This window comes from Pseudomonas sp. Au-Pse12, assembly GCF_021341665.1.
GTDB lineage: Bacteria > Pseudomonadota > Gammaproteobacteria > Pseudomonadales > Pseudomonadaceae > Aquipseudomonas.
This window is the reverse complement of the sequence record NZ_JAJTTH010000007.1, coordinates 223,368-338,710: the sequence shown is the minus strand read 5'-3', so window position 1 is coordinate 338,710 and position 115,343 is coordinate 223,368. Positions and strand designations below refer to the sequence as shown.

The window sequence follows — 115,343 nt, the reverse complement described above, 5'->3', positions numbered from 1 at the left end:
GTCATGCCGGGGCTTTCGGGCAAAAAAAAGCCCGCTAAAGGCGGGCCAAATGGGATTCGTTAAGGAGTGACTGGCAATTTAAGGGCGAGGAGGTGAAAGCGCCGTGAAAAAAAAAATGTTAAGGAAAAACCTCCTGGATGTTTACCCAAGTCGCCCTGTGTTTTCGGATATGTCCGATATTACCGAGCCGGGAGCCCGCGTATATTCCTCCCTGCTCGCCCAGCCAAAGGGGGTACTTCGGCTTAGGTGCCACTGCCGAAGTGATGGGCGAGCACTTTTTTTCCCCTCTGTTTTCTCCGCGCATTCTCCATTTCTTCTCTTCTCCGCCATTCCCCTGTTGCGCCTCGATCAGGTTTTTTCCGGCGCTGCGTCACATTCCCCGCTGCTGTTTCGTCTGGATGGACTTTCCGCAGATGGAGTCCGTCATGTCCGATCTTCCGCTTCTGATTCTCGGTGGCAGTTATGCCGGCCTGCTGGCCGCCGCGCGCCTGCGCAAGAAAGCGCCTACGGCGCGGATCCTGTTGATCGCCGATCAGGCGCATTTTCAGCAACGGGTGCGCTGGCACGAGGCGCTGGCCGGCACCCGGGTCAAGCGCGCGGCCCTGGCGCCGCTGCTGGCCAGGGCGCGGGTGGAGTTTGTGCAGGCGCGTATCCTTGCCTGGAAGCCGGCGGCGCAGCAGGTCGAGGTGCTCACCCCGCAGGGCCCTCAAGTCATTGCCTATCGAGGCGTGATTTGCGCCTTGGGCAGTGTCAGCCAGGGCGCCGATCTGCCCGGCGCGGAACACCTGTGGCAACTGTCTTTCGACCAGCCGTTGGCCGAGCGCCAGGCCGAGCTCAAGCGGCTGGCGGCTTGTGGCGGCCGCCTGTTGGTGATCGGCAATGGCTTGAGCGGGGTCGAATGCGCCAGCGAACTGGCGCAGCGTTTTGCGGGGTTGCAGGTGAGCCTGCTCGGCCGCCAGCCGCCCTTGCCGGGCTTTTGTCCGCAAGCCCGGGAACATGCCTGCCGGCGCTTGCGGCAACTGCGGGTGACGCTCCTGACTGGCCAGGTCGAGGCGCTGCAGGCGGGCGCCGCGTGCCTGGCCGATGGGCGCCGGATCGACGCCGACCGGATGCTCTGGTGCGGCGGCTTGCGGGCCAATCCGTTGCTGTTGCACAGCGGCTTGCCGCTGACCCCGCAAGGGCGCCTGCGAGTCGGGCCGGACCTGCGGGTGGAAGGCTACGAGCACCTGTGGGCGGCGGGCGATTGCAGCGCGGCGACCCTGACCGATGGGCAGCTGTTGCGCCTGTCCTGCGCCACCGCACTGCCCAGCGGTGGGCATGCCGGAGAAGCCATGGGCGACTGGCTGCTGGGGCGCCAGCCGCAGCCCTTTGCCTTCGCCTACGCGCTGCGGTGCCTGAGCCTGGGCCGTGGGGACGGTATCTGGCAGCTCACCGATGCCCGCGATCGCGCGCAACCGCGCTGGCTCGGGGGCTGGCGCGCGGCGTTGATCAAATGGATGCTATGCACCCTGGTCTGGGTGGCTCCACGCTGGGAACTGAGCCTGGGCCGCACGATTTATCACTGGCCCCGTACTGTGCTGGACAAGGAGTCGATATGAGTGACCTGGGCTTTTTTCTCGACCAGCGCCCGCGTCTGCACGCTCTGGCCTACCGCCTGCTGGGTAGCCTGAGCGAGGCCGACGATGTGCTGCAGGAACTCTGGTTGCGCTGGCAGGCCCTGGACCTGCAACCGCTCAACCCCCAGGCGTACCTGACGCGCATGCTCAGCAACCTGTGCATCGATCAGTTGCGCGGGCGGCGCCAGCAGGTCTACGTCGGTCCCTGGCTGCCGGAGCCGCAACTGGACGAGCACGCCGCCAGCGACAGGCCCGAGGACCTGCATGGCCGCTGGCAGACCCTGTCGCTGGCGTTTTTGCTGGTGCTGGAGCAACTGACCCCAACCCAGCGCGTGGTCTGGGTGCTGCGCGAGCTTTTCGGTTATCCGTTCGCCGAGCTGGGCACGGTGCTGGGGCGCAGTTCAGTGGCTTGTCGCAAGCTGTTCCAACGGGCCCAACTGCGCCTGGCCGAACAGGCCGGGCAGGGTGCCGGCGACACTGACCGGCAGTTGGCCGAGGACTGCCTGCAGGCCTGCCTCAGCGGCGATACCGAGGCCCTGCTGCGGCTGTTGGCCAGCGATGCCCAGTTGCTCTCCGACGGTGGCGGCCAGGTCAGGGCGGCGTTGCGGCCGATCGAGGGGGTACAGCCGATCCTGCGTTTCATCCTCGGTGTGCGGAGCAAGTTCAACGCCGGCTTCAGCGTGCGCGTCGCGCTCTGCAACGGGCTGCCGGCGTTGCTGGTGTTCGACCGGCAGCGGCTGGACCTGCTGCTGACCTGCGAGGTGCGCGGGCAGCAGGTGGTGCGCCTGCTGCTGGTCCGCAACCCGCAGAAACTGCGGGGCCTGGCGCAGGCCCTGTCGGGGGTTATTCCGGCAGATTGAGCCGGCGCTGGATCTCGGCCCACAGCAGCGGGTCGTCGAAGTCGCGGATCACCCGGTGGGCGCCGGCATCGAGCAGGGTTTGCGGTTGCTGGCTGGTGGCCAGGCCGAAGGTGCTGATGCCGGCGTTGACCGCGGCGGTCAGCCCGGGCACCGAATCCTCGAAGGCCAGGGCCTGTTCGGCCGTGGCATGCAGGCATTCCAGGCCGCTGAGGTAGGGCAGGGGATCGGGCTTGGCCCGGGGCAGTTCCTCGGCCACCAGCACCGTCTGGAAACGCTCCTGCAGGCCCAGCACCTTGAGCATGTGCTCGGCGTTGGCCCGTGGCGCGTTGGTGACCACGCACACGCCAATGCCGTGCTGCTGGGCAAAGTCCAGCAGGCGCAGCAGGCCGGGCATGGGCTTGAGTTGCGGGGAGAGCTGGCGAAAACGCACTTCCTTGCGCTCGGCGAAGGCTGCATGTTCTGCCACGCTGCGCTCGGGGAACAGGTAGCGGCACATGTTGGCGTTGGCCTGGCCACTGACGTGGGCGGCGAATTCTGCCTCGGTGAACACCCGGCGGTCTTCTTCCCACAACAGCTGTTGCAGGGCCAGCAGGTGCAGGGTGTCGGTGTCGGTCAGGGTGCCGTCGAGGTCGAAAAGCAGAGCGTTGAGCATGGGACAGTTCCTGTCGGGCCCCATCCGGGCCGGTTGGCTGAATCGATCAGACCCGCATCCTAGCAGGCTTGATCCGATGATTGGCCAGGCTCCAGAGGCCGTTCTGGTCCAGCACCGCGCATCGATCGTTGACGCAAAGGGGGATCAGCATGGCTGCCGGCGCGGGGGCCGGAGCTGGGGCGCGGGCCTGGGCTTGGGGCGCCGAGTCCGGTTCACAGCCGGCCAGGGCCAGCAGGGACAGGCCAACCCGCTGGGCGCTGCGCCGCCGGCGAAAGAAAGTGGTCATGAATACGGGCGCCATGGAATGACCGGGCAACAGGGGCCGGTGCTTGAACTGCAGATGAGGGGCATCGCGCATGCCCGAGACAGACAAGCCCGCCAAAGGGCGCAATGCTGTTCACTTAACCAAAAACGGCGCTTCCTCAAGATGAGCAAGCGCCATTTTTCTTGGGCTTCGCGGCCGCCCCAAAGGAGACACTCTTCGTTCGGCTGCTCGAGTGCACCGCGTTCCCCTGTGGCGAGGGAGCTTGCTCCCGCTGGGGTGCGCAGCGCCCCCAGTAGCGTCTACGCGGTGAGCCTGACAAGCCGCGCCGGCAGGTTTTACGACCGCTACGCGGCCGAGCGGGAGCAAGCTCCCTCGCCACAACAGGCCTTGTCTATCTCGGGCGTGCAGGCGGGGCTGGGGTCAGCCCTGTGCGTTGTCGCCTTCGCCCTGGTCTTCTTCGTCGTCCGGTTGCGGGCAGTGGTCCTGCGGGTTGGTCGGCCACAGCACCTTGTCCTGGCCGTCACGCACCTGCTCGGCGCCGCAATCCACCTGGCTGACCTGGAAGCTCGGGGTGCCGTCCAGGCGGTACAGGGCCTTGAGGCTGCGGGACTGATCGTCGCCGACGCCTTCCACGGCATAACCGAAGATCGCCCCGCGGGCTTCGTCCACCACCAGTTCCTGCCATTTGCTGGCAATCAGCCGCTTGCCCTTGAGGTCATACAGCGCCGAGGTGGCCAGGGGCGAGGTGTCGTCGGTGGCCAGCAGGTAGTGGCCGCTGGCATCCAGGCGAATGTCGACGTACTGGCCCGGCTCCAGCAGCACCTTGCCGCTGGCGTCCATCAGGCCCACGGTGTGCATCTGCGTGGCCTGGCCGAACAGGGTGGCCTGCTTGGTCGGGCTGTTGGCGGTGCTGAACACGAACAGGTCGGCGTTGAGCGCGCCGATCTGCGCGTAGGTCGGCTTGAACAGCTCCACGCCCTTGTCCACATCGAAGATGCCGAAGGTGGCGCTGAACACGTTCTGCAGCACCGCGACCTGGTTCAGCCCCGATACCTGCTTGAACATCCCCAGGGGGCTGAAGCCTGCCGGGTCCGCCGAGTCATAGACCGGCTGCACCTTCCACTGGCCCTGGCGGTCAATGAACCCGGCCTTGCCGGAAGTGCCGTCGGCATTCTTGGCGGTGACCAGCGCGCCCTGCTTGCCGAAGACCTGGCAGGTGCCGAACTGGGCCTGGATCACGGTCTTGCCCTGGAAATCCATGTAGCCGCAGGGGCTGTCATATTTTTCGCGGAAGGCCACCAGGCCGTCTCCCGGCTCGCCCATCCAGTTGTAGGTGGCGGCGCTGATCAACTGCGCGTTGGCATCGGCCAGGGCCTTGCCCTGTTCGGTGCTGACCACCAGATGCTGGTTGGCAAAGTAGTCGATGCTGTCGAACTCGACCTTCTTCTGCTCGCCGGTCTTGAGGTTGAGCGCCCACTTCTGATCGCCGCGCTCGGCACCCATCCAGCCGCCGCGCTTGGCGAAGTCGTCGCGCACCACGCTGCTGTCATACACCGCTTCGGTGATCACCTCGCCCTTGGCGCTGAGAATGCCGCGCTTGCCGCCGATCTCGTAGACGATGAAGTCATCGGCGCCGCCGACATACAGGTCGTCGAAGCGCGGGGGCTGAATCTGCTTGCCGCTCTGGTCGATGATGCCCAGCTTGCCGTCCTGGCCGAAGCCGAAATAGCCCGGGGTCAACAGGCGCAAGTCGTCGGTGAAGGCGGTGTTGAGGATCTGCTTGCCGTCGGCGCTGGCGAGGTTCCAGGTGCCGTCCTTGGCGAACAGGAAGGTCTTGTCCAGGGGCAGGGCGACCACGGCGTCGTAGTCGTTGTCGGCGCTGACCAGCACCTTGCCGTCCTGGTTCAGCACCGCGCACTCGCCGTTGGCGCAGATCGGCATGACCATGGCCGCGGGCGCAGGGGCTGGTGCAATGGCGGCCGTCTTGGGGCTGGTTTCTTCCTTGCAACCGACCAGGGTCAGGGCAGACAACGAGAGGATCAGCGAGCCGAGACGGGCACAGGCGCTTCTATCCATGAACTTCAGGTTCCTTGTAATGAGGGGGAGTGCAGAGCGCCCCACACAGCGGGGCGGGCAAAGCGCGGGTGATTTTGCGGCGGCGTCGGATAAATGCAAGATCCAATTGCAAAGAAAACCACCGATACAGCTGGTTCGGGCGCCGCTGCGGCGATCTGCGCCTCGCGGGCGGCTGTCTCAGACTGAGACGTTTGTCGCGAAATTGAACGTCGGGTAACACCGTGCCGTCGGCCAATGCCCGGTGTTGTCGCCCAAGTCATTGATTCGCTGTTTTTTTATAAGCTGGCACGCTCCGTGTATTGCTTACCTTCAGACGTTTCTCTTGCCTCCATGGCCGGTATCGCCGGGCATGGCAGAAACCATAAAAACGACTCGCTAACAATAAGAAAGCACCGTGGGAGGTTCGACGTTGATGAAGAGAAGACTCCGCCTGAGGCTCAGTGCCAGCCTGCTGGCTATCGCCACCTGTACCGCCTTGCATGCGCCTTCGAGTTTCGCCGCACGGGATGCGCAGAGCATCCTCAAGGAAACTTGCCAGGGCTGTCACACCCCCGAAGCCGGGCAAAACCTGAGCCGCATCAGCCACCAGCGCAAGACCCCGGAAGGCTGGCTGATGAGCATTGCCCGCATGCAGACCATGCACGGCCTGAAGATCAGCGATGAGGACCGCCGCACCCTGGTCAAGTACCTGGCCGACACCCAGGGCCTGGCCCCCAGCGAGACCGACGGCGTGCGCTATGCCCTGGAGCGGCGCTTGAACACTGTCGAGCACTTCGACGAGCAGACCACCCAGATGTGCGCCCGTTGCCACTCCGGCGCGCGGATCGCCCTGCAGCGTCGTCCGGCTCAGGAGTGGGAGCGGTTGGTGAACTTCCACCTCGGGCAATGGCCGTCCCTGGAGTACCAGGCGCTGTCCCGGGACCGCGAATGGCTGCCCACCGCGCTCAAGGACATGGTGCCGCTGCTGGCCCAGCGCTACCCCCTCGACAACCCGGCCTGGAAGGCCTGGCAACAGGCGCGTCCTTCCGCGGCATCGCTGGTCGGGGACTGGAGTTTCAGCGGCCACCTGCCGGGCAAGGGCGAACTGGCCGGGGTGATGAGCGTCAGCGCCGGCGAGGGCGATCAGTTCAAGGTCAGCGTCAAGGGCCAGTACGCCGATGGCAGCCCGTTCAATGGCCAAGGCAGCGCGATTCTCTACAACGGCTATGAATGGCGCGGCAATGTCAGCGTCGACGGCGTGATCATGCGCCAGGTGCTGGCGGCCCAGGGCAACGCGCTGCAAGGGCGGATGTTCGAGGCCGAGCATGATGAGCGCGGCCTGGATTTCATCGCCGCCAAACAGGGCAGCCAGCGCCTGCTGGCAGTACAGCCGGGTTACCTGAAGGCCGGCGCAGAGGCCGAAGTGACCCTGGTGGGCGCCGGCCTCAACGGCACACCGAGCTTCGGCAAGGACGTCGAGGTGGTGCAGGTGCTGGAGCAGAGCCCGGAGCGCATCCGCCTCAAGCTCAAGGCGGCGGCCAGCGCCCAGCCGGGGCTGCGCGAAGTCAGTGTCGGCAGCCTCAAGGGCGCCACGCTGGCGGTGTACCAGCGCATTGCCGAGGTCAAGGTGGTGCCGGCGTTCTCGGTGGCGCGGATCGGCGACGGTGGCGGTTCGACGCCCAAGGTCCAGGGCCGCTTCGATGCCGAAGCCTGGGGCCAGGGCGCCGACGGCAAGGCCTATCGCATCGGCGTGATGCCGGCGCAGTGGAAGGTCGAGGCCTTCGACGAGCAGGCGGCCAAGGATGAAGACGTCAAGTACGCCGGCAGCATGCAGGCCGACAGCGGCGTGTTCACCCCGGGCGACGCCGGGCCCAACCCGCAGCGCAAGATGTCCACCAACAACGCCGGCAACCTCAAGGTGATCGCCGCCGTGGAGGAGGGAGGCAAGGCCCTGACCGGTGAAGGCCACCTGATCGTCACCGTGCAACGCTGGAACAATCCACCCATTCCCTGAAGGCCGTCGAGCGATAGCGACAGACACTTTCAGGCAATGACCGCAGGCCCCGACAGCGGGGTGTGCACAGGAGGTTGTAATGGGCGCAATTCTGAATCTGGTGGAGCGCAACCTGCATGAAGTGCAGGTCGACGCCAACCGCATGCTGTTCCATATCCCCAGCAGTTCGCTGTTTGCCAGCGATGCCCTGACCGGCAGCATCATCGATGCCCTGCGCGGCCCGGGCTGTACCCCGCAAGACCTGATCCAGCGTCTGGCCGGTAGCTATGACGGTGCCGAAATCAGCGACACCCTGCGCGAGCTGATCGCCCTGGAACTGGTCAGCGACGGCTCGCCCCTGACCCCGGAAATCGGCGTCAAGCGGGTCGAGCGCACGGCGATCAATACCGTGGTGCTCAACGTCAATACCGGCTGCAACCTGAGCTGCACCTACTGCTACAAGGAAGACCTGGACAAGCCCTCGGCGGGCAAGAAGATGGGCCTGGACACCGCCATCGCCTCGGTGGAAATGCTGCTGCAGGAATCCCCCGACGAGGAGCGCTACACCGTGGTGTTCTTCGGCGGCGAGCCGCTGAGCAACCGGCCGCTGATCGAGGCCATGGTGGACTACTGCGAACAGCGCTTTCGCGCCGCCGGCAAGTTCGTCGAGTTCGTCATGACCACCAACGCCACGCTGTTGACCGAGGAGGTGGTGGACTACCTCAATGCCCACCGTTTCGGGCTCTCGGTGAGCATCGACGGGCCCAAGACCGTGCACGACCGCAACCGCATCACCGTGGGCGGGCAGGGCACCTATGACGTGGTGCGGCGCAAGGCGCAAATGCTCCTGGCGCGCTACAACAGCCGCCCGGTGGGCGCCCGGGTGACCCTGACCACCGGCGTCACCGATGTCGAGACGATCTGGGATCACCTGTTCAACGAGCTGGGGTTTGCCGAGGTGGGGTTCGCCCCGGTGACCTCCGGGGACATCAGCAGCTTCAACCTCAGCGCCGAGGAGCTGATCGAAGTCTTCGCCAGCATGAAACGCCTGGGGCGGCGTTACCTGGAAGCGGCGCTGGAGCACCGCAACATCGGTTTCTCCAACCTGCACCAGTTGATCACCGACATCCACGAAGGCCACAAGAAAGCGCTGCCCTGCGGCGCCGGGCTGAAGATGCTGGCGGTGGACCACAAGGGCGAGCTGAACCTGTGCCACCGCTTTACCGGATCAACCTTGCCGACCTTCGGCAACGTGCATGACGGCGGGGTCAAGCAGGTGGAGCTCAACGACTTCCTGTCCCAGCGCCTGGACCGCAGCAACACCGGCTGCGACAGCTGCCGCATCCGCAACCTGTGTTCCGGGGGCTGCTACCACGAGAGCTACGCCCGCTACGGCGACCCCGCGCACCCGACCTATCACTATTGCGAACTGATGCGTGACTGGGTGGATTTCGGCATCGAAGTCTACAGCCGGATCATGGCGCACAACCCTGCGTTCATCAGCAGTTACATCACTCCGCGCAAGGCTCACTGACATGAAACATCTCAAGCCAATCAATAACAAAGCTCAGAAACTGACCGCGGCGGCCGCCGAGGACCGGATCGAAGAAGTGCTGGCGATGAACACGGTGGCCGGGTGCGCCTCGACCACCGACCCGGGCTGGGAAATCGACGCCTTTGGCGGGGTCTCGTCGCTGTGCCAGCCGATGGAGGCCGACCTCTACGGCTGCTCCGACCCATGCTGGTGGCCGGCCCAGGTGCCCGACATGATGAGCACCTACCCCGACTGGAACAAGGACGCCCAGGCCTCCAACGACAACTGGCGCAACCTCGGCACTGTCTTCCCGAAAGACAAGTGATGAACAACAAGAAGGATTCCAGCATGCATAGCATCAAAGCCTGCGGCCTGGTCGCACTCGCGGTTCTCGGCGCCTGCTCGTTCAGCGTTCTGGCCGATGAGGGGCTGGCCCTCAACAGTGGCCACGAGTACCTGGTGACCACCAACTACCCGAACAACCTGCACGTCATCGATCTGGCCAGCGACAGCCTGTACAAGACCTGCAAGATGCCCGACGCCTTTGGCCCCGGCACCGTGCAACTGTCGCCGGACCGCAAGGTCGCCTACGTGTTGAACAACCACTACGCGGATGTCTACGGCGTCGAGCTCGACAGCTGCAAGCAGGTGTTCCACGCCAGCATCACCCAGCACCCGGGGGAGAAGGCGCGCTCGATGTTCGCCTTCACCGTCAGCCACGACGGCAAGGAGCTGTACACCGTGGCCAACCCGACCCTGCTGCTCAATGATCGCTACGAGGTCAAGGAGCCGCGGCTGGATGTCTACGCCACCGATGCCGGGCTCGACGCCAAGCCTGTGCGCAGCTTCCCCGCGCCGCGCCAGCTGACCATCATGCAGAGCGGCGACGACGGCAGCCTGTATGTGGCCGGGCCGGACCTGTACAAGGTCAACGTGCAGACCGGCCAGTTCGACGTGCTGATCCCCAGCCGGCACTGGAAACGCCCCAACTACAGCGCCCCGGACGTGCTCTACATCTGGAACCAGCAAACCTACCGCCACGACTTCTCGCTGCTCTACACCGCGGCGAAATTCAAGGACAAGCAACAGGACCCGGCGACCGCCGAGCCGCTGTACGGGCTGTTCAGCATTGACTTGAAGACCGGCAAGACGGAAACCACCGACTTCGGCCCCCTGACCGAGATCTACTTCAGCGGCATGCGCTCGCCCAAGGACCCGAACCTGATGTTCGGCGTGCTCAACCGCCTGGCCAAGTACGACATCAAGCAGAAGAAACTGCTCCAGGCCGCGACCCTGGAACACTCCTACTACTGCCTGTCGTTCAACAAGGCCGGGAGCAAGATCTACCTGACGGGGACCTTCAACGACGTGGCGATCTTCGACGCGGAGAGCCTTAAGCAGGTGGGCAAGATCACCTTGCCCGGTGGCGACATGGCGGCCACCACGACGCAGATCTTCATTCGTTGAGCCGCCTCCATCGGCCTGCCCGGCTCCTGACCTGGGAGCCGGCTTGCCGGTGGATGGGCCGGCAAGTCATGCAGCGGTACACCGCTCCTACAGGCCCGGTACCGGGCAGCTCAAATCGCCTTCCTGGCACTTGAGGTAGGTCTTGAAGTTCTCCACCCGGGCCTTGGTCAAGGCCGTGACGCAGTTGCTATGGACCAGTGGGTAAACGCTGCCGCCTTCGACCCCCGAGGACGAGAATTCGCACTCGGCATCCCGGAACGCCACCCAGGCCCGTTGTGCACTGACCAGCAGTTTCCGGGTCTGTGGCTGGTCTTTCAGGCGCAGGTTGATCTGCTGGTAGAGGTTGTTCAGCTGCTGGTCGGCCGCCTGGAGTTGCCGGCCGGCGCACTGGTTCATGTCGGTCTGGGTGGCGGCACTGTCGCACTCGTCGGCCTGGGCCAACGGGGCGAGCAGCAGCGGCGCAAGGGCCAGGAACAGGATCGGACGCATGGAACATCTCGCTATCGGGTCAAGAGGTAGGAGTACAGCCTAGCCGCGGCTGGGCTGCCATTCGGGCCAGCTGTCCAGCCCTTCATGGGCCAGCCAGGGCACATCGTGGGAGGTCCAGATATGCACCTGCGGCATTTGCCCCGGATCATCGTCCAGGGTCGCTACCCGCAGGATCACATGGGGCTGGCCCGGGCGTTCCGCCAGCAGATGAGAACCGCACACCGAGCAGAAGTGCCGCAGCTTGCCTGGCGACGATTCGAACGAACTGAGCAACTCCTGGCCCCGGGTCCAGCGAAAGTGCTCGCGCATCACCCCGGCGGTGGAGGCAAAGGCCGCGGCGTGGGCCTTGCGGCAGGTCTGGCAATGGCAGTGGCCGATGGGCATGTCCAGGCGCTCGACTCGATACTCTACGGCCTTGCACAGGCAACTGCCGTGTAGCGGCCGGCAGGGCGCGCGGCGTTGGGCGGCGGCCAGCAGGTTGTCGGCCATGGCCTGGATCTCCTCGGCCATGTGCAGTCTGCCCAGCCAGTGTGGCGGTATGCCCTGGACCCCATAGAAGGCCCCGGCCAGTTGGCCGACGATGGCCGCCGTGGTGTCGGCGTCGTCCCCCAGGTTGGTGGCGGCCAGCACCGCCTCGGCGTAGCTGGCGCTGTGCTGGAAGCACCACAGGGCGGCTTCCAGGGAATCGACGCAATAGCCATTGCCGCGAATCTCCTCGCGGCGTTTGTCCAGGTACTGCCCCCGGGCCAGGGCCGCGACCTTGGGTTGTTCAAGGCGCGGGTCGTCGAGTGTTTGCAACTCGGCCTTGGAGGCGCCGGCCAAGGCCTTGGCCAGCAGGCCGGCGAACAGCTGGCAGCACTCGACGGCTTCAGCGGCGCCGTGGGTGGTGCGCGAACTGGCGCCGGCCAACTCGCGGACCTGGGCCAGGTCCGGGTAATGGAACAGCACCACCGGTGCCAGGCGCATCAGCGAGCCATTGCCGGCGGTCTGCGGGTCGCTGGAACCGGCGAAGGGCTGGCCGTGCTCCTGGTAGTCGGCCAGGGCCTGGCGCACGGTCATGCCGATATCGAAGCATTCGCCGGTGGCGCTCAGGTAACCCCATTGCCACCAGTTGAGGTAGCGCCCCATCTGGTCGGCGGGGTCGAAGCCGTCCTTGTGCAACAGGCTTTCGCCCAGGCACAGCGCCATGGACGTGTCATCGGTCCACTGCCCGGCCTTGAGGTTGAACGGGCCACCACCCAAGAGGTCGGTGACCGGGGGGAAGCTGCCCCGTGGCTTGAATTCGACGCTGGTGCCCAGGGCATCGCCGCAGGCCAGGCCGAGCAGGCTACCGCGGTAGCGGTCGGTAAGGGTAAGGGGCATGGCAAGTCCTTTGCGGAATCAATTCGGCGACGACATTAGCATTTTTCAATGCGTCGCCAGCCGCTCGATAAAGGTTGCGCTCGACTCAGAGAGGTCTAGTGTTCATCACTGGAGGTGACCCATGAATTCTTCAGATCGCATCGAACGCAAGATCCTGCTCAAGGCTAGCCCGACCCAGGTCTGGCAGGCCCTGAGCGACGCCGAGACCTTTGGCCGCTGGTTCGGCGTGGCCCTGGCCGGCCAGCGGTTCATGCCCGGTCAGCGGGCCCGGGGCGCGGTGACCTACCCAGGCTACGAGCACCTGACCTGGGATGTGCTGGTGGAGCAGATGCTGCCCGAGGAGTTGTTCTCCTTCCGCTGGCACCCTTATGCCATCGACCCGGCGCAGGACTATTCGGTCGAACCCACCACCCTGGTGCAGTTCGAACTGGAAGAGCACGCCGGCGGCACCTTGCTGCGGGTCACCGAAGCGGGCTTTGACGGCATCCCCGCCGAGCGCCGGCTCAAGGCCTTCCGCATGAACAGCCGGGGCTGGGACGAGCAGATGAGCAATATCGAGAACTACCTGCAGCCGGGCTGAAGCACAGCCGCGTCAAGCGGCAAGTGGCGGGTTGCAGATCAGGTCGTGCCGCTTGAAACTTGTCGCTTATCGCCTGGAGCCGCTCCCTTGTTTGAAACCTATGTAAACCGTTGGTGCCTGACGCCGGATGGCGACCCCATCGTCACCTCGGGCAGCCGGCTGTTGCCGGTGCGTCTGCAAGACGGTGCGCCGGCCATGTTGAAGATTGCCCTGGACGAAGATGAGCAGGCCGGCAACCGGCTGATGGCCTGGTGGGCCGGGGAGGGCGCGGCGCGGGTCCATGCCCAGGAGGACGATGCACTGTTGATGGAGCGCGCCATGGGCGCGGAGTCATTGATGCGCATGGCCCTGGCCGGCCAGCACGATGAGGTCAGCCATATCGTCTGCGCCACCCTGCAAACGCTGCACCGGCCGCGGGCGCAACCCCAGCCATCGCTGGTGCCGCTGGATCGCTGGTTTACCGACCTGCGCGAGGCGGCGGCGCAGCAGGGCGGGTTGTTCCTGCGCTGCCTGGCGCAAGCCGAACAACTGCTGGCCACGCCCCGGGAACCGGTGGTGCTGCACGGAGATGTACACCACGACAATGTGCTGGATTTCGCCGAGGGCGGCTGGCGGGTGATCGACCCCAAGCGGGTCCATGGCGAGCGTACTTTCGATTTCGCCAACCTGATCTGCAACCCGGATTTGCCCAGCGCCACCGACCCCGTGCGTTTTGCTCGCCAGGTGCAGGTGATTGCCCGGGCCGCGCAGCTGGAGCCGCGACGCCTGGTGCAATGGGTGCTGGCCTTCAGTGGTCTGTCCGCCGCCTGGTTCCTCCAGGACGATCATCAGCCCGGAGCGCAGCACCAGCTCAAGCTCGCGGCGTTGGCCGCCCAGGCACTGGAGGGCTGAGCTAGGGGTTTGCGTAGGTGCGGTATAGCGAATTTCCTACACGCGCTGTAATTCAATGCGCCTTCTGCGGACCCGGCTTTGTGTTTAATCTTCCTTCCCACAACTGCAGCGCAGGAAGCGCTCAGGATCACGGAAGATCGACCATTAGCACGGATGCTGCAGACAGGAAGTCATGATGGTCTTGGAAAAAACCCGCTTCGGCGGGTTTTTTTTCGTCCGGCTGTTTGTGCCTGCTGCTTGGGTGCGCTGGCCGCTTTGATACTTCAAGCAGTGGAACCTGAACGTGGCAGTTTTTATTCAGCCCGGCGCTAGCCGCGGGCGTATGGGCAATTGGCCGCGATGGCGGCAGGTCGTGGTGCTGGGGGCGGCGCTGGTTCCCACATTGAGTTGGGGCGCTGCGTCGTGCAACAGGCCGGATTGCCCCGGCCTGTTATCCACGCTGGCCTTTATCCTGGGGGCTTTTGTCCTGGCCAATATCATTGGCGCGCTGTGGATGATCGGCCGGAAGATCACGTCGATCTGGCGGCGCTGGCGTGATCCGAAGGGCAGTACGGCTGGCGAACCGCCCGCCACGGATGATGCGCCCGGCCATTGACGCCGCTCAGCGGGTGATTTCGTTGCGGACCTTCTCCAGGGCCTGCTGCAGCAGCGGCAGGCCGATGGAGCCCAGGGCCAGGCGCAAGGCCTGGGGCACGTGGGCGGTGGTGGCGAAGGGTTCGGCCGAGGTCACGGTGATTCCCTGCTGCTCCAGGGCTGACACGACCGCATCGGCCCGCAGCCCTTCCGGCAGTTTCAGCCAGAGAAAATACGATGAGGGGTAGGCCTGGTAGTCGCAGCCCTTGAGCACCCGCGCGGCCAGTTGCTGGCGGCGCCGGGCGTCGTTGCGCTTCTGCTCTTCCAGGCTGTCCACCAGCCCCGACTCGATCCAGCGGCAGCCCAGGGTCACGGTCAGCGACGGGGTGCTCCAGGTGGACACGCGAATCGCCCGTTCCAGGGCCGGGATCATCTCCAGCGGCGCGACGATGAACCCCAGGCGCAACCCCGACGCGACGCTTTTCGACAGCCCGGAAATGTACAGCGTGCGTTCCGGGGCCAGGGTCTGCAGCGGCACCGGCGCCGGTTCGGCGAGAAAGGCATAGGCGCCGTCCTCGATCAGCAGCAGGTCATGCTCGCGAGCCAGTTGCACCAGGCGCCGGCGTTCGACCAGGGGCATCACCGTGCCCAGCGGGTTGTGCAGGGTCGGCATGCAGTACAGCGCCCGCACCGGGCGCCGGCGGCACAGGGCCTGCAGGGCGTCGAGGTCCATCTGCCCGTTGTGCTGGGGCAGCGGTTCCAGATCCAGGCGCTGGACCTGGGCCAGGGTCTTGAGCCCCGGGTAGGTCAGGGCGTCCACCGCCAGGATGTCCCCGGGCTGCAGCAGCGCCAGCACGCTCACCGCCAGCCCTTGCTGGGCACCATTGACGATCAGTACCTGTTCGCCCGCGACGCGGATTTCACGGTTGCGCAGGTGGCGTGCCGCGGTCTGCCGTTCATGGGGGCGGCCGCCCTGGGGCGCGGAATGCAGCAGCGCATCCAGGTCGCCAGAGGCGGCAATCGCCCGCAGCCCCTCGCGCAGGCTTTCCGCCTGGCCGGGCAGGGACGGGTAGTTGAACGCCAGATCCACCGAGGCGGCGCGGGTCGGGTGCTGCTCCAGGCCCATGCCCCGCGGCAGGCTGGTGTCGCGGACAAAGGTGCCGCGCCCGGGCTCGCCGACCACCAGGCCGATGGCCTCCAGCTCGTGATAGACCCGCAGCGCCGTGGCCAGGGCCACCTGCTCGCTGGCCATCAGCGCGCGCACCGTGGGCAGTTGGGTGCCGGGGCACAGCTGGCCGCTGCGGATGCGCTGGGCGAAGTGGTCGACGATGGTTTTGTAGCGGGTACGGCGCATGTTCGGCCACCTTATGTATCTAGAACACTTTTTTGTTTGTATCAGATAGGGGCTCTAATCTAGCGACTTTTGCGCAGGAGCACACTGGCATGCCGGACTTGACCACCCTGTCGATCTTCCTGGGCGCGGTGCTGCTGTTGCTGCTGTCACCGGGACCGAACATGGCGTTTGTCATCAGCCACGGCGTGGCCTACGGCTGGCGCGGTAGCGTGGCTTCGGGGCTGGGCATCGGCGCGGCGGATATCGGCCTGACCCTGCTCACGGCCACCGGGGTGACCGCCGTGGTGGCCAGCTGGCCGCCAGCGTTCGAGCTGATCCGCTATGCCGGGGTTGCCTACCTGCTGTGGCTGGCCTGGAAGGCCCTGGGCAAGCGCGGCGCCCTGAACCTGGCCGACCCGGCGCGGGTGCCGCTGTCCACGGTGTTTGTCCGGGCCTTGTGCAACAGCCTGCTGAACCCCAAGGCGCTGCTGTTCTTCATGGTCTTCCTGCCGCAGTTCGTGCGCCCGGAGCGCGGCAGCATCGCCGTGCAACTGGTGGTCCTGGGCTTGCTGCTGACCCTGGTCAGCGGGGTCTTTCACACCAGCCTGGGGATCTTCGGCGCGGCCCTGGGCCGTGGCTTGCCCAGCGGCGATTCGCGGCTGGCCCGCTGGCAATCCTGGCTGCTGGCGGCGGTGCTGCTGGCCCTGGCCCTGCGCCTGGCGCTGCTGGCGCGCCCGGTCTGATTCATTACCCAAACGGAGTTTGCCCATGTACATCGCCGCTTTTATCTACCAGCCGGGCCAGCGCGACGAGGAGTTCCACCGCCTCAGTGCACTGATCGATGAAATCGCCATCAGCCTGCCGGGCTTCGTCGGCGCCCAATCCTGGACCAGCGCCGACCAGGGGCTGATCAACGCCAGCTACTACTGGGAGGACGAAGCCTCGATCCAGGCCTTTGCCAGCCACCCCAGGCACCTCGAAGCCAAGCGCCAGTACCGGCGCTGGTACGCCGGTTACCAGGTGGTGATTTCCAGGGTCGAGCGCACCTATGGCGATGGCGCCATTACCCAGTTGCTCGGCAATGCCCGCCAGGGCCCGGTGCAGCGCGCCTGAGCGGTGCCCGGAGCCTCAGCCGGTGTGGTCAGCCGGCGTGCAACCTGGCCGCTGCGCGCAGGGTGATTTCCCGGCGTTTGTGCAGCGAGTCCGTGGTGCGCTGGCGGGCTAGCTGCACCACGCTGGCCGGCGCGGTGTCCGGGCTGCCGGCATCGAACGGCGGCGCCGGGGCGTATTCCAGTTGCAGCTGCACCAACTGCGCGGTGGCGGCGTCGAACAGTTCAGCGGCCAGGGTCAGGGCGAAGTCGATGCCGGCGGTGATGCCGCCGCCGGTCAGCAGGTTACCGTCGCGAACCACCCGTTCCCGCACCGGGATCGCCCCCAGCGGCGCCAGCAGTTCGTGGTAGGCCCAGTGGGTGGTGGCGCGCTTGCCCTGCAGCAGGCCGGCGGCGCCGAGCACCAGGGCGCCGGTGCACACCGAGGTCAGGTAGCGCACCCGGGCCGCCTGCTGGCGGATGAAGGCCAGGGTCTGCGGGTCTTCCATCAGCGCCCCGACCCCGGCGCCACCGGGGATGCAGAGCACATCCAGCGGCGGGCAGTCGGCAAAACCGGTGGTGGCCTGCAGCACCAGCCCGGAGCTGGCAACCACTGGCCCCGGTTCCTTCCAGATCAGCTGCACCTGCACATCCGGCAGCGAGGCCAGCACGTCGTGGGGACCGGTCAGGTCCAGCTGCTGGACCTCTGGAAACAACAGAAAACCTATCTGTAACGCCATGGCCTGTTCCTTGTGTCGATGAAGTGGACGGCCTGACTCTAGCGCTCTAGGCTTTGGCGCATTCGCCAACCTGCCCTCGATTTACGCCAATCATGCCCACTGCGCCGAAAAACGTATTTGTCCTGGCTTTCGCCAATCACCAGTTGCTGGATGTCACCGGCCCGTTGCAGGTGTTCGCCTCGGCCAATGACCGGGCCCGTGGCCTGGGCCTGCCCTTGCCCTACCATCCGCGGGTGATCGCCAGCCCGGGTGGGGCAACCCTGAGTTCATCGGGGCTGGCGCTGCTGGCCGATGCCCTGCCAGCGCCGGAAGTGGCCTGCGACACCTTGATCGTTGCCGGCGGTTGGGGTGTCTACGAGGCGGCTCGGGACCCGCAACTGGTGGCCTGGGTCGCCCAGCGCGCGGCGACCTCGCGGCGGGTGGCTTCGGTCTGCACCGGGGCCTTTCTGCTGGCCGCCAGCGGCTGGCTGGACGGGCGCCGGGTGGTCACCCACTGGACCCGCTGCGAGCAGTTGGCCGAGCAATACCCGCAGCTGCGGGTGGAGCCCAACCCGATCTTCATCAACGATGGCCCAGTGTGGACCTCGGCCGGGGTCACCGCCGGCATCGACCTGGCCCTGGCCCTGGTGGAGGCCGACCTGGGGCGCGAGGCAGCACTGGAGGTGGCCCGGCAACTGGTGGTGTTTCTCAAGCGCCCGGGCGGCCAGTCGCAGTTCAGCGTGACCCTGTCGCTGCAAAACCAGGGCGGGCGTTTCGATGGGCTGCACGCCTGGATCGCCGAGAATCTCAGTCGCGAGCTGACGCTGCCGGTGCTGGCCCAGCAGGCGCGCATGAGCGAGCGCAGCTTCGTTCGCCACTACCGCGCCGACACCGGCCAGACCCCGGCCCGGGCGATCGAGCTGATCCGGGTGGAAACCGCGCGGCGCCTGCTGGCCGACACCGGCCTGCCGATCAAGCGCATCGCCGCGCAATGCGGTTTTGGCAGTGAAGAAACCCTGCGCCGCAGCCTGCTGCGGGCCCTGGGGGTAACGCCCCAGGCCTACCGCGAACGTTTCGCCGCCACCGAGCAGGCCTGAGCCCGGGGTGCGCGGTTCAGCCTTCGACCAGGCTCAGCTGGCCGTCGGCATACCGCACCTTGCGGCCGACCCAGGCCGGGTCCACCTGGGGCAGCACCGCCGAGGGCTTGCGCAGCTCGCGCAGCAGGGTCGAACCGTGGGACAGGCGCCCGCCCATGCGCGCGATCACCGCCCGGGCCTGTTGGTAGTGGGCATGGCGCCCGGGGTCGAGGGTGTCTTCCAGGAGAATGTCGACCCCCAATACGCCCTGGACCTGCCCCGGATAGATCATGAAGCCCGCGGCCTGTTCGCTGCCTTCGCGCCCGTCCTGCCAGAAGCTGCCACCACGGCTGCGCACCTGCTCGTGGGGGGCGAACCAGTAGCCGCGCTCGGCTTCGGGCACGGCGTGGTGCAGGCGGAAGAAGATCCGCATCAGGTTGTCCCGGTACCACTCGCGCACTTGCAGGTAATAGCCGCGCATGCCCGGCAGGCCCAGGCGGTGGGCCAGGGCAATGGCCGGGTGCCACTGCGGGAAGGCTTGCAGCGGCAGCTCGGCGCAGGCCGGGCGCGGGGTGCCGGGGTCGGTTTCCCAGGGCAGGCGATGCGGGCTGTGGTTCAGGTTGTCGTAGGCGGTGGGCGGGCGCCCCAGCAGCGCGCCGCCGCTGCTGGCCAGGGCGGTGGCGATGCACAGGTTGCCCTGCACCACGAACACGTAGAAGCGGCTGAACCAGTCCGCCAGTTGCTGGCCGTCGGCCCCGGCGCCTTGCAACTGCGCCAGCTCCCGGTCAAAGCGCCGCAAGCCCGCTTCCAGGGTCAGCAAGTGGCCGCGGGCGATGTGCTGCATGCGCAGGAAGCGCGGCAGCGAGCGCAACAGCCGCAACGGGCGCAAGGGCAGCTCTGGGGTGGCGCCGCCGACTTCGCCGGCATAGCGCGAGGAGGGCAGGCCCCAATCGGCCAGCCGCGCCAGGAACAGGTCGTTGTTGATGTAGGAAGCGCCGCCGAACAGCGCGGTGAAGGGCTCGTTGTCCTGCAGCACCCGGGCGTCCCAGCGCGCCATGATCGCCGGAATGCTTGCCGCCGTGCGGCGCTGGCCGTACTCGACGAAACGGCTGGGCTGCGGCGGCAGGATCTCGGCGATATTGGCCGCGGTCAGGTGCCGGCGCCAGCCGTAGTCGCTGATCGGGCGGTACTGCAGCAGCCACAGTTGCTGGCCGTCCCAGGCCCATTCGACATCGCCGGGCACGTAGTGAAAGGTCTTCAGCACCCCTTGCAGGAAGTCCCACAGGGCGCTGGCGCTCAGGCCCTGGGTGCTGGCGAAGGCGCCGCTTTCCCAGGCCGGGCCCAGGCGCGAAAGAATCGCCCGCTGCGGGCTGACCTGGCCGTCGGCGAGGCATTCCAGATGGCCTTCGACCCATTCCAGTTCCACCGAGAGATGGCGCACGAAGGCGATCCCCGAAAGAGTCGGCTGGATGAAGCGCTGCACCACCACTTCCTCGACCCCGGCGTCGCGCAGTTCGCTGATGCGCGCGGGCACGTCCGCGCTGGCGACCCGCAGGTAAGTGGTGCTCAGGCCGGCGTTGGCCGAGTCGGCCTGGTCCTCGCCGTAGCTGGAGGAGCGCACCGCCCACAGCGCCTCGGGCTGGCTGCCGAGCAGGGCCGGCAGGCGCGGGTCGCCGGCGCTGTCCAGGGACAGGGCGCTGGGCACCGGCTGGCCGGCCAGTTGCGCCAGGTGCAGGCGGCCGCCCTTGGTGTGGGCGACAAAGCCCGGGTCGGCGGACTCCAGCCAGGCGACGAACTCGGCCGGCGCATCGATCCAGGGGTAATGGCCCCAACCCGGCTGCAGGCTGACCCGCAAGTCGGCCCGGGCCAGGATCGCCGACCAGGCCGCGGCCTGGGCCACTCCCAGCAGCCGGTCCTGATCGCCCCAGACCAGGTGCACCGGGTCCTTGATCCACTCCAGCAGCGGCAGCGCGGTGTCGGCCCGCAGCTGTTGCCACAGCGGCACGAACGCCCGGCAGCGGGCATAGCCCGAACCCATGCGCCGGTACTGCTCCTGGGTCCACGGCTGGCGCGAGAACTTGCCGGCGAACAGGGTTGGTTTATGGCTCAGCAGGCCATGAATCAGCAGGCGCGCCGGCAGCGGCGACATCAACGCCGGCAAGCGCCGTTGCCAGAGAAAGGCCCCCACCGGCGACAGCAGCACGCTGCGGCAGAAATGCCCGGGGCGGCGTTGCAGGGCGTGCAGCACGATCAGCGCGCTGACCCCCACCGCGACAATCGCGTTGCCCGGCGCGGTCATGCCCAGCAGGGCCTCGGCGTATTCACCCAGGTCCTGGCAGGGCGGCAGCGGGTTGTCGCCAAACCCCGGCAGCTCCAGGGGCTGCACCTGATAGCGCTGGAAGTGCGGCAGGGCATCGTCCCACCAGTCGGCGGCGCTGCCATTGCCCGCCAGCAGGTACAACAGGGGCTTGCTCATGGGCGTTCCTCAGCTCAGGTCAGGTCGCGCAGGGCCGCGTCCAGGGTCGGGTAACGGAAGCGGTAGCCGGCCTGCAGCAGGCGCGCGGGCAGCACTTTCTGGCCGTCGAAGAACAACTCGGCCATTTCCCCGGCCAGGGCCCGTACCGGCGCGGCCGGCACATGCAGCCACACCGGGCGCTTGAGCACCTTGCCGGCGGTGGCGGCGAAGGTGCCCTGGCTCACCGCTTCCGGCGCCACCATGTTGTAGGTGCCGGACAGCGACGTGTCGTTGATCGCCCGGGCCATCACCTGCAACACGTCGTCGCGGTGCACCCAGCTCATGATCTGCTGGCCATCGCCCATGCGTCCGCCAAAGCCGAAGTGGAAGGGCAACAGCAGCGGCTTCAGGGCGCCGCCGGGGCCGAACACGATGCCCAGGCGCAGCACCACCTGCCGCACGCCGAAGCGGGTCGCCGGTTCCGCCGAGGATTCCCAGCGCGCGCACAGGTCGGCCATGAAGCCTTCGCCGCGCTCGGCGTTTTCATCCAGGCTCTGGCTGGCGTCGCGCACCCCGTAGAAACCGATGGCCGAAGCCTGGATCCACAGCTCCGGCTTGTGCTGGGCGTGTTGCAGCCAGTTGAGCAGGGCTTCGGTGGTGCCGACCCGGCTGGCCAGCAGTTGCGCCTGGCGCTTGGCCGACCAGCGTGGCCCGGCCACCGGGGCACCGGCCAGGTTGATGATCACGTCGAAGGCTTCGCCGTGGCCGAGCTTGCTCAACGAGCGCAGGCAGCGGGCGCGGCCGTCGAACAGGTAGGCGGCGCGCAGCGGATCGCGGGCCAGCACGCTGACCGTGTGCCCAGCATCCAGCAGTTGGTTGACCAGGGTTTCACCGATAAAGCCGGTGCCGCCGGTGACCAGCACGCGCTTGCCGCGGCCGCCGGCAAAGGGATTGGCGCCCTGGCCCTGGCGTTGCAGGCGCAACGCCGCCAGGCCGTCACGAACCCCCGAGGCCGTCACACCGACGGCGAACAGGCTCAGGGCCCAGCCTTGCCAGCCCAGGTCGATGGGGCTCAAGGCGCTGGGCAGGCGCGACCACTCCAGCAGTTGCAGGCCGTACAGGGCGAAGAACGCCCCGGCATTGATCGCCAGCACAGTGTGCATGATGCGTTCGATGGCCGGCAGCTTGCGGCTGCGGTCCTCGACCACGAAGTCCCACAGGGTCAGGCCGATTTCCAGGGCGAACAGCACCGCGATCACCAGCGCCCAGATGCCCTGGAACGCCAGGTGGGCGATGCCCATGAACAGCACGCCGTAGAAGCACGAGCGCAGGGCATGGATCGCCAGCTCCTTGCGCGCGCCGTGGCGTTGCGGCAGGGCCACGGTGAGTTCGTGATGGTAGATCGTGTCCAGGGCGCCGAGCACGCCCTGGGCGAGCAACAGGGCGATGGCCCACTGCAGGATTGGCAAATCAGCCACGATGGTGAAGTCCTTTTACGAGGGAAGACGGGAATGGCGGGCGTCGTGGCGCTGCAACCACAGAAGCGGCGGCAGCAGCACCAGCAGGGCGAAGCTGTCGATCCACAGGTGCGCGGTCATGTTCATCTGCCAGGACAGCCACATGTCCTGGGGCGCCCACAGCACGATCCCGGCCATCAGCCAGGCCCAGGCCGCGGGTGCGCGCAGGCGGTTGCCCAGGTGCACCAGGCCCAGCAGGTACAGCGAATAGCTTTGCAGGGTGGCGCCGAACAGGCCCAGCCACCAGATCTGCTGGGCCCGGGCCGGTGCGGGCGCGGCGGCGCCCCAGAAGGCCTGTTCGATGCCGCCGAGGTAGTCGTTGAACAGGCCGCTGTGGCCGGCCCAGGTCAGCAGCAGCCCGGCCAGCAAGTGGCCGGCGCCGACGGCGTAGAGCCAGAGCACCAGGGCCCGGCGCAGGCCGGGGCGGGGAGAGGTCGCGGCGGGTAACATTCCATGTCCTGTGGGGGATCAAAGGCGCGAAGTGTACCGATTTTTCCCCCCGCGTGGCGTGCGCCTGTTGCCCTTCTCAAGTGGGCTGGAGCAACTCCAGCAGCGCGTCGAGGGTGGCTTGCGGGGCCTCCTGGGGCAGGTTGTGGCCGACCCCGGGCAGGATCCGGCGTTGATAGGGCCCGCTGAACAGGCCGGTATCGGGGTCGGGCTCAATGGCCGGGCCGACCCCGTCGTCGGCGCCACAAAGGGCGATGGTCGGCACGCGGATGGGCGGTTGCGCCTGCAAGGCCTGCTCGATGCTTTCCAGGCTGGGGTCGCCGGGGGCGTAGCCGAAGCGGTGGCGGTAGGAATGGATCACCACGTCGACAAAGTCCGGGTTGTCGAAGGACGGCGCGGTCAGGCCATAGCACTGCGGCCCTTGCTCCCAGGTCGGCGACCACTGGCGCCACAACAGCTCGCAGAACGCCCGACGGTTGGCCGTCAGCCCGTCCACCCCGCGCGGGGTGTTGAAGTAGTACTGGTACCACAGCCGGTGCTCGGTCTCCGGCGCCCGGGGTTCGCAGGCCCGGGGGATGTCCTGGATGTTGTAGCCGTCGGCGCTCATCAGGCCCTTGACCCGCTGCGGCCACAGCGCGGCGACGATGCACGCGGCGCGCCCGCCCCAGTCGTAGCCGGCGAGGGTGGCCTGGGGGAGCTGCAGCGCGTCCATCAGCTCCAGCAGGTCCCGGGCCAGTGCCGCCTGCTGCCCGGAGCGCATCACCTGCTCACTGACAAAGCGTGTCGGGCCGTAGCCCCGCAGGTAGGGAACGACGACCCGGTAGCCGCGTTCGGCCAGGGGCGGGGCGATCTCGTCGTAGGCCCGCACGTCGTAGGGAAAACCGTGGAGCAGGATCACCGGCTCGCCAGTGGCCGGGCCGTGTGCTTCATAGGCAAGGTGCAGGCTGGGGGTCGTGACCTGATGCAGGGCGGCTGAGCTGGGCATGGCGACTCCGGGTGTGGGGGGCTTGCAACACCCTAGCTCAAAAATCCGTTGCGGCTGATCTACAGCGACTCGTACTGGCCGTCCTGGTCGACGTAGAAGACCTCGCTGAGGTACCAGCGCTGGCCGCTGAAGATCAGGTGGTAGTGGTAATCGGCGGCAAAGCCCTGCTCGGGACTGACCGAGCGGGTTTTCACCCGCGCACGATCGGCTGTTGCGCTGCTGGAAAGGATCTGTTCGTACTGCGTACCGTGGCTGGCCGGGGAACTGAAGGCAATGGGCTGGCCCTGAAAGCCCGGCAGGCAGAACTTGGCCAGCAACCGGGCGTACTCCTGCTGCGCCAGATCCATCGATTCCAAGGGCGCGTTGTCCGCTTGGCGTGCACTGGCCCTGTCGCTCCACTGTTGATAGTCGGCGATGAACTGCCGGACCAGTGCTTCGGGTGAATCGCTGAACGAGGCGCACAAGGCGGGGTTGCTGAACAGCAGGGCAAGCAGGGCGACACATTTTTTCATGGGTGGGGAGTCACTTGCTTTTTTGTAGGCGAACGGCGCGAAGGCGCGGAGTCTAGCGCTGCTTGGCACCTGGCGTATCGATGGCCTCACACTGCCTTCGCCGGCACGCCGACCGCTACAGTTCGTCGCTGCAGGTCAGGTGCTTGAAATGGTGCCGCCACAGGTCGATGCCCAGGCCGCCGCTGCGGTCCAGGGAGGAGCCCACGGTCAGGTCGGTGAGCAGGGTCGGCTGCAGGCCGGCATCGAACAGGGCAAAACCGGCGGCCAGGACACAGGTATCGGTCTGGATGCCACACACCAGCACGCGCTGGGGATTCAGGCTTTTCAGGTGGTCGAGAATCTCCGCCGTCGGTCCGTAGCCGTGCTTGATGAAGACCTTGTCGGCCGCCACCAGGCTCTGGTCGTCCGCCGCCGGTTGCCAGCCCAGTTGCCGGGCAAAGGGCGTGCGGCGTTCATCATGGCGCTCCACGGTGGCCACCGAGGGCATGCGCCCGAGCAAGCGGTTGATGCCCTCCACCAGCCATTGCGGCGGGTTGAAGCAGGGTTGTACGTCGATGATCAGCAGCGCCTGGTGCATGGCGTTGTCCTTGGGGCTGAGGCGAAAAGCCGTTCAGTGTGCCGATAAATGCCGCGTCAGGCGAGAGGCGCCGGCTGGCGCAGGCCCATGCAGTTGCCCCAGGGGTCCTGCACCTGGCAGATCCATTCGCCGCCTTCGATGGCCATCGGCCCGCGATACAGGCGCGCGCCCAGGGCAGTTAGGCGCTGCACTTCGCCGGGCAGGTCGGCGACGTGCCAATACACCACCGTGCCCGCCGGGCCCTGGCCGACCTTGGCGTCGCTGGGGACGATTTCCAGGGACAGGCCATCGAACTGCAAATGGCCGAAATCATCCGGCTCATGCACGACCCGACGGGCCTGGGGAAAGGCCTGGGCGTACCACAAGGTGGCGGCGCGCCAGTCGGCGGCGTGGATCATCACGGCAATAATCGGCGAATCGGGCATGGGGCGACTTCTATGGCTATCAGGCACAAAGGGCAGGGGCCCCGGTCGGCACCGGGGCCGGGCGCAAGGTTGCCAGAGGCTCTTGTCGCCATTCAAGCGTCGTTCGAGCACGCGCGCGGTGCGGATCAGCACCGGCGGCAAGCGCCGTTCAGTGCCCCGGCCGCAGCCCGCGCAGCAGCAGTTCAAGCCCCAGCAGGGAGGCTTGCAGGCGTTGCTCGCCGGGTTCGGCGGCGGCAATCCACAGCGCCGCGTCCACCAGGCTGCCGTTGATCAGGCGCGCCAGGGCATGGCTCGGCGCGGGCTCGATCAGCCCGGCGGCGCTCAGGGCCTGCAAGCGTTGGCTCAGGGAGTCGATGCAATGCTCCTGCGCCGGCCGCCGCTCCCCCAGCACGGCCCGGGCATCCTGCAGGACGATGCGCTGGATCTCCGTTTCCTGGGCCATCTCCAGGTAGGCCCGGCAGCGCTGGGCAAAGCCGTGCCACGGGTCGTCGGTTGCAACGGAGATGGCCTCCAGGCGCTCATCCATTTCACTGTCGACCTGCTCTACCACCGCCGCCAGCAGCCCCTGCTTGTCACCGAAGTGGTGATACAGCGCGCCCCGGGTCAGCCCGGCTTCGGCGGTCAGGTCGTCCATCGAGGTCCGGGCATAGCCCAGCCGGGCAAAGGCCTGGCGTGCGCTGGCAATCAGCTTGGCGCGGGTTTCTTCGATCATCTCGGCGCGGGGACGGCTGCTCATGAACACGCTTCTCCAACAAATGATGGGTTGACATACGGGGCGTATGTTTACATGCTTTTTAACATACGCGGCGTATGTATTTCTACTGCGCGAGCACTGTGTGGCAAGTTGCAACCCCCAAGGAGTCGTTGTAAATGGCAAACCCCTACCGCGAATTGTTCAATGCCCCTGGCAGCCGGGCCTTCGTCCTGGCCGGGATGGTGGCGCGCATGCCGATCTCCATGACCGGCATCGGCCTGATCACCATGCTCGCGCAATTGCACAACGGCTACGCCCTGGCCGGCTCGGTGGCGGCGACCTTCGCCCTGGCCACGGCGTTCTGCGCGCCCCAGGTTTCGCGCCTGGTGGACCGCTATGGCCAGGGCCGGGTCTTGCCCCTGGCCGCGGGCCTGGGGGGCGGGGCCCTGTTGGCCCTGCTGCTGTGCACGCGCCTGCAAGCGCCGCACTGGACCCTGTTCATCTGCGCCGCCCTGGCCGGGTGCATGCCGAGCATGTCGGCCATGGTCCGTGCCCGCTGGACCGAGCTGTACCGCGGCCAGCCGCAGTTGCAGACCGCCTACGCCCTGGAATCGGTGCTCGACGAAGTCTGCTTCATCGTCGGCCCACCGTTGTCGGTGGGCCTCAGTGTCGGGCTGTTCGCCGAAGCCGGGCCGCTGGCCGCGCTGTTGCTGCTGGTGCTGGGGGTTAGCGTGTTCGTCATGCAGAAACGCACCGAGCCGCCGGTGCATCCCCAGGCCGAAGGGCACGCTGGTTCGATCATCCGTTCGGTGGAAATCCGCCTGCTGCTGTTGCTGATGACGGCCATGGGCACCATCGTCGGCGTGGTGGATGTGGTCAGCGTGGCCTTCGCCCAGCAGCAGGGGCAGCCGGCGGCGGCGAGCATCGTGCTCTCGGTGTACGCCATCGGCTCGTGCCTGGCGGGCATTGCCTTCGGCGCCCTGAAACTGGCCACGCCCTTGCCCCGGCTGTTCATGTACGGCGGCATCGCCACGGCCCTGGCCACCTTGCCGCTGCTGTGGGCGAGCAACATCTTCGGCCTGTCCCTGGCGGTGTTCGTTGCCGGGCTGTTTTTCTCCCCGACCCTGATCGTCGCCATGGCCCTGGTGGAGCGCAGCGTGCCGCCGGCCAAGCTCACCGAGGGCCTGACCTGGCTGGTCACCGGCCTGAGCATCGGCGTGGCCCTGGGGGCCGCGGGTTCCGGGGCGCTGGTGGATCAGTTCGGCGCCCGCAGCGGCTTCTGGCTGGCCCTGGCTGGCGGCGCGGTGGTGCTGGGAGCGGCGTTGCAGAGCTATCGGCGCATGCGCTGAAGCGACGGGGGGACTAATTTGTCCGCCCCGTGTCGCGTTTTCCTTAACAGTCCATTGTTTGTCGAGGGAATAACCGTGACCCAGTTGAACCTGCTGTGCCTGCCGTATTCCGGCGCCAGCGCCATGGTCTACAGCCGCTGGCGCCGCCAGTTGCCGCCGTGGCTGCACCTGCAACCGGTGGAGTTGCCGGGGCGTGGCAGCCGATACGCCGAGCCGCTGCACACCGACATGCGTGGGCTGGCGCGGCAACTGGCGCTGGAAGTGCGCGCCACGCTGCGTGCCCCCTACGCCTTGTTTGGCCATAGCCTGGGGGCCTTGCTGGCCTGCGAACTGGCCCACGCGTTGCGCGCCCTCGGCTGCCCGGAGCCGGTGGCGCTGTTTGCTTCGGGCACCGCCGCGCCAACCCGGCGCAGTGAATATGACCGGGGCTTTGCCGAGCCCAAGACCGACGCCCAGCTGATCGAGCAATTGCGCACCCTCAACGGCACCCGCGAAGAGGTACTGGCCAATGAGGAACTGATGAGCCTGACCTTGCCGATCCTGCGGGCCGACTTCCTGCTGTGCGGCAGCTTCCGTCCGTTGCAGCGGCCATTGCTCAACTGCCCGGTGCACGTGCTGGGCGGCAAGGCCGACCGCGCCACCGCCGAGCAACTGATCGCCTGGAGCCAGGAGACCCATGGCAGTTTCTCGGTGGACATGCTGGCCGGCGGACACTTCTTCATCCACGAGCACGAAGCCAAGGTGCTGAGCCTGCTCAAGGGCCACCTCGACGTGCAGCGCCGGCGCCACCTGCAACCGGCGGCCGTGATTTCCTGAGGTTCACCGGGTGTGGCCCTTGGCGCAGGCTGCGCACGGGCCACAGGGCCGCAAAGTGCTTCAGGGCGCCGGGGCTGGGCGGTCGCTGCCGTGGCTCGGCGGGGGCTCAACCCAGCGAGCTGCCCAGGCGCCAGTAACCCATCAGGGTCAGGTTGCGGCGTTCCTGGCCACGCTCGTTGATCAGGTGGCGACGGATGCTCATCACCGTCGCCGACTCCCCGGCCACCCAGGCATAGAAGCTGTTGTCCGCCGGCTTGGCGGTTTCCCAGGGGCGTTGTTCGTCGTTGCGCTGGGACACCTTGAGCGGCCGGCGCTCGGTGCTGGCCGCTGGCAGCTCGGCCAGTTCCCGGGCGGCGTGGATCAGGGTTTCTCCATGGCGCGCGCCCAGCAGGTCCCGGGGCAGCCAGTTGATCCGCGCCAGCGGGTGGCAGCGCAGGTCGATGCAATCGCTTTCGTGGGGCACTTCGATGAACGCCTGCACGTCCGGGTGGTCCGGATAGCCCTGCAACTCTTCGAGGATTCCGGCAATCGCCGGCAGCGCGGTTTCATCGCCCATCAGCAGCACTTTGCGAATCCCCGCCGGCGGCAGCCATTCATAACCGCCGGGGTCGCCGCTGTAGGCCTTGTTCGGCACGACCATCTGCAGGCGGTCGCCGGGCCGCGCATGGGTGGCCCAGGCGGAGGCCGGGCCATTGATCCCGTGCAGGACGAAATCCACATCCAGTTCCGCGGGGTGCAGGCGCAGGGCGCGAATGGTGTAGGTGCGCATCGGCGGTTGCTGCTCGGCCGGCAGCTTGCGCCGGGCCGCCTGCCAGTCGCCCGCCACCGGCAGTTGCGGGGGCGTGCCGTCGGCCCCGGGAAACAGCAGCTTGATGCGCTGGTCCGGCGCCAGGGTGCGGGCCTGGGCGATGTCTTCGCCGCTGAACACCAGGCGCAGCATGGACGGGCTGAGTTCGATGCGCTGCTTGAGCTCGACGTTGATCACCCGGTAGCCCCGGGGTTGCTGGGCGCCGGCGCCGACCAGCTTGCGCAAGCCATTGGCCAGTGAGCTGGCCAGGGAAGTGGCTGAGGACATGATCGCGACCTTGTTAAGGAGAAGGTCCTGATTTGACGAGCCGCAAGCGCCGGAATTTACCTTGCAGGGCGCTGCCGCCAGTGCGGCGCGGGTGGTTAATTTTTCCCCTGGCCCATCCGTTTCGTAGGGATAGCCGAGCCAAAGCTCGATACCCAACATGTACGGATGAACCCCGATGAACGCTGAAAAGTCCCTGAAACTTGCTCGCCGGTTTATCGAGCTGCCGCTGGAGAAACGTCGGTTGTTCCTCGACGGGCTGCGAGCGGAAAACATCGACTTTTCGCTGTTTCCGATTCCCGCCGACGTGGCTGTCGAGGACCGCCATGCGCTGTCCTATGCGCAGCGGCGCATGTGGTTCCTCTGGCAGCTGGACCCGCAGAGCGGCGCCTACAACCTGCCGGGCGCGGTGCGCCTGACGGGGGCCTTGAATCGTGCGGCGCTGGAGCAGGCCTTCGCCAGCCTGATCGAGCGTCACGAGACCTTGCGCACGGTGTTCAAGCGCCATGCCGATGACCGCCTGGAGCAGGTGCCGGCAGAGATCGCCCTGGCGGTGGAGTTTCTCGACCTGAGCGCCATCGATGCGCCCGGGCGCGAGCAGGCCGTGGCGGCCGAGGCGCAGCGCCAGTCGCTGCTGCCGTTCGACCTGGGCCGCGGCCCGCTGCTGCGGGTCAAGCTGCTCCAGCTCGATGCGCAGGAGCATGTGCTGCTGCTGACCCTGCACCACATCGTCTCCGATGGCTGGTCGATGAACGTGTTGATCGACGAGTTCATCCGTTGCTATGACGCCTTCGAACGGGGCGAGGCGCCGCAGTTGCCGCCGCTGCCGATCCAGTACCGCGACTACGCCCTGTGGCAGCGCCGCTGGCTGGAGGCCGGGGAGCAGGCGCGGCAGCTGGAGTACTGGCAGGCCCGCCTGGGGGATGAGCACCCGGTGCTGGAGCTGCCCACCGATCATCCGCGCCCGGCGATGCCCAGCTACCGCGGCACCCGCCATGAGTTCGCCATAGAGCCGCAGTTGGCCGAACAGCTGCGGGGCCTGGCCAAGCAGCACAACGTGACCTTGTTCATGCTCTTGCTCGGCGCCTTCAACGTGCTGCTGCACCGTTACACCGGCCAGGGCGATATCCGCGTCGGCGTGCCCATCGCCAACCGCAACCGCGCCGAAGTCGAGGGGCTGATCGGCTTCTTCGTCAACACCCAGGTGCTGCGCACCGAGCTCACCGGCCAGACCCGGGTCAGCGAATTGCTGCAGGCCGTCAAGGAAGCCGCCCTGGGCGCCCAGGCCCACCAGGACCTGCCGTTCGAGCAACTGGTGGAAGCCTTCAAGCTGGAGCGCAGCCTGAGCCATACGCCGCTGTTCCAGGTGATGTACAACCACCAGCCCCAGGTCGCCGACATCAGCCGCGTGCACACCGCGTCGGGGCTGGAACTGGGGCTGGTGGAGTGGCAGAGCCGCACCACCCAGTTCGACCTGACCCTGGACACCTACGAGAAAGGCGGCAAGTTGCACGCGGCCTTCACCTACGCCGACGATCTGTTTGACCCCGGCACCATCGCACGCATGGCGCGCCACTGGAGCGCGTTGCTGCAAGGCATGCTCGCCGATGCCCGGCAGCGCATCGGCGAGCTGCCGATGCTCGATGCCCACGAGCAGCAGACCCTGGTCCACGACTGGAACGCCACCCAGGTGGCGTACCCCACCGGGCTGTGCACGCACCAGTTGATCGAAGCTCAGGCCCGGCGCACCCCCGAGGCCTGCGCCCTGGTGTTCGGCGAACAGCGCATGAGCTACGCCGAACTGGATGCCCGGGCCAACCGGCTGGCGCGCCTGCTGCACGAGCAAGGCGTGGGGCCGGACGTGCTGGTGGGGATCTGCATCGAGCGCTCGATCGAAATGGTCCTGGGCCTGCTGGCGATCCACAAGGCCGGTGGCGCCTATGTCCCGCTGGACCCCGAGTATCCGCCGGAACGCCTGAGCTACATGATCGACGACAGCGGCATCGACCTGTTGCTCAGTCAGGAGACGCTGCTCGGGATGCTGCCCACCGACGCGGTCAGGGTCATCGCCCTGGACCAGCCGCCAGGCTGGCTCGACGCCTACGCGGCCACGCCACTGGAGCGGGTTCTGGACCCGTTGAACCTGGCCTACGTGATCTACACCTCGGGTTCCACCGGCCAGCCCAAGGGCGCCGGCAACAGCCACGCGGCGCTGGTCAACCGCCTGTGCTGGATGCAACAGGCCTACGGCCTGGACGCCAGCGACGCGGTGTTGCAGAAAACCCCGTTCAGTTTCGACGTCTCGGTGTGGGAATTCTTCTGGCCACTGATGACCGGCGCGCGGCTGGTGGTGGCCGCTCCGGGCGCCCACCGGGACCCGGCGCGGCTGATCCAGACCATTACCGAACAACAGATCAGCACCCTGCATTTCGTGCCGTCGATGCTCCAGGCCTTCATCCACGACAGCGGGGTATCCGCCTGCCACAGCCTCAAGCGCATTGTCTGCAGCGGCGAGGCGTTGCCCCTGGATGCCCAGCAACAAGTGTTCGCCCGGCTGCCGAACGCGGGCTTGTACAACCTTTACGGCCCGACCGAGGCGGCCATCGACGTCACCCACTGGACCTGTGTCGATGAAGGCGCGAGCAGCGTGCCGATTGGTCAGCCGATCGCCAACCTGCGCACCCATGTGCTGGATGCGCAACTGCTGCCGGTGCCGGCCGGTGTGGCCGGCGAGCTGTACCTGGGCGGCGCCGGCCTGGCGCGTAGCTACCACCGGCGCCCGGCGCTGACCGCCGAGCGCTTTGTACCTTGCCCTTTCCACCCGGGCGCGCGGCTGTATCGCACCGGCGACCGGGTGCGCCAGCGTGCTGACGGCGTGATCGAATACCTGGGGCGCCTGGACCATCAGGTGAAATTGCGTGGCTTGCGTATTGAGCTGGGTGAGATCGAGGCCCGGCTGATGCAGCACTCGGGGGTGCGCGAGGCGGTGGTGCTGGTGCAGGACGCCAAGCACCTGGTGGCGTATCTGGTGTTGCAAGAGGTGGGGCTTGCCGAGGCGTGGCGCGACGAGCTCAAGGCCTGGCTGGCCGGCAGCTTGCCGGAGTACATGGTGCCCCATCATCTGCTGGCTCTGGATCGCCTGCCAGTGACCGCCAACGGCAAGCTCGACCGCCGAGCCTTGCCGCTGCCAGAGGCGGCGCCGCAACTGACCTACGTGGCACCGGAGAACGCCATGCAGAAGGCCCTGGCGGGGATCTGGTGCGATGTCCTGGGGTTGGACCGGGTAGGTCTGGACGACAACTTCTTCGAGCTTGGCGGTGATTCGATCATCTCGATCCAGGTGGTCAGCCGTGCCCGTCAGGCGGGAATTCGCCTGGCCCCCCGGGACCTGTTCCAGTACCAGAGCGTGCGCAGTCTGGCTCGGGTCGCGGTTCTCGACGATCAGCCGCAGATCGACCAGGGGCCTGTGACCGGCGAGGTGCCGTTGACTCCGGTACAGCATTGGTTCATGGCCCAGGAAGTACCCCGCCGGGGGCACTGGAACCAGTCGTTGCTGCTCGATCCGCGCGAGCATCTGCAGCCGCAGTTGCTGCAGGCGGCGCTGTTGCAGGTGGTCAATCATCACGATGGGTTGCGCCTGCGTTTTGCTCGCGCGCAGCAGGGCTGGCAGCAGGCGTACGCCGAGCCTGCCAGCCACTTCGACTTGTGGCAGTGCCAGGTTGAGGATGATCAGGCGCTGGCGGCGTTGTGTGATGAAGCCCAGCGCAGCCTGGACCTGCAGGCTGGGCCGCTGGTGCGCGCAGTTCTGCTTGCGCGCGAGTCCGGCCGTCAGCAACTGTTGCTGGTGATCCACCACCTGGTGGTGGACGGCGTGTCCTGGCGTGTGCTGCTGGAAGACCTGCAACAGGCCTACCGGCAGTTGGCGGATGCCCGGCCGCTGCAACTGCCGCCCAAGACCAGCGCCTACCAGGCTTGGGCCCGTCGTTTGCAGGCGCATGCCCCGCAGCGCGAGGCCGAGCTGTCGTACTGGCTGGCGCAGCAGGACGGGGTAGGTGACTTGCCCTGTGACAACCCGGTGGGCGAACTGCAGAACCGTCATGGGCGCAAGATCGAGTCGCGCTTGCCAGCGCAGCTGACCCGGCAGCTGCTGCAACAGGCCTCGAGCGCCTATCGCACCCAGGTCAACGACTTGCTGCTGACAGCCCTGGCTCGCGTGCTGTGCCGCTGGACCGGACAGCCTTCGGCCCTGATCCAGCTGGAGGGGCATGGTCGCGAGGACCTGTTCGACGAACTGGATCTGACCCGCACCCTGGGGTGGTTCACCAGCCTGTACCCGGTGCGCTTGCAGCCAGCAGAGCAGGTGGGAGCGGCGATCAAGGGCATCAAGGAGCAATTGCGCGCGATTCCCGGCAAGGGGCTGGGCTACGGCTTGCTGCGCTACCTGGGCAGTCCGGCCCAGCGTCAGGCTCTGGCGTCGTTGCCGGAACCACGGATCACCTTCAACTACCTGGGCCAGTTCGATCGCCAGTTCGACGAGCAGGCGCTATGGACGCCGGCCACTCAGGGCAGCGGCCAGGCCCAGGACCCACAGGCCCCTCTGGCCAACTGGCTGACCCTGGAGGGGCAGGTCTATGGTGGCGAATTGGCTTTGCAATGGGGCTACAGCCAGGAGATGTTCAGCGACGCCAGCGTGCAGCGGCTGGCTGATGACTACCTTGCCGAGTTGCATTCGCTGATCGAGCACTGCTGCGGCCTGGACCAGGCCCAGGCTACGCCCTCGGACTTCCCTCTGGCGCGGATCTCCCAGCAGCAGCTCGACGCGCTGCCGGTGCCCGCGGCCGCCATCGAGGACCTGTACCCGCTGACGCCGATGCAGCAGGGCATGCTCTTTCATACCCTCTACGAACCCCAGGAACAGGCGTACATCAACCAGTTGCGCCTGGACATCCATGGCCTTGATCCGCAGCGCTTCGCCGCTGCCTGGCAGGAGGCCCTCGACCGCCACCCGATCCTGCGCAGCAGCGTGCACTGGGAAGGGCTGGACAGCGCTCATCAATTGGTCAGAAGCCAGGTCAAGGTGCCGTTGCAGGTACTGCAGGCGGCCCCGATGGATCTCGACCTGTTGGCCGAGCAACAGCGCCGCCAGGGATTCGAGCTGCACCGGGCGCCGCTGCTGCGCCTGCTGTTGGTGCCGCTGGCAGACAACAACTGGCACCTGATCTACACCTGTCATCACTTGCTGCTGGATGGCTGGAGCAATGCCAGCCTGCTGGCCGAAGTGATCCAGTTGTACGCCGGCGCCCAGCTGCCGGTTCCGCAGGGCCGCTATCGTGACTACCTGGGCTGGTTACAGGAGCAGCCGGCCCAGGCTGCGCAACAGTTCTGGAGCCAGCGCCTGCAAGCCATGGATTCGCCTACCTTGCTGGCCGACGGGGTGCGCAAGCCGGTATCGGGCAGCGGCCATGGACAGCACCTGGAAGGGTTCGATCAAGCCATGACGCAGCGCCTGGGGAGCTTTGCCCGGCAGCAGAAGGTCACCCTCAACACCTTGCTGCAGGCCGCCTGGGCGTTGTTATTGCAGCGTTACTCGGCGCAGCAGTGCGTGATCTTCGGTGCCACCGTGGCTGGGCGCTCGGCGCCGCTGCCGGGCATCGAGCAGCAGTTGGGATTGTTCATCAACACCTTGCCGATCATTTGTCAGCCCCGCTCGGAGTACAGCGTGGGGCAATGGCTGGAGCAGATGCAGGACCTCAATCTGGGCCTGCGCGAATACGAGCATGTGCCGCTTTACGAGGTCCAGGGCTGGGCCGGGCAGCAGGGCACGCCGTTGTTCGACAGCCTGTTGGTGTTCGAGAACTTCCCGGTCGCTCAGGCTCTCAAGGAGGGGGCGCCGGCAGGGCTGCAGTTCTCCGGTCTGGCCAACCATGAGCAGACCAGCTATCCGCTGACCTTGGGCATCGAGTTGGGCGAGCACCTCAGCCTGGATTTCAGCTATGACCGCAGTCGTTTCAGCGCCGATCAGGTCCAGGGCTTCTGTGCCCAGTTGCGGTATCTGCTGGAACAGTTCATGGCCGATCCCGGCACGGCCCTGGGGGCATTGCAATTGCTCACCGAACCGGCGCGTCAGGACTTGCTGCAGCGCAGCCAGGTGGCCGAGCCGATGGGCCCCCGGGCTTTGCTGGTGCACCAGCGGATCGCGGCGCAGGCTGCGGCCACGCCCGAGGCGCTGGCATTGGTGGTCGACGCCGAACAGCTGGACTACGGCCAGTTGAACGCCCAGGCCAACCGCCTGGCCCACTGCCTGCAAGCCCAGGGGATTGGCCCGGGTGATCGGGTTGGCCTGGCGCTCAAGCGCGGGCCGCAACTGATCGTCAGCCTGTTGGCCGTGCTCAAGAGCGGCGCGGCCTACGTGCCCCTGGATCCGCAATACCCGCAGGAGCGCCTGGCGTTCATGATTGCCGACAGCCGCCTGAGCCTGCTGCTCAGCGACACCGGCTCCTGGGCGGCGAATCTGCTGCCCGACGGCGTGCTGCACTGGGACTTGCCGAGCCTTGCGCAACGCTTGAGCCAATGCTCCAGCGCCGATCCGCAAAACAGGGCCTGCCCGCAAGACCTGGCCTATGTGATCTACACCTCGGGCTCCACCGGTGTGCCCAAGGGCGTGGCGATCGATCATCAAGCCTTGTCGGCGTTCTGCGAGGCGGCGGCGGATTACTCGGCGCTCACCGCTACCGACAAGGTCCTGCAGTTCGCAACATTCAGCTTCGACGGTTTCGTCGAGCAGTGTTACCCGGCCTTGTGCCTCGGCGCGGCGCTGGTAATGCGTGGCGAGGAACCCTGGGCCGTGGAGCAACTGGCTGCGGTGATTGTCAGCCAGGGCGTGACGCTGGCCGACCTGCCGGCGGCTTACTGGCACTTGCTGGCCAAGCAGTGCATGGCCGACGGTATCCGCAACCTGGGGCGCCTGCGCCAGGTGCATGTCGGCGGCGAGGCTATGTCGGTGGAAGGTTTGCGCCTGTGGCATGCCGCAGGCCTCGGGGCCGTGCGCCTGCTCAATACCTACGGTCCGACCGAGGCCACTGTGGTTTCCAGTGTCCACGACTGTCAGGAGCAGGATGCCAGCGAGGTCCATGGCATTCCGATTGGCCAGCCGATCATCGGGCGGGCCCTGCGGATCATCGATGGCGACGCCAATCTGCTGCCCGAAGGGGGGGCAGGGGAGCTGTGCATCGGCTCTTCGTCGAGCCTGGCCCAGGGGTATTTCGATCGCCCCGGGCTGACCGCCGAACGCTTCATTCCGGATCCCTTTGCCACTCGGCCTGGCGCACGTCTGTATCGCAGCGGCGATTTGGCGCGTTACAACCCGCAAGGGGCGATCGAATACACCGGACGCATCGATCATCAGGTGAAGATCCGCGGCTTCCGCATTGAGCTGGGAGAGATCGAGGCGCGCTTGCTGGCTCGTTCGGATGTGCGTGAGGCCGTGGTGCTGGCGGTGCCGGCCGGCAACGGCATGCAACTGGTGGCCTATGTCGTGCCCGGAGATGCCGACAACGGCCTGGGCGACGCCCAGGCGCAAGCCGATCGTTGTGCACTCATCAAGGCCGGGCTCAAGGAAAAGCTGCCGGACTATATGCTGCCGACCCACGTACTGCTGCTGCCGCGCCTGCCGCTCAATCCGAACGGCAAACTGGACCGCAAGGCCTTGCCCAAGCCGGACTTGAGTGCCTTGCAACAAGCGTATGTGGCCCCGCACAGCCAGTTGCAGCAGCAAGTGGCGGCGATCTGGCAGAGCGTGCTCGAGGTTGAGCGAGTCGGCTTGCAGGACAACTTCTTCGCCTTGGGCGGGCACTCGTTGCTGGCCACTCAGGTCATCAGCCGGGTGCGGCATGAACTGGGCTTGCAGGCCGCGCTGCGAACCTTGTTCGATGCGCCCGACCTGCTGGCCTTTGTCGCCGCCCTGAGCGCCGGCGATGCTCCGCCAGCAGCCCCGGCCTTGCGCCGAGTGGATGACTCGCGGCCGCAGCCATTGTCCTTTGCCCAGCAGCGCTTGTGGTTCCTCTGGCAGCTGGAGCCGCAGAGCTCGATGTACAACATTGCCCGGGCCCTGGAACTGCGTGGTGAGCTGGACGTCGACGCGGTGCGGCAAGCCTTCGAGTCGCTGATGCAAAGGCATTCGGTATTGCGTACCACCTACAGCGAGGTCGAGGGCGAGAGCTGGCAGCACGTCCATCGCCAGCTGCCGCTGGCGTTCGCGTTCGATGACCTCAGCCTGTTGCCGCTGGCCGAGCGCGAGGCCATAGCCCGGCAGCAGGTGCAGCAACAGGCCGGGGAGCCTTTCGATCTGATCGCCGGCCCGCCGATGCGGGTGCGCCTGCTGCGGCTGGAGCCGCAACGCTACCTGCTGCTCATGACCCTGCATCACATCGTTGCCGACCATTGGTCGTTCGGCATTCTGCCGGCCGAGTTCGTGAGCCTGTACCACGCTCATCGAACCGCCACTGCCAGCCCGTTGCCGGAGCCGGCCCTGCACTACGTGGACTTCGCCGTCTGGCAGCGGCAATGGCTCGAAGGCGGTGAACTGCAGCGGCAACTGGATTACTGGCGTGATGTCCTGGGCGATGACCATCACCTGACGTGCTTGCCCGCCAGTGCCACGGTGCAGCCAGGAAAGGCAGCGTCACCGTTGTGCGATCTCCACGAATTCGACTTTTCGGCGGCCCAGAGCGAGTCGCTGCGCGCCTTTGCCAGTGCCCAGGGCGTGACCCTGTACATGCTGCTGCTGGCAGGTTTTGCCCTGGTGGTGGGCCAGCGCAGCGACAGTTCACGGGTGCGTCTGGGGACCGATATCGCCAACCGCAATCACGCCGGCGTTGAAGATCTGGTGGGTTTCTTCGTTAACCAACTGGTATTGCAGATAAGTGTCGAGGAACAACAGTGCGTCAGCGACTTGCTGCAGGTGACGCGGAGCACGGTCATCGGGGCCTCGGATCATCAGGATCTGCCTTTCGAGCGCCTGGTGGAGGCGCTCCGGGTGGTCCGGCGCGCCGGTCGCTCGCCGTTGTTCAGCATCAAGTTCATCTACCAGGAAAGCCTTGACCAGCCGTTGTCGATCGACGGCCTGGACGTGCAGCCGGTGGCCGCCGGCAGGGCCGCAGCGGAGCTGGACCTGGTGGCCGAATTCGTCAATGCGCCACAGGGCATCTACCTCGGCCTGAAATGCGATGCCGGGCTCTACACCGCAGCGGACATGGCATGCCTGTTCGAGCAGTTGCAGGCGGTGTTCGAGTTGATGGTGGTCGATACCCAGGCGTCGTTGGCGGCGTTGCTGAGCAAGGCACGGGATATCCAATACCTGCGCGAGCGGGACCAGTTGCAGCAGCGCCAGGCCTTGCTCAAGCAACAGCACCCGATCCAGCGCCGCCGTCCAGGACGCGTGCCGGTCGAGTGAAGCCTGTTATTGAACAATCATGCAGGCGCGTGCGATCGCCGCGCCTGATACCGCGAATCGGAGGTAGGTCATGTCGAAATTCGAGTCTCAAGCCATACCGGCATTGGGCAAAGGACGGCGCAAGAGCTTGAGCCTGGATCAATCCAGCCTGGTGACGTTTACGCCGCTGTTCGAGAACAGCTCGATTCCCCTGCTGTGTACGCCGAACGTTCCTGGAGTGGGCCTGGCGCAGTGGGCCGGGGAAAACCGTGAGCTGCTCCAGGAAAAGCTCGATCGGCACGCGACGTTGTTGTTCCGCGGCTTCGCGGTGCAGGACATCAACGAGTTCAACCAGTGCGTCGATTCGATTTCCGGTGGCGCCCTGGAGTACCTGTTCCGGGCTTCGCCGCGGACCCAGATCACCAAGAAGCTGAATGTCTACAGCTCCACCGACTACCCGGCCGTGGAAAAGATCTTCCCCCACAACGAGCACTCCTATTCCCCGGTATTTCCACTGCATCTGTATTTCTACTGCGACGTGCCATCGCCCACCGGTGGCGAGACGCCGTTCGGCGACACCCGTCACTTGCTGGCGCGGATCGATCCGCAGGTGCGCGAAGAGTTCCAGCGCAAGCGCGTGCTCTACGTACGCAACTACGGCGACGGCATGGGGCTGCCCTGGCAGACCGTGTTCCAGACCGACAACCGCGCCGAGGTCGAGGCCTATTGCGCGAAGATCGGGGTGACTCCTGAATGGAAATCCGGCAACCGCCTGCGCACCCGGCAGCAGGGCCCGGCCATGGTCCGGCATCCGCGTACCGGTGAGAGCGTGTGGTTCAACCACGCGACGTTCTTCAATGCCCTGACCCTGCCCGAGAGCATCCGCGACAGCCTGCTGGCGGAGTTCGCGCCCGAGGACCTGCCGCAAAACACCTTTTTTGGCGACGGCAGCCCGATTCCCGATGACTACATCACCCATCTGCAACAGCTCTATCGCGAGGTGATGGTGGAGTTTCCCTGGGAGAAGGGCGACGTCGTGATGCTCGACAACATCCTCACCTTGCACGCCCGCAACGAATATTCAGGCCCGCGCAAAATACTCACAGCCATGGCCGTCCCGCTGAAAAGCACCGACGTGGCCATAGGTTAAGGACATCAGCATGACCGACTTTACCCAAGCAGAGACATTTCAGGTTTCGGCCCAGCAGGCCGCGATTCTTTCCCAGCAGCAGTACCTTGGCCACCCCCTGGCAGCCCAGGCGATCCTGTCTTTCGACGCGCCGCCCGAGCGTGCCGGGCTGGAAGCCGCTCTGAGCGAACTGTGCCTGCGCCACGAAATTCTGCGCACCACCTATCGGCAGGTGCCCGGGTTCAAGCAACCGGTGCAGGAAATCGTCCCGCAGGTACGCCTGCGCCTGTCGCTGGAGCCTGGGCGTAGCGTGCAACAGGCCCGCGTCGAGGATCGTCTGGCCCTGGCCGAAGTGCCCCTGGTGGCCTCGCTGCTGGATCGCCAGTTGCTGATCAGCGTGGCCTTGGCCAGTTGTGACCGGCACGCCCTGGCATTGCTGGTGAGCGAGCTGCAGCAGCTCTGTGCGGGGGTGCAGTTGCAACCTTTCGACAGCCTGCAGTACGCCGATTACGCCGCGTGGCAGGGCGAGTTGGGCGAGGAGGCGATCGGCCGCGAGGGCCTGCAGTTCTGGCGCACGCTGTATGCCGAACACCAGCCGGGCGTGCGGTTGCCCTTCGAGCGGCGCCTGGATTTTGCACCGCAGTTGCAGGAATGCCGCCTGGACACCGACCTGGCGCCGGCGTTGTGTCAGGTGGCCAGTGATGCCGGACTGAGCGTCGAGGAAACCCTGTTGTTCCTCTGGGCCGGCTTCCTTGCGGGGCTGAGCCAGCAGGACTCGCTGCTGGTTGCCTTGACCATCGACGGTCGCAGCGACCCGTTGCAGCAGACCCTGGGGCATTTCAGCCGGCGCCTGCCGGTGGCCGTTGCCCTGCAACCCCAAGGCACCTTGCAGGACAACCTGCAGGCGTTCCGTCATCAGTTGGACCTGAGCCGCTCCTGGCAGGATTGCCTGAACGAGTTGGAGGTGTTCGGCACCGAGCAACCACGCCCCCTGGGCCTGGGTTGCTCCTACACCGAGGGCGCCGAGGCGCAGGAGCTGTTCCTTGATCAAGCGTACTTCGAGAAGCTGCACCTGCAGGCCCGGGCCGATGCCGGCCAGCTGTCGCTGCAACTGAGCTGGCAACCCCATCTGCTGCCTGACGGCATGCCTGGTGCCTGGCTCGAGCAGTTTGCCCAATGGCTGAAAGCCGCCGCCGAGCAGGCCGGCCTGCCCCTCGAGCAACTGCCGCTGGTCAGCCACGATCAGGCGCAGCGCCTGTTGCGTGATTTCGATCGCAGCGCGGAGTTGAGCGCCGCTGATGCACCGCTGCTGCACCAGTTGTTCGAAGAGGCCGCCCGGGCCTTTCCCGAGCGCGCCGCCATTCATGTCGATGGCCGAGAAGTCACTTACGGCGAACTCGATCGCCAGGCCAATCAACTGGCCCACAGATTGCGCCAGCAAGGGGTGAACAGCGACGCCATCGTCGGGGTCTATGGCGCGCGTTCCATCGAGATCGTGGTGGCCCTGCTGGGCATTCTCAAGGCCGGTGGCGCCTACCTGCCACTGGATCCGGCGTATCCCAGCGAGCGCCTGTCGTTCATGCTCGAAGACGCTGCGGTACGCTGCCTGATCAGCCTGCAGCCCTTGCATCCGGACATTGTCCTGCCGGCCAACCTGCCCCAGATCACCCTGGATCCGCAGCTGTTGAGCGGCAATGCCCAAGCGCTGGAGAGCAACGGCAGCGCCGATAACCTGGCGTATGTCATCTACACCTCGGGCTCCACCGGCAAACCCAAGGGGGTGATGGTTTCCCACGCCAATGCCAGTACCTCGACCCTGGCTCGGGGCGCCTTCTACCAGGCGCCCCTGGAACGTTTCCTGATGCTGTCCTCGTTCTCCTTCGACAGCTCCGTGGCGGGGATCTTCTGGACCCTGAGCCAGGGCGCGACCCTGTACCTGCCCAGCGAAGAGCAGCACAAGGATCCGCAGCAGGTCGCCGAACTCATCAGCGCGCAACGGATTTCCCACTTCCTGGCCCTGCCGTCGTTCTACGCACAGATCCTCGAAGCCCTGCAGCAACCGCAACTGCGCTGCGTGATTGTGGCCGGCGAAGCCTGTCCGGTGGAGCTGGCCCTGCGGCACCGGGAGTTGCTGCCCGAAACCTTGCTGGTCAATGAATACGGCCCTTCGGAAAGTGCCGTCTGGTGCTCGGCCTTCGCCGTGGCGCAGGCGCCTGTGGATGAACGCGTGGCCATTGGTGGCGCCATCGCCGGTACGCGCCTGCGGGTGCTGGATGAAGAGGCCGGGCTGGCCGGTATCGGTCGCGAGGGCGAGCTGTTTATCGGCGGGCCGGGCCTGGCCCGTGGCTACCTCAAGCGTCCGGGGCTGACCGCCAGCCGTTTCCTCCCGGATCCGTTCGCCACCACTCCCGGCGCGCGCCTGTATCGCACCGGGGACCGAGTCAGCAGCTTGCCCCAGGGGGAGCTCGACTGTCTCGGACGGATTGACTTCCAACTGAAGATCCGTGGTTTCCGCATTGAGCTGGGTGAGATCGAGAGCCTGCTGGGGCAGGCGGCCAATGTGCGCGAAGCCGCTGTAGTGGCGCGTGACACGGCTGCCGGAAAACAGCTGGTGGCTTATGTGGTGCTGGCCCGGGCCGATGATCGCGAGGCCCAGGAACAGGCCCTGCTGGCCCAGCTGCGCGAGCAGTTGCCCGAGTACATGGTGCCGTCGTTCCTCAGTGTCCTGGAGCGTTTCCCCCTGACCCCCAACGGCAAGCTGGACCGCAATGCCCTGAGTGCCCTGGAGTTGCAAGGCAGCGCCTATGTGGCTCCGCGTAACGAGCTGGAGGCCACCCTGGCCGCCATCTGGCAGGAAGCGCTGCAACTGGAGCGGGTGGGTGTCCATGACAACTTCTTCGCCCTGGGTGGGCACTCGCTGCTGGCCACACGCATCCGTTCCAAGGTTCAGAGCGAGCTCAACCTGTCCTTGCCGCTGCGGGTGTTCTTTGAAGGCGAGACCGTGGAACTGCTGGCCCGTCAGGTCGAGCTGCATCGTGATTCCGGGGTGACAGGGGACAAGGTCGATGCCTTGGAAGCCTTGTTTGCGGAGGCCCAGGAGTGATGAATCCGTTACCCGAGCGCATGCTGGCGCTGTCCAAGCGGTTCGCCGCGTTCAGCCCCCAGGAGCGTAGCGCCTTGCAGCGCAAGATGATCGAGCAGGGGTTGTCCCTGGACCTGCTGCCGATCCCTGGGCGCAGCGAGGCCCAGACGCTGATGTGCGCGTCCTATGCACAGCAGCGCCTGTGGTTTCTCTGGCAGTTGGAGCCGACTTCCAGCGCCTATAACCAGTTGGCGGTGCTGCGCTTGCAGGGCGACCTGCAAGAGGCTGATCTGCAACGCAGCATCCAGTCCCTGATCGATCGCCATGAAGTGCTGCGCAGCACCTTCAGCCTGCACGGCCAGCAAGTGATGCAGGTGATGCATCCCCAGCGCGAGTTCCTCCTCCAGCGCCTGGATTTCAGCCACCTCGAGGATGCCGCCCAGCGTGTGGCAGAACAGGTGGCGGAGCAGGGCGAGCGCCCCTTCGACCTGGAGAGCGACCTGCTGTTGCGGGCGACCCTGATCAAGCTCGGCGCCCAGGAACATGTGTTGCTGTTCTGCACCCATCACATCATCAGCGACGCCTGGTCGCTGCCAATCCTGGTGGGCGAGGTGACCAGCGCCTACGAGCATTGGCGCCAGCACCAGAGCGCTCCCGACCTGGCGCCCTTGGCGGTGCAGTACGCCGACTTTGCCGTCTGGCAGCGCCTGTGGCTGGAAGCCGGCGAAGCCGAGCGGCAACTGCAGTACTGGCGCGACCGTCTGGGCACTGAGCCGCTGACCCTGGAACTGCCCCTGGACCGGCCACGGCCGCCCGTGCGCAGTGCCCGGGGCGGGCGCCACGCCATGGTCTTGGATCAGGACCTGGACCGTGGTTTGCGGGAACTGGCCGCAAGTACCGGCTGCACCCTGTTCATGGTGCTGCTGGCTTCGCTGCAGGCGCTGCTGCAGCGCTATAGCGGAGCCCGCAGCATTCGCGTGGGCACGCCGGTGGCCAACCGCACCCGGGCCGAAGTCGAGGGGCTGATCGGCTTTTTCGTCAACACCCAGGTGCTGCAGGCCGAGGTCGACCCGCAGCAGTCGTTCAGCGCCTTGCTGGCCCAGGTCAAGACCCGGGTACTGGAGGCCCAGGCGCATCAGGACCTGCCTTTCGAGCAATTGGTCGATGCCCTGCAGCCTGAGCGCAGCTTGAACCAGAGCCCTCTGTTCCAAGTGCTGTACAACCACCTGGCAGGGGACAACGACGGGGCGCGGGTGGAGATTCCCGGGCTGCGGATCGAAGCCCTGGCCAGCGACAGCGAATCCGTGCGTTTTGACCTGACGTTCAACACCCATGAAGAAGGCGGGCGCCTGCACGCGGCACTGGTCTACGCCAGCGATCTGTTCGACCCGCAGACCATCGAGCAGATGGCCGGGCATTGGCACAATCTGTTGCAGGCTGTGGTGCGCGAACCGCAGCGCCGCCTGGGCGAACTGCCCATGCTGGATGCTGAGCAACGTACACAGCTACTGGAACACTGGAACCTCGGGACGGCCTTCGAGCGTCCTGCGCTGTCGGTGCCGGCCTGTGTCGAGGCCCATGCGGCGCGGACCCCCGATGCGCCAGCCGTGGTCTGCGCCGGGCAGCAACTGACGTATCAACAGCTCAATGAGCAGGCCAACCGCCTGGCCCGTCAGCTGCGCGAGCGCGGAGTGGGGCCGGATGTGTTGGTGGGCATCGCCGCGCAACGCTCGATCGAGATGATCGTGGGCCTGCTGGCGGTGCTCAAGGCCGGCGGGGCCTACGTGCCTCTGGACCCCGAGTACCCTCAGGAGCGCCTCAACGGCATGATCGAGGACAGCGGCATTACCCAGTTGCTGGCCCAACAACAGCTGATCGCGCGCTTTTGCGATCTGCCCGGGCTGAGCATCGAGCCCCTCGAGGATTCGCCGGCGCGCCAGGCCCGCAGTGGCGACAACCTCGAACCCCTGACGGCGGCCGGGCACCTGGCGTATGTGATCTTCACCTCCGGCTCCACGGGGCGGGCCAAGGGGGTGACCATCAGCCACGGCGCCCTGGCCAACTATGTCGCGGCCATTCACCAGCGTCTGCCGCTGGCGTCGACCCGCAGCATGGCGCTGGTGTCCACGCCGGCCGCAGACCTCGGGCACACGGTACTGTTCGGTGCCCTGTGCGGCGGCCAGGCACTGCACGTGATCAGCGCCGATCTGGCGGTGGATGGGGCGGGCCTGGGCCAGTACCTGCAACAGCAGCAGATCGATGTACTGAAGATCGTTCCCTCGCACCTGGCTGCTCTGCTGGGTGAGGACAATGGTGCGGTGCTGCCACGCCAATGCCTGGTGCTGGGTGGCGAAGCCTGTCCGCTGAGCCTGGTGGAACGTATCCAGCGTCTGGCGCCGCAGTGTCGGATCGTCAACCACTACGGCCCTACCGAAAGCACCGTGGGCGCCTTGACCCAGGCCGTGGAAGGCGACTGGTCTCAGGCTGCGTCGATTCCCTTGGGGCGGCCGCTGGCCAATGTCCGCGCCTATGTGCTGGACAGCGAAGGCCAACCGGCGGCGATCGGCAGCCTGGGCGAACTGTATCTGGCCGGTGCCGGGCTGGCCCGTGATTACCATCGGCGCCCCGAGCTGACCGCAGCCAGCTTCATTCCCGATCCTTTCGACTCGCAGGGCGGCGCCCGGCTGTACCGCACCGGTGATCAGGTGCGCTACCGCCGCGACGGCAGCATCGAGTTCTGTGGACGTATCGACCAGCAGATCAAGATCCGTGGTTTCCGGGTCGAGCCGGGAGAAATCCAGGCCTGCCTGCACAGCCATCCCTGGGTTCGCGAGTGCGCGGTGTTGGCGCTGGATGGGCCCCAGGGCAAGCAACTGGTGGCTTATCTGGTGTGTCAGCCCGGGCTCGATCCGGAGCACTGCAAGGACGTCCTCAAGCAGCACATGAATGCGCACCTGTCGGCTCACCAGGTGCCCAGCCATCTGCTGTTGCTGCCGGCGCTCCCCCTTAGCCCCAACGGCAAACTCGATCGCCAGGCCCTGCCGCGCCCTGAACAGGGCCGCCCGCAGGACCTCTACCGTGCGCCACAGAACCCGGTGCAACAGGCACTGGTGGACATCTGGCAAGACGTCTTGAACCAGCCGCGGATAGGTATCAACGACAACTTCTTCGAACTGGGGGGCGACTCTATCATTGCCATCCAGATGGTCAGCCGGGCCCGTCAGGCAGGGTTGCAGATTTCCTCCAGGGACGTATTCCGTTGCCAGAGCATTCTGGAACTGGCGGCGGTGGCCAAGCAGGGCACGGCCTTGCGTATCGACCAGGGCCCGGTGCGTGGCCAGATGCCGCTGATGCCGATCCAGCAGGTGTTCTTCGCCAGCGACATCCCGCATCGCGAACACTGGAACCAGTCGCTGCTGTTGACGCCCCGTGAACCGTTGCAGGTGCAGTGGCTGGAGCGAGCCCTGAACCAACTGCTGGTGCAGCACGATGCATTGCGCCTCCGGTATCGACAGAGCGCCGGCGTGTGGCAGGCCGAACACCTGGATAATCCCGAGCCGGTCAGCCTCTGGCGGCGGCAGGTGGCGGGTGCCGCGCAGATCCAGGAACTGGGGCAACAGGCCCAGGGCAGTCTCGACCTGGAACATGGACCGTTGTTGCGAGCGGTGCTGATGGACCTGGACGATGGCAGTCAGCGTTTGTTGCTGGTCATCCATCACCTGGTGGTGGACGGCGTGTCCTGGCGGATTCTGCTGGAAGACCTGCAAAGCCTTTACCGCCAGTTGGCCGAAGGAGTCGCGCCGGTCTTGCCGCCCAAGACCAGTGCTTTCCGGGATTGGGCCGGGCATCTGCAAGGCTGGGCACTCAGCCTGGGGCACAGCGGTGAGCTCGCTTACTGGTGCCAGCAGTTGGAGCAGGCCCCTCGCGGCTTGCCCCTGGATTATCCCGCTGGGGCGAACCTGGCGTGCCATGGCGCGGCGATCAATGCCCGGCTGTCCCGGGAACAGACCACCCAACTGCTGCAGGAAGCCCCCAAGGCCTATCGCACGCAGATCAACGACCTGTTGCTGGCAGCGCTGGCGCGGGTGATCTGCCGTTGGACCGGGCATGCGCAGATGCTGGTGCAATTGGAAGGTCACGGGCGCGAGGAACTCTTCGCCGATGTCGACCTGTCGCGCTCGGTGGGCTGGTTCACCAGCCTCTATCCGCTGTGCCTGAGCCCTGCCGAGCAGCTCTCGGATTCGATCAAGGCGGTCAAGGAGGATTTGCGCCGGGTTCCGGCCAACGGTCTGGGTTACGGTGCCTTGCGTTACCTGGGCGAGGATGCCGTGCGCGAACGCTTGCAAGGCCTTGCCCAGCCGCGGATCACCTTCAACTACCTGGGGCAGTTCGACCAGAGTTTCGATCCGCAGTCGCTTTTCTCCCCAGCGGCGGAAGCGGCCGGCAACGAACGCCATTCCGAGGCGCCGCTGAGCAACTGGTTGACGGTCAACAGCCAGGTGTACGGGGGAGAACTGTCCCTGAGCTGGAGTTTCAGCCATCAGCTGTTCAAACCGCAGACGGTTCAGCGCCTGGCCGATGACTACCTTCTGGAACTGCAGGCGCTGATCGAGCATTGCACGCTGGACACCTCGGCGGGTGTTTCGCCATCGGACTTCCCCCTGGCCGGGTTGAACCAGGCTCAGCTGGATGCGCTGCCGGTGGCCGCGCGCACCATCGTCGACCTGTACCCCTTGTCGCCGATGCAGCAGGGCATGCTGTTCCACACCCTCTACGAGCAGGCCAGCGACGACTATGTCAATCAGGTCCGGGTGTCGGTCCAGGGCCTGGATGCGCAGCGCTTCCGCCGGGCCTGGGAGGATGCCCTGCAGGCCCACGACATTCTGCGTACCTCTTTTCATTGGCAAGCCGAGCTCGAGCAACCGGTGCAGATTGTCCAGCGTCAGCTGGAGTTGCCCTTCCGGGTGCTCGACTGGTCGGCCGGGCAGGCCAGCGAGCCGGCGTTGCAGGCGCTGGCCAGTGAAGAGCGCAGCCTGTGTGCGCATTTCGATCGCGCCCCGCTGTTGCGTCTGTGCCTGGTGCAGACCTCGGCACAGGAGTACCAGTTGATCTACACCAACCATCACATCCTGATGGATGGCTGGAGCAGCTCGCAGCTGATGAGCGAGGTCCTGCAACGCTACGCCGGGGTGGTGCCGCAACAGGCTCCGGGACGTTATCGCGACTACATCCAGTGGCTGCAACGCCAGGACCTGGATGCCTGTGAAGGTTTCTGGCGCGAGCAACTGGGGCGTTTGTCGACCCCAACCCGCCTGGCGGGCAGCATTGCCCTGGAAAACGCTGGCGCGGACACCGGCCATGGCGAGTTCCACCATGACTGGACGCAGCCGTGGACCGAACGCCTGGTGGCCTTTGCCCGGCAGCAGAAAATCACCGCCAATACCCTGTTGCAAGCGGCCTGGCTCCTGCTGCTGCAGCGCTACACCGGACAGAGCACCGTGGCCTTTGGCGCGACAGTGGCGGGGCGTCCTTCGGAACTGCCGGGGATCGAACAGCAGATCGGTCTGTTCATCAATACCTTGCCGGTGATCGCCACCCCCGATGCGCAGATGACTGTGGCCCAGTGGCTGCAACAGGTTCAGGCGCAGAACCTGCAACTGCGCGAATACGAACATACGCCGCTCAACGATATCCAGCGCTGGGCCGGCAGCAGCGGTGAAGCGCTGTTCGACACCCTGCTGGTATTCGACAACTACCCGGTGGCCCAGGCCCTGGAGCAGGAGGACGCTTCCAGCGTGCGTTTCGGTGCCGTGCAGAGTCGTGAACGCACCAACTATCCGTTGTCGGTGGCGGTGGCGCTGGAGCAGCGCCTGAGCATCAGCTACGGCTATGCCCGGGAGGCCTTCAGCGCGGCGGTGATCGAGCGCCTCAACGGTCATCTGCTGCACCTGCTGGCGCAGTTGATCGACAACCCTCAGGTGCAACTGGGCGCCATCGAGCTGCTGACCCCCGCCGAGACGGCGAGCCAATGCGTGGCGCCCGTCGCGCCGGGAATCGAGCCGGCGGTGCACGAGCGCATCGCTGCCCTCGCACAACGCTGGCCGGAACGCCAGGCGGTGCTGTTTGCCGGGCAGCGCTTCACCTACGGTGAACTGGACCAGCGGGCCAACCGCCTGGCCCATGAACTGGTGGCCCGCGGGGTCGGCCAGGAGGTCCGGGTCGGCGTGGCCTTGCCACGGGGCGAGGGGCTGCTGGTGGCCTTGCTGGCGGTACTCAAGGCGGGCGGCGCGTTCGTTCCGCTGGACCTGAGCTACCCCGCCGACCGCCTGGCCTACCTCATGGCGGATTCCGGCATGGCCCTGTTGCTCAGTGACACCGAGTCGTTGCAGCGCCTGCCTTCGGCCGCCGGCCTGGCGGTGCTCGATCTGTCGTGCCTGGAGGTCGGCCAGCATCCGCTCACCGCGCCTGCGGTGACGGTGGCGCCAGAGAGCCTGGCGTATGTGATCTACACCTCCGGTTCCACCGGCCAGCCCAAGGGCGTGACCGTGGCCCATGGTCCGCTGGCGATGCACTGTCGCACCACCGGCGAACGCTATGGCATGACCCCCGAGGATTGTGAATTGCACTTCCTCTCATTCTCCTTCGACGGCGCCCATGAACGCTGGCTGACCACCTTTGTCTGCGGCGGCAGCCTGCTGCTGCGTGACGACAGCCTGTGGACCCCGGAGCAGACCTGTGAAGCGATTCGCAGCCATGGCGTGACCATGGCCGGTTTCCCGCCGGCGTACCTGCATCAGTTGGCGGAACATGTGCAGCGGGTCGGCAATCCGCCGCCCATGCGTCTCTACAGCTTTGGCGGCGATGCCATGCCTCAGGCCAGCTTCGAGCTGGTCCAGCAGGTGTTGCGTCCCCAGTACATGATCAACGGCTACGGGCCCACCGAAACCGTGGTCACGCCGCTGGTGTGGAAAACCGCTGCCGGTGAGCCTTGCAAGGCTGCTTATGCGCCCATCGGCCATTGCGTCGGCGAGCGCAGTGCCTATGTCCTGGATGCCGATCTCAATCCCTTGCCAGTCGGGGTCGCCGGGGAGTTGTACATCGGCGGCAATGGCTTGGCGCGAGGTTATCTGAATCGTTTTGCGCAGACCGCCGAGCGCTTTGTTCCCGACCCCTACAGCCCCTTGGGGGGACGCCTGTATCGCACCGGGGATGTGGTGCGCCAGGGCAGTGACGGGGTGTTCGAGTACCTGGGGCGTATCGACAATCAGGTGAAGATCCGCGGATTCCGCATCGAACTGGGTGAAATCGAAGCGCGGTTGATGGCCCATGAGCAGGTCAGCGAGGCGGTGGTTCTGGCCCAGGACACCGCCCATGGCCGGCGTCTGGTGGCTTATCTGGTGACGGCCGCGACAACGCCTGAGGACGAACAAGACCGGGAAAGGCTGCGTGAAGCCTTGCGCCAGACGCTGAAGGCGTGCCTGCCCGACTACATGGTGCCGTCCTACTGGCTGTTCCTCGAACGCCTGCCGCTGTCGCCCAATGGCAAGCTGGATCGCAAGGCGCTGCCCATGCCGGAAATGGCCCAGGCCAGCCATGCCTATGTGGCGCCGCGCAGCGATCTGGAGAAGCGCCTTGCACTCATCTGGCAGGACGTGCTGAAGCTGGCGCAGGTCGGTCTGACCGACAACTTCTTCGAGCTGGGCGGGGATTCGATCATCTCCTTGCAACTGGTCAGTCGTGCTCGCCAGGCCTCGATCCGCTTTACACCCAAGGACCTCTTCGAGCAACAGACCATCCAGGGGCTGGCGGCGGTGGCGCAGTGCGGGGTACAGGACGACATCGACCAGGGACCGGTGAGCGGCGACATGCCGCTGCTGCCGATCCAGCGCCTGTTCTTTGCCGAGCCGATTCCCCAGCGGCACCATTTCAACCAGTCGGTGCTGCTGATTCCGGCCACGCCATTGAACCCGGCTGCCCTGGAGCAAGGGCTGCGGGCCCTGTTCGAGCATCACGACGGCCTGCGCCTGCAGTTCCAGCAGGGGAGTACAGGCTGGAGTGCCAGCCATGGCTCGCTGGATCCGGCCGGGCCCGGTCCGGACCTGCTGTGGCAGGCCGGCGCCGCCGACGCTGTCGAACTGGAGCAGCTCTGCGAGAAGGTCCAGTGCAGCCTCGAGCTGCAGCGCGGGCCTTTGTTGCGGGCGCTGCTGGTGACCCTGGCGGACTCGACCCAGCGCTTGTTGCTGGTGGCTCACCACCTGGTGGTGGATGGGGTGTCCTGGCGCCTGTTGTTCGAGGACCTGCAACGCGCCTACACCCAGGCGCTGGCCGGGCAAGCGGTGCAGTTGCCTGCCAAGAGCAGTTCTTATCAGGCCTTTGGCCGACGCCTGCAAGCGTATGCCCGTGGCCCGGAGGCCCGGGCCGAGCTGGCCTACTGGCGCGCGCAACTTGCGGGCGCACAGGCATCGTTGCCAGGGGTCGAGCCCGGCACCCTGGCCTTGAGCCGCGACGCTGGCAGTGTGCAGGTCCAGCTCGATGCCGCGACCACGCAACGGTTGCTGCAGCGTGCTCCGGCCGCCTACCGGACCCAGGTCAACGACTTGTTGCTGGCGGCTCTGGCCCAGGTCATGGGGCAGTGGACCGGACAGTCCTCGACCCTGATCCAGCTGGAAGGGCACGGGCGTGAGCAGCTCTTCGAGGACCTGGACCTGAGCCGCACCGTGGGCTGGTTCACCTCGGTGTTCCCGGTGCGCCTGAGCGCCGCGGACAGCGCCGAGTCTTCGATCAAGCGGGTCAAGGAACAGCTGCGGGCAATTCCCAACAAGGGGATCGGCTACGGTGCCCTGCGTTACCTGGGCGATACCGCCAGCCGCGAGGCGTTGCAGGGGCTCGCGCAACCTCGTGTCACCTTCAACTACCTGGGCCAGTTCGACGGCAGTTTCGATGATCCTCAGGCGCTGTTCATTCCGGCGCCGGAGGCCCATGGCGCGGATGCCAGTATCGATGCGCCCCTGGGCAACTGGCTGTCCATCAGCGGCAAGGTGTACGACGGTCAATTGCGCCTGGACTGGAGCTTCAGTCAGCGCATGTTCGACACTGCGCAGATCGAGTCGCTGGCCCGGGACTATGTCCAGGCGCTGCAGGCCCTGGTGGAGCATTGCTGCCAGGCCCGCGGCGGCGTCACACCGTCGGACTTCCCGCTGGCGCGGCTGACCCAGGAACAGCTCGATGCCTTGATGCTGATGCCGGCGCAAATCGAGGACATCTACCCTCTGGCGCCCATGCAGCAGGCCTTGTTGCAGCATGAGTTGCAGGACCATGAGCAGGGCGATTTCGTCAACCAGATGTGCATGGATGTGCAAGGTGTCGACCCGCTGCGACTGCGTCAGGCCTGGCAGCAGGCAGTGGACACCCATGAAATCCTGCGCAGCCGTTTTGTCTGGGGCGAGCCTCTGGCGCAGCCGCTGCAGGTGGTTCACAAGCAGGTCGAGGTGCCGTTTCAGGTGCTTGATGGCATGGCGCTGAGCAGTGATGAACTGGAGCGTCTGGCCCTGGCCGAACGACTCAAGGGCTTCGACCTGGCCCAGGCGCCGATGCTGCGCCTGCAAGCGATCAAGCTGGGCGAGGGACGCTACCGGCTGATCTGTACCAACCATCACATCCTGTTGGATGGCTGGAGCGGCTTCCAGTTGTTCAATGATGTGCTGGCGGCCTACACCGGGCATGCCATCAATCACCGGCCGGCTGGCTACCATGACTACATTGCCTGGCTGCAGGCCCGTGATCATCAGGCGGACGAGCGCTTCTGGCGTGAACAGCTCGAACCCCTGGAGGTGCCGACCTTGCTCAGTGCTTGCGCGATTGCCCAGGGGGACCCGCAGCGCGGCGGACATCGTCAGCACTACTTCCACTTCGATGAGGCCCAGACCGAGCAGTTGACCCGTTTCGCCCGGCAACAGAAGGTTACCGCCAATACTCTGGTGCAGGCGGCCTGGCTATTGCTCCTGCACCTGCATTGCGGTCAGTCCACGGTGGCCTGCGGCGCCACCATCGCCGGGCGCCCGCCCCAGCTCAAGGGCATCGAGCAGCAATTGGGTCTGTACATCAACGACGTGCCCCTGGTGGCCAGTGTCGAGCCAGAGCAGAGCGTGGGTGACTGGCTGCAGGCGCTGCAAGGACGCAACTTGCTGATGCGTGAGCATGGCTACAGTGCCTTGAGCGATATCGAACGCTGGGCCGGGTTGCCGGGCGGGGAGTTGAGCGACACGGTCATCGTGTTCGAGAACTATCCGGTCAGTGCGGCGTCGGCGGGTGGGGATGTCGGTGATTTGCGCCTGGAGAGCATGCACAGCTTCGAGCAGACCAGTTCGGCGCTGACCTTGTATGTCGAGCTCAAGGGGCAGTTGCAGTTCCACTATGACCATCGTCTCAATGCCTTCAGCGAGGCGGCGGTGCAGGCCTTGAACCTGCAGCTGGTACGGTTGCTCTGGCTGTTGGCCGATGGTTCGTCCTCGCGTTTGCTGGCGCAGTTGCTGGCGCAGAAAGCCGGAGGCCGGTCCCCGCGGGAAGTATGGATTGGGGCATAGAGGCAGGAGGTTGTGGTGACAGGCGGGAGAACAGGTGACTGTTCTCCCGTTTTTTTGGGGGGAGACGTATCCGTTGCACCGGTGTCTCCCCTCCCATGAACATCCAACGCCAAAGAGAGAGGGCGAACGCTCAAGTGGCGCGCAAAAAAAATCCCCGCGCCGGGCTGACCGGAGCGGGGAAGGGGTCAGCTCGGAGTGGAATCAGAAGCTGTATTTGACGTTGAACATGACGTTGCGCGGGTCGCCGTAGTAGATCGAGTTGTAAGTGCCGATACCGCTGTAGTAGGTCCGATCGAAGACGTTGTTCAGGTTGACCGTGGCCTTGAGGTTCTGGTTGAAGTCATAGCTGCTCATCAGGCCCACCACGGCGTAGCTGGCACGGGTGAATTTGTGGCTGGGCAGCTGGTTGTAGGCGGCATCGACGAAGCTGTTATCGACGAAGGAAGTCGAGCTCTGCCATTGCATGTTGCCGCCCACGGTGACTTTGTTCAGTTCGGCAGGCAGGCGATAGGTGGTGGCCACCTTGAACAGGTGCTGTGGCTGGGTGGTGGCCACGCGCTTGTTCTTGGCGTCGTAGGACTCCTGGTAGACGTAGCCGGCATTGACGTTCCAGTCCGGCAGCACTTCACCGGCCATTTCCAGTTCGATGCCGTTGGTGGTGGCGCCCTTGATCGCGCGCATGGCCTCGAAGCCGTCAACGCCCATCACGCCAGTATTCTCGCCAAGGTTGTCCTGCTTGAGCTGGAACAGCGCCAGGCTGGCGTTCAGGCGACGGTCGAAGTACTCACCCTTGATCCCCACTTCGTAGCTCTGCCCGGTCAGCGGCTCCAGGGACTTGCCGCTGACATCCAGGCTGTAGGGCTGCGGCTTGAAGATGTCGGTGTAGCTGGCATAGACCGTGTGGTAGTCGTCCAGGTCATAGGTGACGCCGGCATAGGGAATGACTTCCCCGGAGTTGGTGGTGGAGATGCGCGGCAGTTGACGCAGGGCGTTGACCCGATCGATCTGCCAGTCGTAGTCGGTGACCCGGGCGCCAAGTATGAAGTTCAGGGCGTCGGTGGGCTTGAGGATCACCGCCGCGTAGGAGACTTTCTGGGTGCTCTTGATGTCGAAGGTCGACCACCACGCCCAGTCGGTCGGGTAGGGCATGCTGTTGTTCCAGTTCAGCACGTCGTCGATGACTTTGGTGGTGCTGCCGTCAATACGCTTGGAACGGGTGGTGGCATGGGAATAGTTGTAGCCAAGCACCAGTTCATGGGTGCGCCCAAACAGTGAGAACGGGCCCTTGGCATAGGCATCGAAGGACTTCTCGTCGCTGTCGGAGCCGAAGTTGGCCACGCCGCCCGGTGGCAGGTAGCCATAGTCCTGGCTGTTGTCCAGATTGACGTGCTCGCTGGACATGCCGGCGATGATTTCCCGCGAGGTGTACTTGCGCGTATTGACCGTCGCCTTGAAGGTCCAGTCGTTGTCGAACTGGTGATCGAGGCCGACAAAGGCGTGCTGGGTTTCCTGGTTGCGGTAGGCGAATTTGTCCGCCGGGTTGGTCGAACGGGAAAACTTGATCCGATTACCGTTCTTGTAGAACACCGGCAAGCTGGTGTTGGTCGTGGCGTCGTTGTTGTTCTTCTGGTAGTCGTAGCCGACGCTGAGGGTGGTGGAATCGCTCAGGTCGCCTTCGAGAATGCCGTAGAAGACATTCTGCTCACCTTTCTGATAGTCGATGAAGCTGTTGCGCTTGCCGGTCCCGGCGACCATCCGCCCGCGTATTGCACCGCCTTCCACCAGCGGGCCGGAGACGTCCACTTCGCTGGTGTAGCGGTCCCAGGAGCCGGCGCCGGCCGCGACGTGGCCCTGGAAGTCCCGGGTTGGACGCTTGCGCACCATGTTGATCACCCCGGACGGATAGCCGATGCCGTTGACCAGGCCGGTGGCGCCCTTGAGCACTTCGATGCGGTCGTAGATCAGGGTGTTGCCGATGCTGTAGTTGTCGCGGATGTTGCCGCCGTCGGTGCCCAGGCTGGGAACGCCGTCGTACTGGAAGTTCTGGATTTCAAAGCCCCGCGAGTAATACACATAGCCTTCGGAGCTCTCGCGGTTGACCGTGATCCCGGGGGTCTGCTGCATGACGTGGGCCAGTTCGGTCAACCCTTGGTCATCCATCTGCTGGCGGGTGATGACGCTCACCGACTGCGGCGTTTCACGCAGGGACAGGTCCAGGCGAGTGGCCGAGTTGCTTTGCCCGGTGGTGTAGGAACCGGTTCCCTCAGTGGTGCTCCCCAGCCCCTGAGTGGAAATGTTCATGGTCCCCAATTGCATGGCCCCGCCGCTTTGCCCCAGGGTCACCGTGTTGCCTTGGCGCTGGTAGGTCACCCCGGTTCCCTGCAGCAGTTGCCCCAGGGCCTGATCGGGTTGCAAGGAACCCTTGATCGCCGTGCTGCGCTTGCCCTGGACGCTGTCCTGGTTGTAGAGCACTTGCAGGTCGGCTTGCTGGCCGAACATCTGCAGGGCGCTGCCCAGGGACTGTGCGGGAATATCGAAGTTGGCTTGCTGGGCTTGTACCTGGGCGGCGCAAGGCAGTGCCAATACGGCCCCCAGCAGGTACGGACGCAAGCTTGGCCGCAGCGCATGACGCATGAGCAGGGCTTTTTTAAGGGGGGTGAGTCCAAGAGGTGCTGGCATGTTCATTTGCTCTTATTAAGCGGCAATGGGAATTCGTTCTAAATGTGAATGTTTCTCAAACTTGTTATGAGACGTTCGGCTTCCCGAAAACCGGAAAGCCGATACGTAAAAATCAAGCCGGTTCTAGTTCACAGCTGACCTTGCCCGCCTCCATGCGCACCAACTGGTCGGCAATGTCGAAATAACGGTCGTCGTGGGAGATGACGATGATGGTCTTGCCCATGCGTTTGAGGTCCGGCAGCAACTCGGTGTAGAAAATGCGCCGGAAGGTCGGGTCCTGGTCGGCGGCCCATTCGTCGAACACCAGCACCGGGCGTTCCTCGATCCAGGCGTTGACCAGCGCCAGTCGCTTGCGTTGCCCGGTGGACAGGTCGGTGGTGGTGAAGGCCCCGTCGCGGATGCTCACCTTGTGCCCGATTTCCAGGCGCCGCAGGTACTGTTCGGCGTCTTCGGGCAGTTGTTCGCCACCCTGGACCAGGTCATCGAACAGGTAGTAGTCGGCGAAGATGGTGGTGAACAGTTGCCGGTAGTCATCGCGGGTCTGGGCGGTGACGGCGCTGCCGTTGAGGCGGATCTCGCCTTCCTGGGGCCGGTACAGGCCCAGCAGCAGCTTGATCAGGGTGGTTTTGCCGCAGCCGTTCTCACCGACGATGAAGACGATGTCGCCCTGGTTGATCCGCAGGTTCACCGGACCCAGGGCAAAGGGCGCACTGCCTTCCACGGCAGGGAAGGCGTAGCGCACATCGTGCAACTCCAGGCTGTGCACCACCTGGGGTTGGCTCGCGGTCTCACTGAGCAGCAGGTGGGGTTCGGGTGAGGAGAAGCGCTCGGACAGCTCGGCGATCCGGCGGAAGGCCACCTGCGCGCGACTGACAATCGGCAGGTTGCCGATCAGCAGCTCCAGGGGGCCCTTCATGTACAGCAGCACCAGGACGAAACCGCTCATCACTGCGCGGTCGTTGTTGGGCCAGAAGGACTGCAAGGCCAGGGCCAGGCCGATGACCACGAAAAACAGCATGGAGCCGAAGGTCTTGGCGACGATGAAAATGTTCACCGACTCGATCTGTTTGTTACAGATGTGCTCGGCGCTGTGCTTGATTCGCTGGTTGAACATGCGGTTGCGTCGCGGCCGGTGGATGCGCAGTTCCTTGGCGCCGTCGGCAATGGCGTTGTAGTGCTTCTGCAGGTTGTCCTCTTCGTCCCGGGCGTCCATGAACCCCTTGATGCCCTTGGTCTGCGCGACAAACTGCACGCTGCAGCCAATCACGATGGCCACCAGCATCAGCAGGAACATCGGCCATGAGAGCAGGGCCAGGTAACCCAGGCAGCCCAGGGTCACGGTCAGGGAAATGGCCAGTGGCGCGAAGGCGAAGGCGAAGTCGCTGATGGTGTCGATGTCGTGGGTCAGTACCGGGATCAGGCGATGGCTGCGATAGCGTTCGATCTGCTCGATGGGCGCGCTGAGGACTTTTTCCCCCAGGTCTTTGCGCAGCTTGCTGATGATGTGCTGGCCGACGTAGTTGCTGCCGATGTCCGACAGAATCGAACACAGCAGCGCCAGCAGGCACAGCCCGGCGAAGCTCAGGACCACGCCGCGGCTGAGGCCGTCGGCGCCGTTCAGGGCCTGGTTGATGGTCGCCAGCAGGACGGTGATGCTCAGGCCGCCGATGATGCCCAGCACGATCGATACGGCCACGGTGGGCCAGAAAGGTTTGAGCAGGCCCAGCAGGTCACGGATGGCGCTGCGGCTACGCGGAGGGCTGTTCATGATGACTCCTGGTTCAAGCACGGATAAGGGCGGGTGAGAGGCGGTTTGCGTTGGGGCGTGGGGGCCGGGGTGCAGCCGTCGGGTTCATCTGGTGCGTTTCCTCTGGAATAGATCGAAATACGGGCAATGGTCCGGGGTGCACAGCGCTGCGCGGCGTGCAGTGCCATCCGCTTCAGTGCGGGCTTGAGGAGGCTGTCGCGCTCGGGGCGGGGCTTGATTCAAGACCGTTGCAGAGAAGACGAAGTGGCGCTGGGGGGATTTAGCGCAGGCCGTGCGTCGCGCCGTGCGCCGGTCGCTGCAGGGGGGCTGCAGCGACCGCTTGATCAGCTCACAGTGGCCGATCGAAGAAGAACTCGCGTTCCAGGCGCAGCAGGGCGGCTTTCTTGTGGGCCAACTGGATGTCTTTCAAGTGGCCGAAACCCTGGGACTTGAGGAAGTCGATCTGCCGGTCATGGTCGATGCGTGGCTCGCCGAGGATGCGCTGGGTGCGTGGATCGTCCAGGAACATGTAGTGCATCAGCGAATTGAACCAGCCCTTGAGCTTGCCGATGCCCTGGTGCTTGTTCTCGCCCACGACCACGTGCCAGCCGCGGTCATGGTCGTGCACATCGTAGTAAGGGGCGATGCGGTCTTCCTTGCACCAGTAGACTTCGAAGTAGGCGAAGGGCTCGTCGTCGTAGCAGCCGATCAGCGGGTGGACGCGCGGGTCGGCGAGCATGTCCTGCAGGTAGGCGGCGTGCTCGTCGAGGCTTCCTGCCTGCTCCCAGAAGAACGCAACGTGCTCCAGGTTCATCCAGCGATTGAAGGCTTGCAGGTCGCAATCCGGGTCGATGGTGCGCAGGCTGAACTCGGTGTTCAGCCCCGGCAGACGACGGCGGTAGACCTCGCCCTGGGGCAGCGGCGGGCGTTGTGGGTGACGTTTTTCGCCGCTGAACTGGTAGAAGGGCGCGGTGTGGACGCTGGCCGGAGCGCTGAGCCAGGGCAGTGGGTGCTGCCAGAAGGTGCTGCGCCGGCACTGCAGTTCCACCTGGTGGGCATCGGCGGAGAGCAAGGTGTCAAAGACCCCTTGGCGGATGGCCGACACCGCAAAGTCGCGGCTGGCACGCAGGCGTACGCGCACCTGGGCGGACTTTTTCTTGTAGCAGAAATGCCCGCCCAGCAAGGCCAGCAGTGCGCTGGCGGGGTAGTTGGGCGCAACCTCGCCGGTGATCTCGATCAGTTCGCCGTCGCTGCGAAAGGTCAGCGCCGCGAAGCCCTCGGTATGCAGGCTGCCCTGGTTCTCTTCGGCCTCATGCACGCTGGCGGTGGAACCGTCGTTCAGCGACAGGGTAAACAAAGCTGCTTTCATGGTGTGTCTCCGTCAGGCGATGTAGGGGAGGGTCAAAGGTCGCGGGCAACCCGGAACCCCAGCCAGTCGCCGCGATCAGTGGGGTAGATGTTGTTGCGGTTGCCTGAGCGGGAAAAAATCGGTGCTTCGGTCCAATCGTTGCCCCGCATCTGCAGGACGCTGCAGTTGGGCTCGGTCCAGGCGCTGCCATCGGTGGGGGCGCCGACATAGCTGTCGTGCCAGCAATCGGGGGTGAACTCGTAGACATTGCCGTGCATGTCATAGACGCCGAAGGCGTTGGGGGGGAAGGAACCGGCGGGCGAAGTGAAGCTGAAGCCATCTTCCGGTCCGTAGGTGTTGGCGTGTTTGGCGATGCTGTACTCCTTGCCCTCGTCGAAAGGGAAAGGGAAGGGGCCGGTGCTGCCGGCGCGGGCCGCGTATTCGCGCATGGCTTCGCTGACGATGAAGTAATGCTGGCCGGTGCGCTTGGACAGCCAGGCGGTGTAGGCCTGGGCTTCGTTGAAGTCCATGCACACCGCCGGTTGGCGCGGGCCGACGTCGTAGCGGGGTTTGCCGGCCTTGCATTCGCGGCCGGGGCGGGTGTCGCCGTCGGGCATGCGGTAACCGGTTTCCCTCAGGTAGGTCGCCCATTCGCCGGCCAGTACCTGGAAGCGCCCGATGGCGAATGGCTTGGCGAAGGTCACTGGATGCATCGGACCTTCGTCCTCCTGGCGGCCGACCTCGTCAGCGGGGGTGCCCATGGTGAAGGTGCCTGCGGGCAGCACCACCATTTCCGGGCAATCCTTGCAGTCCTTGAACACTTTGCCCGGCTGGGGCGAGGCGGCGGCCTGGGCGGCGGCCGGCAGGAACAGGCTCAACAGCAGGGCCAGCGAGAGGCTGGCCAGGGGCGGGCGGTGGGCGGTGTTCAGTGAATGCTGTTTCATCGTGACTCTCTTTTTAAAAGTGACGCAGGGCGCAAGGAGGTGCGGTTTCAGATCTTTTTTCGCAGCAGGTCCATGAAGCGATCGATCTGTTGTTCGTCGTTGAGCAGGCCAGGGGCGGTACGGATCACTGGGCCGACATCCCGATCCACGGCATCGACCACCACTCGATTGGCCATCAGGTAGGCGGCGACCTTGTCGCAGTCCTGGCTCTTGACCCGGAAGAAGGTGAAGCCCGCCGACAGCTCGGGGCTCAGGGGGGTGACCAGCTCGACGTGAGGCAGCTCCTGCAGGCGTTGCTTGAGGTAGCTGTTGAGGGTGTGGATGCGCGCCTGGACCTGGGCCTTGCCCAGCTGCAAGTGCAGCTTGAAGGCCTCATCCAGGGCCCAGCGGTGTTCAAAGGCGTGGTAGCCGCCGGGGGTCATGCTGGTGCCGAAATTGTTGTCCTCGGAAAAGGTCGGCACGCTGGGGGTGACGTTCTTCAGTTCCTCGGAGCGGGCACAGATGATCCCGGTGCCGCGGGGGCCGAACATCCACTTGTGGGTGCCGGCGATGAAGAAGTCGCAGTGCATGTCGGGGAAGCTCAGGTCTTCCACGCCAAAGCCGTGGACGCCATCGACCACGTAGAGAATCTGTTGCGACTCATCACGCTGGCGGTTGAGTTCCTCCACCAGCTGGCCGATCTCGCCGATCGGCAGTTTCACGCCGCTGCCCGACTGCACCCAGGTCATGCCCAGGACCCGGGTATTGGGGCGGATGCTGCGCTTGATCGAGTCCAGGATTTCATCCTTGGACACCCGGTGCGGGTCCTTGAACAGGCTGATCTTGCGCACCTGGGTGCCTTGCTTGCGCACCCGGTATTCCAGGCTGTACTCGGTGGCGTAGTGCTCGTGCACCGTGGTCAGGATCTCCTGATCGGGCCTCACGTGAATACCGCCATAGATCATCGCCAGGCCTTCGCTGGTGCTGCCGGTGAGGGCGATCTGGCCGGGCTTGGCTTGCAGGTAGCGGCCTGCCCACTGGCGAACTTCGGCCTCGCGCTTCCAGGGTTCCTGCAGGTCCCAGTCCATGGCCAGCCCCGGGTTGCGGTCGATGTTGGCGCGATGCCGGTCGATGGCTGCCTGTACCGGCTTGGGGTGCGAGGTCACCAGGAAGTTGGAGAAGTGCAGGTAGTCCGGGGCCTGGTTGAACAGCAGGCGCAGTTGCGCCCATTTGTCGCTGGGCTTGGGGCTCGGGGTGCTGGCTTCGGGGCCGGATGCAGCCAGGGCACTGGCGCCCAGAGGCAGGCTAGCGGCGAGGATGCCGGCCTGCTTGAGAAATGTACGGCGATCAGTCATGAGCTCATTTCACTGGTTGGCAAAAGGGGAGGATCAGCGGTTGGCCACAGGCTTGGCGGACTTCTGCACCTGTTCCCAGACCCGCAGGAAGTTGCCGCCCCAGAGCTTGGCGATGTCCGCTTCGCTGTAGCCGCGCTGCAGCAGTTCGGCGGTGACGTTGCGGCCCTCGCTGACATCCTTCCAGCCGTCCAGGCCGCCACCGTCGTTGAAGTCCGAACTGATGCCGACGTGGTCGATGCCGATCTTCTTCACGGCGTAGTCGATGGCATCGCCGAAGTCCTTGAGCGTGGCCTTGGGTTCCGCTTCGACGATGCTGTACAGCTCGCCCGCGTATTCGCCAAAGCGCTGCTCGGGCCACACGGTGATGATGGCATCGCCCGGCATCAGGGCCATTTCCAGCCCGGTCAGAGGCTGCAGGTCGAAGCGCGCACGCAAGGCGTTGAGCTTGTCCCGGGTCGGTTGGCTCAGGGGGCGGATGTAGGTGGGGAAGCCGACGATCTGCACCACGCCGCCGCTGTCCTTGATCAGCTGCATTTCCTTGTCGCTGAGGTTGCGCGGGATATCCACCAGGGCCCGGGGCGCCGAGTGCGAGGCGACGAAGGGCGCGCGGCTGAGCTGGCTGACCTGCTCCAGGGCCTGGGTCGACATCTGCGAGACGTCGATGATCACCCCCAGGTCATTGAGCCGGTGCACTGCCTGCTGGCCGAGGTCGGACAGGCCGCCCAGGGCATCCGGGGTGTCGTTGAAGAACGGCAGCGGGCGCGAGGAATCGGCCCAGGCGTTGTTGCCCACGTAGCTGAAGCCGAACATGCGCATGCCGCGCGCGGCCCAGTGATCGAGCTGGTTGAGGTCGGTGCCCAGCGGGTAGGCGTTGAGCATGCTGAGGAACACCGCGAACTTGCCCTCGCCGTTGAGGCGGCGGAACTCTTCCGGGGTGTGGGCGATGGCCACCTGGTTGGGGAAGTCGCGGACCATGCCGGTGAGGATCTTGTAGCGCGCTTCCTGTTCGTTGCGCGCGGCGTCGACAAAGCCCGCCGTGGGGCGATGGGGGGCATTGGGCCCGTTCCAGATTTCCGGCCAGCCGAAGATCGTCAGGGCCGCGCCGGACAGGCGTCCGCGCCCGGCCTTGGCCAGGTCGAACTGGCCGCTGCCGTCCTTGTCGGCCTCGTTGCCGGCGCTGCCGAAATCCAGGGGCACGGTGATGTGGCTGTCGAAGGAAAGGATGCGTTCTTGCAGTTCTTCGGCCTGCTTCATCACCTTGATCGGGTAGCCGGGGTTGTCCCTGAACCCGTAGTCCCAGGCCAGGAAGCCGGCGCCGGCGCCAATCGCCAGGGCCAGCGGCAGGCCGATGTAAAGAGCCTTCTTCGAACGTGGTTTTGTCATTGCCATCTCAGTCGGGTTCGCCGTCAAGGTGCAGGCACAGGGGCCTTTGCTATCTGGGAGGAACGAGCGACGGTGGGGGAAATTTAACCGTCCCGCGCGGGCGGTAAATTTCCTTGGGCAACAAACGTCCTAGCTTGGATAAGGCCTGCATCAGGGCTGACACAGGTAGGGCAATGACGATTTCTCGACGAGGGTTCATGGCGGGCTTGGCGCTGACGGGCGCAGCCGTGCCGGCGGCGTTTTATGTGCATCGCGAGTTGACGCGTGAGGAATTCCCGATCACCCCGGGCGAAGCCACGGTGGACCTGGCGGACACCGCCGGGCAACGCTTGGCGGACCAGCTGCGGGGCGTCTGGAGCATTCGCTTCGAAGGTGCCGATGCCGGGCTCGACGGCTTGCCGCGCCAGGCGCTGGAGCTGTTCCTCGATATCGCCCAGCGCGGTCGCGGCCTGCGCGGCTACCTGGACACGGCCGAAGGCCTGCGCGGCGCGGCCGAGCCGCGTTACCGGGTTGTCGGTGACCTGGTGAGCCCACAGCCGGGTGAAATGTACTGGCGCCTGGTTCCGGTATCGGCGGTGGACGGCGCCGCCGCCTATGAATTCAGGATGAGCCTGGATGAGGTCTGGGCCGATTTCGCCAATGCCGGCAGCGGCACCCTGAGCGGCCGCGTCGAGCGCCTGGACCGGCCCCTGGCGCTGCCCGCCCAGGACAACCGCTTTGTCGCCACCAAGCAGATGTTTCCCGAAGCCCGCCAGCGCATTGGCCTGAACCCGAGGTTGCAGGCTTGGCTGGTATCGCCCGAGCACCGCCTGTTCCACCAGCTGTGGCACGCCACCCGGGACAAGTGGCACCGGCTGTCCGAGGACAAGCGCGACGCCCTGCGCGGCATTGGCTGGCAGCCCGGCCCCCGGGGCCAGGAGCGCGATGCTCGCGGCCCGAAGAAGGACCGCAATGGCTCGGGCATCGATTTCTTCTTCATGCACCGGCACATGCTCGGCACCGCGCGCTCCATGCAAGACCTGCCGTCCTGGCAGCATTTCCCCTTGCCGCAGCCGGAACTGCTGCGCGATCGCCTGGGGTTCGCCCGCTACTTCGACAACCATGACGGCGGCTCCCTGCCGCCGACCTGGCTGGCCCACGACGATGACGAGTACAGCCAGTGGGTCAGCGACATCAAGGCCGGCGAGACCTACCACAGCAACTTCCAGGTCTGGGAATCGCAATACCGCGACCCGCGCTACCTGGCGAAGCTGACCCTGGGCCAGTTCGGCTCGGAAATCGAACTGGGCCTGCACGACTGGCTGCACATGCGCTGGGCCTCGGTGCCGCGCGATCCTTCCAGCGGTGCGCCGGTGCCCATGGCCCGCGATCCGGCGGATTTTTCACCGCGCTGGTACCAGCCGGAAAACGACTTTCTCGGCGATCCTTTTTCTTCCCATGTCAGCCCGGTGTTCTGGCGTTTCCATGGCTGGATCGACGACCGCCTGGAGGACTGGTTCCGCGCTCACGAGCGTTTCCATCCCGGTGAACTCAAGCGCCTGGAAGTCAACGGCGTGCCCTGGTTCGCCCCGGGGCACTGGGTCGAGGCCGGCGACCCCTGGCTGGGGCCGCTGACCCACGGTTGCAGCACCATCCCCGGATTGCAGACCGGCAAGACCGTGGAGATGGACCCGGAAACCATGAAGCTGGCGCTGCGCATCACCTTTATCGATGACGAGAAAAAACTCGCCGATCTGCTGCGCAAGGTGCCGCGCCGGCCCTGGTATGCGCGGCATTTGAAGGTCAGGGAGCGGCTGCTGTAGCGGCGCCGGACTGATCGTGAACTTCGAGTCTGGAGGTCGTTGCTAGGGGTGTTCAGATCGAAAGGGCCACTTCGGCCAGGAAGCTGAACAGTTCTGGGTATCCGGTCTGCTGCCATGCTTGGGTTTCATGATCAAAAAAGCACACCTCTGCCAGGCATTGGTTATTTTCAATCCGGAATCCGTAGAAGTCGCCGCAGCCGTTCTCTGAAAACAACAGATGACACTTGCCAATCAGTGGGTGTTGTCGATTGATTCTGGCCAGGTTGAAATCGCTGTCTCTGTCCAGTGAGTAGACGATTCCCAAGGCAAAGTAGCCGCCCCCATGCTTCAGCAGGAACTGGCGGTACTCGACAGGAAGTCGCAGCGCCAGGTCATTTTGAGCCTCGGTGATGTCCTCCTCGGTGGCGGCGCTGTCCGCAGGGAGCTCAAACCAGATCGGATGGAGGTTCTTCTTGGCATTCAGCAGTTGTTCAAATTCACTGAAGTTCATTGTCCTGGTCTTCTTGAGGGGCGAGGCATCAGGTGTCGGCCAGTGTTTCAGACGCTCCGTGATGGTTCAGGAGCCGAGTTAGTGGTGCTATCTCCTGAGCTTTCGGTTTCTTGCTGGTCACGGCCTCGTAGATCTCGTTGAGGACCAGATCCGGGTCCTTGTGGGTGAGCTGTGAGATGACATTCGCCAGGTTTCGATCTGACAGATGTTCATATAGCGCTGCCAGAAGAGGGCGGTAATCGGTTGGGCTGACTCCGTTCGGGAATGCTCTTTTCAGCATCGACAGTACGTCTGCCCGGGAGGCGTCCAGCTCGGTTCCGATGGGCATGGTGGGGGTGTTGCTCGCGTCTGTTGGTGGTCGCACGATTCTAGGTCATCAGGGCCCCGGCCGTCGCTGCGACGATGGCCAGTGGTGATACCGCTGGCCATGCGAGCCTTTGGTGATTCATTGATTCCAGCCGCCACCCAGGGCCTTGTACAGGGCAATGCTCGATTGCAGTCGCGCCAGCCGCAGTTGCACGTGCTGATCCTGGGCGGCGTACAGGGTGCGCTGGGTATCGAGCACCGTCAGCAGGTCTTCGGCGCCGGCCTGGTAGCGGTTCTGGGCGATCTCGAAGGCCCGTTGCGCCTGGTTCAATTCCTCGCTCTGCCACTGGCGTTGCTGGTCCAGGCCGCGAATGCTGTTGAGGGCTTTTTCCACGTCGGCAAAACCATTGATGATCGCCGCGCGGTAGCTTTCCAGCAGTTCTTCTTGCCGGGCCGTGGCCTTGTCCCGTTCGGCGCTCAGGCGCCCGGCGTTGAAGATCGGCGCCACCAGCCCGGTGCCGAGGTTGTAGAAGGGGCTGCGCAGCAGGTCCGGGGCGTGGCTGGCGCCGGAGCCGAGGCTGGCGCTCAGGGTCACGCTGGGCAGCATGGCCGCACGCGCCACTTTGACGTCGGCCTGGGCCGCGGCCAGCCTGGCTTCGGCGCTAGCAATGTCCGGGCGCCGGCTCAGCAGGTCGCTGGGCACGCCGGCGTTGATGCTCGGCCATTGCAGTTGGGCGAAATCCTGGTGGCCCAGGCTGAGCGCTTGCACGGGTTGCCCGAGCAGGGCCGCGAGGCTGATCCGGGCTTCCTCGGCCTGTTGCTGCACCAGCGGCAACTGGCGTTGCTGGGCGGCGACCAGGCTGCGTTGCTGGGCCAGTTCCAGGGCCGTGGCCGAGCCTGAGTCGTAGCGGGTCTGCACCAGCTTGAGGACGTTCAGGGCGTTGTCCAGGTTCAGTCGGGCAATGCGGCTTTGTTCGTTCAGCGCCAGCGCCTGGGTGTAGCTGTTGGCGACGCCGCTGAGCAGGGTCAGCTCGACGGTGGCCCGGTCGAACTCGCTGGCCTTGACGTCCAGCAGGGCGCTGTCGCGGGCGGCGTGGCGGCCGCCCCAGAAGTCGATCTCGTAGCTGGCGCTGAGGCTGGCGTCGAAATAGTCCACGGCCTGGTTGTCGCGGGTGGCGTCCAGCTGGCTGTAGCCCTTGCCGCGCAGCAGTTTCTGCCGGTTGGCGTTGAGCCCGGCCTTGAGCTCGGGCAGCAGCGGCGCGCCGGCGATCACCGCGCTGGCCTGGGCCTGGCGCACCCGGGCCACCGCCGCGGCGAGGTCGAAGCTGCCCTCGCGGGCCTGGGCGATCAGGCGGTCCAGGTCCGCGCTGGCGAACTGGCTCCACCATTGCTGGCTGTCGGCCTGGGCAGCGGGGGAGGCGGCTGTTTGCCAGGTGGTGGGGGCTTGCAGGCCGCTGTCCGGGCGTGACGCCGGGGTGCTGCAGGCCGCCAGCAGGATGCAGGCGGCCAGAAGGGTCAAGGGTGCTTTCATCGATCGATCATTCACTGGTAAGGGCCGTGACCGGGTCGAGCCGGGCAGCTTTGCGGGCCGGCATGAAGCCGAAGATGACGCCGGTGACCAGGGCGCAGCCGAAGGCGCCGAGCACGGCGACCAGGGAGAAGGCGATTGCCACTTCACTGAGGATCAGCACGCCGCCGATCAGCAGGGCCAGGGCGATGCCGGTCAGGCCGCCGACCACCGAGAGCATCACCGCCTCGGTGAGGAACTGGCGCAGGATGTCGCGCTGGCGGGCACCGGTGGCCATGCGGATGCCGATCTCCCGGGTCCGTTCGCGCACGGTCATGAGCATGATGTTCATCACCCCGATGCCGCCCACCAGCAGCGAGATCGCGGCAATGGCGCCGAGCATCAGCGACAGGGTGTTCTGGGTGCGGGCCTCGGCCTGGATCATCGCCGCGTTGTTGGTCAGCTCAAAGTCGCGCTTGCCGTTGTGCAGGCGCAGCATCAGTTGGTCGATGGCCTGCTCGGTTTCCTCGACCTTGCTGGCGTCTGCCGCGGCGATGGCCACGTACTCCGGATTGCGACTGCCGAACAGGCGGGTGCTGGCGGCGGAGTAGGGCACGGCGATGCGATCGTCGCTGTCCTGGTCGCCGGAGCTGGCGCCTTTGCCCATCAGCACGCCGACCACCTGGAAGGGCGCGTTCTCGATGAGGATGTACTGGCCGATGGGGTTGGCGACGTCCTTGAGCAGTTTTTCCCGGACCTTCTTGCCGATCACCGCGACCGCGGCGCCGGCTCGTTCGTCGGCCTCGGTGAAGTAGCTGCCTTCGACCACCGGCCAGTTGAAGATATGCGGGAAGTGGGTGTCGTTGCCGCCCACGTAGCTCATGTGATCGGCGTTGCCGAAGCGCACCACGGCTTCCGCGCCGTTGACCGGCATGATGCGCTTGACCTGGGGCAGGGTGGCCACGGCGGCGACGTCGTCGAGGCTGATGATGCCTTGCGGCGCGCGCGGGTTGGGGGTGTGCCCACTGAGATACAGGATGTTCGAGCCGAACGCCCCCATCTGCGCCATCACCTGGCGCTTGCTGCCTTCGCCCACGGCCAGCATCACCACCACCGAGGCCACGCCGATGACGATGCCCAGCAGGGTCAGGGCGGTGCGAAAGCGGTTGATCCACATCACCCGCCAGGCGGCTTGCACTGCTTCCAACAGTTCGCCTTTCCAGGCACCGCTGGCTTCGCTGCCGTCGGCCAGGCGCTGGCGCAGGTCCACCGCCTGCAGGGCCCCGGCGTTGGCGCTCAGTTGCACCGACGGGTCCTGGTGGGCGGTGTCGCTGATGATTTCGCCGTCGCGGATCTCGATGATGCGCTTGGCCCGGGCCGCCACTTCACGGTCGTGGGTGATGAGGATCACCACGTGGCCCTGGCCGGCCAGTTCGTCCAGCAGGGTCATGACTTCGGCGCCGCTGTGGCTGTCCAGGGCGCCGGTGGGTTCGTCGGCGAGGATGATGTGGCCGCCGTTCATCAGCGCGCGGGCGATGGACACCCGTTGCTGCTGGCCGCCGGACAGTTGATGCGGGCGGTTGCCGCTGCGGCTGGCCAGGCCCAGGCGCTCCAGCAGGGCGGCGGCGCGGGCGTGGCGTTCGGCGGTCGGGGTGCCAGCGTAGATGGCCGGCATCTCGACGTTTTCCTGGGCCGAGGCCGAGGGGATCAGGTGGTAGCCCTGGAACACGAAGCCAAAGGCTTCGCGGCGCAGCCAGGCCAGTTCGTCGCTGTCCAGTTGGGCGACGTTCTCCCCGGCGAACAGGTACTCACCGGACGTCGGGCGGTCCAGGCAGCCGAGGATGTTCATCAGGGTCGACTTGCCGGAGCCCGAGGCGCCGACGATGGCGACGAACTCCCCGGCGTGGATCGACAGGTCGATGCCGCGCAGGACGTCGACCTGCGGGCTGTCACCGCCGCCGTAGGATTTGCGGATGTCTCTGAGGTCGATCAGCGGGGTCTGCATTCAACCCCCGCTGCTGTTGGCCGGGCCGATCAGCAGGTGTTCGCCCTCGTTCAAGCCGTCCAGGACCTGGATGCGCAGGCGGTCGCTGATGCCGACCCGGACCTTGCGCTCGTCGATCGAGCCGTTCTTGGCCACCACCCGGGCAATCTGCTGGTCCGGCTCGCTGCTGCCCTGCAGGGCGGCGATGGGCGCGGTGAGGACATTTTTCGCCTGGTTGGCGACAAAGAACACCTGGGTGGTCATTTCCGCCATCAGCGCGTTGTCGGCGTTGTCCACGTCCAGCAGCACGGTGTACAGCACCACCCGGCCGCTACCGCTCTTGCTGGTGCTGGTGGGGCTGCCACCGCCCTGGCTGGTTTCGTTCAGCGGCTTGGGCGGGATCGGCAGGATCTGCCGCACGGTGCTGGTCCAGCGCCGGTTGCCGCCGCTCAAGGTGGTGAAGTAGGCCTGCATGCCGGGTTTGACGTGGCCGATGTCGGCTTCCGAGACTTCGGCCCAGACGGTCATCGGCGAGAGTTTGGCGATGCGCAGGATCAACGGGGTCTGCTGCTGGGCGTTGAGGGTCTGGCCTTCGCGGGCGTCCACCGCCACCACGGTGCCGGACATCGGCGCATAGATGCGCGTGTAGCCCAGCTCGGCCTGGTCGCTGCGCAGGCTGGCCTGGGCCTGGCGGATCTGCGCCTTGTACATGTCGATGCGCGCCTGGGTGGCCTTGAGTTCGGCCTGGGCGGTCTGCACGTCTTCTTCGCGGGTGGCGCCGCCGGCGGCGAGGTTGCGCTGGCGCTGGTATTTCTGCCGGGCCAGCTGGTTCTGGGCGTACTGCTCCTGCAATTGCGCCTGCAGGTTTTCGATGGAAAAACGGCTGGCGTCGAGCTTGGCCTGCTGGGTGGAAGGGTCGATTTCCACCAGCAACTGGCCTTCTTTCACCGTGTCGCCGGCTTCGACGTGGATCTTGCGGATCTGCCCGGAGGCCTGGGCGCCGACATCCACATAACGTCGCGGTTGCAAGGTGCCCAGGGCGGTGACGCTGCTTTCTATATCGCCGCGGCTGACCTGCACGGTGGCGAACTGGTCACGGCCCGGGGGGATGAAGGTCCAGGCGCTGATGGCGACAACGGGAATCAAGCACAGCGCTGCCAGCAGGGCGCGGCGGGTATGTCGGGGACGTTTCATGCAGGGTTCCGGCCATGGGAAATCGGCCCGTCACCGCTGCCGGGCGCGGCAGAGGCCGCGAGGCTTGCAGCGACCGCAAGAGCGGCAGAGACGGGGAGCTGTCAGGTAAACGAGCTGTCGCGGGGTGAATTTAATTGCCGACACATGGAGTTACAGCTGTCGCCATGCTGAAAATAAACCACCGTGACGCGGCGGTACTTTAAATCTATATGAGAATTACTATAAATTACGCTGCTGCTAAACAGCCACCACGAATTACCGGGTGCAATCGGCCAGTGCCGCCTTGCTCAAGGACAGAATCGCCCCATTGGGCGGTCGGGAGCCCTGTTGGAAAACTACTATCGCGAGCTGATGTGCTTCCTCAACGCCAAGCTGGGCAATCGCCAGGTGGCCGAGGATGTGGTGCACGACGCTTATGTGCGGGTCCTGGAACGCTCCAGCGATACGCCCATCGAGCAGCCGCGGGCGTTTCTCTATCGCACGGCGCTGAACCTGGTGATCGATGGCCATCGGCGCAATGCCCTGCGCCAGTCCGAGCCCCTGGAGGTGCTGGACAACGAAGAGCGCTACTTCAACCCTTCACCGCAGACCAGCCTGGACCACGGCCAGCGCCTGGAGATGCTGCAACGGGCCTTGGCGGAGCTGCCGCGGCTGTGTCGCGAGAGCTTCCTCTTGCGCAAGCTCGAAGGCCTGTCCCATCTGCAGATCGCCGAGCAACTGGGGATTTCCCGCAGCCTGGTGGAGAAACACATCGTCAATGCGATGAAACATTGCCGCGCGCGCCTGCGGCAGTGGGACGCTCAGTGACGAGCGGTGCGCGTCAACCGGGCAGAGCCTGGCACTGAATCTGGCGTACCAGCGGCTTGGCTTTGTCTGCGGGCAAGATCTCCGGACCGTTAAATTTTTTTTCATCGTCCTCGTTCCTACTCAACAGACGACCTGTTGGCCTGTATGGGCCGGCCAGGTCACCGGCGTAATTCCCCGCCTTGAGGGGCTTCTCCAGAGGACACTGGAAATGACACAGGCAATGGCATCGGCCATCGTTCACGATTTGATTGGTATCGGTTTTGGCCCCTCAAACCTGGCGCTTGCCATTGCGCTAGAGGAGCGTGGGCAGGCTCAGGGTCCTCTGGACGTGCTGTTTCTCGACAAACAGGCCGATTATCGCTGGCACGGCAATACTCTGGTGGCCCAGAGTGAATTGCAGATCTCCTTCCTCAAGGACTTGGTCACCCTGCGCAACCCCACCAGTCCCTACTCGTTCGTCAACTACCTCAAGCTCCATGGGCGGCTGGTCGACTTCATCAACCTCGGGACCTTTTACCCGTGCCGAATGGAGTTCAACGACTATCTGCGCTGGGTAGCCGCTCAATTCAAGGACCAGAGCCGCTACGGCGAAGAGGTCCTGGCCATCGAGCCGCTGTTGCACAACCAGCAAGTCGAGGCGTTGCGGGTCATTTCGCGCAATGCCCAGGGGGAAGAGTTCGTGCGCAGCAGTCGCTCCGTGGTGGTCAGCGCCGGCGGCACACCGCGGATTCCCGATACCTTCAAGGCGCTCAAGGGCGACCGTCGGGTCTTCCATCATTCCCAGTACCTGGAACGCATGGCTGAACAACCTTGTGTGGCCGGCAAGAAGATGAAAGTCGCGATCATTGGGGGGGGCCAGAGTGCCGCAGAAGCCTTCATTGACCTGAATGACAGCTTCCCTTCGGTGCAGGTGGACTTGATTATCCGTGGCTCGGCACTCAAGCCCGCCGACGACAGTCCTTTTGTCAACGAAGTGTTCTCGCCGGAGTTCACCGACCTGGTGTTCCAGCAGGCGAGCAGCGAGCGTGAGCGCCTGGTCAACGAGTACCACAACACCAACTACTCGGTGGTGGACATCGACCTGATCGAGCGCATCTACGGGATCTTCTATCGCCAGAAGGTTTCGGGTATCGCTCGCCACGCATTCCGTACCCTGACCCTGGTGGAAAAAGCCGTCGCTACCGAACAAGGCATCGAGTTGGTGCTGCGCAACAACGCCACCGGTGCCTGCACCACCGAGCACTATGACGCGGTAGTGCTCGCCACGGGCTACGAACGCCAGATGCACCGTCAATTGCTGGCGCCGCTCCAGGAGTACCTGGGTGATTTTGAAGTGGACCGGCATTATCGCGTGATCACCGACGAGCGCTGCAAGGCCGGCATCTACATGCAGGGCTTCAGCCAGGCCAGCCACGGCCTGAGCGACACCCTGCTGTCGGTGTTGCCGATCCGTGCCCAGGAGATCGCCGATTCGCTGTACGAACATGGCAAGACCCGCGGCCACAGCCGTTCGGTACGCGACCTGCTGCTGGCTACCGCCAGCTGATGGCGCGCCGCTGCCGCAGCGTTGCGGCAGCGGCGGCCGCTGCCACAAAAACGTCATTTTCTGCCTGTTCCTGAACCTTGGCTGAAGAACTTTTCAATTCCCCGAGCCAGGGTTTTTCCCCGGTTTACTCTGTTAATGGCGCGGCGTAAGCTGCGCGCGTTTTCAATCAGTGGAGGCCCAGTGTGGGTACTTGTTCGAGTGACAGGAGTCGGCCGGTCTTGACCACCGGCGCAGTCCCGGCAAGATAGCGCGCAGCCCTTTTTCTGCCGTTGTCTCGCCGTACAGCGAGATGCGGCATCCCGATCGCGGCCCGTGTGTGGCCCGCCTCCCGACGTCCCTTCTTGATGACTCTGTTTTCCATCCGGTCCGGCCGTGCGCCGCGCCGCGGTGGCATCGACGCGTGGGTCCTGCGACCTGCGGGCCAGCGGTGAGCGAACGCCCGAAAGCGTTGCGCGGTGCCCGGCCGTACCTGCCTGCGGGTGTCTTGCACGGTCCTTGTGGGGGAGCAGTCATGGGTTACATCAGCCAGCGCCAGCATCGTCAGCAACATCGCCCATCATTGACGGTGCGATTGCTTCGGGCGTGAGCCCTGTTCCGTTGCTTTTCCCCCGACTGTTCCTTTGCATCACTGACGTCCCTGGGCCGCGGCTCGGAGGAACGTGCAGGAGTCATCATCATGAAGCTCAGCCTGTTGAAAGAATTCTTCGCCGGATTTCTCCGTACCCGGCACTTTTCCCGGCATTTTCGCCGCCTGGCGCTGCTGGACAGCATCAGAGACGCCAGCGTCAACCGCGAGGTGCCGCCGACCCTGGGGCAGACCCTGGTGGCCGCGGCCAACAGCGACGCCGCGCAACTGCTGGACCAGCTCGGTAGCCACACCGATGGCCTGAGCACCGAGGAAGCCGAGGCCCTGCGCGAGCGCTATGGCCTCAACGAGGTCGAGCACGAGCAGGCGCTGCCCTGGTGGACCCACCTGTGGCACTGCTACAAGAACCCCTTCAACCTGCTGCTGACCCTGCTGGCGGTGATTTCCTGGCTGACCGAGGACATGAAGGCGGCCACGGTGATTTTCTCCATGGTGGTGCTTTCGACCCTGCTGCGGTTCTGGCAGGAGGCCAAGTCGAACAAGGCCGCCGACGCCCTCAAGGCCATGGTCAGCAACACCGCCACGGTGATGCGCCCCGGGTCGGCGCCCCAGGCGGCGCCGATGCTCGGGCGTTTGCTGGGGGCGGCCGCCGAGGCCAAGGGCGCCCAGCGCATCGAACTGCCGATCAAGCAGCTGGTGCCCGGTGACCTGATCGTGCTTTCGGCCGGCGACATGATCCCCGCCGATTGCCGGGTGCTCAGCGCCAAGGACCTGTTCGTCAGCCAGGCGGCGATGACCGGTGAATCCATGCCGGTGGAGAAGTTCCCGCGTCAGCAGGACGCCGATACCAGCAACCCCCTGGACCTGGACAACATCCTGTTCATGGGCACCAACGTGGTCTCGGGCTCGGCCACGGCGGTGATCCTGACCACCGGCAACAGCACCTATTTCGGTGCCCTGGCCCAGCGCGTCAGTGCCACCGACCGGGCGCCGACCTCGTTCCAGAGTGGGGTCAACAAGGTCAGCTGGCTGCTGATCCGCTTCATGTTCGTCATGGCGCCGCTGGTGCTGTTCATCAACGGCTTCACCAAGGGTGACTGGATGGAGGCGCTGCTGTTCGCGCTGTCGATCGCCGTCGGCCTGACCCCGGAAATGCTGCCGATGATCGTCACCTCGACCCTGGCCAAGGGCGCGGTGTTTCTGTCGCGCAAGAAAGTCATCGTCAAGCGCCTGGACGCGATCCAGAACTTCGGCGCCATGGATGTGCTGTGCACTGACAAGACCGGCACCCTGACCCAGGACAAGATCTTCCTGTCACGGCACGTGGACGTCTGGGGCGAGGACTCCGACGACGTGCTGGAAATGGCCTACCTCAACAGCTACTACCAGACCGGGCTGAAGAACCTGCTGGATGTCGCGGTGCTGGAACATGTCGAAGTGCACCGCGAGCTGAAGGTGGCCACCGCGTTTCAGAAAGTCGATGAAATTCCCTTCGACTTCAACCGCCGGCGCATGTCGGTGGTGGTGGCTGAACAGGGCCACCCGCACCTGCTGATCTGCAAGGGGGCGGTGGAGGAAGTGCTGGCGGTGTGCCGCAACGTGCGTCACGGCGAAGCCGAGGAAGCCCTGACCGAGAGCCTGCTGGCGCGCATCCGCGAGGTCACCGCCGACCTCAACGAAGAGGGCCTGCGGGTGGTGGCGGTAGCGGCCCGGCCGATGCTCGAAGGACGCGACACCTACAGCCTGGCGGACGAGCGCGAGCTGACCCTGATCGGCTACGTGGCGTTCCTCGACCCGCCCAAGGAAAGCACCGCGCCGGCCCTCAAGGCCCTGGCCGAACATGGCGTGGCGGTGAAAGTGCTGACCGGCGACAACGAACTGGTGACGGCGAAGATCTGCCGTGAGGTGGGCCTGGAGCAGCAGGGCCTGCTGATGGGCAACGACATCGAGCGCATGAGCGACGAGCAACTGGCCAAGGCGGTGGAAACCACCAACGTGTTTGCCAAGCTGACCCCGAGCCACAAGGAGCGCATCGTCCGCCTGCTCAAGGCCAACGGCCATGTGGTGGGCTTCATGGGCGACGGGATCAACGATGCGCCGGCGCTGCGCACCGCCGACATCGGCATTTCGGTGGACAGCGCGGTGGACATCGCCAAGGAGGCGGCGGACATCATCCTGCTGGAAAAGAGCCTGATGGTGCTGGAGGAGGGCGTGCTGGAAGGCCGCAGGACCTTCGCCAACATGCTCAAGTACATCAAGATGACCGCCAGTTCGAACTTCGGCAACGTGTTCTCGGTGCTGGTGGCCAGCGCCTTCATTCCGTTCCTGCCGATGCTGCCCATGCACCTGCTGGTGCAGAACCTGCTGTACGACATTTCGCAGATCGCCATTCCCTTCGATAACGTCGACGAGGAGATGCTGAAAAAACCGCAGCGCTGGCAGCCAGCGGATGTCGGGCGCTTCATGGTGTTCTTCGGGCCCATCAGCTCGATCTTCGACATCACCACTTTTGCCCTGATGTGGTACGTGTTCGACGCCAACACCCCGGACCACCAGACCCTGTTCCAGTCCGGCTGGTTCGTGGTGGGGCTGCTGACCCAGACGCTGATCGTGCACATGATCCGCACGCCGAAGATTCCGTTCCTGCAGAGCCGCGCGGCCATGCCGCTGATGGTGATGACCGGGATCATCATGGCGGTGGGCATCTTCCTGCCGATGGGCCCGCTGGCGCACTACTTCAAGCTGCAGGCGCTGCCGTCGCTGTACTTCGTGTTCCTGCCGCTGATCCTGCTGGCGTACATGATCCTGACCCAGGCGGTGAAAGGCTTCTACGTGCGTCGCTTCGGCTGGCAATAGCAGGGCAGCGGCAAGCTTCAAGCTTCAAGCGGCAAGTTTCGAGTGTGCGGCGTATTGCTTGTAACGTGCGGCTTGTAGCTTGCCGCCAGTAGCCAAGAGGATCTTCGCCATGCAAGCCCTGCACAACATCAACCCGGACTCGCTGATCGACACCCTGGTCAGCCTCAGCGCGGCCTTCATCCTCGGTGGCCTGATCGGCTTCGAGCGCCAGTACCGGCAGCGCACCGCGGGCCTGCGCACCAACGTGCTGGTGGCGGTGGGCGCGGCGATTTTCGTCGACATGGCCAACCGCCTGGGCGGTGCCGACGGCGCCGTGCGGGTGGTGGCCTATGTGGTGTCGGGCATCGGCTTTCTCGGGGCCGGGGTGATCATGCGCGAGGAGGGCAACGTCCGTGGCCTGAACACCGCCGCCACCCTCTGGGCCTCGGCGGCGGTGGGCGCTTGCGCTGGCGCCGACCTGATCCTCGAGGCCTTGCTGGGCACCCTGTTCGTGCTGGCCGCCAACACCCTGTTGCGGCCCATCGTCAACAACATCAACCGCCAACCCCTGGACGTGGTCTCCGCCGAGGTCACCAACATCGTCTATGTGATTGCCCATCGCACCCAGCAGAAGGCGGTGTTCGCCCTGCTGGAAGCCGAGCTGGCGCGCAGCAACTACCCGGCCAGCGACGTCGATGTGCACGCCTTCGGCAGTGAAGACGTGGAGATCGAGGCGACCCTGGCGACTACGTCGGTGGACGGTGACGAGCTGGACGCGCTGGTGGCCCGGCTGTCCACCTCACCCTGGGTGCAGCAGGCGTTCTGGAGCCCGAGCACCACCGAATGACCGGTGCCTGGAACCCAGGCTTGGCTGGCCATCGGGCGCTGGAATGGGCGGTGTTGAGATAGCGCGTGGCTTTTCTAGGACGTTGCCTACAGGACAAAGAGATCTTTCAGGAAGCCGCTCACTGGGCGGGCGATTAAGGTAGTGCAACGTTGCGCCGTTGGGCTGGAGGTTGAGCGTCGGCATCGGCCGAATTGCGCCAGAACCCACGGCGGGGCTGACCTTTGGCAGCGGTTTTCAGGATGTTCCTAAAGAAAACCCTCGTGCATTTCCTTAGCCTTCCACCGACCTAGAAGCAGGGCCGGCACTCGCAGGCTGAAGACTCGTGAACAGGATCAGAAAAATGTCCAACAGAGCGCTGCGCATATTGATTGCCGATGATCAGCACTTTCATCGCATGCAGATCGAAAGAACCCTCAATCAACTGAACTATTACCGAGTGGCTCCGGTGCATACGCTGGAGGAGCTGCTGACGCTGGTGGAGTATTCCTGCGAGTCGTTCGACCTGCTGCTCATCAACGCCAACCTGGCCACTGACAGCCGCTTCGACCTGCTGGATTTCTGCCTGGACAACCGGCAGATCGACCATGCCCTGATCTACGACAGCCAGTACTTTCCGGTGATTCCCAGCGGTCGGCGGCACAAGATCCAGGTCAGCCGCGCCGAACTGCCGGACAGCGCAGCCATCCAGCGCCTGATGCTGCAAGTCGACCCGCCGCGGTTCAACGCGCCAAGGCCAGGCTTGCAGTGGTTGCCGGAGTTGCACGGCAACTGCTGATCCCGGCGTTGACCGCTCCCCGCCGCCCCAGCAGAACGGCATCCTTCAAGGATGCCGTTCTGCGTTCAGGCACAGCCACTCGGGTATCCGTTCCACAGCGGGGCCAGGCCCTGCGGCTTGTCGGCCAGCCGCGCGGCGCGGCGGCTGGCAAGCCAGCGCCTGGAGCCGGCTTCAGGCCATGTCGCTGTGGCTGAATTCTTCCCCGAGAAAGTCGATCAGGCTGCGTACCGAAGGCAGCAGGCCACGGCGCGACGGGAAGATCGCGTGCACGATCCCGCAGCGTGGCGCCCAGCCGGGCACCAGTTCCAGCAGCCGCCCGGCGTCCAGGTCCTCGCGCACCACCACCTTGGGCAAATGAGCGATGCCGATGCCGGCCAGCACGGCGTGGCGCAGCGCCAGCAGATCGTCGGTGACCAGGCGCGGGCGATGGCGGATCAGCGCCTCGGCGCCGTCCGGGCCCAGCAGTTGCCATTGGTAGTCACGTTGCGCGGCGCCCCAGTGCAGGCTCGGCAGACCGCTGAGGTCGGCCGGTGTCGCCGGGCTCGACAGGCGCTGGAGAAAGTCCGGATGCCCGACCAGGCACTGAGTGCTGTTGCCCAGCACCTTCATCACCAGGTCGGTGTTTTCCAGCGGTGGAAAGCGCACCCGCAGGGCAATGTCGAAGCCTTCGTGGATCAGGTCGACCCGGCGGTTGGTGCTCTCGATGAACAGCTCCACCAGGGGGTACTTGAGCATGAAGCGGGTGAGCATCGGCCCGACCCAGGAGTTGAGCAGGGCCGTGGGGCAGGCCACGCGCACCAGGCCCTGGGGTTCGGAGCGGTTGCGCTCGATGACTTCCGCCGCGCCCTCGGCTTCGACCCGCATGGCCAGGCAGCGCTGGTAGTACTCCTGGCCGATCTCGGTCAGCGAACAGTGGCGGCTGGTGCGCTGGATCAGGCGCACGCCCAGGCGCTCCTCCAGCTGGGCAATCCGTCGGCTGAGCTTGGACTTGGGCATGTCCAGGGCCCGCCCCGCAGCAGCGAACCCGCGGTGCTCCACCACCTGGGTGAAGTAGTAGAGGGTGTTCAGATCTTCCAAGATCGTTCTCCAGATAGAACGCTAAGGGTGATTTTTGCAGTCTAGCGCGGCAAAGGTGTGAGTTTTAAGGTGTGTCCATCAGATAGTTCTGGAGGGCGACATGAAAAACATCATTGGCATCTACACCGCTCCCCGGCCCCATTGGGTCGGTGACGGCTTCCCGGTCCGCACGCTGTTTTCCTATGACAACCTGGGCCAGCACATCAGTCCGTTCCTGCTGCTGGATCACGCCGGCCCCGCGCACTTCAGCCCCACCAGCGCCCGGCGTGGGGTCGGCCAGCACCCCCATCGTGGTTTCGAAACCGTGACCATCGTCTACGACGGCGAGGTGGAGCACCGCGACTCCACCGGCAGCGGCGGCAAGATCGGCCCGGGCGACGTGCAATGGATGACCGCCGCCTCGGGGATCCTCCACGAGGAGTTCCATTCCGCCGACTTCGGTCGGCGTGGCGGCAACCTGGAAATGGTCCAGCTGTGGGTCAACCTGCCGGCGAAGGACAAGCTCGCGGCCCCCGGTTACCAGAGCATCCTCGCGGCGGACATCGCGCAGATCCCGCTACCGGGCAATGCCGGCAGCCTGCGCCTGATCGCCGGCGAGTTCGACGGCCAGCGCGGCCCGGCGCGGACCTTCACCCCGATCGATGTCTGGGACATCCGCCTGAACGCTGGCAAGCACCTGGAACTGCCCGTGCGTGCAGGGCACAACAGCGCCTTGGTGGTGTTGCGCGGCACGCTGCAGGTCAACGGTCAGGAACGGCTGAGTGAAGGCCAACTGGCATTGCTGGGGCCTGATGGCCAGCACCTTAGCCTGGAGGCCAGCAGCGACGCGATGGTGCTGCTGCTCAGCGGCGAGCCCATCGACGAACCCATCGTCGGCCACGGCCCGTTCGTGATGAACAGCGAAGAGGAGATTCACCAGGCCTTCGTCGACTTCCAATCGGGCCGCTTCGGCCGGATGGACGCAAGCGGTCACTGACCGACTGCGCTGGCGCGGCGGGCATCGGCAACTAGGCTTTGCTCGTCGCGCGCTACACCCCGACGCCCGCCGTTTCCCCGGCGGTGCGTGCCACGGGTTTCATTCACGCCGGGATTTCCGGCATCGATCATTAGCGAGGACTTCACATGACCACTGCATACAAGCGTCTGGACAAGGATAACGCCGCCGTTCTGCTGGTTGACCACCAGGCCGGCCTGCTGTCGCTGGTCCGCGATATCGAGCCCGATCGTTTCAAGAACAACGTGCTGGCCCTGGCCGACCTGGCCAAGTACTTCAAGCTGCCGACCATCCTCACCACCAGTTTCGAGACCGGCCCCAACGGCCCGCTGGTGCCGGAGCTCAAGGCGCTGTTTCCCGATGCGCCGTACATTGCCCGCCCGGGCCAGATCAATGCCTGGGACAACGAGGACTTCGTCAAGGCGATCAAGGCCACCGGCAAGAAGCAACTGATCATTGCCGGGGTGGTGACCGAGGTCTGCGTGGCGTTCCCGGCGCTCTCGGCCCTGGAGGAAGGCTTTGAAGTGTTCGTGGTCACCGACGCTTCCGGCACCTTCAATGCGCTGACCCGCGACTCGGCCTGGAACCGCATGTCCAACGCCGGCGCGCAACTGATGACCTGGTTCGGCCTGGCCTGCGAACTGCACCGTGACTGGCGCAACGACGTCGAGGGCCTGGCGACCCTGTTCTCCAACCACATCCCCGACTACCGCAACCTGATGACCAGCTACAACACCCTGACCCAGGGTCAATAAAAACCTGGCGGCGGCGGGCCCGGTGCCCGCCGTTCTGCCGCTTGGCCCGGCCACCGGATTTTGTCTTTTCCAGCTATACCTGCTCCAGCGCCTTTCGTGCGATCTTGCCGCCATTGCCCTGCTGGAGTTGCTCGATGTTTGCCCCCTTCGCCGATCATTTGCTGTTGGCCGCATTGGCGCTGTTGCTGCTGGACCTTGCCCTCTGGCACCTGATCGGCCGCCAGGGCGATCGCTGGAAACTGGCGGTGCGGGTGCTGATCTTTTGCCTGTACAGCCTGATGCTGTTCAACCAGGGCCTGAGCCCCATGCACACGGCGCCCTGGCCCGAGGACGTGCCGCTGCACCTGGCGGCCACCGGGTTGCAGATCGGCTGGTGGCTGTTCGGCGCGCGGACCCTGACGGTGCTGCTGGGCACCCTGATGATGCAGCGGGTCGGCCACACCGGGCGGCTGCTGCAGGACCTGATGGGCGCGGTGATCTTCCTGATCGCCATCATCGCCGCCCTGGCCTACGTGCTGGACCTGCCGGTCAAGGGCGTGCTGGCCACCTCCGGAGCCTTGGCGATCATCGTCGGCCTGGCCCTGCAAAGTACCCTCAGCGACCTGTTTTCCGGGTTGGTGCTCAATACCACCAAGCCGTACCAGATTGATGATTGGATCGCCATCGACGGCGTCGAGGGCCGGGTGGTGGACATCGACTGGCGGGCGACCCGGATGCAGACCTCCCAGGGCAGCATGGTGGTGATCCCCAATTCCCTGGCATCCAAGGCCAAGATCACCAACTTCAGCCGCCCCAGCGACATCTATGGGGTGTCCATCAGTGTCCAGGTCAGTCCCCATGCCCGCCCGCAAAAGGTCATTGAGGCCCTGGAGCGGGCCATGCTCGGCTGCCGTTTCCTGCTCAACGCCCCGGCCCCCAGCGTGGCCCTGAAAAGCTCCGGCAGTGGCGGTGCGGAATACGAGATCAGCGGCTTCGTCGCCACCATGGGGCAAAAGCGCGAAGTGCGTAACCAACTGTTCGACCTGGCGTTCCGTCATCTGCAGGCCAGTGGCATCAACCTGCTGTCCAGCGTCGAGCCGGTGCAGAGCCCGGTGCTGTCCCGACCCCGTGCGCTGCTGGACGCCTCCAGCCTGTTTTCCACCCTGCGCCAGGAAGAGAAGGACACCTTCAGCCAGAACATGCACCTGCAGACCTTCCGCGCGGGCGAGATCATCCTCGCCACCGGAGCCGTCAGCGATCACCTGTTCATCATCGAATCCGGCGTGGTCTCGGTGACCATGCTGCGCGACGGCAAGCCCTTCGAGGCCGGGCGCATGGGGCCGGGAGAGGTGATCGGCGAAGCCGGGGTGGTGTCCGAGGAAGCCACCGTGGCGCAGTTTTCGGCGAAGACCTTCTGCAGCCTGTACCGCATCGACAATGAGTTCCTCAAGCCTTGCCTGGACGCGCGCCACGACATCAACGAGGCGATGAAGAACCTCCTGGATTTTCGCCGACACATGGCGCAGAGCCTGGCCCAGGCGACTCCCAAGCCGGTGGCCAAGAAAGGCTTTCTGCAATGGTTGCGCAGCCGCACCTGAGGCGCCGGCGATACCCAACCTCGGCCCGGCCAGCGAGGCTGGGCAAAGGCCCCTTTGCAGAGCATTACCCTGTGGCGAGGGAGCTTGCTCCCGCTGGGGTGCGCAGCGCCCCCAGTCGCGCCTACGCGATGAGCCTGATAAACCGCGCCGGCAGGTGTTACGACCGCTATGCGGCCGAGCGGGAGCAAGCTCCCTCGCCACAACAGGCCTCCCGTTCGTTCTGCCGCTTAAGTGAATAGCATTACCCCCTACCGGAAGTACGCCCGCGGCGTGGTGCCGGTCATGGCCTTGAAGAAGGCGATGAAGATGCTGTCGCTGGCAAAGCCCAGCTCGAAGGCGGTGTAGCCGATGCTGCGGCCGGTGGCGAGCAGCTCGATGGCGCGCATCAGGCGCCACTGCTGGCGCCATTGCTGGTAGCTCAGGCCGGTCTCGCGCTGGAAGATCCGGCCGATGGTGCGGCTGCTGGCGCCGACCCGGGTGGCCAGCACCTGCAAGGGCGGCGGCAGTGGTTGCAGGTCCGCCAGCAGCGGTTGCAGGCGCTTGTCCCGGGGCAGGGGCAACGACAGCGGCTGGCGCAGGGCCAGGCGGATTTCCTCGATGCACAGGCCCAGCAGGTGCGGGTAGCGGCCCTGGCTCCAGTCGCAGTCGAAGGCCGCCTGGGCCATGGGTTCCAGCACCGCCTGAAGCAGCGGGCTGACTTCGATCACCGCCACCTCCCCGGGCAGTTGCGGGCTCAGCTCGGCGCAGAAGTACAGCGAGCGATAGTCCACGCTCTGCTGCATTTGCGCACGGTGCGTCACCCCTGCGGGAATCCACGCCGCCCGCGACGGGGGCAGCAGGCACACGCGGTCGGCCAGGGTGATCCGGGTGCAGCCCTGGCGGGTGTACAGCAGTTGCCCGCGGCGGTGCCGGTGCAGGCCGGAGTCGTGATCGCCGAGGGTCGCGGCGATGCCGATCAGCGGCGCGCTGAAGCGATCCGGGTCGAACTGAGCCTGTGGTTCGAGCCAAGCCATGGTTGGCGTATTTCCGATAGTTATTGGCAGGGTTGCGATAATACGCCAGGCGTCGCTGCCTAGAATCGCCGGCAGTTTTTTTTTGCCGAGCCCTGCCTGATGAATAACCGTTTCCTGTTGCCCCTGGCCCTGGCCCTGTTGATGTTCCCGCAGATCGCCCAGACCCTCTACAGCCCGGCCCTGACCGATCTCGGCCAGGCCTTTGGCGTGACCCCCGGGCAAGCGGCCCAGAGCCTTTCACTGTTCGTCCTGGGGTTTGCCCCGGGTGTGCTGCTGTGGGGGCGCCTGAGCGATCGCTGGGGGCGGCGCCCGGCCTTGCTGGGGGGCCTGGCGCTGTATGCCCTGGCCCTGGCCATGGAGCTGCAGGTGCAGAGTTTCAGCGCGCTGTTGCTGTGCCAGGCCCTGGCGGCCCTGGGCGCGGCGGCGGGCTCGGTGGTGACCCAGACCCTGCTGCGCGACCGGTATCGCGGCAGCGAGCTGGTGCGGGTGTTTTCCCTGGTGGGCATGCTGCTGGCGGCGAGCCCGGCGATTGGCCTGTTCAGCGGTTCCGCCCTGGTGCACGCCTGGGGTTACCGGGGCGCCCTGGCCGGCTTGTTGCTGCTGGCCCTGGCCTTGCTTGGCTGGTGCGCCCGGGCCTTGCCGGAAACCCGCCCGCCGGCCCAGCCCCTGGCGCCCCTGGTCGCGACCCTGTGGCAAATGCTCGGCGACCCGGGCATCTGGCGCTCGGCGCTGCTGGTGGCGCTGTTCAACATTGCCTTGCTCAGCTACTACAGCCTCGGGCCGTTCCTGTTCCGCGAGCTGGGGCAGGGCGAGCAGTGGTTCGGCTACAGCGGCGCGCTGCTGGCCCTGGGTTCAGGCCTGGGCGCCTGGCTCAACCGTCGCTTGCTGGCCCGGGGCTGGCAAGCGCGGCGCTTGCTGGTGCTGGCGGCGTTGAGCGTTTTGCTGGGCGCGGGCGGGGTCCAGGCCTTGCAGCACAGCCTGTGGCTGGTGCTGCCGATGCTCGGCGTGGTGCTCGGCTTCGGCCTGGCGATACCGAACATCCTCGGCTCGGCGCTGCTGGCCTACAGCGACCGGCTGGGCAGCGCCGGGGCCTGGTTCGGGCTACTTTACTACCTGCTGATTGGCGCCGGCCTGCTGCTGGTGGCCTGGGCCCAGGCCCTGGCGCCGAGCCTGGCGGTGTGTGCCGCCGCGGCCTTGATGCTGGCGCGGTGGCGCGCCGCCGGGCGTGGCTGATACGGCGGGGCGAGTCAGGGCAGGGCAGGGCAGGCCGCGAGCGGGCCAACGGCCCATTGCTTGATCATGATCAAGCCCCTGGCGGCATTATCCGCGCAGCCTGTCAGCAGATTTGCGCAGCCACGCAGAACCTTTCCCGGTACTGGAGGACTTGAACATGGCCAAGATGAAAGCAGCGATTTTCGTCGAAAAGAACCGCATCGTGCTGGACGACAAGGACATCCCCGAAATCGGTCCGCTGGATGCCCTGGTGCGGATCACCACCACCACGATCTGTGGCACCGACGTGCACATCCTGCGCGGTGAATACCCGGTGGCCAAGGGCCTGACCATCGGCCACGAACCGGTGGGCGTGATCGAGCGCCTGGGTTCCCAGGTCCGCGGTTTCCATGAGGGCCAGCGGGTGATCGCCGGGGCCATCACCCCCAGTGGCCAGAGTTATGCCTGCCTGTGTGGCTGCGGCTCCCAGGACGGCCCGGACACCCGCCATGGCTTTCGCGCCACCGGCGGCTGGAAGTTCGGCAACACCATCGACGGCTGCCAGGCCGAATACGTGCGGGTGCCGGACGCCCTGGCCAACCTGTGCCCGATCCCCGACGGCCTGAGCGATGAAGAAGTGCTGATGTGCCCGGACATCATGTCCACCGGTTTCTCCGGTGCCGAGCGTGCCGAGGTCAATATCGGCGACAGCGTGGCGGTGTTCGCCCTGGGGCCCATTGGCCTGTGCGCGGTGGCCGGGGCGCGGCTCAAGGGCGCCACCACCATCATCGGCGTCGACACCGTGGCCGCGCGCATGAGCGTGGCGCGCGGGCTGGGCGCCACCCACGTGGTGGACTTCAAGCAGGGCGACGTGGTCAAGCAGATCATGGACCTCACCGACGGCCGCGGGGTCGATGTGTCGATCGAGGCCCTGGGCACCCAGGGCACCTTCGAATCGGCGCTGCGGGTGCTGCGCCCGGGCGGCAAGCTGTCGAGCCTGGGGGTCTACTCCAGCGACCTGCGCATCCCCCTGGATGCCTACGCCGCCGGCCTCGGCGACCTGAGCATCCTCAGCACCCTGTGCCCCGGCGGCAAGGAGCGCATGCGCCGGCTGATGGAGGTGGTTGCCAGTGGCCAGGTGGACCTCAAGCCGCTGGTCACCCACCGCTTCAAGCTCGATGACATCGAAGCCGCCTATGAGCTGTTCGCCAGCCAGCGCGACGGTGTGATGAAGATCGCCATCACGCCATGACCCGCGCACCGGGTGTCGTTGATGCATATCAAGGCGCCCGGGCCCGTCTGCCTCGACACTTTGGCCATTACCGTCCAAGGAGGTTCACCATGAGCCAGTACCAGCGCCTGTTGCTGATTGCCGACCCCCAGCAGCACCAATCCCCCGCGGCTCGTCGCGCCGCCGCCCTGGCCCAGGCCAGTGGCGCAGCGCTGCATGCCCTGGTGTTCGTCGAACCGCCAGCGCGCACCTACCTGTGGGAAGAGCACCTGGAGGACAGCGAACGCCAGGCCTACCTGCAACGCCATGAACGCTGGTTGCAGGTGGAGGCCGAATGGATGCGCGAGCAGGGCGTGCAAGTCACCACCCAGGTGATCTGGAGCACCCAGGTGCTCAAGGACATGCTGGCCTACATCGACGAGTTCCAGCCTGACCTGCTGATCAAGGACGTGACCCTGGAATCGGCCCTCAAGCGGGTCTTCGTCACCCCGCTGGACTGCCACCTGCTGCGCGATGCCCCGGTGCCGGTGCACCTGGTCAACGACGCCCCGCACAAACTGCCCCGGCGCATCGTCGCTGCCGTCGACCCGGCCCAGTCCGACACCCAGATCAGCGGCCTCAACGGTCTGATCATCCAGACCGCCAACGCCCTGGCCCTGCAATGCGATGCCCAGTTGCACCTGCTGTATGCCTACGACCTGATGCCGATGCTCGACGGCGTGGCGCCGGTGGCGTCCACCGCCTGGAGCGTCAACTGCCTGGACGAGTTGCGCGACTCCCTGCACAAGGAGTTCGAACGCCTGGGCGATCAATACAACGTGCCCCAGGAATTTCGCCACTTCATCATGGGCCCGCCGGTGCCGGGCATCGCCCAGTTCGTCGACGAGTACCTGGTGGACGTGGTGGTCATGGGCACCGTGCACCGCACCGGCTTTGGCCGCTTGATCGGCAGCACCACCGAGCGCGCCCTGTATTCGATGCCGGGCAGCATCCTGGCGGTGAAGGCGCTGAACCAGGGCTGAAATCCCCGCCTGCCCCCGCACGCGACGAGCCTTAGCCCGGCTCGTCGCTCCGGCTGCCGGGCAGGTGCGGCAGCCAGAGCGCCGTTACCCACGGCTTATTCGCTTTCTTTTGTAAGGCATCCGAGAAGCTGCCGGCCGCTTGAATGCGCCAGGTGGGCGGACTAGCGTGCTGGAGCCATCGCCCAATCGATGGCTCGGATGTGCAAGTCCGAACGCTGCAAAGGCGCGCAAGCGATCAGCACTGATCGATCGTTTTCATGTCCGCTGCGTTATGGCCGCCGTGTGCGGGAGATCTTCGGATCTGCCGGGTGTCCTTGCAGGCTCGGTCTTGCACACCTGCGTATGGCTGCCACCTAGTTCGTGTGCAAGCGAAGGGGGGCGGCTCCTTTTATCTGTGAGGGGGTTGCCTGCCCCTCAACCCGCTGTAAAAAACCAGACGCCGCCACTTTAGTTCTGGTCCGATCCTCCACTCTTCGGGAGTTGGCTATAAAGCTCGCCACAACCTCACCGCTGGCGGGCCCATGCGTTTCGCTTTCCATGCATTGGTGATTTTCCGCCGCTTTTTTCGCTGTTAATCTTGCCGCCATGACCCATGCCTCCCCCCATCGCCCCCACATTGCCTGGACGCTGTATTTCTGCGTGCTGTTCAACGTGTTCGTCTGCGGCCTGGGCCATGGGCAGATGGCCGGGCTGGAACTCAATGGTGTCGGCGGGCAGTTCTGTTCCGCCATGGGCAACCCGGGCCCGGCGCTGAACGCCGACTTCAGCGATCAGGCCGCCGCCGGTGGGCTGAGCACCTTCATGTGCCCATTGTGCTCGGCCGTGAGCCTGAGCATCGCGCTGCTGTTTTGCCTGGGCTGGATGCTGCGCCGCCAACGCCCGCCACGGCAGGGAGGCGAGCAGCGCGGCAAGGCGCCGCCGCGTTATTCCTGGCCTGCGCTCAATCCCCGGGCACCTCCTCTGGGCTGACTCGCCCTGGCGACCGCATCAGACGGTCGCGCTTTCTCGTCCTCCGGCATTAGCTGCACGGTCGCCCCGGCGACTGCTGCCGGACGCTGTTCGATGATTTTTTTCGAGTCCGAGTCCATGAAATTCCTGTATCGCTCCCCCCGTTGCGCGGCGCTGTGCTGTGCCTTGTCCTTCAACGCCCTGGCCGATGCCCCGGTGCAATTGCCACAGATGCGCATCAGCGCCGATGAAGAGCAAAAAACCGGCCTGCAACTCGATACCCAGGCCTCCACCGGCTCGCGCCTGGGCCTGACCCCGCGGGAAACCCCGGCCTCGGTCAACGTGGTCAACCGCCAGCAGATCGAGCAGCGCGGCGCCGCCAACACCCAGGACATGCTCGCCGGCGTGCCGGGGATGAACGCCGCGGCGTCGCCCGGGGTGCCGGGTTTCGTCTCCTATCGCGGCTTCTCCGGAGCGCAGATCACCCAGTTGTTCAACGGCATCAGCGTGCAATACGACTCCATCGCCGCGCGCCCGGTGGACAGCTGGATCTACGACCGGGTCGAGGCCGTGGGCGGGCCGTCGAGCTTTCTCTATGGCGCCGGCGCCGTGGGCGGTTCGATCAACTACATCACCAAGCTGCCTTCGCGCACCGAGTCGTTCAACGAGGGGCGGGTCAGCTACGGCTCCTACGACAGCACTGAAACCTCCTTCGGTTTCAACCACGCGCTGAACGAGGGGGCAGGGCCGCGGCACTACGCGCGCTTGGATGTCAGCCACACCACCAGCAACGGTTACGTTGACCGCGAGCAGCGCGATGCCTGGACCACGGCCTTCTCCCTGTTGACGGATTTCAACGACCAGCTGTCCCACACCCTGGCCTACGAGTACCAGAACGAAAGCGTCGACAGCCCTTACTGGGGCACCCCGGCGCTGAACCCGCTGGGCGGCAAGATGGAGGTGGACAAGCGCCGGCGCTTCGAGAACTACAACGTCAGCGACGGCCGCTATGAACAGCGGGTGCAGTGGCTGCGCTCGATCATCGATTATCAGGTCGACGAGCGCACTTCGCTGCGCAACACCCTGTACCACTACAACGCCGACCGTGAATACCGCAACCTGGAAACCTACGCCTACAACGGTGACAACAGCCAGGTGGTGCGTTCCGGCATCTTGCTCCAACGTCACGCCCAGGAACTCAACGGCAATCGTTTCGAACTGATGCATCACAACAGCCTGTTTGGCCTCGATAGCCAGTGGTCGGCGGGCCTCGACTACAGCCACAACGTGATGAGCAACTACCCGCGCTCGGTGTCGGGCTCGCTGCCCGGCGTTGATCCGGGCGACTTCGACCCGGGCAGTTTCTGGGACCTGCCGGGCATGCGGCGCGGTTTCGAAAAGAACCGCCGCAACCAGGTGGACACCTGGGCGCTGTTCCTGGAAAACCGCTTGCAACTGACCGATCGCCTGTCCCTGCTCAGCGGCCTGCGCCATGACCAGATCGACCTGCAAGTGACCAACTACCGCGCCGTCAGCGAAGCCAACCCGGCGTTCTTCCAGCGTAAATACCGGCCCACCACCGGGCGCCTGGGGCTGGTGTACGAGCTGACCCCGGCGGCCAACGTCTACGTGCAATACAGCACCGCCGCCGACCCGCCGGCCGGGATCCTGACCACCGCCAGCTATGGGCAGGTGCGCGACTTTGACCTCAGCACCGGCAACCAGTGGGAGATCGGCAGTAAGCTGGATTTCCTCGACGGCCGTGGCTCGGCGACCCTGGCCGCCTACCGCATCGAACGCAAGAACCTCTCCACCGCCGACCCGAGCAACCCCGGCAGCAGCCAGCCGGTGGGCCAGCAATCGTCCCGTGGCGTGGAGCTGGCGGCCTCGTTGCGGGTCACGCCCAAGCTGTTGGCCGAAGGCAACCTGGCCTATGTCGATGCGCAGTACGACGAGTTCTATGAAAACGTCGGCGGGCGTTCGGTGTCGCGCAAGGGCAACAGCCCCACCAACACCCCGGACAAGGTGGCCAACCTGTGGCTGACCTACGACATCGCCCCGTCCTGGCAGGTGGGCAGCGATGCGCGCTACGTGTCGTCGGTGTACGCCAACGCGGCCAACACCCGCTATGCGCCGGCCTACACGATCTTCGGCGCGTTCGTCGGCTACCAGTTGAATGCCGATACGCGGATCACCGGCCGGGTGCGCAACCTCACCGATCAGGTCTACGCCCGCACCACGGGGCAAACCCAGCTGTACCTGGGGGCGCCACGGACCTTCGAGCTGGCGCTGCAAACGCGCTTTTAACCTGAGCCAGCGGGGTGCCTGGCCGCGCCCTGCGTCTCTGTGAGATGGCTGTTCTGTGAGATGCCTGCGATGAAACGTTATCTGTACCTCTGGCACCGTTGGCTGGGCATTGTTGCCTGCCTGTTCATGGCCCTGTGGTTCATCTCCGGGGTGGTGATGCTGTATGTCGGCTACCCCAAGCTGACTCCCGCCGAACGCCTGTCACGTCTGCCCGTGCTGCAACTGGACACCGCATCCGTCGACCTGGAGCAGGTGCTGCACGCTGCCGATCCCGAGCAGGCGCCGGCGAGCATCCGCTTGACCACGGTGGCCGGCGCCGCGCGCTACATCCTCGAATACCCGGGGCCGCGCAAGGTGGCGATCGAAGCCGATAGCGGCCTGCCCACGTTGCCCACCGACCGGGTCGAGGCACTGGCCGCGGCCCGGCAGTTCGCCCCTGGCGTGGCGGTGCGCGATCGCGGCGCGGTGCAGGGCGACATGTGGAGCCAATCCCGGGCCCTGGACGCCGACCGGCCCTTGTACCGGGTGGCCACCGCCGATGCCGAGCGCCGCCTGTTGTATGTCTCTGGCAGCACCGGCGAGGTGGTGCGCGACGCCACCGCCACCGAGCGCGGCTGGAACTGGATCGGCGCCTGGCTGCACTGGCTGTACCCGCTGCGGGGCATCGGCATCGATGGCGCCTGGGGGCCGATCGTTACCTACCTGTCCCTGGCCGCGACCCTGATGGCCGTGCTTGGCCTGGCCGTGGGCGTGCTGCGCTGGCGCTTCAAGCGCACCTATCGCAACGGCTCGCACTCACCGTACCAGGGGGTTGCCCGCTGGCATCACCTGGGCGGGATGCTGTTCGGCGTGCTACTGGTCACCTGGATCTTCAGCGGCCTGATGTCGATGAACCCGTGGAAGCTCTTCAGCAGTGCCCAGCCTCTGTCGGTGGCGGCCTACCAGGGCGGCCCCCTGAATGCGGCGGCCTTTCCCCTCGGGGCTGATGAGGCCCTGCGACGCTTGGCCGAGGACGGCTTGCAGGCCCGGGAGCTGGAGTGGCGGATGATCGGTGGCCAAGGTTATGTGATCGGCTACGACGGCGCCGGGCGCACGCGGATCCTGGCCATGGCCGATGGGCAGGTGCTGCGCCAGTTCAACCCCGACACCTTGCGGCAGGCGGCCTGGGCCATCCGCCCCGAGCGGCCGATGATCGTCCAGCAACTGGCGGCCTACGACTTCTATTACTACGCCCGCGAGCCGCACAGCATGATGGGCCACCTGCAGCAGCGCCTGCCGGTGCTGCGGGTGCGCTTCGACGACCCGGCGCAGACCTGGCTGCACCTGGACCTGCACACCGGGGCGATTACCGGGCAACTGGACCAGCCGCGCCGCGCTTCGCGCTGGCTGTTCGCCCTGCTGCACAGCTGGGACTGGCTGCCCCTGCTGGCCAACCGGCCGTTGTGGGATGGGTGGATGATCGTGTTCAGCGCTGGCGGCCTGCTGATCAGTGTCAGCGGCGTGGTGCTGGGGTGGCGGCGCCTGGGGCGTTCGTTGAAGCGGGGCAGGGGGTAGGTGCACGGGGCTGGATCCTGGCTCCAGGTGCTCTCGTTCCAGGGCACTGGGGCCACCCTGAGCCATGACCCGGATCATGCTTTTGCTTCTCCCGGAGCAATTTAAGCCACCGGCACCGCCCCCAGCGGTGATAATGCGCGCCAGCCCATCCTCTTCAGCCACCGGAGCCCATCGCGCCCATGTTCGTCATCACCCCGCAGGACCCTGAGACTTACCGGCGGCAAACCCGTCGCAGCACCTTGATCATCGCGCTGGTGTTCATCGCCCTGGCCATGCTGTTTTCCAGCGCGGCGGTGGCGCTGTTCGGCCAGCCGGGTGGGGACAACCTGGTGTGGAACGCGGCGGGGGTGTTCACTGGCTTGCTGATCAGCGCGGCGCTGCTGCGCGGTGTGTTCTGGACAAAACCGTGGATGGCCGCGGCGGTGTATGGCTGGCGTCTCAAGCGCAGCCTGATGCGCGTGACCAATGTCATGCATCAGGTCACCGCCGGGGTCGCGGCGGGCGATCCGGCGGCGCTCAAGCTGCTGCGTTTCTATCACCTGGGGCTGATCCAGATGCATCAGTTGGACGCCAACTCCAGCGCCCACGGGCAGATGCTGGGCGAGGTGGAGCGGCATCTGGCGCTGCTGGCCGAGCAAGGCATCGACCCGCAGCAGGAGCGCCTTGAGGCGCAATGGCTGGAAGCGGTAAAGCGGCACAAGACCCCTTGAGCGCCATTTGGCTACCTCATGCCGCTGACAGGTCTCCTGTGGCGAGCGAGCGTGCTCGCGCTGGGCTGCGTAGCCGCCCCATTCGGCGCTATTGCAGGTACCGCCACAACGCCTGGGCAACCGCGCTGGGCTGGCACTGGGTGCCGAACAGTTGCTGGCCGATGCTCAGGCCCAGTTGCCGGTAACTCTCGAACTGCGCCTCGTCGAAAAACTGGTCCACGGTGCTCTGGTTGGGAAAGCTCGGGTTGGCCCGGGCGTAGTTGAGTACGTCCGGCGTCAGCCCGGCGATCAGCCGCGGTTTGAGCACCAGGATCCGGCAATGGGGCGTCTGGCACAGGTCGTCGTCACTGCCCGGGGAGTGGGCATGGACATTCAGCAGCAGGGCGCATTTCTGGTTAGCGGCGCTCGGCGGCTGGCGAAACTCTTCCAGGCTGGCAAATACCGTCTTCAGCTGCGGATGGCTCAGTACTCCCGGGTCTTCGCGGATCTCCAGGGCCTGATCGATGCGCGCCAGGCGCACCAGGTTGGCCAGGTCGTCGAACTGGTAGTCGGGGTCGCAGCCGCTATCGCAGGTGATGATCAACTCCACCTTGCGCCCCTTGCGCAGCAGTTCGTAGGTGCCGGTGTTTTCGAAGTGCCCGCCGTCTGACAGGTACTGGTAGTCGCGGCGGTAGCCGTGAAAGCGCGCGGTCAGTTCATAGAACAGGTAGGCCTGGGTGCTGTAGCGGGTCCAGGGCTTGAGGTCCCGGGGCACCCAGTGCGATTGCCCGGGGTCGAGGAAGTGGCTGGGCCACCAGAGGCCCAGGCGCACGTTGGCCAGCCCCAGGACCAGCGACATGCCGAGGCTGCTGGCGCGGCCCAGGCCGGTGCTGAAGGCGGCGCCGGAAACGCCGATCCACTGGCCCAGGGTCAGCGGCCGCATGATTTCCGAGGCCGGGCCATGGTCGAGGTCGCGGCGATAGGCCTGGCCGTCGAGGAGGTAGCGCTCTGCCGGGCAAGCGCTGGTTGGCGCCGGGCTGTCGGGTGCCCAGTTCGGGGCGATGCACAGGGGCTTGCCCTTGCGGTCGCGCTGCACCAGCTGTTCAGCCGGATCGACGGTGAGGTTCATGGTGACGTTGATCAGGTGCACCGGGCCGGCGCTGGGGCTGGCGTAGTACTGCTGCAGCGACAGGTCGTCGCTGGACATCGGCTCGGCCACGCTCATGTAGGTGCGGCGCTGTTGCGCCGGGCCGTTGAAGCGCCGGCCATTGGAGGCGCCAAGGTAGGCGCGGGTCAGGCGGGCCGAGTAGAAGGCCTGCAGCGACGAGGTATTGAGAAAACCGATGAAGCGCCCGCTGAGGTGGGTCAGCAAGGCCGCCAGCAGGCTCAGCGCCGCGAGCCGCCAGGCCACCGCATGAGCGCCGGAAATCACCCCGCCGTCGTGGGCGATCCATTGCACCAGCAAGCCCCAGCACAGGCACAGCAGGCTCAGCAGCAGGCCACCTGCAATCAGCGCGAGCACGTCCAGCGGCAGCTTGTGCATCCAGCCCGGCAGGCTCTTTTCATCCTTGAGCAGGGCCAGGCGCCGCACCAGCCACACCACCGCGATCAGCAACAGCAGGCTGCCCAGGGCTTGCAGGTCATGCAGGTAGCGGTACAGCGCCTGGGCTGCGGTCACCAGCAGGGCGAGGAACCCCAGCACGGCCACCGCGGCCATCGCCCGACCCAGGGCACGGGTGATCTGTACCCGATAGTTGCGCACGCTGTTGGCGCAGGCGCTGTCCTTGGCCGGGTCGCGGTTGTCGGCCAGGCGCGTCACCAGTTGCCGGGTGATCAGCAAGGCGCCACTGCCCACCAGGGCGCCGGCCAGGGTCAGCGCGCCCACGGCTTGCCACTGGGCCAGCCAGTAGGCCAGGGCGCCACAGAGCCACAGGCCGCCGACCACGGCGAGCATGCTCCGGTACGCCGCGTTGCCCATGCTCGGTGGCCGGTCCAGGTCGCCCTGGGGAATCATCAGCCAGTACGCCACGGCGCAGGGCAGGGCGAACAGCACGCCGGCCATCAGCGGCCAGAGCAGCAGGCTGGCCTGGCTCAGCACCTGGAACAGGCTCAGCAGGCTGAGCAGCAGCACGATCGGCAGGCCGATCATGGCCTGCAGCGACAGCCAGTTGCGCCAGGTCATGGCCAGGGCGTAGAGCATGTCGCCGGAACCGGTGGGGGTCAGGTAGCGGCCGTTTTCTCGCAGCCAGGCGGTGGGGCCCTGGCCCGGGGGCCGGGTGCTGTAGTCGATGCCGGTGCTGATCCGCCCCGGTGGTTCGAAGCGCAGTGCCTGGTAGGCGCTGTGGGCAGCCTGGGCTACCGGGTCCTGGGCGGCGGGTGCTTGCAGGCGCCCGGGGAGGAACAGGCTGCTGAAGAAGCTGCCGATATAGCCGCCGCCACTGACCGTGGACAGGTAGTCGATGCGCGACAGCAGGCTGTTTTCGCGGGTGTCTGCCGGCGCTGTATCAGGCGCCGGGGCCCGGGCCATGGCTTGCAGCACTCCCAGGCCGAACGTTGCGCTGCGGATGCCGCCACCGGACAGCGCCAGCCCCCAATTGCCCCGGTGGGGCGCGCAGCTTCCGGGGGCTTCCTGGTGCAGGCTCAGGCGCCGGAAACGGATGCGTTGGTGCTCGATCTGGTACGAGGTGTCGGCAGAGGTCATGGGCCTTCCTTGGAATCGGGGGTGGCACGCGCCAGGGGCAGTGCCAAGCGTCGGGCAGAATACCGGATGCCATGGCGCGGATGTGCAGCGCAGAGCGTTTTACCGCCGTCGGCGAGTGTTTTTTGCCGGTGGGCCGGAGGCTGTCGGCGCATGTGGTGGATGCAACCACAGGGGGGCATGGATGCAGTTGCTGCATGGAAAAATCGGGCCTGGTTATAACGTTAGATTTTATTCATATAAATGGACATAAGCTTTAGCCGCTATGCTGCCGCCAGTTTTTTACCTGGCCGCGTGATTTGTAGGGCTTTATTGATGGATGTGGGTAACTTCGGTTTTGTAGTCGCAGGCCTGGTAGTGGGTTTCATCGTGGGCATGACCGGTGTCGGAGGCGGTTCGCTGATGACCCCGATCCTGCTCTGGTTCGGCATCAACCCGGCCACCGCAGTGGGCACCGACCTGCTGTACGCGGCCATCACCAAATCCGGTGGGGTGCTGGTTCACCAGAAAAACCGCAACATCGACTGGCGCATCACCGGCTGGCTGACCCTTGGCAGCGTGCCGGCGGTGGCGCTGACCTTGTGGTTCCTGAAGAACCTCGACACCGATCCCCAGGCCCTGAACGCGGTGATCAAGCAAGGGTTGGGCTTCGTGCTGCTGCTCACGGCCCTGGCCATTGTGTTCAAGAAAAAGCTCATGGCCTTCGCCCAGCGCCATGGTAGCGATTACCAGCCCAGCCCCGGCGGGCTCAATGGCCTGACCGTGGTCACCGGGGTGATCCTCGGCACCATGGTTGCACTGACGTCCATCGGCGCCGGTGCCCTGGGCACCGTGGCGCTGTTCATCCTCTACCCGTTCCTGGCCACCAAGCGCCTGGTGGGCACCGAGATCGCCCACGCCGTGCCGCTGACCCTGGTGGCCGGCCTGGGCCACGCCAGCATGGGCAACATGGACTGGCACCTGCTGGGTTTCCTGTTGATGGGGTCGCTGCCGGGAATCTGGATCGGCAGCCACATGACCGGGCGGGTGTCCGACGAAATCCTCCGGCCGTGCCTGGCGGTCATGCTGTTCTCCATCGGCTACAAGCTGGCCTTTTAAGAGCAGCCGCAAGCTTCAAGCGGCAAGCAAAAAGCCCCTGTCAGTTGCGGCGGTAGAGTGCCAAAAATGCCGCCAGCGACAGCATCGTCGCGCCGCAGCACTTATTGAGCCGGCGCATGCCGCGGGTGGTCAGGAATTTCGCCGCCTGCACCCCGCCCGCGGCATACAGGCCCATCACCAGCACCTCGACCAGCGCCGTCACCAGCGCCAGGGTGGCGTACTGGATGAAGACCGGTTGGCCGGGGTCGATGAACTGCGGCAGGAAGGCGGTGAAAAACAGCAGCACCTTGGGGTTGGTCATGGCCACCGAGAAACTGCGCTGGAATACTTCGCGCCGCCGCGAACCGGCCCGCACCTGCTGGGCGCCGAGGGCCTGGGGCGCGCTGCGCCAGAGCTGGATGCCGAGCCAGGCCAGGTAGCACACCCCGACCCATTTCAAGACCATGAACAGCTGCTGCGACGCCATCAGCATCGCCCCCAGGCCGAGGCCCACGGCGGCGATGATCAGCACATCCGAGAGCGCCGCGCCGGCCATGCCCACCGCCACCAGCTGGCGATTGCGCGAGGTGCCGTTGGCCATGGCCAGCAGCGAGGTCGGGCCGGGGATCAGTGCGCCGATAAAGCAGCTTGAGGTGTAGAGCAGCAGGGTGGTGGTGTTCATCGCAGGGTTCTCGTCGGGCGGGTGGCGAAGCCGACACAGCATGCACCCGCTCGGTGCAGGTTTAAAGGCATGCGCCGGGGGCTTGTCGCTGACCGTTTATGGTTTGGGGCTGCCCCTGACCCATTCCTGCGCCGAACGCCACAGGCACACGCCGAGAAAGTAGGCCGAGGCCGCCAGCCACAAGCCCATGATCGGTGGGCTGTGCAGCGGGTGGCTGAGGATCAGCAGCGCGCCGCTGAGCAGCCATATGAAGGTCACGATGATGTTCAGCGGCATCCATTTGCGTACCCGGAACGGATGCAGGAACTGCACCCGCGTGGCGGTCAGCAGGGCCAGGGCGATGATGCTCAGCAGGCTTGGCCAGGGGCCGGGCTCGATCAGGTAGAAGCACAGGGCGACCACGTTCCAGGCGGCGGGAAAGCCCTGGAAGTAGTTGTCATGGCTCTTCATGTTGACGTTGCAGAAGCACAGCAGCGACGATAGCAGGATCAGCGAAGTGGCCAGCAGCGCGCTGTACTCCGGCAGGGGCATGTAGCGGTAGATGAACAGCGCCGGGATGAACACGTAGGTCAGGTAGTCGATCACCAGGTCGAGCACCGAGCCGTCGATGTTGGGCAGCACCGAGTGGGTCTTGACCTTGCGTGCCAGCGAGCCGTCGACCCCGTCCACCAGCAGGGCCACCCCCAGCCATAGCAGGCAGGCCTTGGGCTGGTTGTCGAACAGCGCCAGGGTGGCGAGCAAGGCACTGACCACGCCGGTAGCGGTGAAGCCATGGGCGCCCCAGGCTTTGATTCTGGCGATCTGCAGGGTCGATATCACGGACGTTTCTCCAGCGGCTGTGGTTCCTGGGCAAACACCGACGCGGCAGCGCCGGCAACCCTTGCCAGGTTGCAGTTATCGACCGGAGAGCCTGCCAGAAGGTTCAGCGCAAACCCTGCATCAGGCCCGGCGCGGGGATCGCCAGGCCAGCGTTTGCTGGCGCGGCAAGGGCGCGCGGGTGCACGCTCGCAAGGGCAGCTGTGAGTCTAGGCGGCGCCGTGACCCCAGCATGAAAAAACGCCATGTGACCGGCAAGGGCACATGGCGTTGGCGAGCGGGACGAGCCGCAGGGCGCGGTGTCGAGAGCCCTTGGCGTGCGGCCGGGCCCGTTACTTCGCGGCCTCCAGGGCCGTGAGGATGGCGTGGGCAGCCTTGATCCGCTCTTCGTTGGGGTAGTTCTTGTTGGCCAGCAGGACAATGCCGATCTGCTGGCTCGGGACGAACAGCACATAGGCGCCGAAGCCGCTGGTGGAGCCGGTCTTGTTGTACAGGGCGTCAGCCTTGGGCGCCTCCACCGGGGTCAGCCATTGCACCGGGTGCGGCTCCAGGGCCATGGCCGAGGAGTTGCCGGCCATCAGGCGTGCCAGGGGCACCGGGTAGGCGTAGCGCTCCCAACCCAGGCCCTGGGTGATGTCGCCCACCCGGTAGTAGCCGCTCTGGGTCGCCACCATGGCGCGCTGCAGGGCGTTGTCGAACTGGCCCGGCTGCAGGTTGCCGGCAATGAATTGCAGCAGGTCCGGGGCGCTGGTCTTGACCCCGTAGGCTTCGGCGTCCAGCGGCCCGGGGCTGACGCGGATCGGCTGGTTCTGCTTGTCGTAGCCCTGGGCGTAATGCGCCAGCTGGTCCTTGGGCACATGGATGTAGCTGTGCTTGAGGCCGAACTGGGGAAACAGCGTGCGTTCCATCAACTGATCGAACGGCTGGCCCAGGCTGCGGGCGGCCAGGTAGCCGAGCAGGCCGATGCTGGGGTTGGAGTACTGGCGCTGGGTGCCGGGGCTGAAGCTGGGTTTCCAGGTGTTGTAGTAGTCCAGCATCTTGTCTTCGCCCTGCACCTCGTCGGGGAACTGCAAGGGCAGGCCGCCGGCGGTGTAGGTGCCCAACTGCAACAGGCTGATGCCATCGAAGGCACTGCCGCGCAGGGCCGGCAGGTACTGGCTGGCGTGGTCTTCAAGGGCCAGTTTGCCGCTGGCCTGGGCGTAGCCGGCGAGGGTGGCGGTGTAGGTCTTGCTCACCGAACCGACTTCGAACAGGGTGTCGTTGTCCACCGGCTGTTGATTGTTCTTGGAGGCAACCCCGTAGTTAAAGTAATGTCGCTTGCCGTTGGCGATGATCGCTACCGCCATTCCGGGAATGCCCTGCTGGTGCATCAGCGGGCGGATGGTGGTATCCACGGTGGCTTTCAGCGCGTTGTCCGTGGTGGTTTCGGCGCAGGCGCTGGAGGTGCCCAGCAGCAGCGCGCAGGCGCTGATGAAGCCTAATCCGGTCAAGGTTGTGTGCCGCATGATTGCTTGGTTTCCCTGTGTTCTGGTTGTTTTTGCCGCGTTTTTCCCCGCGGCTTGGCGGTCCGGGCGTTCTTCGTGGGAGCCCCCGGGGCCGCGTGCCCGCGACGCCTTCCTGAGCGAGCAGGGCGTGGCCGGTGCTGCGCGAGCGAGGCCAATGTAGGCAGTTTGCGCAGGATCGACAAACGACCAAATCTTGCACGAGCCATTAGAAAATCTAGGGAATGATCATGCTCCGTCCCCATTTGCCGCTGAACGCGCTGCGGGCCTTCGAGGCCTCGGCGCGGCATTTGAGCTTCACCCGCGCGGCCATCGAGCTGTGCGTGACCCAGGCGGCGGTCAGCCATCAGGTCAAGAGCCTGGAGGCCCAGCTCAACGTCACCCTGTTCAAGCGCCTGCCCCGGGGGCTGATGCTCACCAGCGAGGGCGAGACCCTGCTGCCGGTGCTGCGCGAGTGCTTCGACCGGATCGCCCAGACCCTGGGGCGGTTCGACGGCGGGCACTACCGCGAAGTGCTGACGGTGGGCGCGGTGGGCACCTTCGCCGTGGGCTGGCTGTTGCCGCGCCTGGGGGATTTCCAGGCGCGCCATCCTTACGTCGACCTGCGCCTGAGCACCAACAACAACCGGGTGGACGTGGCGGCCGAGGGCCTGGACTACGCCATTCGCTTTGGCACCGGGGCCTGGCACGGTATCGAGGCACTGCCCTTGTTGCAGGCGCCGCTGTCGGTGCTGTGCGTGCCGGAGCTTGCCCGCCAGTTGCACAGCCCGGCGGACGTGCTGGGGCAGACCCTGTTGCGGTCCTACCGCACCGATGAATGGCCGCAGTGGTTCCAGGCGGCGGGGCTGGGGGCCGGTAGCCTGCTGCCGCAGAGCATCGTCTTCGACTCGTCCCTGGGCATGCTCGAAGCGGCGTTGCAGGGCCTGGGCGTGGCCCTGGCGCCGCCGCTGATGTTCGCGCGGCAGTTGGCCAGCGGGGCGGTGGTGCAGCCGTTCGAGATTGGCATCGTCACCGGCAGCTACTGGCTGACCCGCTTGCAGTCCCGGGCCGAAACCGCCGCCATGAGCGCCTTCAAGGCCTGGCTGCTGGAGGCCGTGGCCAGCTAGCCGTCAATAGCGCCAATGGCCTGGGGTCCAGAGCCACTGGCCGGCGTGCCAGCGGTAGTGCCCGGCGACCCAGTGGTAGCTGGGGGCCGGTGCCATCGGTATCACTTCAACGATGGGCGGGGGTGGCGGCGGCCGGCGTGGATGGGCCGGGGCCACCACGCAGCCGGCCAGGGTGGTGCCAAGCAAGGTGGCGATGAGCAGGCTTTGGATAACACGACGCATGGGCGGTTTCCTTGGGAAGTGACAGGGGGCCCGCGGCTATCGCGGGCGGCGAGTGGTTGAACGCGGCCCGCGGCGAAAGCCGTCGCCGGGCTTTCAATTGCGCTGGGCCGCGCGGTTTTTTCCTGGGGCTCGCGGGTACATGGACTCCACCAGCTGCTGGCGCTCAGTCAGCGACAGGCTGCCGGCAAAATTGGCCAGGGCTTCATCCACCCGGGCCCGCAGGGCGATGTCGGCCTCGCGGGATTTGCCCAGTTCGGCGTCCAGGGCATTGCGGTTCAGTTGTTCGGCCCCCAGTTCACGCACCACCCCCTGGCGAGCCTCGCGCCCGGCCATGATCAGCGGCTGGCTGTCGTTGCGGGTCTGGCGCAGCAGTTGGCGCAACTGGCGCCGGCGTTCCTCGGGCATCTGCGCCATGGCCTGGCGCAGGCCGTGCTGGGGCAGCGCCAGGGCCTGGGGTGGCTGGGGATGGCCGAGCCACTGATACAGGCCGCCGGCGACGCCGCCGATCAGGAATACGTTGAGCAGCAGCGACAGCAGCAGCCAGGTTTTCAGTGGACGGATGGACAGGCTCACTGTTCGGCCTCCTCGGCATTGATGCTCAGGATGAATTCCGCGTCGCTCTGGTCGAGCACGCTGGGCAGGGCTTCGGTGGATGCCGACAGGGGCAGGCTCAGGGCCACCGCGAGCATGCCGGCGGCCACCCCGGTGAGGCCGACCCCGACCCAGCCCAGGGACGCCAGCCAGCCGGCGTAGCGTTGCCAGAAGGAGGCGCCGCGTGGCGCTGTGGCGGCCGCGGCAATGATCCGTTGCGCCAGGGCCGGGCCCGGCGCGGCCAGCTGGTAGCTGTCCAGCTGGCTGTCGAGCCAGCGCGCCTGGCGCAGGGCCTCGGCGGCCAGCGCATTGCCGTCACCGAGCAGGGCCTGGGCCGCCTCGCGCTCACCGGCGGGCCAGCGTTGCAGGTCTGCGCCGTAGGCGTCGGCCAGGTACGCAAAGCGTTCGGGGGTCATGGTGTTCTCCTTCCTGAGAGGTCCGCACCCTGGGCCTCGGCGAGGTGGCTGCGCAGATTGCGCCGGGCCCGCGACAGCAGGCTCTCCAGCGCTTCGACGCTGATCTGCATCAGCGCCGCGGCCTCGGTGTTGGACAGTTCCTGGTAGTACTGCAGAACGATCGCCTCGCGCTGGCGATCCGGCAGTCGGTCCAGGGCCGCGGCCATGCGCCGGCTCTGCGCGCTGGCTTCCAGTTGTTCGTCGGGCGTCGGGCTGTGGTCCACCGCCTCGTAGGCTTGCTCGCTGTCGATCTGCACGTGCTCCTTGCGCCGGCGCAGGCGGTCGTAGCACAGGTTCAGCGCCACCCGGTGCAGCCAGGTGTCGAAGCGGGCCTGATCGCTGCGCCAGCTGGCCGCCTGCTTCCAGATCCGCAGGAAACTCTCCTGGGCGATGTCCCGGGCTTCGTCGGCATCGCCCAGCAGGCGGCTGGCCAGGGCCAGAAGGCGTGGCAGCTTGCGCGTGACCATCTCTTTCACGGCCTGGGCTTCGTTGTTGCCAATGCGTTCGAGCAACTCCAGATCCGGGTCGGTTTCGTTCAAATCGGCGGTTCTCGGTCCGGTGAAGGGGCAATCTTCGACGGCATCGGGTCAGCGCACCCAGCGACCTTCGACCCAGTACCAATGTGGGCCGTGGGCTTGCCAGTGGCCGGGCATCCAGTGCCCGCGGTGCATCACCGGCTGCCAGTGGCCAGGCACCCAGACGTAGCCGTTCCCGCGCCAGCGCCAGTTGCCGCGGTCCCAGGCGTAGCCCGGGCGAGCGCCGGGCATGGGTTCATAGCGCATGGCCGGTGGCGCCTGCTGGATGATGAGGGGCTGGGCATCGGCGGGCGTGCTCGCCAGCGCGCCGAGTGCCAGGGGAATCAGCAGCAACGAGCGCAGACGCAGCAGGGAACGGACAAGCTTCATGGTGACTCCTTCAGGCCTGCATTCGCTGATGAACGCAGCTGATGGATTCAACGATAGATGGGCGGGCAATCCGTCGCGGAAAAATGAAATTTTTATCCCGGCCCTGTTCAACCGGCGTTCAGTTAGCGGGCCAGGGCTCTGGCCCGGGGCTGGCCGTGGCGGATGAATCTATTTGCGTGGAGCCGGCGACGGAAGTGTTCCGGGCGCAGCGTTCAATCCGTAACCCTGTGCGAGCGCTGGCGATGGTCGCCTGCGCCGTTGGCCGGGTGTATCACCGAACCCATGAGGAATTCACCATGTCCCGTCGTATCGCACTGCTGATTGTCATGGCCACGATGCTGTCCCTGGGAGGCTGCGTGGTTTATCCCGGGCACTACCATGGCTGCTGCTACCGCTATGGCTACTACCGCTAGGGCACAGACCGGCGCGCAGGTGCGGCCCGGGGTGCTTGGCTAAGCCCCATGGGCCCGGCACAATCCTCGGCCTTGCAGGGCAGGCACCGGCGTCGCGCCGATGGCGGGCATGCCCCGGGAGTGTGGAGGAAGGTGGATGCCCGTCTTGAAACAGCAGGACCAGGCTCAGGACCCGGATGCGATTGCGCGTCCGGTGTGCGCCCTGCGCATCTCGACGCAAGAGGAGCGCTGGGAGCGGCCGTGGCACAGCCATCGCAAGGCCCAGTTGCTGTTTCCCGCGGGCGGCGTGCTCAGTTGCGAGAGCGCCGAAGGCCTGTGGCTGGCGCCGCCGCAGTGCGCGGTATGGATTCCCAGCGCGATCGAGCATCGGGTCCAGGGGCTGGAGAACGCCCAGGGCTATTGCCTGCTGGTCGAGCCCGAGCACGCCCGTGCGCTGCCTCAGGCCTGCTGTACCCTGGTGATGTCGCCGCTGTTGCAGGAGCTGCTCAGGCGCTGTGCGCAGCTGCCGTTCCTGTATGACCAGGACGGCGCCGCCGGGCGCTTGGTCGCCGTGACCCTGGATGAACTGGCGAGCGCGCCCCGCGAGCAGATCCACCTGCCCATGCCCCGGCACGCACAACTGCGGCGCCTGGCCCAGCAGATCCTTGAACAGCCGCAGCGGCGCCTGAGCCTTGGGCAATGGGGCGAGCAGATCGGCCTCAGCGAACGCAGCCTGAGCCGCTTGATCGTGGCCGAGACCGGCCTGAGTTTCGGTCGCTGGCAGCGTCAGTTGCACATCCTCCTGGGGCTCAGGCAATTGGGCCGGGGCGACTCGGTGGAGCGTGTGGCGCTGACCCTGGGCTATGACAGCGCCAGCGCCTTTATCCGCATGTTCAAGAAAGCCGTGGGCCAGCCACCGGGGCGGTTTTTTGCCGAGCGTCGCCAAGCCCTGGAAAACCACGCCCTGTAGCCGCTGCCGAGCCCGCGAGGCTGCGAAAAGACCCGCAGGGCCTTGCCTGGCGCTGTGCTGTGGCCGCCAGGTCGGAGTGCCGCCCAACCCGTTTGCCACCTGCGGCAAGGGCTGCATCTGGCCGGATTGATCAATAACTTGTCAATCTCGGCTGATGCGGACAATGGCTCTCGGGAAGATGATAAACATTCTTGTTTTTCAGCTTCTTGAGGTGTTCCCATGTACTTCGATCATCAGCATTTCCCCCTGGTCTGGATGCGTCGCGCCGAGGACGCAGGGCAGCCCGGAGTCGACCCTTTCCAGCAGTTGGAGGCATTGATGCAGCGTGCTCAGGCCTTTGTCCTGATGAGCGATGTGCTGCCTGAGCCCGAGCAGCGCAACAGCCCGCAGAGCAAGGCATTGCTCAAGCAGGGTTCGTTGTGGATGAAGCGCAACAAGGCGGCGATCCGCCGCTGGATCAAGGCGATGATCGTCATCGCCCCGCAGCCGGAGGCCCAGGCCGGCGTCGAGGCTTTTGCCAGGAACTATGAAAAGTTCTGGGGCTACCCACTGCTGCACAGCGCCTCGCCGCTGGCGGCCATCAGCCTGGCCCAGCAACTGCTGGCGCCACCGCGCAGCAACCTGAACAACTGGTGAAGGCGGCGCGGCTGCCGTCAGCCGCGCAGGTGCTCGGGGACGTTGGCGGTGATCACCTTGCCCATGCTGACCCGGGGTTCGACCTGATAACCCAGGGCCTGGTAGAAGCCCTGCACCGCGGCGTTGCTGCTGAGGATCTGTAGGTTGATCTTCAGGCAGCCGCGGGCGCCCAGGGCCTGCTCGCCATGGCGCACCAGGGCCCGGCCGGTGCCGAGCCGGCGCTGTTGCGGGTCCACCGCCAGGGAGTACAGCCAGCCACGGTGGCCGTCGTAGCCGGCCATCAGGGTGCCGATGACCTGCCCTGAGGCCAGGGCGACGAAGAACAGCCCGTCATCCACGGCGAGCTTGCGGTCGATGGCCAGACTGGGGGTGTTGTGGGCGGTGTCGTAACCGAATGCGCGGTTCCACAGATCGATCACCGCCTCGCGGTGGTGGTGGTTGCTGTATTCGATGAGTTGGATCATGGCGTGGGCTCGGTCAAGGGTTGAGGGGCGCGGGTGTTACCGGCAACGAGCTTCAGTCCTGGTGGCCGGGCCAGGTTTCCGTGGGGAAATAGGCCTCCAGCCCCGGTTCCTGGTGTTCCACTCCATTGTTGAACCAGTAGCAGCTCAGGCGCGAATAGTTGTCCAGGTCGCCACGCACCAGGCAGGTGGCGCTGTGCCCCGGCCAGCTGAAATTCACCACGTCGGCTTCGGCAATGCGGGCTCGTTCCACCTTGCCGATGGCGGTGGTGGTCTGGCCGTCGATGGTCTTGAGCAGGGTCAGGGCCTGGTTCTCGTAGCGAATCACCGCGGTGCCGGCATAGGCTGGGCCGCCATCGGGCTGCTTGCCGATCAGCATGAACTGACCGGGCACCATGCTGTAGTAGACATGGGGTTCGGCCGGGTCTGCGGCCTGGATGCCGTAGCTCGCCAGCAGTGCGCCCAGGGCAAGGACCAAGTGGGGGGCGTGGTTCATGGGGCTCACTCCTGTTGAGGCGGGAGGGCATGATTCCAGACTTGGGTGGGGCAGATAAATAGTCGGCATCTGGTTCGTGACGGTTCATTGGCCCGACTGCACAAAGCCAATCAACGAGAACTGGGTGCGTAACCCGATCAATAAGACTGATCCAGCAGCAGGCTTGAGGCCCCAGGTTTGGGCCCTGTGAAAAAAGAATGATGTTGCTTACTCGTCAAGCCCCTTTGTGGGACAATTACTCCCGTCTAAGAAGTGTCCTAGCTTAGCAAGCCATTACAATCTCATTGCCGGCGACGTCTTTTTCACAGCGTCTAGTTTAAGATGAGCTTGTGGGGCACCCCTGATAAAAATTTTTGCTAAAAAGCCTGAACGAGAACAGCAGGATCGCATGCTTAACACCTTAAAACGCTCGGCCATTCCGATTTTGGCCGCATCAACTTTGTTTTTGTGGGTTCCCCTTTATGCACTGTATCTATCGTTTAATGATATAAACTTTAGTGTCGGTGGCTTTTTTGTCTTTTCACTGCTTGTAAGTCTTCTCGCTGGGTGCGTATTTACTGCGATATCCGAAATACTGGTCGCACTACGCTTGCGTCAGTTGTCAAATGGATTATTTTATTTCATTACGTTCTGGGCATCCATTTCCGGTTTCTTGTTGCCCTTGGTAAAAGCAGCTGGAATGACCGCTCCGGAAGATCTAGACATAGACTATACAAACTTGGTAGTTGTCAGCATGGCTTCACTGGTGCTGACATTGCTGACATATACCAACCTGAAATCTGCAGTCTATGTCTTTTTGCTGGTACTGCTGGTTGCCTCTGTAGGCTCGGCAGCACCAAAGCTATATCGGGAGAGCGCATCAGTTGAACGGTTCTCCGGGCTATCAAAAAGCGACAACGTCATCGTTCTCAGTTTTGATGGATTGGCAGGAGTGGTCGCCAAGCAGGTCATTGAAGAAGATCCAAAGCTAAAGAATGCATTCAAGGACTTCATTTTTTATGAAAATGCGGTTTCACTGGCGCCTGCAACAATTGCCTCAATTCGCTCCGAATTGTATGGGGATATTAACTTTAGAGAGTTGAGCGAAACATCAACAGAACTGTCCGAAAAGCTCTCGGGCAGAATAAACTCAATCAAACGCGAAAATCTGGCAGCAACTGATGTCATGACTTACGGAGCCTACAGTGCGTTTAGCGAGGGCACGCAAGACAATGTCATTCCAGGAACATTAATAAAAAGTGACTTCCAGGAGAAAGTTGCTACAGCTCTGAATTTCTATCCCCATATTGCTGCACGGATAGGTACGCCTTTTCTTGCGGGTTTTATCAATGATGAAATCAGGCCTCTTCAAGGAAAGTACTTTAGTAGCTTGAAGATCGAGAGGCCACTAGTCCACAAAGGCTCCTCATGGGACGCGTTGAACACACTGCAAAGCGACGACTTAGTGGAGTTGATACAGTCACTGCACGCAACCGACGCCCCGCGCTCCATTCGCTACATGCATTTCCTGCATACCCACTTCCCTGTTGATTTTGATGAAAATTGTACTTATCGAAGCGATGACGCTGCGTGGTCGAGCAGCAATCAAAATCTTCAGGGTTTGATAAACGAAACTCACTGCGCACTTCAGCAAACGGCTGACTATATTGAGAAGCTGAAAAGCCTTGGTATCTATGATAAAACGCTTTTTATCGTAAAAAGTGATCATGGTGCACTGGCCAGCTACTTTGACACCGCACCTGACGGAAACAGAATCAATAATAACAAGTTGTGGGGTTACAATAGATATCGCCCCCTTCTAATGATAAAGTCTCGAGCTCGCGACAGCGTATCGACAACCTACAGTAGCGAACTAGTCAGTCTGAGCGATCTTGCCAAGACATTATGCCTTGAAGCACCTGGTAAACCAGACTGTGGGGAATATCAAGGTATCGATCTATTAAGCACAGCAGTGCAAAATTCTAGTGCGCCACTTTATCTTGATATCGTCAAGGATGAAAATTCCACATTTGAATACGACTCTCAAATGACCGTTGCAATCGCCAGGGAGAGTGATTTTGTAAGTGCACTTGAAAACACTGGCAAGGTTTCCTTCAATCCCCCGTTTTATGTTCAGCGCGTAGGTGATCTTGCAAGTATCCATGCGGCACTGGAGGCTTATCACCGAGCCAACGGCACTTATCCTGTAAGCCAGAGTTTCGATGGGGTTCACAGTAATTGGGGCCGGTCCGCCGAAGATTGGATCCCCGGCCTGGTACCCACCTTCATCAAGACGCTTCCGAGAGACCCCGAGCTTAGCGAAGACGGTGATTTGCAATACCTCTATCGCTCGGACGGGACGGACTACAAACTAATCGCTCACAACTCTCTAGGGTCCTGCGCCACCGCGAAGAAACTCGCTCCCTACCTGATCGATCCTGTTCGTGATTGCTGGGGATTCGGTTACTGGACCGAGGGTGCTCAAGGCTGGTAGGCAGCCAACGGGCAGATGTCTTTACCGTGTTTAAGGAAGAATGAGAAACCAGCATGCAGTCAGCAGTTATTTTTCTAGGCGCAGGCAAGCCCTTCCAGGGTGATGAGCACGTCGCATTACGCAGCGCCTCCGGTCATACCCGAGTCATTGACTGGCTGCTTCATGCCACAAATTCACGAATGTCGGACGCCCACTTCGTAGGCGGCTACAAAATCGACTCGCTCAAACAGCAATATCCCGACTTCAACTACTGGATCAACACCGACTGGCAAGTCACACAGTCAGCCTACTCATTCTTGCAGGTAGACCTGACCGGGAAGAACAGAAGCCTGGTTTCCTACTCCGACATCCTGTTTCGTCGCAGCCTCGCCGAAACCATGACCAATTCGCCGGCAGATATCAGCGTTGCAGTGGATAGCCAATGGCGCACCCGTTATGCCTGCCGTACTCGCTCGGACCTGCAACGGTGTGAAAAGGTTTGCCTGCATGGATCTTCAGTAACACGACTGGGGCAGGACATCCCATCCAACCTTGCCTCGGCCGAGTTCGTGGGATGCGTCCATTTTGGTCCTCGCGCCATTCAACACCTGATGCAATTCAAGATCGACCTGCAACAACAGTTCCATAAGGGCCACCTGTCCGATCTGGTGGAGGCGCTGCGCTGCCAGGGAATGAATGTCCAGGCAGTTGACGTACAAGGGGATTGGGCTGAGCTCAACGAGCCTCAGGACCTCGCACACTTTGTCCTCGGAACCAAGGCCCAGACACTGCGCCGCCTGCGCCGCATGGTCAGGCTCAGCCGAATTGAGGACCAGGTGAGTTTCACCGTTGCTCAATGGCAGGAAATATCGGACTCACTGATCGACACCATCAGGCAGCACTTTCCCGAGCAAGCTCTTGTCGTACGCAGCAGTGCGCTGTCTGAGGATGGTTTTGTCAATTCCAATGCAGGGGCTTACACCAGTCTGCTGAATATCGACGGCCGTAATCTGCCGCACTTGCGAGAGGCAATCGAACAGGTCATTTCCTCCTACGGTGATAGAAACCCGGAGAACCAGATACTGGTGCAGCCGATGCTGCAACAGGTGCTTGCCAGCGGAGTGGTGTTTACACGAAGCCTGAACAACGGGGCGCCTTACTACATCGTCAACTATGACGATATCAGTGGCAGCACCGAGTCGATTACCAGCGGGACCTGCCAGGATCACAAGACCCTCATGATCCTGCGTGACGCAAATCCCCGCAGCCAGAAAATTCCAGATCGCCTGCAAAACCTGCTGCCAGCACTGAGAGAAATTGAGTCGCTGCTTGGCTATGACTCACTGGATGTGGAGTTTGCCATCACTGCCGATGCTGGGCTGCATATCCTTCAGGTTCGTCCGATAGCGGTCAATCACTCCAAGTGGGATGGCAGTGATGAGGACATAATGAAACATCTGGACAGCGCTCGTGGGCTGTTCAAGCAATTGCAGCCTCCCAACGCTTTTATTGCAGGTCAGCGTGCCATCTTTGGGATCATGCCAGACTGGAATCCGGCAGAAATTATCGGGACCAAGCCACACCCCCTGTCGACCAGCCTGTATCGATACCTGATCATGGACGAAACGTGGGCCACACAACGCGCAGAATATGGCTATCGCGACGTACGACCGCAATCGTTGCTGGTCAGCTTTGCGGGCCACCCCTATGTGGATATCCGCGCCAGCTTCAACTCTTTCATTCCGAAAGCTCTCGACGAGCCACTGGCTGCACGCCTGGTTGACTTCTACATAGACTGGCTCGAGCGCAATCCACAGCTGCATGACAAAGTAGAGTTTGAAGTGATCCCCACTTGTTTTGCTCTGGACTTCCAGCGCTGGCAAGAGCGCTTGAGCAAAGGTGATCAATTCTCGAATCAGGAGATCGAAAAGCTCAGGAGCGCATTACGGGAAATCAGCGCGAACGCACTAAAACGCAATCAACGCGACTTGGCCGTTATCGACGAACTGGAACAGCGCTTTCAATATCTGAACAAAACGCCCATGCCTCCCCTGGAGAAAGCCTGGAGGCTTTTGCATGATTGTCAGCGTTATGGCGCTTTACCCTTCGCTCATCTGGCACGGAGCGCCTTCGTGGCGGTCACCCTTTTGCGCTCTGCCGTCAGCACCGGAGTTTTGACTGAGGCAGCGATGGATGATTTCTTGAGCTCCATTCGGACGGTGAGCCACAAACTGACCCTCGATGCCTACAGTTGCTCGATTGGGGAAATGAGCTGGGAAGCCTTCGTCCAAGAGTACGGACATCTTCGTCCAGGCACCTACGACATTAACTCGCCGAACTATCGAGCTGATCCCGAGCGCTACCTCAAGCCAATCGTTGATGGTGCGGTCGCACCACCCAGTGCGACCTGCAGCAATCTCTGGCACGAGGCTCGTGAACGCTTCAGCAGCGCCTTGGCAGAACAAGGCATTCCCTGCAACAGCGACGAACTGGAGCTTTTTTTGCGGCAGGCCATTGAAGGGCGTGAGTACGCCAAGTTTGCCTTTACTCGCAACCTATCCCTGGCGCTAGATGAACTGACGGACTGGGCCAAACCCCTGGGGGTATCGCGCGAAGACCTGGCGTACATGGACATCCAGGCACTACTGGCCCTGCGCAGCGAAACATCAAGCCCAGCAGAACTGACCCAAAAATTGCTGGCCTGGGCACAACAAGGAAAGAGTTCACACGAACAGGCGCAGGTCATCGAACTGCCTCCATTGCTGTGTTCCACTGAAGACTTCAGTGTGTTTCTTTATCCGCTAACCCAACCCAACTTTGTAGGTTCAGCCGTGGTACGAGGCGTATGTGTGGACCTTAGCCAGAACAAGGGTGAAGCAGACCTTTCCGGCAAGATTGCCCTGATCCCCCAGGCCGATCCTGGCTATGACTGGCTGTTCGGCCGACAAATAGCCGGATTGATCACCATGTATGGCGGAGCCAACTCACATATGGCAATACGCGCGGCAGAGTTTGGCTTGCCGGCAGCATTGGGCGTTGGCGAGACACAGTACCGGATACTGGCAGCGGCTCACGCTATTGAGCTCAATGCAGGAAGCCGAATGATTCAGGTCATAAGCTGATGCGTATCGCAATCACGCAACGGGTTGAGAGTATCCCCGGATACGACGAGCGCCGTGACTGCCTCGATCAGCGCTGGTCCGCACTCATGGAGGGATTGGAGATCGATCTAGTGCCCGTACCCAATGGATTGCGATCGCCAAGCAACTGGCTGGAGCGCCAAGAAGTCGCTGGACTGATATTGAGTGGGGGCAACGACCTTTCTCATCTGCCCGGAGCCACCAATCCTTCCCCAGAACGCGATTTCACAGAAAGGGAACTGCTGGGCCTGGCACAGGCACTGAGCATGCCAGTACTAGGCGTTTGCCGCGGAATGCAAGCACTCAATCATTTTCTGGGTGGTAGCCTGGTTCGCCTACCAGGCCATGCAAACGGTCCACATGGCGCTCTTGGCTCGTCTCGCTGCGAATGGTTCAGCGAGTACCAGCAGCTCAATAGCTTCCACTCATGGGGAATCATGCCAGATAACCTGGCAGCAAATTTGCTGGCTCAGGTCTGGGCCGACGACGGGTCAATAGAGGCGTTTGTCCACGACAGGCTGCCTTGGGCGGCCATCATGTGGCATCCCGAGCGCCCGGTCGGCAACACGGCGCTGGATGCCCGTTTCATTCGTCAATTATTTTTCGGTAAAGGAACTTCATGCGCGTAATTATTCTGGCTGCGGGTCAAGGTACACGCCTGCGCCCACTCACCAATGAGCGACCCAAGTGCCTGGTCGAACTGGATGGACGGACGCTGATTGAGCGCCAACTCGAGGTAATGCGAGCTGTCGGCCTGGAGGACATAGCAATAGTCGGCGGTTATCGCGCAGACTGCCTTGAAGGTCTTGGCGTAGAGCTGCTGTACAACCCGCAGTTCGCCGAAACCAATATGGTTTCCACGCTTTTTTGCGCACAACAATGGATGCTCGAGGAGGAGGACCTGCTGATCGCCTATAGCGATATCGTGTACGAGCAATCGGTCCTTGAGAACCTGTTGAATACCGATGCTCCACTGGCGATTTCCATTGACCGACAGTGGCGCAAACTCTGGGACATCCGCATGGAGGATCCGCTTTCTGACGCTGAAACATTGAAGCTCGACAGCGAGAATAAAATCATCGAGTTGGGTAAGAAGCCCAAGGATTACAGTGAAGTCCAAGGTCAATATATGGGGCTGATCAAGGTCAGGGGCGATCATGTCGGCGCATTCTGGAAGGCATGGCACGATCTGGACCGCACCGTCGAGCGAGACGGCAAGGATTTTGCCAACATGTACATGACAACTTTCTTACAGCACCTCATCGATACAGGATGGAACGCACAGGCAGCTCTTACCGATAACGGTTGGCTTGAAGTCGATACCCTGGATGACCTGAATCAGTATCACGAACTGCTTCGCGACGGAAAATTGGATACAGTCTTTCGGCTTAAGGGCTAAGCATGTTAACTGCATTACGCAAGATGCTTAGGGAGTGGAAAGGCCTGCAGAGCTTCAAACGCATCCCTCGGAATGAACGCAAGATAGTGTTCTATTCAGAGGGGCGAGGTTACTGGTCGTACTTCGAGCCCATCTTTAACGCCTTGCAGGCTGACCATTCAGTGCCTGTATTGTATGTGACGTCAGCGGAAAACGACCCCATGCTGGCTAGCCCTCCTGCCGGAATGCGCCCGTTCTACATCGGCGAAGGCAGCGTGCGCACGCTGTTCTTCGCCACCCTGGACGTAGACGTCCTACTGATGACCATGCCCGACCTGCAGAGCTTCCACATCAAGCGCTCGCCGTTGTCGGTACGGTATGTGTACCTGCATCATTCGATTGTCAGCACTCATATGGTCTACCGTGCAGCCGCATTCGATCATTTTGATTCGATATTGTGCGTAGGCCCTCACCATGTCGCCGAAATCAGAGCTCGAGAGACTGCCCAGGGCATACCCGCCAAAACTTTGGTCGAGCACGGCTATGGACGACTCGATACGATCATGAAAAGAGGCCAACAGGGTCCATTGCCAAGCAGCGACGGTGCGATACAGGTTCTGGTCGCTCCCACCTGGGGTGAAAATGCCCTGATAGAGCGGCACGGACTGGCAGCGATCAGACCCCTTATCGACGCAGGCTTTCGTGTCGTGCTGCGTCCGCATCCACGAACGCGAAAATTAGCCCCTCAAATACTCGATGAAATTGCCAGCTATTACCGAGAAGAGCCTCGTTTTCGCATGGACGAGGACGGCGATGGCACCAACTCATTGCTTGGTTCGGATATTATGCTGAGCGACTGGTCTGGAGCCGCACTGGAGTTTGCATTAGGGCTTGAGCGGCCAGTTATTTTCGCAGATGTTCCTCGAAAAGCGCTCAATCCGGCATACTCGGAAATTGGCCTTGACGCCATTGAGGTACAGGCTCGCGAGCAAGTTGGTGTCGTAGTGCCAACAGAACGCCTAGGGGAGCTGGGAAGCATTGTCAAAGCGGCGGTTGCTGACTCGCAACGATGGCAAGAGACAATCATAGAAGCACGTAAGCGCTGGATCTATAACTTGGGGAAAAGCGGCGAAACAGCTGCGGCCTATTTGGTTAATTTAATTAAGTGATGGGGTTTCATGAAAGTGTCAAATTTTTCAAAGTTTTCCTTGTTGTGCCTGGCGCTCCTACCAATCAATGCGTTCGCATATCTTGATCCAGGTACGGGCAGCGCCATGCTTCAAGGAATTCTGGGAGCCCTGGCAGCAATGGCCATGGTTCTCAAGTTGTATTGGCACCGATTACTGCGAATGTTCGGCCTGCGCAAGAGCGCTATTAAAAAAGAGCCCGATACCGAAAAGAAGTAAATGCTCGAGTTGAAATTTACGACCTACAGCACTGAAAACAATGCTGTGAGCTGAAAGGTATGGCCGCTTATCGATGAGCGGCCATATTTCGCATTGTTCGTCCTCTCAACCGAGCGTTATCGCTGCCCAATGCAAAAATCAAAATTTTTCCATCAATGCAATTGGCTTGCCTTGATACTGATTTTCTTCACTTATGCCGCAGCTGCCAGCGAGCAAAGCCCCGTTGTGCTTTCGAATTCAAGTCTACAGCTTGAGTTCAATCTATCATCAGGCACTGTTCAACATTGGCTGTCACCTAAGTTTCATACTCCCAACAAACTCACTCATGATATGGCTGCACCCGAAGGAAAATTATTTTTGCTAGATGGAACACTGGCTGGCAAAAGCCTATGGGAGTGGGAGCAACTAGCCGGCGGTTGGAAAGTACTTGAGCAACGAGCAGACACACTGACTCTTGGGTTGGAGAGCAGCAACCTTCCGTTCAGTATCAAAAAGACCTGGCACCTGCTCGATCACGATTGGCGAGTCGACTTTGCACTGGAGTTGTATTTCAAGGAACAGCCAGTTGATCCAACCGATCATCTCGAGCTGAAAATAGGTCCTGGCATAGGTGAGACCCCCGCCAGAGGCTTGGGCATGGGACAGAGTATCTATTCATTCACCGAGCTGGTTTATCAAAACTCCAATGGTGTCGAGGCACTTCGACTGAACAACGAAGCCCTGTCCAAAGGCTACTCTTCCCATGACGCCAAGCAATGGAACTGGGTAGGACTGCAAAGCCGCTACCTAGCCCTGATCATGTCTCCCGCCAACGACCTGGCGCGCAATACTGTATGGCAGGCTGACACCCCGCAGGAACCGCCGGAAGAAAAAGCAAGTGCGCCTTTCAATACATCCCTGTCCTTTACATTGCCTATTGCCGACAATGACAGAACAGGATTGCAGGTCTACCAATGGAATGTATTTGGTGGAGGCAAATCGTACCAGGCGCTCACAGCCCAGACTCCCAACCTAGGCGAATTGCTGTTTTCAGGGCTGTGGAACTGGCTACGCGAACTGACCCTGGCCATCATGCACGTGCTGTATTTTATTCAGCAACTGGTCGGTAGCTGGGGAGTTTCAATCATTCTGCTTGCCATGCTGGTACGTTTGGCTTTGCACCCCATTGCCAAGAATTCGATCTTGGCACAGAAAAAGTTCGAGTCCATTCAGGCCAAGATACAACCCGAACTTCTGGAAATACGCAAAAACTACAAAGGCGGAGAGCAGAGCGAAAGAATCCTTCAGCTTTATGAAAGCCATAAGGTAAGTCCGCTGGCCGGATTGAAGCCTCTGCTAATCGTCTTGATCCAAGTACCCGTCTTCGTCTCGCTGTTTCATTTGCTGGGGCAAACCTTTGAACTGCGAGATGCCTCATTCCTGTGGATAAAAACCCTGGCTGAGCCCGATCAACTATTCGAGCTTGGTGTAGACCTTCCGTTATTTGGCGCTTACTTCAATCTGCTACCAGTCCTGATGTCTCTGACCACGCTTCTGAGCACCAGACTTAACCCCATTTCCCTACCCGACGGAAAGTCCTCACTTCGCCACAGGCTGACAACGGTAGTGATGGGGCTGTCGTTCTTCCTGCTGTTTTATTCCTTTCCATCCGGAATGGTACTGTACTGGACTGTTGCCAACGTCCTGCAGGTGGTACATCAAAAACTATCGAAGGCTGGTTAATTCACATGATAATCGAGCGACATATCAGTAACTATCTGCCAGCAGCGACAACCGTTCCAAAGCAGGACACGTATTTCGACACAGCTGCACGGCTGCGTGGTTGCGCAGAAAATGGCA

86 protein-coding genes and 1 pseudogene (1 of these 87 only partly in view) are annotated in these 115,343 nt (G+C 64.6%); 46 read left to right on the top strand and 41 right to left on the bottom strand.

Features of this window, described 5'->3' with window-relative positions:
• Positions 1–425 precede the first annotated feature (425 nt).
• Both LXM55_RS21640 and LXM55_RS21635 read left to right on the top strand, forming a co-directional pair.
• Positions 426–1,598 carry an NAD(P)/FAD-dependent oxidoreductase gene (locus LXM55_RS21640; RefSeq protein ID WP_233322256.1) on the top strand — a complete coding sequence of 391 codons (1,173 nt, stop codon included), beginning with the start codon at positions 426–428 and terminating at the stop codon, positions 1,596–1,598.
• Positions 1,595–2,476, top strand: coding sequence for a sigma-70 family RNA polymerase sigma factor (locus LXM55_RS21635; RefSeq protein WP_233322255.1), 882 nt, complete (start codon positions 1,595–1,597; stop codon positions 2,474–2,476). Before LXM55_RS21640 ends, LXM55_RS21635 begins: the two co-directional genes overlap by 4 nt.
• Here LXM55_RS21635 and LXM55_RS21630 read toward each other — a convergent pair.
• From LXM55_RS21630 to LXM55_RS21620, 3 genes are all read right to left on the bottom strand, one after another.
• Positions 2,460–3,128, bottom strand: a complete 669-nt coding sequence (locus tag LXM55_RS21630; protein WP_233322254.1) for an HAD family hydrolase — start codon at positions 3,126–3,128, stop codon at positions 2,460–2,462. The two genes, LXM55_RS21635 and LXM55_RS21630, sit on opposite strands and share 17 nt — an antisense overlap.
• 46 nt (positions 3,129–3,174) lie before the next feature.
• Complete coding sequence (locus LXM55_RS21625) at positions 3,175–3,414, bottom strand: hypothetical protein (RefSeq protein WP_233322253.1); 240 nt, start codon at positions 3,412–3,414, stop codon at positions 3,175–3,177.
• A gap of 399 nt (positions 3,415–3,813) precedes the next feature.
• Positions 3,814–5,469 carry a WG repeat-containing protein gene (locus tag LXM55_RS21620; RefSeq protein WP_233322252.1) on the bottom strand — a complete coding sequence of 552 codons (1,656 nt, stop codon included), beginning with the start codon at positions 5,467–5,469 and terminating at the stop codon, positions 3,814–3,816.
• 412 nt (positions 5,470–5,881) lie between these two features.
• Here LXM55_RS21620 and peaA point away from each other — a divergent pair, with 412 nt between their 5' ends.
• From peaA to peaD, 4 genes are all read left to right on the top strand, one after another.
• Entirely contained in the window at positions 5,882–7,462 is a 1,581-nt protein-coding gene (gene peaA / locus LXM55_RS21615) for a quinohemoprotein amine dehydrogenase subunit alpha (RefSeq protein WP_233322251.1), read from the top strand.
• Between the two features lie 79 nt (positions 7,463–7,541).
• The gene (peaB, locus tag LXM55_RS21610; RefSeq protein WP_233322250.1) at positions 7,542–8,975 is read left to right on the top strand and encodes a quinohemoprotein amine dehydrogenase maturation protein; all 1,434 of its coding nucleotides are present in this window, start codon (positions 7,542–7,544) and stop codon (positions 8,973–8,975) included.
• Position 8,976: 1 nt separating this feature from the next.
• A complete protein-coding gene (qhpC, locus tag LXM55_RS21605) occupies positions 8,977–9,300 on the top strand; it encodes a quinohemoprotein amine dehydrogenase subunit gamma (RefSeq protein WP_233322249.1) in 324 nt (107 codons plus the stop codon).
• Positions 9,301–9,323: 23 nt separating this feature from the next.
• Entirely contained in the window at positions 9,324–10,442 is a 1,119-nt protein-coding gene (gene peaD, locus LXM55_RS21600; protein ID WP_233322248.1) for a quinohemoprotein amine dehydrogenase subunit beta, read from the top strand.
• Between the two features lie 87 nt (positions 10,443–10,529).
• On the opposite strand, the gene LXM55_RS21595 is transcribed toward peaD, so the two are convergent.
• The 3 genes and pseudogenes from LXM55_RS21595 to LXM55_RS21585 form a co-directional block, all read right to left on the bottom strand.
• Entirely contained in the window at positions 10,530–10,931 is a 402-nt protein-coding gene (locus LXM55_RS21595) for a lysozyme inhibitor LprI family protein (RefSeq protein WP_233322247.1), read from the bottom strand.
• A 39-nt stretch (positions 10,932–10,970) separates the two neighbouring features.
• Positions 10,971–11,420 (bottom strand): GFA family protein, encoded by a 450-nt coding sequence (locus LXM55_RS21590; RefSeq protein ID WP_325169909.1) that lies wholly within the window; start codon positions 11,418–11,420, stop codon positions 10,971–10,973.
• A 51-nt stretch (positions 11,421–11,471) separates the two neighbouring features.
• Positions 11,472–12,293: pseudogene (locus tag LXM55_RS21585) on the bottom strand (ADP-ribosylglycohydrolase family protein); the annotation flags it as partial.
• A gap of 121 nt (positions 12,294–12,414) precedes the next feature.
• Between LXM55_RS21585 and LXM55_RS21580 the strand changes: the two are divergent.
• From LXM55_RS21580 to LXM55_RS21570, 3 genes are all read left to right on the top strand, one after another.
• Positions 12,415–12,873, top strand: coding sequence for an SRPBCC family protein (locus LXM55_RS21580; protein WP_233322246.1), 459 nt, complete (start codon positions 12,415–12,417; stop codon positions 12,871–12,873).
• Positions 12,874–12,960: 87 nt separating this feature from the next.
• Positions 12,961–13,764 (top strand): aminoglycoside phosphotransferase family protein, encoded by an 804-nt coding sequence (locus LXM55_RS21575; RefSeq protein ID WP_233322245.1) that lies wholly within the window; start codon positions 12,961–12,963, stop codon positions 13,762–13,764.
• A 283-nt stretch (positions 13,765–14,047) separates the two neighbouring features.
• The gene (locus LXM55_RS21570) at positions 14,048–14,359 is read left to right on the top strand and encodes a hypothetical protein (RefSeq protein WP_233322244.1); all 312 of its coding nucleotides are present in this window, start codon (positions 14,048–14,050) and stop codon (positions 14,357–14,359) included.
• Positions 14,360–14,365: 6 nt separating this feature from the next.
• On the opposite strand, the gene LXM55_RS21565 is transcribed toward LXM55_RS21570, so the two are convergent.
• A complete protein-coding gene (locus LXM55_RS21565) occupies positions 14,366–15,691 on the bottom strand; it encodes an aminotransferase-like domain-containing protein (protein ID WP_233322243.1) in 1,326 nt (441 codons plus the stop codon).
• 89 nt (positions 15,692–15,780) lie between these two features.
• Here LXM55_RS21565 and LXM55_RS21560 point away from each other — a divergent pair, with 89 nt between their 5' ends.
• Entirely contained in the window at positions 15,781–16,413 is a 633-nt protein-coding gene (locus tag LXM55_RS21560; RefSeq protein WP_233322242.1) for a LysE family translocator, read from the top strand.
• Positions 16,414–16,438: 25 nt separating this feature from the next.
• Positions 16,439–16,783, top strand: coding sequence for an antibiotic biosynthesis monooxygenase family protein (locus tag LXM55_RS21555; RefSeq protein WP_233322241.1), 345 nt, complete (start codon positions 16,439–16,441; stop codon positions 16,781–16,783).
• 28 nt (positions 16,784–16,811) lie between these two features.
• Here the strand turns inward: LXM55_RS21555 and inhA are convergent, their stop codons facing one another.
• Entirely contained in the window at positions 16,812–17,498 is a 687-nt protein-coding gene (gene inhA / locus LXM55_RS21550; RefSeq protein WP_233322240.1) for an isonitrile hydratase, read from the bottom strand.
• Between the two features lie 92 nt (positions 17,499–17,590).
• Here inhA and LXM55_RS21545 point away from each other — a divergent pair, with 92 nt between their 5' ends.
• Positions 17,591–18,574: a GlxA family transcriptional regulator gene (locus LXM55_RS21545; protein ID WP_233322239.1), complete on the top strand. Its 984-nt coding sequence runs from the start codon at positions 17,591–17,593 to the stop codon at positions 18,572–18,574.
• Between the two features lie 16 nt (positions 18,575–18,590).
• Here LXM55_RS21545 and LXM55_RS21540 read toward each other — a convergent pair whose 3' ends face one another.
• From LXM55_RS21540 to LXM55_RS21505, 8 genes are all read right to left on the bottom strand, one after another.
• Positions 18,591–21,029 (bottom strand): alpha/beta hydrolase, encoded by a 2,439-nt coding sequence (locus tag LXM55_RS21540; RefSeq protein ID WP_233322238.1) that lies wholly within the window; start codon positions 21,027–21,029, stop codon positions 18,591–18,593.
• A 14-nt stretch (positions 21,030–21,043) separates the two neighbouring features.
• On the bottom strand, positions 21,044–22,486 hold the full coding sequence (locus LXM55_RS21535; protein WP_233322237.1) for a TIGR01777 family oxidoreductase: 1,443 nt from the start codon (positions 22,484–22,486) through the stop codon (positions 21,044–21,046).
• A gap of 15 nt (positions 22,487–22,501) precedes the next feature.
• A complete protein-coding gene (locus tag LXM55_RS21530; RefSeq protein WP_233322236.1) occupies positions 22,502–22,975 on the bottom strand; it encodes a hypothetical protein in 474 nt (157 codons plus the stop codon).
• A 76-nt stretch (positions 22,976–23,051) separates the two neighbouring features.
• Positions 23,052–23,957 (bottom strand): alpha/beta fold hydrolase, encoded by a 906-nt coding sequence (locus LXM55_RS21525; RefSeq protein ID WP_233322235.1) that lies wholly within the window; start codon positions 23,955–23,957, stop codon positions 23,052–23,054.
• A gap of 59 nt (positions 23,958–24,016) precedes the next feature.
• Complete coding sequence (locus LXM55_RS21520; RefSeq protein WP_233322234.1) at positions 24,017–24,469, bottom strand: hypothetical protein; 453 nt, start codon at positions 24,467–24,469, stop codon at positions 24,017–24,019.
• A gap of 115 nt (positions 24,470–24,584) precedes the next feature.
• A complete protein-coding gene (locus LXM55_RS21515) occupies positions 24,585–25,046 on the bottom strand; it encodes a cysteine hydrolase family protein (RefSeq protein ID WP_233322233.1) in 462 nt (153 codons plus the stop codon).
• A 56-nt stretch (positions 25,047–25,102) separates the two neighbouring features.
• Positions 25,103–25,471 carry a VOC family protein gene (locus LXM55_RS21510; RefSeq protein WP_233322232.1) on the bottom strand — a complete coding sequence of 123 codons (369 nt, stop codon included), beginning with the start codon at positions 25,469–25,471 and terminating at the stop codon, positions 25,103–25,105.
• A gap of 148 nt (positions 25,472–25,619) precedes the next feature.
• Complete coding sequence (locus LXM55_RS21505; protein ID WP_233322231.1) at positions 25,620–26,207, bottom strand: TetR/AcrR family transcriptional regulator; 588 nt, start codon at positions 26,205–26,207, stop codon at positions 25,620–25,622.
• Between the two features lie 134 nt (positions 26,208–26,341).
• On the opposite strand from LXM55_RS21505, the gene LXM55_RS21500 reads away from it, so the two are divergent.
• A complete protein-coding gene (locus LXM55_RS21500; protein WP_233322230.1) occupies positions 26,342–27,514 on the top strand; it encodes an MFS transporter in 1,173 nt (390 codons plus the stop codon).
• A gap of 75 nt (positions 27,515–27,589) precedes the next feature.
• Positions 27,590–28,330, top strand: coding sequence for a thioesterase II family protein (locus LXM55_RS21495; RefSeq protein ID WP_233322229.1), 741 nt, complete (start codon positions 27,590–27,592; stop codon positions 28,328–28,330).
• Positions 28,331–28,436: 106 nt separating this feature from the next.
• Here LXM55_RS21495 and LXM55_RS21490 read toward each other — a convergent pair whose 3' ends face one another.
• A complete protein-coding gene (locus LXM55_RS21490; RefSeq protein ID WP_233322228.1) occupies positions 28,437–29,405 on the bottom strand; it encodes a siderophore-interacting protein in 969 nt (322 codons plus the stop codon).
• Positions 29,406–29,580: 175 nt separating this feature from the next.
• Here LXM55_RS21490 and LXM55_RS21485 point away from each other — a divergent pair, with 175 nt between their 5' ends.
• From LXM55_RS21485 to LXM55_RS21470, 4 genes are all read left to right on the top strand, one after another.
• Positions 29,581–38,853 carry a non-ribosomal peptide synthetase gene (locus tag LXM55_RS21485; RefSeq protein WP_233322227.1) on the top strand — a complete coding sequence of 3,091 codons (9,273 nt, stop codon included), beginning with the start codon at positions 29,581–29,583 and terminating at the stop codon, positions 38,851–38,853.
• Positions 38,854–38,923: 70 nt separating this feature from the next.
• Complete coding sequence (locus tag LXM55_RS21480) at positions 38,924–39,982, top strand: TauD/TfdA family dioxygenase (protein ID WP_233322226.1); 1,059 nt, start codon at positions 38,924–38,926, stop codon at positions 39,980–39,982.
• 10 nt (positions 39,983–39,992) lie between these two features.
• Positions 39,993–43,064: a non-ribosomal peptide synthetase gene (locus LXM55_RS21475; RefSeq protein ID WP_233322225.1), complete on the top strand. Its 3,072-nt coding sequence runs from the start codon at positions 39,993–39,995 to the stop codon at positions 43,062–43,064.
• Positions 43,064–53,626 carry a non-ribosomal peptide synthetase gene (locus tag LXM55_RS21470; protein WP_233322224.1) on the top strand — a complete coding sequence of 3,521 codons (10,563 nt, stop codon included), beginning with the start codon at positions 43,064–43,066 and terminating at the stop codon, positions 53,624–53,626. The genes LXM55_RS21475 and LXM55_RS21470 overlap by 1 nt, the downstream gene beginning before the upstream one ends.
• A 201-nt stretch (positions 53,627–53,827) precedes the next feature.
• Here the strand turns inward: LXM55_RS21470 and LXM55_RS21465 are convergent, their stop codons facing one another.
• The 6 genes from LXM55_RS21465 to pvdM form a co-directional block, all read right to left on the bottom strand.
• The gene (locus LXM55_RS21465) at positions 53,828–56,260 is read right to left on the bottom strand and encodes a TonB-dependent siderophore receptor (RefSeq protein WP_233322223.1); all 2,433 of its coding nucleotides are present in this window, start codon (positions 56,258–56,260) and stop codon (positions 53,828–53,830) included.
• 157 nt (positions 56,261–56,417) lie between these two features.
• The gene (locus LXM55_RS21460; RefSeq protein WP_233322222.1) at positions 56,418–58,073 is read right to left on the bottom strand and encodes a cyclic peptide export ABC transporter; all 1,656 of its coding nucleotides are present in this window, start codon (positions 58,071–58,073) and stop codon (positions 56,418–56,420) included.
• 328 nt (positions 58,074–58,401) lie between these two features.
• Positions 58,402–59,421, bottom strand: coding sequence for a GNAT family N-acetyltransferase (locus LXM55_RS21455; protein WP_233322221.1), 1,020 nt, complete (start codon positions 59,419–59,421; stop codon positions 58,402–58,404).
• 32 nt (positions 59,422–59,453) lie between these two features.
• Positions 59,454–60,344, bottom strand: a complete 891-nt coding sequence (pvdO, locus tag LXM55_RS21450; RefSeq protein WP_233322220.1) for a dihydropyoverdine dehydrogenase — start codon at positions 60,342–60,344, stop codon at positions 59,454–59,456.
• A 47-nt stretch (positions 60,345–60,391) separates the two neighbouring features.
• Complete coding sequence (gene pvdN, locus LXM55_RS21445; protein ID WP_233322219.1) at positions 60,392–61,678, bottom strand: pyoverdine-tailoring periplasmic protein PvdN; 1,287 nt, start codon at positions 61,676–61,678, stop codon at positions 60,392–60,394.
• Positions 61,679–61,711: 33 nt separating this feature from the next.
• Complete coding sequence (pvdM, locus tag LXM55_RS21440; RefSeq protein WP_233322218.1) at positions 61,712–63,061, bottom strand: pyoverdine-tailoring dipeptidase-like protein PvdM; 1,350 nt, start codon at positions 63,059–63,061, stop codon at positions 61,712–61,714.
• Between the two features lie 173 nt (positions 63,062–63,234).
• Between pvdM and pvdP the strand changes: the two genes are divergently transcribed.
• On the top strand, positions 63,235–64,863 hold the full coding sequence (gene pvdP, locus LXM55_RS21435) for a pyoverdine maturation tyrosinase PvdP (protein WP_233322217.1): 1,629 nt from the start codon (positions 63,235–63,237) through the stop codon (positions 64,861–64,863).
• A 52-nt stretch (positions 64,864–64,915) separates the two neighbouring features.
• On the opposite strand, the gene LXM55_RS21430 is transcribed toward pvdP, so the two are convergent.
• The 5 genes from LXM55_RS21430 to LXM55_RS21410 all read right to left on the bottom strand — a co-directional run bounded on the left by LXM55_RS21430 (position 64,916) and on the right by LXM55_RS21410 (position 70,344).
• Positions 64,916–65,353, bottom strand: a complete 438-nt coding sequence (locus tag LXM55_RS21430; protein WP_233322216.1) for an SMI1/KNR4 family protein — start codon at positions 65,351–65,353, stop codon at positions 64,916–64,918.
• Between the two features lie 28 nt (positions 65,354–65,381).
• A complete protein-coding gene (locus LXM55_RS21425) occupies positions 65,382–65,681 on the bottom strand; it encodes a DUF3349 domain-containing protein (protein WP_233322215.1) in 300 nt (99 codons plus the stop codon).
• A gap of 117 nt (positions 65,682–65,798) precedes the next feature.
• The gene (locus tag LXM55_RS21420) at positions 65,799–67,190 is read right to left on the bottom strand and encodes an efflux transporter outer membrane subunit (protein WP_233322214.1); all 1,392 of its coding nucleotides are present in this window, start codon (positions 67,188–67,190) and stop codon (positions 65,799–65,801) included.
• Positions 67,191–67,197: 7 nt separating this feature from the next.
• The gene (locus LXM55_RS21415) at positions 67,198–69,171 is read right to left on the bottom strand and encodes a MacB family efflux pump subunit (protein WP_233322213.1); all 1,974 of its coding nucleotides are present in this window, start codon (positions 69,169–69,171) and stop codon (positions 67,198–67,200) included.
• Positions 69,172–70,344 (bottom strand): efflux RND transporter periplasmic adaptor subunit, encoded by a 1,173-nt coding sequence (locus LXM55_RS21410; RefSeq protein ID WP_233322212.1) that lies wholly within the window; start codon positions 70,342–70,344, stop codon positions 69,172–69,174.
• A 324-nt stretch (positions 70,345–70,668) separates the two neighbouring features.
• On the opposite strand from LXM55_RS21410, the gene LXM55_RS21405 reads away from it, so the two are divergent.
• The 5 genes from LXM55_RS21405 (at position 70,669) to LXM55_RS21385 (ending at position 77,740) form a co-directional block, all read left to right on the top strand.
• A complete protein-coding gene (locus LXM55_RS21405; protein WP_325169908.1) occupies positions 70,669–71,151 on the top strand; it encodes a sigma-70 family RNA polymerase sigma factor in 483 nt (160 codons plus the stop codon).
• Between the two features lie 208 nt (positions 71,152–71,359).
• Positions 71,360–72,697 (top strand): lysine N(6)-hydroxylase/L-ornithine N(5)-oxygenase family protein, encoded by a 1,338-nt coding sequence (locus LXM55_RS21400; protein WP_233322210.1) that lies wholly within the window; start codon positions 71,360–71,362, stop codon positions 72,695–72,697.
• Positions 72,698–73,373: 676 nt separating this feature from the next.
• Entirely contained in the window at positions 73,374–76,139 is a 2,766-nt protein-coding gene (gene mgtA, locus LXM55_RS21395; protein WP_233322209.1) for a magnesium-translocating P-type ATPase, read from the top strand.
• 109 nt (positions 76,140–76,248) lie between these two features.
• Positions 76,249–76,965 (top strand): MgtC/SapB family protein, encoded by a 717-nt coding sequence (locus LXM55_RS21390; protein ID WP_233322208.1) that lies wholly within the window; start codon positions 76,249–76,251, stop codon positions 76,963–76,965.
• A 340-nt stretch (positions 76,966–77,305) separates the two neighbouring features.
• The gene (locus tag LXM55_RS21385; RefSeq protein ID WP_233322207.1) at positions 77,306–77,740 is read left to right on the top strand and encodes a response regulator; all 435 of its coding nucleotides are present in this window, start codon (positions 77,306–77,308) and stop codon (positions 77,738–77,740) included.
• Positions 77,741–77,911: 171 nt separating this feature from the next.
• Here the strand turns inward: LXM55_RS21385 and LXM55_RS21380 are convergent, their stop codons facing one another.
• Positions 77,912–78,820, bottom strand: coding sequence for a LysR family transcriptional regulator (locus tag LXM55_RS21380; protein WP_233322272.1), 909 nt, complete (start codon positions 78,818–78,820; stop codon positions 77,912–77,914).
• A 97-nt stretch (positions 78,821–78,917) separates the two neighbouring features.
• Between LXM55_RS21380 and LXM55_RS21375 the strand changes: the two genes are divergently transcribed.
• The 3 genes from LXM55_RS21375 (at position 78,918) to LXM55_RS21365 (ending at position 82,143) form a co-directional block, all read left to right on the top strand.
• A complete protein-coding gene (locus LXM55_RS21375; RefSeq protein ID WP_233322206.1) occupies positions 78,918–79,793 on the top strand; it encodes a pirin family protein in 876 nt (291 codons plus the stop codon).
• A gap of 146 nt (positions 79,794–79,939) precedes the next feature.
• Positions 79,940–80,566: an isochorismate family cysteine hydrolase YcaC gene (gene ycaC / locus LXM55_RS21370; protein ID WP_233322205.1), complete on the top strand. Its 627-nt coding sequence runs from the start codon at positions 79,940–79,942 to the stop codon at positions 80,564–80,566.
• A 134-nt stretch (positions 80,567–80,700) separates the two neighbouring features.
• On the top strand, positions 80,701–82,143 hold the full coding sequence (locus tag LXM55_RS21365; protein WP_233322204.1) for a mechanosensitive ion channel family protein: 1,443 nt from the start codon (positions 80,701–80,703) through the stop codon (positions 82,141–82,143).
• A gap of 248 nt (positions 82,144–82,391) precedes the next feature.
• Here the strand turns inward: LXM55_RS21365 and LXM55_RS21360 are convergent, their stop codons facing one another.
• On the bottom strand, positions 82,392–83,156 hold the full coding sequence (locus tag LXM55_RS21360) for an AraC family transcriptional regulator (protein ID WP_233322203.1): 765 nt from the start codon (positions 83,154–83,156) through the stop codon (positions 82,392–82,394).
• 99 nt (positions 83,157–83,255) lie between these two features.
• Here LXM55_RS21360 and LXM55_RS21355 point away from each other — a divergent pair, with 99 nt between their 5' ends.
• The 7 genes from LXM55_RS21355 (at position 83,256) to LXM55_RS21325 (ending at position 92,140) form a co-directional block, all read left to right on the top strand.
• Positions 83,256–84,389, top strand: a complete 1,134-nt coding sequence (locus LXM55_RS21355; protein WP_233322202.1) for an MFS transporter — start codon at positions 83,256–83,258, stop codon at positions 84,387–84,389.
• A 157-nt stretch (positions 84,390–84,546) separates the two neighbouring features.
• Positions 84,547–85,620: an NAD(P)-dependent alcohol dehydrogenase gene (locus LXM55_RS21350; RefSeq protein WP_233322201.1), complete on the top strand. Its 1,074-nt coding sequence runs from the start codon at positions 84,547–84,549 to the stop codon at positions 85,618–85,620.
• 89 nt (positions 85,621–85,709) lie between these two features.
• The gene (locus LXM55_RS21345; protein WP_233322200.1) at positions 85,710–86,621 is read left to right on the top strand and encodes a universal stress protein; all 912 of its coding nucleotides are present in this window, start codon (positions 85,710–85,712) and stop codon (positions 86,619–86,621) included.
• Positions 86,622–87,206: 585 nt separating this feature from the next.
• The gene (locus LXM55_RS21340; RefSeq protein WP_233322199.1) at positions 87,207–87,590 is read left to right on the top strand and encodes a DUF2946 family protein; all 384 of its coding nucleotides are present in this window, start codon (positions 87,207–87,209) and stop codon (positions 87,588–87,590) included.
• 117 nt (positions 87,591–87,707) lie between these two features.
• Positions 87,708–89,876 carry a TonB-dependent receptor gene (locus LXM55_RS21335; protein WP_233322198.1) on the top strand — a complete coding sequence of 723 codons (2,169 nt, stop codon included), beginning with the start codon at positions 87,708–87,710 and terminating at the stop codon, positions 89,874–89,876.
• 69 nt (positions 89,877–89,945) lie between these two features.
• Positions 89,946–91,430 (top strand): PepSY domain-containing protein, encoded by a 1,485-nt coding sequence (locus LXM55_RS21330; protein WP_233322197.1) that lies wholly within the window; start codon positions 89,946–89,948, stop codon positions 91,428–91,430.
• A gap of 179 nt (positions 91,431–91,609) precedes the next feature.
• Complete coding sequence (locus LXM55_RS21325; protein ID WP_233322196.1) at positions 91,610–92,140, top strand: DUF3087 domain-containing protein; 531 nt, start codon at positions 91,610–91,612, stop codon at positions 92,138–92,140.
• An 88-nt stretch (positions 92,141–92,228) separates the two neighbouring features.
• On the opposite strand, the gene LXM55_RS21320 is transcribed toward LXM55_RS21325, so the two are convergent.
• Complete coding sequence (locus tag LXM55_RS21320; protein ID WP_233322195.1) at positions 92,229–94,820, bottom strand: hypothetical protein; 2,592 nt, start codon at positions 94,818–94,820, stop codon at positions 92,229–92,231.
• Positions 94,821–95,132: 312 nt separating this feature from the next.
• Between LXM55_RS21320 and LXM55_RS21315 the strand changes: the two genes are divergently transcribed.
• The gene (locus LXM55_RS21315; protein WP_233322194.1) at positions 95,133–95,915 is read left to right on the top strand and encodes a sulfite exporter TauE/SafE family protein; all 783 of its coding nucleotides are present in this window, start codon (positions 95,133–95,135) and stop codon (positions 95,913–95,915) included.
• A gap of 40 nt (positions 95,916–95,955) precedes the next feature.
• Here LXM55_RS21315 and LXM55_RS21310 read toward each other — a convergent pair whose 3' ends face one another.
• From LXM55_RS21310 to ampC, 3 genes are all read right to left on the bottom strand, one after another.
• Positions 95,956–96,576 (bottom strand): LysE family translocator, encoded by a 621-nt coding sequence (locus LXM55_RS21310; RefSeq protein WP_233322193.1) that lies wholly within the window; start codon positions 96,574–96,576, stop codon positions 95,956–95,958.
• Positions 96,577–96,672: 96 nt separating this feature from the next.
• Positions 96,673–97,395: a phosphatidylcholine synthase gene (gene pcsA / locus LXM55_RS21305; protein WP_233322192.1), complete on the bottom strand. Its 723-nt coding sequence runs from the start codon at positions 97,393–97,395 to the stop codon at positions 96,673–96,675.
• Between the two features lie 329 nt (positions 97,396–97,724).
• Positions 97,725–98,897 (bottom strand): class C beta-lactamase, encoded by a 1,173-nt coding sequence (gene ampC / locus LXM55_RS21300; RefSeq protein WP_233322191.1) that lies wholly within the window; start codon positions 98,895–98,897, stop codon positions 97,725–97,727.
• 227 nt (positions 98,898–99,124) lie between these two features.
• On the opposite strand from ampC, the gene LXM55_RS21295 reads away from it, so the two are divergent.
• Positions 99,125–100,000, top strand: a complete 876-nt coding sequence (locus LXM55_RS21295; protein ID WP_233322190.1) for a LysR substrate-binding domain-containing protein — start codon at positions 99,125–99,127, stop codon at positions 99,998–100,000.
• A gap of 3 nt (positions 100,001–100,003) precedes the next feature.
• Here the strand turns inward: LXM55_RS21295 and LXM55_RS21290 are convergent, their stop codons facing one another.
• The 5 genes from LXM55_RS21290 to LXM55_RS21270 all read right to left on the bottom strand — a co-directional run bounded on the left by LXM55_RS21290 (position 100,004) and on the right by LXM55_RS21270 (position 102,173).
• Positions 100,004–100,222 (bottom strand): hypothetical protein, encoded by a 219-nt coding sequence (locus tag LXM55_RS21290; protein ID WP_233322189.1) that lies wholly within the window; start codon positions 100,220–100,222, stop codon positions 100,004–100,006.
• Positions 100,223–100,315: 93 nt separating this feature from the next.
• Positions 100,316–100,795: a periplasmic heavy metal sensor gene (locus tag LXM55_RS21285; protein WP_233322188.1), complete on the bottom strand. Its 480-nt coding sequence runs from the start codon at positions 100,793–100,795 to the stop codon at positions 100,316–100,318.
• Entirely contained in the window at positions 100,792–101,229 is a 438-nt protein-coding gene (locus tag LXM55_RS21280) for a hypothetical protein (protein WP_233322187.1), read from the bottom strand. Before LXM55_RS21280 ends, LXM55_RS21285 begins: the two co-directional genes overlap by 4 nt.
• Positions 101,226–101,807, bottom strand: coding sequence for an RNA polymerase sigma factor (locus tag LXM55_RS21275; RefSeq protein WP_233322186.1), 582 nt, complete (start codon positions 101,805–101,807; stop codon positions 101,226–101,228). Before LXM55_RS21275 ends, LXM55_RS21280 begins: the two co-directional genes overlap by 4 nt.
• Before the next feature lie 48 nt (positions 101,808–101,855).
• Complete coding sequence (locus tag LXM55_RS21270; RefSeq protein ID WP_233322185.1) at positions 101,856–102,173, bottom strand: YXWGXW repeat-containing protein; 318 nt, start codon at positions 102,171–102,173, stop codon at positions 101,856–101,858.
• A gap of 549 nt (positions 102,174–102,722) precedes the next feature.
• On the opposite strand from LXM55_RS21270, the gene LXM55_RS21265 reads away from it, so the two are divergent.
• Both LXM55_RS21265 and LXM55_RS21260 read left to right on the top strand, forming a co-directional pair.
• Entirely contained in the window at positions 102,723–103,535 is an 813-nt protein-coding gene (locus LXM55_RS21265; protein WP_233322184.1) for an AraC family transcriptional regulator, read from the top strand.
• A gap of 219 nt (positions 103,536–103,754) precedes the next feature.
• A complete protein-coding gene (locus tag LXM55_RS21260; RefSeq protein ID WP_233322183.1) occupies positions 103,755–104,171 on the top strand; it encodes a hypothetical protein in 417 nt (138 codons plus the stop codon).
• Between the two features lie 17 nt (positions 104,172–104,188).
• On the opposite strand, the gene LXM55_RS21255 is transcribed toward LXM55_RS21260, so the two are convergent.
• Both LXM55_RS21255 and LXM55_RS21250 read right to left on the bottom strand, forming a co-directional pair.
• Positions 104,189–104,635 (bottom strand): GNAT family acetyltransferase, encoded by a 447-nt coding sequence (locus LXM55_RS21255; RefSeq protein ID WP_233322182.1) that lies wholly within the window; start codon positions 104,633–104,635, stop codon positions 104,189–104,191.
• Positions 104,636–104,687: 52 nt separating this feature from the next.
• The gene (locus LXM55_RS21250; protein WP_233322181.1) at positions 104,688–105,128 is read right to left on the bottom strand and encodes a hypothetical protein; all 441 of its coding nucleotides are present in this window, start codon (positions 105,126–105,128) and stop codon (positions 104,688–104,690) included.
• Between the two features lie 388 nt (positions 105,129–105,516).
• Here LXM55_RS21250 and LXM55_RS21245 point away from each other — a divergent pair, with 388 nt between their 5' ends.
• The 8 genes from LXM55_RS21245 to LXM55_RS21210 all read left to right on the top strand — a co-directional run.
• On the top strand, positions 105,517–107,601 hold the full coding sequence (locus tag LXM55_RS21245; protein WP_233322180.1) for a sulfatase-like hydrolase/transferase: 2,085 nt from the start codon (positions 105,517–105,519) through the stop codon (positions 107,599–107,601).
• 53 nt (positions 107,602–107,654) lie between these two features.
• Complete coding sequence (locus tag LXM55_RS21240) at positions 107,655–110,702, top strand: PEP/pyruvate-binding domain-containing protein (protein WP_233322179.1); 3,048 nt, start codon at positions 107,655–107,657, stop codon at positions 110,700–110,702.
• Entirely contained in the window at positions 110,702–111,349 is a 648-nt protein-coding gene (locus LXM55_RS21235; RefSeq protein WP_233322178.1) for a gamma-glutamyl-gamma-aminobutyrate hydrolase family protein, read from the top strand. The genes LXM55_RS21240 and LXM55_RS21235 overlap by 1 nt, the downstream gene beginning before the upstream one ends.
• Positions 111,340–112,119 (top strand): phosphocholine cytidylyltransferase family protein, encoded by a 780-nt coding sequence (locus tag LXM55_RS21230; RefSeq protein ID WP_233322177.1) that lies wholly within the window; start codon positions 111,340–111,342, stop codon positions 112,117–112,119. The genes LXM55_RS21235 and LXM55_RS21230 overlap by 10 nt, the downstream gene beginning before the upstream one ends.
• Positions 112,120–112,121: 2 nt before the next feature.
• Positions 112,122–113,267 carry a CDP-glycerol glycerophosphotransferase family protein gene (locus LXM55_RS21225; RefSeq protein ID WP_233322176.1) on the top strand — a complete coding sequence of 382 codons (1,146 nt, stop codon included), beginning with the start codon at positions 112,122–112,124 and terminating at the stop codon, positions 113,265–113,267.
• Positions 113,268–113,276: 9 nt separating this feature from the next.
• Complete coding sequence (locus LXM55_RS21220) at positions 113,277–113,504, top strand: hypothetical protein (RefSeq protein ID WP_233322175.1); 228 nt, start codon at positions 113,277–113,279, stop codon at positions 113,502–113,504.
• A gap of 129 nt (positions 113,505–113,633) precedes the next feature.
• The gene (locus tag LXM55_RS21215; protein ID WP_233322174.1) at positions 113,634–115,226 is read left to right on the top strand and encodes a YidC/Oxa1 family membrane protein insertase; all 1,593 of its coding nucleotides are present in this window, start codon (positions 113,634–113,636) and stop codon (positions 115,224–115,226) included.
• A gap of 5 nt (positions 115,227–115,231) precedes the next feature.
• Positions 115,232–115,343: the start of a hypothetical protein gene (locus LXM55_RS21210; RefSeq protein ID WP_233322173.1), read on the top strand. 1,274 nt of this gene lie beyond the right edge of the window; the window shows 112 of its 1,386 coding nt (coding positions 1–112); it begins with the start codon at positions 115,232–115,234; the stop codon falls past the right edge of the window.

What these genes read in the sequence shown, in the direction of transcription:
- LXM55_RS21640 (WP_233322256.1), top strand. Translation starts at nt 426, where the DNA reads ATGTCCGATCTTCCGCTTCTGATTCTCGGTGGCAGTTATGCCGGCCTG.
- LXM55_RS21635 (WP_233322255.1), top strand. Translation starts at nt 1,595, where the DNA reads ATGAGTGACCTGGGCTTTTTTCTCGACCAGCGCCCGCGTCTGCACGCT.
- LXM55_RS21630 (WP_233322254.1), bottom strand. Translation starts at nt 3,128, where the DNA reads ATGCTCAACGCTCTGCTTTTCGACCTCGACGGCACCCTGACCGACACC.
- LXM55_RS21625 (WP_233322253.1), bottom strand. Translation starts at nt 3,414, where the DNA reads ATGACCACTTTCTTTCGCCGGCGGCGCAGCGCCCAGCGGGTTGGCCTG.
- LXM55_RS21620 (WP_233322252.1), bottom strand. Translation starts at nt 5,469, where the DNA reads ATGGATAGAAGCGCCTGTGCCCGTCTCGGCTCGCTGATCCTCTCGTTG.
- peaA (WP_233322251.1), top strand. Translation starts at nt 5,882, where the DNA reads ATGAAGAGAAGACTCCGCCTGAGGCTCAGTGCCAGCCTGCTGGCTATC.
- peaB (WP_233322250.1), top strand. Translation starts at nt 7,542, where the DNA reads ATGGGCGCAATTCTGAATCTGGTGGAGCGCAACCTGCATGAAGTGCAG.
- qhpC (WP_233322249.1), top strand. Translation starts at nt 8,977, where the DNA reads ATGAAACATCTCAAGCCAATCAATAACAAAGCTCAGAAACTGACCGCG.
- peaD (WP_233322248.1), top strand. Translation starts at nt 9,324, where the DNA reads ATGCATAGCATCAAAGCCTGCGGCCTGGTCGCACTCGCGGTTCTCGGC.
- LXM55_RS21595 (WP_233322247.1), bottom strand. Translation starts at nt 10,931, where the DNA reads ATGCGTCCGATCCTGTTCCTGGCCCTTGCGCCGCTGCTGCTCGCCCCG.
- LXM55_RS21590 (WP_325169909.1), bottom strand. Translation starts at nt 11,420, where the DNA reads ATGGCCGACAACCTGCTGGCCGCCGCCCAACGCCGCGCGCCCTGCCGG.
- LXM55_RS21580 (WP_233322246.1), top strand. Translation starts at nt 12,415, where the DNA reads ATGAATTCTTCAGATCGCATCGAACGCAAGATCCTGCTCAAGGCTAGC.
- LXM55_RS21565 (WP_233322243.1), bottom strand. Translation starts at nt 15,691, where the DNA reads ATGCGCCGTACCCGCTACAAAACCATCGTCGACCACTTCGCCCAGCGC.
- LXM55_RS21560 (WP_233322242.1), top strand. Translation starts at nt 15,781, where the DNA reads ATGCCGGACTTGACCACCCTGTCGATCTTCCTGGGCGCGGTGCTGCTG.
- LXM55_RS21555 (WP_233322241.1), top strand. Translation starts at nt 16,439, where the DNA reads ATGTACATCGCCGCTTTTATCTACCAGCCGGGCCAGCGCGACGAGGAG.
- inhA (WP_233322240.1), bottom strand. Translation starts at nt 17,498, where the DNA reads ATGGCGTTACAGATAGGTTTTCTGTTGTTTCCAGAGGTCCAGCAGCTG.
- LXM55_RS21545 (WP_233322239.1), top strand. Translation starts at nt 17,591, where the DNA reads ATGCCCACTGCGCCGAAAAACGTATTTGTCCTGGCTTTCGCCAATCAC.
- LXM55_RS21540 (WP_233322238.1), bottom strand. Translation starts at nt 21,029, where the DNA reads ATGAGCAAGCCCCTGTTGTACCTGCTGGCGGGCAATGGCAGCGCCGCC.
- LXM55_RS21530 (WP_233322236.1), bottom strand. Translation starts at nt 22,975, where the DNA reads ATGTTACCCGCCGCGACCTCTCCCCGCCCCGGCCTGCGCCGGGCCCTG.
- LXM55_RS21525 (WP_233322235.1), bottom strand. Translation starts at nt 23,957, where the DNA reads ATGCCCAGCTCAGCCGCCCTGCATCAGGTCACGACCCCCAGCCTGCAC.
- LXM55_RS21520 (WP_233322234.1), bottom strand. Translation starts at nt 24,469, where the DNA reads ATGAAAAAATGTGTCGCCCTGCTTGCCCTGCTGTTCAGCAACCCCGCC.
- LXM55_RS21515 (WP_233322233.1), bottom strand. Translation starts at nt 25,046, where the DNA reads ATGCACCAGGCGCTGCTGATCATCGACGTACAACCCTGCTTCAACCCG.
- LXM55_RS21510 (WP_233322232.1), bottom strand. Translation starts at nt 25,471, where the DNA reads ATGCCCGATTCGCCGATTATTGCCGTGATGATCCACGCCGCCGACTGG.
- LXM55_RS21505 (WP_233322231.1), bottom strand. Translation starts at nt 26,207, where the DNA reads ATGAGCAGCCGTCCCCGCGCCGAGATGATCGAAGAAACCCGCGCCAAG.
- LXM55_RS21500 (WP_233322230.1), top strand. Translation starts at nt 26,342, where the DNA reads ATGGCAAACCCCTACCGCGAATTGTTCAATGCCCCTGGCAGCCGGGCC.
- LXM55_RS21490 (WP_233322228.1), bottom strand. Translation starts at nt 29,405, where the DNA reads ATGTCCTCAGCCACTTCCCTGGCCAGCTCACTGGCCAATGGCTTGCGC.
- LXM55_RS21485 (WP_233322227.1), top strand. Translation starts at nt 29,581, where the DNA reads ATGAACGCTGAAAAGTCCCTGAAACTTGCTCGCCGGTTTATCGAGCTG.
- LXM55_RS21480 (WP_233322226.1), top strand. Translation starts at nt 38,924, where the DNA reads ATGTCGAAATTCGAGTCTCAAGCCATACCGGCATTGGGCAAAGGACGG.
- LXM55_RS21475 (WP_233322225.1), top strand. Translation starts at nt 39,993, where the DNA reads ATGACCGACTTTACCCAAGCAGAGACATTTCAGGTTTCGGCCCAGCAG.
- LXM55_RS21470 (WP_233322224.1), top strand. Translation starts at nt 43,064, where the DNA reads ATGAATCCGTTACCCGAGCGCATGCTGGCGCTGTCCAAGCGGTTCGCC.
- LXM55_RS21465 (WP_233322223.1), bottom strand. Translation starts at nt 56,260, where the DNA reads ATGCGTCATGCGCTGCGGCCAAGCTTGCGTCCGTACCTGCTGGGGGCC.
- LXM55_RS21460 (WP_233322222.1), bottom strand. Translation starts at nt 58,073, where the DNA reads ATGAACAGCCCTCCGCGTAGCCGCAGCGCCATCCGTGACCTGCTGGGC.
- LXM55_RS21455 (WP_233322221.1), bottom strand. Translation starts at nt 59,421, where the DNA reads ATGAAAGCAGCTTTGTTTACCCTGTCGCTGAACGACGGTTCCACCGCC.
- pvdO (WP_233322220.1), bottom strand. Translation starts at nt 60,344, where the DNA reads ATGAAACAGCATTCACTGAACACCGCCCACCGCCCGCCCCTGGCCAGC.
- pvdN (WP_233322219.1), bottom strand. Translation starts at nt 61,678, where the DNA reads ATGACTGATCGCCGTACATTTCTCAAGCAGGCCGGCATCCTCGCCGCT.
- pvdM (WP_233322218.1), bottom strand. Translation starts at nt 63,061, where the DNA reads ATGACAAAACCACGTTCGAAGAAGGCTCTTTACATCGGCCTGCCGCTG.
- pvdP (WP_233322217.1), top strand. Translation starts at nt 63,235, where the DNA reads ATGACGATTTCTCGACGAGGGTTCATGGCGGGCTTGGCGCTGACGGGC.
- LXM55_RS21430 (WP_233322216.1), bottom strand. Translation starts at nt 65,353, where the DNA reads ATGAACTTCAGTGAATTTGAACAACTGCTGAATGCCAAGAAGAACCTC.
- LXM55_RS21425 (WP_233322215.1), bottom strand. Translation starts at nt 65,681, where the DNA reads ATGCCCATCGGAACCGAGCTGGACGCCTCCCGGGCAGACGTACTGTCG.
- LXM55_RS21420 (WP_233322214.1), bottom strand. Translation starts at nt 67,190, where the DNA reads ATGAAAGCACCCTTGACCCTTCTGGCCGCCTGCATCCTGCTGGCGGCC.
- LXM55_RS21415 (WP_233322213.1), bottom strand. Translation starts at nt 69,171, where the DNA reads ATGCAGACCCCGCTGATCGACCTCAGAGACATCCGCAAATCCTACGGC.
- LXM55_RS21410 (WP_233322212.1), bottom strand. Translation starts at nt 70,344, where the DNA reads ATGAAACGTCCCCGACATACCCGCCGCGCCCTGCTGGCAGCGCTGTGC.
- LXM55_RS21400 (WP_233322210.1), top strand. Translation starts at nt 71,360, where the DNA reads ATGACACAGGCAATGGCATCGGCCATCGTTCACGATTTGATTGGTATC.
- mgtA (WP_233322209.1), top strand. Translation starts at nt 73,374, where the DNA reads ATGAAGCTCAGCCTGTTGAAAGAATTCTTCGCCGGATTTCTCCGTACC.
- LXM55_RS21390 (WP_233322208.1), top strand. Translation starts at nt 76,249, where the DNA reads ATGCAAGCCCTGCACAACATCAACCCGGACTCGCTGATCGACACCCTG.
- LXM55_RS21385 (WP_233322207.1), top strand. Translation starts at nt 77,306, where the DNA reads ATGTCCAACAGAGCGCTGCGCATATTGATTGCCGATGATCAGCACTTT.
- LXM55_RS21375 (WP_233322206.1), top strand. Translation starts at nt 78,918, where the DNA reads ATGAAAAACATCATTGGCATCTACACCGCTCCCCGGCCCCATTGGGTC.
- ycaC (WP_233322205.1), top strand. Translation starts at nt 79,940, where the DNA reads ATGACCACTGCATACAAGCGTCTGGACAAGGATAACGCCGCCGTTCTG.
- LXM55_RS21365 (WP_233322204.1), top strand. Translation starts at nt 80,701, where the DNA reads ATGTTTGCCCCCTTCGCCGATCATTTGCTGTTGGCCGCATTGGCGCTG.
- LXM55_RS21360 (WP_233322203.1), bottom strand. Translation starts at nt 83,156, where the DNA reads ATGGCTTGGCTCGAACCACAGGCTCAGTTCGACCCGGATCGCTTCAGC.
- LXM55_RS21355 (WP_233322202.1), top strand. Translation starts at nt 83,256, where the DNA reads ATGAATAACCGTTTCCTGTTGCCCCTGGCCCTGGCCCTGTTGATGTTC.
- LXM55_RS21350 (WP_233322201.1), top strand. Translation starts at nt 84,547, where the DNA reads ATGGCCAAGATGAAAGCAGCGATTTTCGTCGAAAAGAACCGCATCGTG.
- LXM55_RS21345 (WP_233322200.1), top strand. Translation starts at nt 85,710, where the DNA reads ATGAGCCAGTACCAGCGCCTGTTGCTGATTGCCGACCCCCAGCAGCAC.
- LXM55_RS21340 (WP_233322199.1), top strand. Translation starts at nt 87,207, where the DNA reads ATGACCCATGCCTCCCCCCATCGCCCCCACATTGCCTGGACGCTGTAT.
- LXM55_RS21335 (WP_233322198.1), top strand. Translation starts at nt 87,708, where the DNA reads ATGAAATTCCTGTATCGCTCCCCCCGTTGCGCGGCGCTGTGCTGTGCC.
- LXM55_RS21330 (WP_233322197.1), top strand. Translation starts at nt 89,946, where the DNA reads ATGAAACGTTATCTGTACCTCTGGCACCGTTGGCTGGGCATTGTTGCC.
- LXM55_RS21325 (WP_233322196.1), top strand. Translation starts at nt 91,610, where the DNA reads ATGTTCGTCATCACCCCGCAGGACCCTGAGACTTACCGGCGGCAAACC.
- LXM55_RS21320 (WP_233322195.1), bottom strand. Translation starts at nt 94,820, where the DNA reads ATGACCTCTGCCGACACCTCGTACCAGATCGAGCACCAACGCATCCGT.
- LXM55_RS21315 (WP_233322194.1), top strand. Translation starts at nt 95,133, where the DNA reads ATGGATGTGGGTAACTTCGGTTTTGTAGTCGCAGGCCTGGTAGTGGGT.
- LXM55_RS21310 (WP_233322193.1), bottom strand. Translation starts at nt 96,576, where the DNA reads ATGAACACCACCACCCTGCTGCTCTACACCTCAAGCTGCTTTATCGGC.
- ampC (WP_233322191.1), bottom strand. Translation starts at nt 98,897, where the DNA reads ATGCGGCACACAACCTTGACCGGATTAGGCTTCATCAGCGCCTGCGCG.
- LXM55_RS21295 (WP_233322190.1), top strand. Translation starts at nt 99,125, where the DNA reads ATGCTCCGTCCCCATTTGCCGCTGAACGCGCTGCGGGCCTTCGAGGCC.
- LXM55_RS21290 (WP_233322189.1), bottom strand. Translation starts at nt 100,222, where the DNA reads ATGCGTCGTGTTATCCAAAGCCTGCTCATCGCCACCTTGCTTGGCACC.
- LXM55_RS21280 (WP_233322187.1), bottom strand. Translation starts at nt 101,229, where the DNA reads ATGACCCCCGAACGCTTTGCGTACCTGGCCGACGCCTACGGCGCAGAC.
- LXM55_RS21270 (WP_233322185.1), bottom strand. Translation starts at nt 102,173, where the DNA reads ATGAAGCTTGTCCGTTCCCTGCTGCGTCTGCGCTCGTTGCTGCTGATT.
- LXM55_RS21265 (WP_233322184.1), top strand. Translation starts at nt 102,723, where the DNA reads ATGCCCGTCTTGAAACAGCAGGACCAGGCTCAGGACCCGGATGCGATT.
- LXM55_RS21260 (WP_233322183.1), top strand. Translation starts at nt 103,755, where the DNA reads ATGTACTTCGATCATCAGCATTTCCCCCTGGTCTGGATGCGTCGCGCC.
- LXM55_RS21255 (WP_233322182.1), bottom strand. Translation starts at nt 104,635, where the DNA reads ATGATCCAACTCATCGAATACAGCAACCACCACCACCGCGAGGCGGTG.
- LXM55_RS21250 (WP_233322181.1), bottom strand. Translation starts at nt 105,128, where the DNA reads ATGAACCACGCCCCCCACTTGGTCCTTGCCCTGGGCGCACTGCTGGCG.
- LXM55_RS21245 (WP_233322180.1), top strand. Translation starts at nt 105,517, where the DNA reads ATGCTTAACACCTTAAAACGCTCGGCCATTCCGATTTTGGCCGCATCA.
- LXM55_RS21240 (WP_233322179.1), top strand. Translation starts at nt 107,655, where the DNA reads ATGCAGTCAGCAGTTATTTTTCTAGGCGCAGGCAAGCCCTTCCAGGGT.
- LXM55_RS21235 (WP_233322178.1), top strand. Translation starts at nt 110,702, where the DNA reads ATGCGTATCGCAATCACGCAACGGGTTGAGAGTATCCCCGGATACGAC.
- LXM55_RS21230 (WP_233322177.1), top strand. Translation starts at nt 111,340, where the DNA reads ATGCGCGTAATTATTCTGGCTGCGGGTCAAGGTACACGCCTGCGCCCA.
- LXM55_RS21225 (WP_233322176.1), top strand. Translation starts at nt 112,122, where the DNA reads ATGTTAACTGCATTACGCAAGATGCTTAGGGAGTGGAAAGGCCTGCAG.
- LXM55_RS21220 (WP_233322175.1), top strand. Translation starts at nt 113,277, where the DNA reads ATGAAAGTGTCAAATTTTTCAAAGTTTTCCTTGTTGTGCCTGGCGCTC.
- LXM55_RS21215 (WP_233322174.1), top strand. Translation starts at nt 113,634, where the DNA reads ATGCAAAAATCAAAATTTTTCCATCAATGCAATTGGCTTGCCTTGATA.